This is a genomic window from Streptomyces sp. NPDC006516, assembly GCF_040611875.1.
In the GTDB taxonomy this organism is placed as follows: domain Bacteria; phylum Actinomycetota; class Actinomycetes; order Streptomycetales; family Streptomycetaceae; genus Streptomyces.
Genome location: NZ_JBEXPD010000005.1, coordinates 56,879 through 172,221, shown reverse-complemented (window position 1 = coordinate 172,221; position 115,343 = coordinate 56,879). Strand labels below are relative to the sequence as shown.

The window sequence follows — 115,343 nt, the reverse complement described above, 5'->3', positions numbered from 1 at the left end:
GGACGGCCGGGGTCACGTCGGTCCAGGCGCCCGTCACCGTGTCGAGGCGGTGCACCGAGCCGTCGCCCTGGTTGTTCGGCCCCGGCCCGTCCGCGTACGTCACGTACAGCGCACGGCCGCGCGCGTCGTACGCCGCACGGACCGGCACCTTCGTCGAGGCGCCGGCGGACGGCCTGCCGGGAACCTCCTCCCAGCCGCCGGCGACGTGGCGGTAGAGGTTCGTGCCGCCGTCGCCCCAGCCCGCGTACACCGTGCGGCCCACGGCCACCAGCAGGGTGACGCCCTGCCCGCTCGCCGACGCGGCCGCCGGGAAGGAGGTGTCCGGCGACCACGTGGCGCCCCGGTCGGTGGAGCGCAGCAGCCCGTCGTGGCGGGTCCCGAGCCAGAGCGTCTCGCTGTCCCGGGGATCGACCAGGAGCCGCTCTCCGCAGCCCCGCCCGTCCTCGTTGGCCCCGAGACGCACGGTGAGATCCGTACGCTTCCAGGTCGCGCCCCGGTCCTCGGACCTGAGGACCGCGCCCGGGGAGGCGTACGCCTGTGTGTAGGTGCCCAGGGCCAGGTACAGCCGGTCGGGGTGCGCCGGGTCGACGGCCATCGCCTCGACCCCCATCAGGTTCCAGTCGTCCCAGCCGAGGTGGTCGATGAGCGCCGTCCACCGGGACCCGCGGTCGTCCCAGCGGTAGGCGCCGCCGATGTCCGTACGGGCGTAGGCGAGACCGCGCACGGCGGGGTGGAACATCAGGCCCGTCACGAAGCCCGTCCCGCCGATCGCCGCGGTGCGCCAGCGGTGTGGCCGGCTCTTGTGGTCCTTCGGGGAGGCGGAGGCCCCTCCCGCCGCGGGCAGCACCGCGGCCGAGGCAGCGACCACCGCCGCACCGGCCAGGACGGTCCGGCGCCGGGGGCGCGGGCCGGGTTCGGGCTGCGGGACGGACGAAGCGCGCATGACGAAGACCCTCCGGTGGGGAGTGACGGGTGTGGATGCGGTCAGGTGCGGGGCTCAGCCCTTGACGGCGCCGGTGAGCATGCCCTTCTGGAAGTGCTTCTGGACGAACGGCGACAGGATGGCCACCGGGATCAGGGCGAGGACCATCACCGCCATCTGCACGGCCAGGCTGTTGATCGCCCCGCTGCTCACCGCGGCGCCCATGGCGCCGGGCGGGACCTGGTGCTGGAGGACCAGCTGACGCAGGATCATCTGCAGCGGGTACTTGTCGCTGTCCTGGATGTAGAGCATGGCGTTGAACCACTGGCTCCAGTAGCCCACCGCGTAGAACAGGGAGATCACCGCGATCACCGCACGGGACAGCGGCATGATGATCTGGAGCAGGATCCGCCACTCCCCGGCGCCGTCGATCCGGGCGGCGTCGATGAGTTCCGGAGCGGTGTCCATGAAGAACCCGCGCAGGACGAGGATGTTGAAGACGCTGATCGCGCTCGGCAGGATCATCGACCAGTAGCTGTCGCTCAGACCGATGCCCGTGACCAGCAGATAGGTCGGGATCAGGCCGGCCCCGAAGAACATGGTGGCCATCATCGTCATCAGCAGGGGCCGGTGCGCGAAGGAGTCCCGGCGGCTCAGCCCGTAGGCGCACAGCACCGAGATCACCATGCTGAACACCGTGCCGACGACGGTGAGACCGATGCTGACCAGCGCGGCCCGCGTGACGGCCCCGCCGCTGAGCAGTTCCGTGTACGCGACGAAGGTGATGCTCTTGGGCCAGACCACCAGCCCGCCGGCCTCGTTGATCGCCTTGGTGTCGGAGAGGCTGGTCACCACCACGACCCAGATGGGGACGAGGATGACCGCGCAGATGGCGGTGAGCCCGAAGCCCTTGAAGGCGAGTCCCGCCTTCGAGGGCTCCTCCTCCCATACGGGCCGTGGTTCGATGCGCAGGGCGCGCTGGAGGGGGGTCTCGACCCGCTCGGTGACGGGCGCCGACGTGCGGGCCCCGTCCTTTTCCGTGTCCAGGAGAGTCGTCATTTCTTGGAGTACACCCCCTGCTCGCCCATCATGTGGGCGACCTTGTTGGCTCCCAGCACCATCGCGACGCTGAACAGTCCCTTGAAGATTCCGGCGGCGGCGGCATAGCCGAAGTCACCGGTCTTGATTCCTGTCCACCAGATGTAGGTGTCGAGGATTTCGGACGCGCCCGCGCCCACCTGGTCCCGCTGGAGCAGGATCTGCTCGAAGTCCAGGTTCAGCGCGCTCCCGACGCGCAGGACGAGCAGCAGGGCGATGACGGGCCGCAGGGCGGGCAGTGTGACGTGCCACATGCGGCGCCAGCGCCCCGCCCCGTCGACGGCCGCGGCCTCGTAGAGGTCCGTGTTGACGGCGGCGAGCGCGGCCAGGAAGACGATGACGCCCCAGCCCGCGTCCTTCCAGATCGCCTGGGAGGTCACCAGGAACTTGAAGAAGCCCGGGTTGGTCATCAGGTCGAAACCCTCGTGCCCGTGCTCGCGCAGCCACTGCGCGACCAGGCCGGCCCCGCCGAACATCTGCTGGAAGACGGTGACGACGAGGACCCACGAGAAGAAGTGGGGCAGGTAGACGATCGCCTGCACCCAGGCACGCACCCGGGCGCTCATGATCGTGTTGAGCAGGAGGGCGATGGCGATCGGGATCGGGAAGAAGAGGATCAGCTGGGTCAGGAAGATGACCAGCGTGTTCAGCAGGACTTCCCAGAAGCGGTAGTCCTGGAAGATCCGGGTGAAGTTGTCGAACCCGACGAACGGACTGCCGGTGATGCCCAGGTCGTACACGTCGTAGTCCTGGAAGGCCACGACGTTGCCCAGCAGGGGGACGTAGTTGAAGAGCAGCAGCAGCGCCATGGCCGGCAGCGTCATCAGGATCAGCGTGCGGTCCCGGCGCAGGCGCAGCTTCCGTGTGATGCCGTTGGCCGGGGCGGCCGCCTTCTTTCCCTTCCTGCCCCGCCGCTCGGACCCGTCGGTCCGGAGCGGGCCGTGCGCGCGGGCTCTGCTCCCGTCGTCGCCGTCACCCTCGCCCGCGGGGGCGCTGCCCCGCCCTTCCGCGCTGCCCGCGTCGGTCGCCACCGTGGCCCGAGGCTTCACCCTGTACTCCCCATGTCGTGCTCTCCGCCCCGGCCGCCGGGCTCCCTGTGCCCGGCGGCCTGTCGTGCATGTCGTCCGGATGTGCCGCAGGCGTCAGACGCCGGAGCCGTTCTTGTCGAGCAGGTCCTGGTACCAGTCGCGGAGCTTGTCGCCGCCGCTGTTCTTCCAGGTGGTCACGGCGGCGTCGACGTCGCTGACCTTCTTGCGTCCGCGCCGGATGTCCTTCTGCAGGTCGTCGAACGGCGTGTAGAGGGAGGCGTAACGCTGGGGCTCGACGACCTGCATGCCGAAGAAGAGGGGCTTCTTGACGTGCGGGGCCTGGCGGGCCATCCAGCCGGCGTAGTCCTTCACCAGCTGCGGCTCGTCGGGGAAGGCGATGGTGTGGGGCGGGGAGGCGACGTAGAGGAGCGTCGCGGGCTGTGCCTCCTCGATGCCCTGCGGGGTGAAGGTCGGGACTCCGCCCTCGACCTTGTAGTGGGTGTCCTTCACGCCGTAGTTCGTCAGCATGAACTCCTCGGTGCCGTACGGCGCGGCGGCGAAATCGGCGATGCCGAGGAACTCCTCGATCTTCTCCTTGGGGAGGTTCTTGCTGATGAAGGTGAAGATGCCCGCCGGGTCGTCCTGCCACAGGACCGGCTTGCCGCCGTCCGCCGCGAAGAAGTCCAGCGGCTGCATGTCGAGCTTCGGGTTGGCGACGGCCTGCTCGGTGACCATGCCCTTCCAGCCGCCGGTGCCGTCGTTGTACATCAGGACGTGGCCGCTGGTGAAGCGGATCTTGGAGTCGGCGTCCTTGTTGGCCTCGGCGTCCGGGTGGACGTAACCGCCGTCGTGCAGCTTGCGGGCGAAGGCGAGCGCCTCGCGGTACTCCTGGGTCTCGATCTTGTGGACGAGCTTGCCGCCCTCCAGCTTCCAGTAGTGCGGCGCGTCGGGCAGCAGGCCGAATATCTTCTGGATGCAGGTCCACAGGTCGTCGAAGGCCCACACCTTGCTCTTCGGGGCGGTGTGCTCCTTGCCGAAGGCCAGCAGGTCGTCGGCGCTCGCGGGCAGGGCGCCCGAGCCGATCAGGTCCTTGCGGTAGAAGATCGCGTTGCCGATGACCGGGTTGGGCATGGGCAGTCCGCGCAGCTTGCCGCCGAAGACGGAGTACTGCCAGGCGCCGGTCGGGATGTTGGCCAGGTTGGGGTACTTCTTGACGGCGTCGCCCGCGAGGTAGGGGCCCAGATCGGCGAACTTCGAGACGATCGCGTTGCGGATCTGCCCCTGCATGTTCCACCCGGGGATGGTCATGACGTCCGGGATCTCGGAACCGGCGAGGACCGCGCCGATCTTGTCCTGGTAGGTGTTGCCGTCCTGCGGGTCGAAGGTGAGAGTCGCTCCGACCGCCTTGTTCACCGCGGTGTAGTACGGGTTGTTCTTCTTCGGGACCGTGCCCCACAGCGGCGTCATGACCCGGAAGGTGGAACCCTTGCCGGGCGCCGACTTCACCGAGGTGACCAGCGGGTCGGGAAGCTTGGTGAAACCGGGGCTGGAACCGTTGACGCCGACCACGTCGGGCTGGACGAGATTCGACGGCGCGTGGGCCGGCAGCACCTTCTTGAGCGCCTTGCCCGTCGTCGTGCCCTCCTTGGTCCCCGACCCGGAGCCGCTGCCGCCGCACGCGGCGAGCAGCGGTGCGCCGCCCGCCACGGCTACCGCGGCGAACGCGCCCGAGGCCAGGAACTTTCTCCGGCTCGGAGCGGTGGAGGAGGGGGAGGAATTCGGCGTCATTGCGTCAACCCTTCGAGGCGCACCAGGACGACACGCGGCGGGCGACCGCCGTTGGTTCCTGTGTCTGAGGTGGGGCGTTACTGGCCGGGGCCGGCTCTACGTCACCGGCCGAGGTGAAGCGGTCCAACACGCTGTCGAAGCGCTTCGATGTTGCAGCGAGGTTAAGTGAAGGGTGTCGGCCACACAAGAGTTCGTTTCGAGATTCCTCCGACCTGTTTCCGAACCGTTTCCCGCCGTGGCGTGGCGCCGATGCCCCCTGATAGGCCTTTTCGGACCGCTCGCACCCTTGACACCTGCGGGGTTGGCCGCAGAGCATCGAAGCGCTTCGAAAGATCTTCTCCTCGCGTCGAAGGAACTTTCGTTGTCCGACGCCCTGAAAACCTCCCACCTCTCCAAGGGGACCCGCACGTGACGGACCATCCGTTTCCCTTCCGCGACCCGCAGCTGTCCTTCGCCCGGCGCACCGACGATCTGCTCGGACGGCTCACGCTCGACGAGCGGATCGCGATGCTGCATCAGTTCGCCCCGGCTGTGGAGCGGCTGGGGCTCGGCCCGTTCCGTACCGGACAGGAGGCCCTGCACGGGGTCGCCTGGATGGGGCCCGCCACCGTCTTCCCGCAGGCCGTCGGTCTCGGTGCCACCTGGAACGACGACCTGGTACGCCGGATCGGCGAGGCCGTCGGCAACGAGGTGAGGGCCAAGCGCGCCCAGGACGACCGCGTCGGGCTCAACGTCTGGGCGCCGACCGTCAATCTGCTGCGCCACCCGCTGTGGGGCCGGGGCGAGGAGGGGTACTCCGAGGACCCCGCCCTGACCTCCGCCATCGCCGTGGCCTATACCCGTGGCCTGCGCGGTGACGACCCCCACTACTGGCGCACCGCACCCGTCCTCAAGCACTGGCTGGCCCACAACAACGAGACCGACCGTGACACCGCGTCCTCCTCGGTACGTCCGCGCGTCCTGCACGAGTACGACCTGCGGGCCTTCCGCGACGCCGTCGAGGGCGGGGCAGTCGCCGGGGTCATGCCGGCGTACAACCTGGTCAACGGCCGCCCCAACCACGTGTCCCCGCTCCTGGAACAACATCTGCGGACCTGGACCGAACAGCCGCTCGTCGTCTGCTCGGACGCGGGCGCGCCCTCCAACCTGGTCGACTCCGAGCACTACTTCGACACGCACGAGGAGGCCACCGCCGCGGCCCTCAAGGCCGGTGTCGACAGCTTCACCGACCACGGCACCGACTCCTCGGTCATGACCGGCCGCATCCGCGACGCGCTCGCCAAGGGGCTCATCGACGAGAGGGACATCGACACGGCCGTCCGCCGGCTCCTGGCGATGCGCTTCGCGCTGGGGGAGTTCGACCCGGAGCTCGACCCGTACGCCCAGGCCGGCGACCTGGACACCGAGGAGCACCGCGCGCTGGCGCTGGAGGCCGCCGAGCAGGCCGTGGTCCTGCTCAAGAACGACGGGCTGCTGCCCCTCGCCCCGGAGGAGGGCCGCACCGTGGCGGTCGTCGGGCTCCTCGCGGACGCCTGCAAGCTCGACTGGTACAGCGGCACCCTCATGCACCGCTCGACACCGCTCGACGGGATCCGCGAGCGTTACGGCGCCGAGAACGTCCTGCACACCGAAGGCGTGGACCGGATCCGGCTGAAGTGCTCCGACGGCTGGTTGCGGGTGCCTCAGGCGGAGGGCGTACGGGACGGGGAGGCCCGGGGCGCGGAAGGCGCCCTCGACCCGGCCCTTCTCGCGGGCCGCACCGACCTGCCGCCGCTGACCTGCGGCGACGAGGCCACCGAACTGGCTCTCGTCGACTGGGGGGACGGCGTCCTGACCCTGCGCACCGACGAAGGCCTGTACCTCTCGGTGGCCGACGACGGATACGTCAGGGCGTCCGCGGACGAGCCGGGCGGCTGGATCGTCCAGGAGACGTTCCGCTTTGAGGCGGTCGAAGGACACGACGGCGGACACCGCCTTCTGCACATCGGGACGGGTGGATACGTGTCTGTCGCCGCCGACGGCGCGAAGGTTGCCGTGTCCGGCGAGAAGATCTCGCGGGAGGGTGCGACCGTCTTCGGACGGGAGACCGTCGAGTACGGTGCGGAGTCCGTGGCCCGGGTCGCCGCGGCGGCCGACACCGTGATCGTCGTCGCGGGCAACGACCCCCACATCAACGGCCGCGAGACCGAGGACCGCACGACCCTCGCCCTCCCCGCCCAGCAGGACCGGCTGTGGCGCGCCGCCCGCGCCGCCAACCCGCGGACGGCCCTCGTGCTGACCTCCGCCTACCCGTACGCGGTCACCGACGCGACGGAGGCGCTCCCGGCCCTGCTCTGGACCGCGCACGGCGGCCAGGCCGCGGGCACCGCTCTCGCGCGTGTGCTCGCCGGCGACGTGTCCCCCGCGGGCAGGCTCCCGCAGACCTGGTACGCGAGCGACGGCGATCTGCCGGACCTGCTCGACTACGACATCATCGGTTCGCGGCAGACGTACCTCTACTTCGAGGGCACCCCGCTCTTCCCGTTCGGGCACGGACTGGGATACGCCGAGTTCGCCTACTCCGGCCTGGAGGCCCGGATCGAGGGCGAACTGCTGCGGGTGTCGCTGGCCGTGTCCAACGCCGGGACGACCGCCGCGGACGAGGTGGCCCAGCTCTACGTCCGTGCGGCGGCCGCCGCGCACGGCCGGCCGGAATCACCGGCCGATGCCGTGGACCTACCGCGGCGCAAGCTGGTCGGTCACCGTCGCCTGCATCTCGCCCCAGGCGCCTGCGAACGCGTCGAATTCGACGTGCCGGTAGCCGAGCTGGGGCACTGGAACGTGGCGCACGGCCGCTGGACCGTCGAGCCGGGTACGTACGAGATCCTCGCCGGGGCGTCCAGCGCGGACATCAGGCTCACCGCCACCGCGAGCGTCGAAGGTGAGGCGTCCGGCCCCCGCCCGGTGGCCACGCGAGGGCTCGAGGCCGCCGACTACGACTGGCAGCGGGGCACGGAGATCGTGGACCGCGCGAAGACGGAGGGTGACACCGTCACCCCCGCCGCCGGCCAGGCAGGAGAACTCGTGTATACAGCGTGCGACTTCGGGGATGGTGTGGCCGGATTGGCGTTCCTCCTTGCCGGCGCGGGCTCCCTCTCCGTCACGGCGGGCGGGCAGAGCCTGGAGATCCAGGTCCAGGACGAGGGCGGACCGTACGCCTACCGCACGCTCGCCGCCGCTCTCGCACTCGAAGGCGTACGGGAGCTGCGCATCCGCATCGAGGGCTCCGTGCGCCTCGCCCGCATCGACGTCGTCCCCGCGAAGGAGACCGCATGAAGTTCACCGACGGCTTCTGGCTCATGCGTGAGGGCGTGCGCGCCTCCTACGCGACCGAGATCCGGGACGTGCGCGTCGAGCCGGACCGCTTCACCGCGTACGCGGCGGTCAAGCGTGTCGCCGCACGCGGCGACACGCTGAACACCCCGCTGATCACGGTCGAATGCTTCTCGCCCGCCGAGGGCGTGATCGGCGTGCGCACCACCCACCACGCCGGTAAGGCCCTCCGGGGTCCGGACTTCACCATCCTGCCGGGCGACGCCTCCGGGCCCGCGGCCCGCACCCGCAGGGACGGCACCGTCACGGAGCTGACCAGCGGCCCGCTGACGCTGCGCATGGACGGGGACGGACCCTGGGGCATCACCTTCACCGACGCGTCAGGCCGGCGCCTGACCGGAGTGGATCCCAAGGGGACGGCATTCGCCACCGCGCCCGACGGCACCCACCACATGATCGCCCAACTCGCTCTGGACATCGGGGAGAACGTCTACGGCCTCGGCGAGCGCTTCACACCGTTCGTCAAGAACGGCCAGACGGTGGACATCTGGCAGGCGGACGGCGGCACCAGCAGCGAACTGGCGTACAAGAACATCCCGTTCTACCTGTCCTCGCGGGGGTACGGCGTCTTCGTCAACCACCCGGGCAAGGTCTCCTTCGAGGTGGGCTCGGAGTCCGTCGGCCAGGTGCAGTTCAGCGTGGAGGACCAGTCGCTGGAGTACTACATCGTGGCCGGTCCGACGCCGAAGGACGTGCTGGCCCGCTACACGGCTCTCACCGGGCGTCCCGCCCTGCCGCCGGCCTGGTCGTTCGGCCTCTGGCTGACCACCTCCTTCTGCACGTCCTACGACGAGGAGACCGTCACCTCCTTCGTCGACGGCATGGCCGAACGGGGCATCCCGCTCAGCGTCTTCCACTTCGACTGCTTCTGGATGCGCGAGTACCAGTGGTCGGACTTCCTCTGGGACCCGGACGTCTTCCCCGACCCGGAGGGCATGCTGGCGCGCCTGAAGGAACGCGGGCTGCGCATCAGCATGTGGATCAATCCGTACATCGCCCAGAAGTCGGCCCTGTTCGCGGAGGGCGCCGAACACGGCTACCTGGTGCGGCGGCCCAACGGTGACATCTGGCAGTGGGACCTGTGGCAGCCGGGCATGGCGCTGGTCGACTTCACCAATCCGGCGGCCCGCGCCTGGTACAACGACAAGCTGCGCCTCCTGCTGGACCAGGGCGTCGACTGCTTCAAGACGGACTTCGGCGAGCGCATCCCGACGGACGTCGTCTGGCACGACGGTTCCGACCCGGAGCGGATGCACAACTACTACGCGCAGATCTACAACCGCACCGTCTTCGAGCTGCTGGAGAAGGAGCGCGGCGCGGGCGAGGCCGTCCTCTTCGCCCGCTCGGCCACGGCCGGCGGACAGCAGTACCCGGTGCACTGGGGCGGCGACTGCTTCGCCTCGTTCACCGCGATGGCGGAGTCCCTGCGCGGCGGGCTGTCGCTGAGCCTGTCCGGCTTCGGCTTCTGGAGCCATGACATCGGCGGCTTCGAGGGCACCCCCGACCCGGCGGTCTTCAAGCGCTGGCTCGCCTTCGGCCTGCTCTCCTCGCACAGCCGGCTGCACGGCAACGTCTCGTACCGGGTGCCGTGGGAGTTCGGCGACGAAGCCGTCGACGTGGCCCGGCAGTTCACCCTGCTCAAGCACCGGCTCATGCCGTACCTCTACGGAGTGGCGGCGCAGGCGCACCGCACGGGCGTTCCGATGATGCGGCCCATGCTGGCGGAGTTCCCCGGCGACCCCGCCACCCGGACCCTGGACCGGCAGTACATGCTCGGACCGGACCTGCTGGTCGCACCGGTCTTCACGGAGGACGGCGAGGTCGAGTACTACGTCCCCGAGGGCACCTGGACCTCACTGCTCACTGGCGAGCGCGTCACCGGACCCGCGTGGCGGCGCGAGACGCACGGATTCGACAGCCTGCCCCTGCTGGTCAGGCACGGAGCCGTGCTCCCGTGGGGTGCCGACGACCAGCGCCCGGACGGGAACTGGCTGGAGGACCTCACGCTGCGGGTCTTCGGTGCCTCCGACGAGGAGCGGCTCGTCACCGTGCCGGACCTGACCGGCGCGGACGCGGCCTGCTTCCGCGTCGTCGCGGAGGGCTCCGGCGTGCGGGTCACGGCCGAGGGTACCGGCCGGCCGTTCCGGGTGAGCCTCGAGGGCACCGGAGCGACGGGGGAGGGGACGGGGACGGTCGCCGTCGCCTGAGCCCCCGGTCCCTGGGCGTCGAGGAGGTCCGGCAGGCGTTGAAGAGGCCCGGTGCGCAACGCACCGGGCCTCGGCCCGTCAGGCCGGTGGGCGGCGGCGTGACGACCTCGCGACCGCCCTGGGTCCGCGACGCACGGGCCTTCAGGCGGACAGGCCCGGTGCGTCGCCTTGGACGTCCGGGCCGACGAGACGGCACAACGTCTCGCTGGTTCCGAGCTTGCCCGTCAGCCGGACGAGCCTGCCGATGCCCCGTGGCATGACCCTGACGCGCATGGTCACCCTCGCATCGACGGGGACGCCCACCGGGGCGTCGACGAGTAGCCTCAGCTCCTCATTGACATGCAGGAATTCCTGGTCCGATGCCCTGAAGTCCCAGTAGGCGGTGGTGAAGCCGATGCCGGACGAAGTGATCCGGGGGCAGTAGAGCGTCCTGCGCCTGGTGATCTGGGGCATGAGCTCGGCTCCGACAGCCGCAGTCGCCACCTGGAAGGTGAGTCCACCGCCCAGCGTCGTCTCGACCTCGACCGGATGCTCCCCCTCGATCAGGGAGGGTGACATGTCCGCCACGACGGCTCCGCCGGTCGCCGACAGATCGATCACGAGCCGGGACCAGCGCACGAAGGACTCGGGGTGCGTCTGCACCACGCAGATGAGGGAGATGTCGTGGCCGACATGACCGGACACCTCGGTCTCCACCTGCCGGACCGGACCGCGTGCCAGGCCGATCCGGGTCTCGCGCCGCAGCAGCCTGACCGTTGCCTCGTCGAGAGGCTGGAGGTGCCTGTCGGGTTCGGTCTCCACCACGGTCGGCTCGACCAGGTCGAGCAACTCGTAGCCTTCGGGGAGTTCTGGGCGGGTCAGCATGTCACTCTCCATGTCGGGGTTCCGTGCCTGCCGGGGCGCGCCAGTCACCGAGCAGGCAGAAGGCCGCCCAGCGGTCCAGCCGGCCGCCGCCGGGGCGGTCCCGGGCGGCGAGAAGCGCGGTGCGCAACGCCGGTGCGGGAGCTTCACCGGCAAGGGCCAGGTCATGGAAGTCACCCATGATGGCCGCGGTCGTGGAGTCAGGAACCCGCCACAGGCTCATCACCAGCGAACGGACCCCGGCGAACAGGAGCGACCGGCTGAGTCCGAGGGTCTCGTCGGTGCGGCTGGTACGGCCCAGACCGGTTTCGCAGGCCGAAAGAACGGCGAGCCGGACCCCGTGCCAGTCCTGCCGCAGGATGTCGCGCGCCGTCAGGACCCCTCCGGCCAGGACGAGACCGGATGAGAGCGGGTCCTCGGCGTCGAAGTGGGCGTGGCAGGCCGCGTGGAAGACCGAGGCGTGCGGGACGCGGCGCAGCACTTCCTCGCGGGTGGCGGCCTCGCCCAGAAGCGGGACGGTCTCCAGCCGGCTGCCCAGGGTGACCGCCTCCGCGCGGGCGTACGGAAGATCGTTGCCGGGGTCGCCCAGGACGAGTGCACCGGTCCCCGCACCGGGTGCGCGGTGGTTCAGGGTGCGCAGGAGGGACACGGTCGGCAGGTAGCCGACCGGATTGCGGTCGAGGAGCGTCGCCGCCCCTTCCACGGCCAGGGCGTGGAAGGGGACGTGGTGGAGAGCACCCGTGGGACAGATCAGAACGGTCTGCCCGGGCCTGGTGGCCGCCGCGAGCGGAGCCACGAGTGGCCCCAGGACGTGCTGGAAGAGGCCGGGCAGGTCCTCGGCCATCTCGCGGACCTGTCCGGCGCTGCCGAAGTGGTCCTCGATGAAACGCAGGAGCTGGGGCCCGTCGGCGTCCACGGGCGCCACCTGGAGTCCGGCGTCCCCACTGAGGACGAAGACGACGATCCTCCCGTCGTCCAGCATGGCGTAGGACGCCACGACCGCCGGTTCGTCCGCGAGTTCGGCCAGTACGTCCTCGGGAGCCAGGACGTCGGACTGCCTGATCGCGGCGTACTCGGCGGCCTCGGGACCGCTCGCGGCCATCCGCGCCCACAGGGCGGCGAGCTCGTCGGTCAGGGCGCGGTGCCGTGCCCAGTCCACCTCGCCGCCGGACTCGACCTCGGCACGCGCACGCAGCAGCCCGGCCTCCCGCTCGACCAGCTGCTGCGGAACTCCGGCGGGTGTTCTGAGCCGCACTGTGCTCATCGCGTCGAGCAGGGCGCGTGAGCGCTTCCTCTCGGACGCGGTGTAGGCGGCTGCGACATGCGCGTCCCGGTCTCCGTCCGAGCGCTCCGCCCGCCCCAGACGGTATCGGGTGAGCAGCTCGAAGACCACGGCCCGTTCGTCCTGGACGCGCATGCGGAGGCCCGGGTCGGGCTGCGCCGCCCGTACCAGGTCCGCCAGGCCGGCGCCGAGTTCCAGCACGTCCGTCGCGGTGTAGAGCTCGCCGTAGGCCCACGCGGCGTGAGCCATCGGCAGGACGACGGTCCAGGCCCGCTCGACGGCGACGATGCGGCGCCCCGTGCGTGAGGTGGGCTCACTGCGCGGGGCCCAGAAGAGACGGTCCTCGATGGTGCCGGGGACCGAGGACAGCACCAGTACCTGCTCGTAGGCGAGCATCGCGGGCCCGAAACGGGGCCATCGGTCGAGCACCTCCGCAGTGGCGATCCAGTCCTGTGCCAGCCGGTCGGCGTTGCCGGAATTCAACTCCCGCGCCCTGCCGAGATGGTGCAGTGCCCGGCGTGGCAGGCCGAGCCAGGTGAGGAGCTGGCCGTAGCCGTACTGCACCGTGGCCAGCGTGACCTTGACCTGCGTGCGGGCGGACTCACGCTCGGCGATCCTCTCAGCGGTACGCAGATATCGCAGGGCCAGATCCGGATCCTCTTCCTCCAGAAAGGCCGACAGGCCCGCGGTGACGAATTCCACGACACGCGCGTGGTCGTCGGCAGGCAGCCCCTCCTCGAGATCCCGCTGCAACCGGGCGTAGTGTGCGGCCCCTGTCTCGTCCCCGGTGCGCAAGGCCGCATCGGCCAGGGCCTCGTACAGCCCCGCTCGCGGCGGGCGGTCGTGGAAGTGGTCGTAGCCGACGCGCAGGGACTTGCCCGCGCGGGCGCGTTCCTCCTCGTCGATGCCGGCCCAGCGTTCGGCGGCCCTGAGGAGGTCGTACGACTCCGAGTAGCGCCCCAGGTCCTTGTTCACAGAGGCCAGTTGCTCGAGGGCGTCGGCGAGCAGCCGGGCCCTGCCCATGTCTTCGTCGTCACCGTCGGGCCAGGGCCCTTCCAGCGCCTCCGCGATCTGCACCCGTCTGACGGCGAGCAACAGAGAGCGTTCGAGGTCGGTGCCTCGGGCGGACCACTGGTGGATGAGGACTCGGAGTGCGTCCTGCGCGCGGGACCAGTGCGCGGGGGAGTGTTCCGCGAGCCAGGCGGCGAAGTCCCCGTCTTCCGCGAGGGAGTCGAGCAGGGCCCCCAGTGCCGGGTGGTCACGGCGTAGAGCGGCTTCCAGGCGGACGGGGAGGTCGGCCTCGACGCCGGGGCCGGCGGCGAAGCGTGACATGGGGATGCCTGGTGGCGGTGCGGCCGTGCCCGCCTCGCGTCCTTCGGCGGGCTGGGGCGCGTCGGCCGTGGCCGCCACCGGTGACCACCCGGGGCGCACCGCGGGCGGCGGCAGGTGCTCAAGTGCCTCCCTGGCCCCGCCGTAGCCGGGATCGAGGGCGACAGCCCGTTCGTAGCAGCTGCGCGCCTCCTCGGTCCCGTTCTCCTCGGCACGGTAGGTGTCGCCGAGGAACCGCCAGGCCATGGGAGTCTCCTCCACGGCCAGGGACTCCTGGAAATACGCCCGTGCCAGCCCCAGGTGCTGGTTCACGTAGTACACATCGCCGAGTACGAGCAGGGCCGACGCACTGTCGGGGTCGGATTCCAGCGCCCTGTGGTAACAGGCAGCCGCCTCCGCGTACTCCCGTCGATGAAAGTGCTGCTCTCCTCGCGCGATGTGCTCCGCGGCCTCCCGGTGCGCTCGGGTCACCAGGGGCACCCCCAGCAGTCTCGCCACGCCTGCCGCCATCGCCGGATCACGCTCCGCGAGATCACGAAGCATGTCGGCGCCGTCAGGGCTTCCCTCGATCATCGCCGCGAAGATCTGGGGGCCTATGTCGCTCAGGTGGTCGATGTCCGGCGAGACGGTCAATGTCCCGTCCGCGAATCTGGCCATCGCGACCTGGGGGCTGGGGGGTGCGCCGAACACCTTGGGCAGCATGTCGGAGGCGCCCGCACCGGTCAGGCGGATCAACTCGCCCTCCCAGTGCTCCAGCTCCGGGGAGCCTTCCTGGACCAGCACCCGGACGAGCTGACCGAGCAGGTCCTCCTCGCCGGGAGCGGGAGGGTCCGAGAGCCGTGACCGCAGACAGGCGATCGCGTCGTCCCCACGGCCCGCGCGCTGGTAGGCGCCGGCGAGGGCGACCAGAACGTCCTCGTCGTCGGGCTCATCGGTGAGTAACCACTCGAGTACCTGGACGGAGTGCTCCGCGTCTCCCGCCGCACGGAAGTGACCGGCGAGTCGGATGCGGAGCGGGGAGCCCGGCTGTCCCGGGGCGATCAGCTGATCTCCCCATGCCGCCCAGCCGACCGCCCAGTCGAGGTCTCCGTCATGGACGCCACGGCCCATCTCGCCGCTCCAGGCGTGGGCCAGTTCCACCATGGCGCCCGGCGGGTTCACCTCGAGCCACGAGCGGGCCAGGGACAGCAGGGTGTCCACGTCCTCGGCCCCCACCGCGGCCCGCACCACCCCGAACGCCTCGTAGCGCAGGTGGAAGGCCTGCCGGAGCGGGCCGAGGTCGTCCTCGACGTACTGCGCCAGCTCATCGATGACGAGGTCGGCCAGCTCCATGATCCCGGAGGGCTCGGCCAGGTGCGCCTCGCTTCCGCAGGCCGTTCTGCCGAGGAGGCCCAGAGCACAGACGAGCCAGTCACCGGCCGTCTCGCCCTGCCCGCGGGCCAGGTCGAACAACCGGTTGGCCTCGGAGCGATCGCCGGCCGCATCGGCTTCGACGGCCCGGAGCAGCTGTGCCTGCGCTGTGAGCCTGCCCTTCACATGCCGGGCGGATTCCCATTCCTTCCCGGAGGCGACCGAGATGCCGGCGGCGTACGCCTCCAGCGTGGCGGCCAGCAGTTGTGCGTCCGCGTGGGTGTTCCACGGGTCTTCGCGGGTCGCGCCGTAACCGAACCCTCCGATGAGCAGCCGATCACTCTCGTCGGCGGGAAGCGCGGCCACCGCGTCGCGTCGGGCGTCGGGAGCCAGGGCCGCCAACTGGCGTAGCCTCTGCTCGACAACGGCAAGGTCCTCGCCGTCCTGGCCGCCGAGCCGGGTGTGCATGTCACGAGCCAAGAGCTTGAGCATGGAATGACCGAGCACGACTCCCCCAGAGTTCTCGCAAGAACCAGCCGTTCGACCATTCAGACGGTCGAGTCCCTCGCTCAGTTCCCCGGGCTCCCGGGAGCAGCCGTGCCGAGGGCGGATCCTTCGAGGCCTCCTCGCCGGCGACGATCACGCCTCGCCGAACCGAACCCCAGTCCGGGCCCGGCACCCGGCCCCGCGGAACCTCGGGTGAGCCTGCCCGGAACGTCGAGGACGCCGCCTACGCCCAGGCGGCGCCCTCTCGAAGATCTGCACCGGGCCGCGACCCGATATGCGGCTACCCTCCGTCACCCCACCCCCTCCGGTCGTCCGGGGAACCGCAAGCCGTGGGCATGCCACTGCCTGAGGGCCTCTCTCCCGCACCGACGATCAGACACTGGTCCCTCGGCCTCATCGGCCTGCCCTGAGCGGGGGGACTCGCCGAGCACCGCGCGTCCGGCTCTGGTGCCTGCTCGTGCCCGCAGGGCGATGCAAGTGAGTCACGTCACTCAGAGTGAATGTTCGGGCATACATCTGACCCGAACGGAAAGGGTCCACCACTGTGCTGGTGCCGAACCCGGTCCTCCGGCATGAAAGTGCTCGGCCGAACCGGTGCGGAGCAAATCAGGCACGGAAGGCAGACCACTACATGTCGGCTCCCCACTCGTCGGCCCATCCCGCGGCCCTGGAGACCCTCCACGTCGACGGCACCTGGCGCGCGGCGGCATCCGGCGCGACCCGCGAGATCCTCGACCCCGCCGACGCCGCGATCCTGGCCGTCGTCTCCGAGGCCGGGATGGAGGACACCGACGCGGCCGTGGCCGCCGCTCGCCGTGCCTTCGACGACGGCCCGTGGCCGCACCGGCCCGTCGCCGAGCGCGCCGGCCTGCTCCGCAGGGTCGCCGGCCTCCTCCAGCGCGACCGCGAGGAGATCGCGATCACCGAGAGCCGCGACACCGGCAAGACCCTGGAGGAAGGACGTGTCGACGTCGACGACGTCACGAACGCCTTCCGCTACTTCGCGGATCTCGTCATGAACGAGAGCGGCGGCCGGGTCGTGGACGCCGGTGACCCCGACGTGCACAGCGTCGTCGTGCACGAGCCGGTCGGCGTCTGCGCCCTGATCGCCCCCTGGAACTACCCGCTGCTCCAAGCCAGCTGGAAGATCGCCCCGGCACTCGCCGCGGGCAACACGTTCGTGCTCAAGCCCAGCGAGGTCACCCCGCTCTCCACCGTCCACCTGATACGCCTGCTGGCCGAGGCCGGGCTGCCCGACGGTGTCGCCAATCTCGTGACCGGCGCGGGAGACCCTGTCGGTGCCCGGCTCTCCGCACACCCGGACGTCGACCTCGTCTCGTTCACCGGCGGACTCGCCAGCGGCACGAAGGTCGCCCAGGCCGCGGCCCCCACCGTCAAGAAGGTCGCCCTGGAGCTCGGCGGCAAGAACCCCAACGTCGTGTTCGCCGACGCGTGCGCCACCGAGGAGGGCTTCGACACCGCTGTCGACCAGGCGCTGAACGCCGCCTTCTTCCACAGCGGCCAGGTCTGCTCCGCCGGAGCCCGGCTCATCGTCGAGGAGTCCGTCCGCGACCGCTTCGTCACCGAACTCGCCCGCCGCGCCGACGCGATCCGGCTCGGCCGGGGCACCGTCGACGGAGTCGAGTGCGGCCCGCTCGTGTCCGCGCAACAGCTCGCCAAGGTCGAGGCGTACGTGGCATCCGCCCGCGAGGAGGGCGCGATCGTCCGCTCGGGCGGAGCCCGCCCCGAACCCTCGGACATCCGTCCCGCGAGCGGCTACTTCTACCGGCCGACCGTCCTGGACGGCTGCCACCGCGCCATGAAGGTCGTCCGCGAGGAGACCTTCGGCCCGATCCTCACCGTCGAGACCTTCCGGACGGAGGAGGAGGCCGTCACCCTGGCCAACGACACGGACTACGGCCTCGCGGGCGCCGTCTGGACCACCGACGCGGGGCGCGCCCGGCGCGTCGCCGCCCGGCTGCGGCACGGCACCGTCTGGATCAACGACTACCACCCCTACCTCCCGCAGGCGGAGTGGGGCGGCTTCGGCAAGTCCGGTACCGGCCGTGAGCTCGGCCCCACCGGGCTGGCCGAGTACCGCGAGTCCAAGCACATCTACCAGAACCTGAACCCGCGCCCGCAGCGCTGGTTCGCGGGCTGACCGGCAACGGCCCCTCCCCCCACCTGTTCGCGGCACCTCGTAGACGCACGAACCTTGCAGAAGGAGCAGTGACCGATGCCCCCGTCCCCCCACACCGCACGCCCTGAACCCTCCGGCACCGAGCGCCCCGAGACCGTCGACTACGTGATCGTCGGAGGAGGTACGGCCGGCTCGGTCATCGCCTCCCGGCTCACCGAGGACCCCGACGTCACCGTCACCGTCATCGAGGGCGGCCCCACCGACATCGACCGCGAGGACGTCCTCACCCTCCGCCGGTGGCTCGGCCTCCTCGGCGGCGAGCTCGACTACGACTACCCCACCACCGAACAGCCCCGCGGCAATTCCCACATCCGGCACAGCCGTGCCCGGGTACTCGGCGGCTGCTCCTCGCACAACACACTGATCAGCTTCAAGCCGCTGCCCGGTGACTGGGACGAGTGGGCCGAGGCCGGAGCCGACGGCTGGGACGCCGCCGCCATGGACCCCTACTTCGCGCGGCTGCGCAACAACATCGTGCCCGTCGACGAGAAGGACCGGAACGCCATCGCCCGCGACTTCGTCGACGCCGCCCAGGCGGCGGCCGGAGTCCCGCGCGTGGACAGCTTCAACAAGAAGCCCTTCCACGAGGGCGCCGGCTTCTTCGACCTGGCCTACCACCCGGAGAACAACAAGCGCTCCTCCGCGTCCGTCGCGTATCTCCATCCCCACATCGAGGCCGGTGACCGCCCCAACCTCACGATCCTGCTGGAGACATGGGCGTACCGCCTGGAGTTCGAAGGCAACCGGGCCGTCGGAGTGCACGTACGGGACAAGGACGGCTCGGAGACACTCCTGCGGGCCGCACGTGAGGTGATCGTCTGCGCGGGCGCCGTGGACACCCCCCGGCTGCTGCTGCACTCCGGCGTCGGACCGGCGAAGGACCTGACCGCGCTCGGCATCCCCGTCGTCCACGACGCACCGGGCGTCGGCGAGAACCTGCTCGACCACCCCGAGTCGGTCATCGTCTGGGAGACCGACGGTCCCATCCCGGAGAACTCGGCGATGGACTCCGACGCGGGACTCTTCGTGCGCAGGGACCCCGGATCGCGAGGCCCGGACCTGATGTTCCACTTCTACCAGATCCCCTTCACCGACAACCCGGAGCGCCTCGGCTACGAGAAGCCCGAGCACGGCGTGTCGATGACCCCGAACATCCCCAAGCCCCGCAGCCGCGGCCGGCTCCACCTCACCAGCGCCGACCCCGAGGTCAAACCCGCCCTGGACTTCCGCTACTTCACCGACGAGGACGACTACGACGGCCGCACCCTGGTCGACGGCATCAAGCTCGCCCGCGAGATAGCGAGGACCGAACCGCTGGCCCACTGGCTCAAGCGCGAGGTGTGTCCCGGGCCCGAGGTCACGTCCGACGAGGACATCAGCGAGTACGCCCGCAAGGTCGCGCACACCGTCTACCATCCGGCCGGCACCTGCCGCATGGGGGCCGTGGGCGACCCGGCCGCCGTCGTCGACCCGCAGTTGCGCGTCCAGGGACTGGAGGGCATCCGGATCGCCGACGCCTCCGTCTTCCCCACCATGCCCGCCGTGAATCCCATGATCGGAGTCCTGATGGTGGGCGAGAAGTGCGCCGAACTTCTCCGGACGGCCCCCGCCGCCGGAGGTGACGTCCGATGAACGAGGGAACCCCCGTGTTCGGCGTCCGCAACCTCTGGAAGGTCTTCGGACCCAAGGCCGGCCGCGTCCCGGGCGGCGAGCTCGCCGGCCTGCCGCCCGCCGAACTGCGCGAGCGCACCGGCTGCACCGCCGCCGTCCGTGACGTCTCCTTCGACGTGCACAAGGGTGAGGTCTTCGTCGTCATGGGCTTGTCGGGCTCCGGCAAGTCCACCCTGGTGCGGTGTCTGACCCGGCTCGTCGAGCCCACCAGCGGCACCCTCGCCATCGACGGCGAGGACGTCCTGGCCATGGACAGGAACCGGCTCCGCGAACTGCGCCGCCACCGTGCCGCGATGGTCTTCCAGCACTTCGGGCTGCTGCCGCACCGCACGGTGCTCGACAACGTCGCCTACGGCCTGGAGATCCAGGGCCTCGGCAAGGCCGACCGCCGGGCCAAGGCCGCCGAACTGGTGGAGAAGGTCGGCCTCGCCGGTCTCGAGGACCGCCGCCCCGCCCAGCTCTCCGGCGGGCAGCAGCAGCGTGTCGGCCTGGCCCGCGCACTCGCCGTCGACCCGTCCGTCCTCCTCTTCGATGAACCGTTCAGCGCACTCGACCCGCTGATCCGGCGCGAGATGCAGGACGAGGTCCTCCGGCTGCACCGCGAGGAGGGCCGCACCATGGTCTTCATCACCCACGACCTCGGCGAGGCACTCCGCCTGGGCACCCGCATCGCGCTGATGCGGGACGGCGGCATCGTGCAGCTCGGCACGCCCGAGGAGATCGTCGGCTCGCCCGCCGACGACTACGTACGCGAGTTCGTCCGGGACGTCCCTCGCGAGCAGGTGCTCACCGTCGCCACCGCCATGCGCCCCCCGGCGCCCGGCGAGGGCGAGAGCGGCCCGGCGCTGCGCCCCGGGGCCACCGTCTCCGAGGCCATCGAGGCCGTCTCACGCTCCGGCGACCCGGTCGCCCGCGTCACGGAGAGCGGCAGGCTGCTCGGCGTCGTCGACCACGCGTGCCTGCTCGACGTGGTCGCGGGAGCAAGCGCGCCCGGGGACCCCGGGGCCCGTGAGGTGACCGTCTGATGGCCACCGCGCAAGCCACCGCCCGCACCGCCGCAGGCCCCCCGGGCGGCCGTCCGCTCGCCGCGCTGCGGGGCCGGCCCGCCCTCGGCAAGCTCCTCCTGCTGCTGATCGTCGCCGCCGTCGCCGTACCCTTCGCGCACGCCCGCTGGGGCGGCGGAGCGTGGCCCGGCGCCCTGACCGTCGACCTGAGCGGGCCGCTCGGCGAGGTCAGCGAGTGGATCATCGGGAACCGCGACAGCCACCCGCTGTTCCTCTACTTCTTCGGCCACATCAGCAACGCCGTCGTCCTGTCGGTGCGTGGGGTCTATCTGGCCCTGCTCGCCCTCGGCTGGGCCGGTGTCACAGCCGTGGCCGCGCTCGTCGCCTGGCGGACGGCCGGGTGGCGCCCGGCCCTGACCGCCGGGGTGTCCTTCCTCGTCTGCGGGCTGCTCGGCATGTGGGTGCCGACCATGCAGACCCTCGCCCTGATGGTCGTCGCGGTGCTGGCCTCCGTGGTGCTCGGCCTGCTCCTCGGGCTCGCCGCGGGGCTCTCGGACCGCACGTTCCGTGTCCTGCGCCCCGTGCTGGACACCATGCAGGTACTCCCCGCCTTCGCCTATCTGCTGCCTGTCGTGCTGGTCTTCGGTATCGGTGTGCCCGGCGCCGTCCTCGCGACCGTCGTCTACGCGGCTCCGCCGATGGCCCGGCTCACCGCACTCGGACTGCGCGGCGCCGACGCGGGTGTCATGGAGGCCGTCACCTCGCTCGGCGCGACCGGCCGGCAGCGGCTTCTCAGCGCGCGGCTGCCGCTGGCCCGCAAGGAACTCCTGCTCGGCGTCAACCAGACCATCATGATGGCGCTGTCCATGGCCGTCATCGCGTCCGTCATCGGCGCGGGCGGTCTCGGCGACCGCGTGTACCAGGCCCTCTCCTCCGTCGACGTCGGAGCCGCGCTCGCCGCGGGCGTCCCCATCGTGCTGCTGGCCGTCGTCCTCGACCGTACGACCGAGGCGGCAGGCCGAAAGGCCGGCACGGAACCCACCGGCCCTGCCGCCCTGCGCGGCCCGCGCGGCTGGGCACTCGCCGCACTGACCGCCGCGTCCGTCGCCGTGGTGGGCCGCTTCACCGGCGGACGCGTGTGGCCCGAAGGCGCCGTCGTGGCCGTCGCCGGTCCGGTCAACACCGCCAAGGACTGGATGGTCGACCACCTCTACACCGGCGTCCCCGTCATCGGCGGAACAGCCGACTGGGCCGCCCACTTCACCAACTGGATCCTCAACCCGCTGCGCAGCGGTCTTCAGGGCCTTCCGTGGTGGTCGGTGCTGCTCGTCGTCGCCGCCCTGGCCTGGACGATCGGCACCTGGCGTACCGCGCTCACCGCCGTACTCGCCATGGCGGCCATCGGCGTCCTCGGCGTCTGGGACCTGTCGATGGACACGCTGAGCCAGGTGCTCGCCGCCGTCGCGGTCACCCTCGTCCTGGGTTTCGCCGTCGCCGTCGGCGCGGCGCGCAGCCGGCGCCTCGAACGCCTCCTGCGCCCCGTCCTGGACGTCTGCCAGACGATGCCGCAGTTCGTCTACCTCATCCCGGTCGTCGCCCTCTTCGGCGTCGGCCGCGCCCCCGCCGCCGCTGCCGCCGTGGTCTACGCGCTGCCGGCCGTGGTCCGCATCACCACCCAGGGGCTGCGGGGCGTCGACCCCGCCGCGATGGAGTGCGCCCGCTCGCTCGGCGCCACCAGCGGCCAGCAACTGCGCCAGATCCAGATCCCGCTGGCCAGGCCCGCCCTGCTGCTGGCGGTCAACCAGGGCGTCGTCCTGGTCCTCGCGGTCGTGATCATCGGCGGTCTCGTCGGCTCCGGCGCGCTCGGTTACGACGTCGTCTTCGGCCTCGCCCAGGGCGACCTGGCCACCGGCCTCGTCGCGGGGGCCGCCATCGTCTGCCTGGGGCTGATGCTGGACCGTGTCACCCAGCCCACCGCCCGCCGCCAGCGGAAGGAGAGCTGAGATGGCTCGCACCCGCACCCGCACCCGCGCCCGCCTCCGCACATCCGCCGTCGTCGCCTCGGCCGGCGCGCTGCTCGCCGTCACCGGATGCGGAGCGGCGGACATGACCAAGCAGGCCTCCCCGTTCGCGGCACCCGCGGACATCAGGACCGTGACCCTCTCGGTCCAGTCCTGGGTCGGCGCCCAGGCCAACGTCGCCGTCGCGCAGAAGATCCTGGAGGACGAGCTCGGCTACCGCGTCGACCTCGTCCAGACCGACGAGGTGCCCGCATGGGACGCTCTCAGCCAGGGACGGGTGGACGCCATCCTGGAGGACTGGGGCCACCCCGACCAGGAGAAGCTGTACGTCCAGGACAAGGGAACCATCGTCCCCGGGGGCGACCTCGGAGTCACGGGCCACATCGGCTGGTACGTCCCCAAGTACTGGGCGGACGAGCACCCGGACGTCACGAACTGGAAGAACCTCGACAAGTACGCCGACGAGCTGCGCACACCCGAGAGCGGCGACAAGGGACAGCTGATGGACGGTTCACCGTCCTACGTCACCAACGACAAGGCCCTGGTGAAGAACCTCGGCCTGGACTACAAGGTCGTCTTCGCCGGTTCCGAGGCGGCGCAGATCACGCAGATGCAGCAGTTCGCCAAGGAGAAGAAGCCCTTCCTCAGCTACTGGTACCAGCCGCAGTGGCTGTTCAACGAGGTGCCGATGGTCGAGGTGAAGCTGCCCGAGTACTCCGAGGCCTGTGCGGCGAAGGCCCCGGAGGACATCGACTGCGCCTATCCGACGACCCCGCTCCAGAAGTACCTCAACGCGGACTTCGCGAAGCGCGGCGGACAAGCGGCGGCTTTCCTGAAGAAGTTCAGCTGGTCGGAGAAGGATCAGAACCAGGTGTCCGAACTGATCGCCTCCGAACGGCTGTCGCCCGACGAGGCAGCAGGACGCTGGATCGAGGAGCACCCGGCCACCTGGAAGAAGTGGCTGGGCCGGTGACCTGAACCGGGCACTCCTTCCGCCCCCGCCGGCCGCCGCGGCACCTGCCGCGGCGGCCGACGGGCGTCCGGGACCTCGGTTTTACTATTCACTCAGTACATGTACTGAGGATATAGTGCGCACATGAGTACCCGTCATGTCCTCCTGGGCCTGCTCGCGGCCGGGCCCTGCCACGGCTACGACCTGAAGCGGCAGTACGACGCACGCTTCCCGCAGGCCCGCCCGCTCGCGTACGGGCAGGTCTACACGACGCTGCAACGCCTGGTACGTGACGGTCTGGCCGCGGTCGACGGCACCGACTCCGACGGCGGCCCGGAGCGCACCCTCTACCGGTCCACCGCTGAGGGAGCACGTGAACTGGACCGCTGGGCCGAGGAGATCACCGCGCCCGCGCCCTTCGTGACGAACGAGATCTTCGCGAAGGTCGTGGTCTCGATCCTTGTCGCGGCGGTCCCTGCGCAGCCGGGCCAGGACGGACCGAACCCCGACGCCGCAGCGCATCTGAGAGCCCAGCGCGCCGCTCACATGGAGCGCATGCGCGAGCTCACCGCACTCAAGACCGCGCCGGGCGCCGATCTCAGCACCGTGCTCTCGGCCGACTACGCCCTTGTCCATCTCGACGCCGACGTGCGGTGGATGACCACCACCGCAGCCCGGATCGACACTTTGACCGCGGAGGTCAACGGAACATGAACGCACGGGACGAAGAGTCTTCTTCGGGGGTGGGCGCGCTGATCTCGGCCCGCGGTCTGCGGAAGTCGTACGGGAAGACGGAGGCGCTGCGAGGCGCCTCCGTCGACCTCCACGCGGGCGAGATCCTGGCTGTCACCGGCACGAGCGGCAGCGGGAAGTCCACCCTGCTGCACTGTCTCTCGGGGATCACCCGCGCCGACGACGGCGTCGTCACGTACGGGAAGGAGGATCTAGGCCTGCTCCCCGACCAGCGACTCAGCGAGCTGCGGCGCGGCGCATTCGGGGTGGTGTTCCAGTTCGGGCAGCTGATCCCCGAACTCACCGCGCTCGACAACGTCGCGCTGCCGTTGCTGCTCGCGGGGATGCGCCGCGGCCCGGCTCAGCAGAAGGCGGGGGAGTGGCTGGAACGCTTCGGCGCCCGCGGGCAGGCCGGCCTGCGTCCCGGTGAGATGAGTGGCGGTCAGAGCCAACGCGTCGCCCTGGCACGTGCCTTGGTCACCGAGCCCAAGGCCGTCTTCGCGGACGAACCGACCGGGGCTCTCGACTCTCTCGCCGGGGAGCAGGTGATGACCGCTCTGCTGCACACCGCGAGGGACATGGGTACGGCGGTCCTGCTGATCACCCACGACGCCCAGATCGCCGCCTACGCGGACCGCGAGGTGTGGCTGCGGGACGGGGTCGTCCACTCCGCCTCGGCCGATGTACTCGCCCGGGAGGCGGTTCGCCGTGAAGGCTGACATCCGTATCGCCTGGGCACTCGCCCGCGGCTCCGAACGCCGTGAGTGGTGGAGGATCCTGCTCACCGCGCTCGGGGCCCTTGCAGCCACGGGTTTCGCGCTCGCGGCGGTAGCGATCGCCGCAGTCCCGGGGCAGGTGTCGATCCCCTACGGCCACGGCCTGCTCGACCAGCCCGGCCAGCGCGCCGGTGTGGTGCTCACACTCGTCCTCCTGCTGCTGCCCGTAGGGGGATTCCTCGGCCAGTGCGCCCGCATCGGGGCCGTGCACCGCCACCGGAGGATGGCCGCGATGCGGCTCACCGGGGCGACCCCCGCGCAGCTCCGGAGGATCGCCGCGGTGGAGTCCGCGTTCCCTTCACTGCCCGGCTCGGTGGCCGGCGTCGCCGCCTTCGCCGTGGTCCTCGCCTCTGCGGGGCACGCGCCGTATCCCGCGGCCTGGGCGGGCTTCGCGGCGGTCGTCCTCGCGGTTCCGGTGGCCGCGGCGCTGGTCAGCGTCTTCGCTCTGCGACACGTGGTGGTGTCGCCGCTCGACCAGGTGCGCCGCACGGTCCCGGACCCGGGGCGCAGGGCCCTGTTCGGCTTCCTGCTCGGGTCTGTGCTGGTCTCCGCGGCCGCCATGCTCGTCACTCTCCCCAACAGCGTCCGCTCCGCGGCGTTCCCGCTGCTGGTGCTGGCCCTTGTGTTCGTCACCGGAGCGTGCGCCATCTGGGCTGCCGGGGCATCGGCGGCGCTTCTGGGGCGGCGGCTCACCCTCCGTGCGCGACGTCCGGCGGTGCTCATCGCCGCCGGCCGACTTGCGCACGACCCCTGGGCGGCGGCGCGTACCCACGCCGCTCTCCTGCTGGTCACCGTCGTCGGGGTGGGCTTCGTAGGCGTGCGTGCCGTCCTGCTCGCCGACCTGCGTGCGAAGGACGCCCTGGCGATGGACATGGGGTTCTACACCACCGGAATCAACGTCGCCGGATTCGCCGTCCTGCTCGCCGTCACGATCAGCCTCTGCGGTCTCGCCGTGGGCACGGCCGAGTCGCTGGCCACCCGTCGCAGAGGCCTGGCGGCCCAGGCCGCCGCGGGTGTGCCCCACGGGGTCCTGGCCCGAGCCGCGCTCCTGGAGACCGCGCTCCCGCTGGCGCCCGCGCTTCTGCTCGCCGGCTTCGGGGGAACGGTGGTGTATCTCGTGTACGCCACGCTCGTGGGCGGGCCCGTCTCCCTGATCCCGCTCCTCGTTCCCGTGGTGGTCTACGCGGCCTGCCTGCTGGCCGCGGCGACATCTCTGCCGCTTCTGCGGCGGGTGTCGCATCCGGCCGAACTCCGTTTCACGTAGCGGCATCAGAGCGGTCGGCCCCGCCACGCGCCCGCGCCGCCACCACCAGCGTGGCGGCGACCAGCGCGGCGGCCAGCAGGCCGGTGACGAGCACCGCGACGGAGGTGAAGGACGAGGCCAGGACGGCGAGGACGGCCAGGGGATGGATGAGGTCGTTGCGGTTGCGGAGCTGGGCCGCCCGGTGGTGCAGCAGCCACACCAGGGTGATGAACACGGCCACGGGGACGGTGAAGGCCGCGGCAGCCGCCCGGTCCGAGAGGTGGCCGTGCCCCGTGGCATGGGCGACGTTGACCGCGAGACCGGCGCCGACCGCGGCGGCCGATGCGAAGACCGCGTAGTGGCCGTACCCCCACAGCAGAGCCGCTTTGAGACCGGTGAGGCGACGCGGCGCGTCCTGAGCGAAATAGAGCCACCACAGCGCGAAGACGGTCAGCACGCCTCCGACGACCAGACCCGCGATGTCACCGATGGCGGTCTCGCCGTCGAGGGCGGTGCGGACGGCCCCGGTCGCCGCGGTGATCGTCTCGCCGAGGACGATGAGGGTGAACAGCCCGTAGCGCTCGGCGATGTGGTGCGGGTGCCAGCTGGTGGTGCCCGCCGTCTCGGCCCAGACGGGAACGGCGAGTTCCGCCACGACCAGGACCGCGAACAGGGGCAGGCCCCAGTCCTCCGGCAGTGCCAGACGGGCGACCCAGCCGACCTGCACGATCAGGATGCCGACCGCGTAGCGTACGCAGGAGCGACGCCGTTCGGGGTCGGACCGGGCGGCGCGCAGCCACTGGGTGACCATGGCGAGCCGCATGATGACATAGCCCCAGGTGATGACCGTGAAGTCCTCCTGCTGGAGCGCTTCCGCCGCACCGGCGGCCACGACGAGCGCCCCGGTGATCTGCACCAGTGTCAGGAGCCGGTACGGGACGTCGTCGGTGTCGTAGGCGGACGCGAACCAGGTGAAGTTCATCCACGCCCACCAGATGGCGAAGAACACCATCGCGTAGCCGAGGACCCCGTGGCCGATGTGCCCCTCGGCGAGTTCGTGCTCGAACGCGACCGACGTCTGGGCGACGGCGGCCACGAAGCACAGGTCGAAGAACAGCTCCAGGGCGGTGGCCGTGCGGTGTTCCTCGCCGGCGAGGCGGGCGACCATCGGCCGGTGCCATGCGCCGACGGCGGAGTGTGACTTGCTCATGCGTACCCGGTTTCAGCGGTGGGAAGGGCTGTACACGGCCGGACCCGAGGGCGGCCGGGCCCGCAGAAGCCGCCCGCGCAGGCCCTCGGCGGGTCGGTCGGCTCGACGGACACCCGTCACGTTACGAGCGCGCCGCGAAGCCGCGCAACGTGGACATGCTGGTGCGGCGTGCCCCGTGACCTGCGCGGCGAGGGCGGCCCCTGCCGTGTGCGCCCGGGGGACGCCCTCCGGGGCCGGCGCACCGGAGAGCTCAGAACGAGGTGATGACGACCCGCGCCACCTCGGGATCGCGGGCTGCGGCGTAACCGGCGTCGATCTCGTCCAGGCCGATCTCCCGGGAGACCAGGCCGTCGAGGTTCATGCGGCCCTGCAGATACAGGTCCGCATAACGCGGGATGTCCCGCCGGGGGTTCCCCGAGCCCATGACGAGACCGTGGATCGCCTTCTGCTGCAACAGAAGCCGGGGCAGGGAGAGCGTGAGCTCGCCTCCCGTCCCCGCCAGGCCGACCACGTACACGCTTCCGCCGAGGGCCGTCATGCGCAGCGCCTGTTCCGTCGTCGCGGCCACTCCCACCACGTCGAAGGTGTGCCGGACGCCGCCACCGGTCAGCTCCCGCACGGCGGCGACGGCGTCGGCGGAAGCGGAGTTGACCACGTCCGTCGCGCCGAACGTACGGGCGTGCCGCAGCTTGCCGTCCCGCACGTCGACCGCGACGACGCGCGAGGCGCCGGCGATCCGCGCCGCCGCGATCGCGTTGAGCCCGACGCCTCCGGCGCCGATCACGGCCACGCTCTCGCCCGGCCGGACACGCGCTCCGTTGAGCACGGAACCAGCCCCGGTCAGGACCCCGCACCCCAGCAGGGCGGCAGGGGCGAACGGCAGCCGGCGCGGGACGGCGGTCAGCTGGTTCTCGTGGACGAGCGCCCGTGCGGCGAAACCGCCCAGCCCCATCCCCTGGGCGAGCGGCAGGCCGGCACGGCTGAGCCGTGGACCGTCCCGCTGGGGATCGCGCAGCGTGGCTCCGGGGCGGGCGCACTGGTGGACCCGGCCGTCCAGGCACGCCGGGCAGCCGCCGCACCACTGGACGAGGCAGCCCACCACATGGTCCCCGGTGGTGAACTCCGTGACGTGCGGTCCGATGCCGGCGACGACCCCGGCCACTTCGTGCCCCAGGACGACCGGCGGGGGGAAGTCCCCGAAGGCGTGGGTGGCGACCGTGAGGTCCGTGTGACAGAGACCGGACGCCCGTACCTCCACCAGGACCTCACGGCCCTCCGGCCTCGCGAGGTCGATGTCCTGGACTCCGAAGCCGCCGCCCAGTACGTCCACCACTGCCGCTCGCACCATCAGCTCCGCCCCTCTCGGCCCGCCGCCCCGGTCCGGTTCAGACCCGCTCGAGGAAGAAGTAGTAGAAGAGGCCGCCCATGTCCTTGCCGTTCATGATCCCCATGAGCGTGCGGTCGTCGACCGCCTTGAAGTGGTCGAAGACCGGCTGGCCGTCGTAGACCATGGTGGCCGTCGACTCGCCCCGGAACTCGACCGTCCACAAGCTTGCCTCGCCCTTGCCGAGTTCGGTGTCGCTGTACAGCGTGCCGTCCTCCCGGCGCATCATCAGCGGCTTGGCGTCCTCCGGGGAGTTGAACGTCTTGCCGTACCAGCCGAGCTTCGGCAGACGCCCGTTGAGCGGATGTCCGGTGTCGAACTCGCCGCCCCGCCACTCGCCGAGGATCTCCTCGACACGCACGGTCGGCAACACGGCCCAGATGGCGTCCAGTTCCTCGGTGGGGACGGCGGAGTCCTTGGTCCGCAGGACCGCGAACCGGGTCCGTGCCTCGTCGATGTCCATCGGCTTCCCTCCTCAGCGATGTGAAACAAGCATCCGTAGTATGTATCACTGTGTCGGACAGGGCCAGAGTGTGAACCGTCGGGTGTCCATGGGCGGCCGGCGGGTTGCACGGGACGGGCGGTACGGGATCAGCGCATCGCGTGGTCCTCGCCGGCGTCCGCGGCTTCTGCCGCCTCCGGTCGCTCGAACTGGGTGCGGTGCAGTTCCTCGTACCGTCCGCCCAGGCGCAGCAGTTGATCGTGCGTACCGCGTTCCACGACCCGGCCGTCCTCGACGACCAGGATCAGGTCGGCGGCCCGTACGGTCGAGAGCCGGTGGGCGATGACCACGGCCGTACGGCCCTCCAGCGCCTCCGCCAGTGCCTCCTGCACGGCGGCCTCCGAGGTCGAGTCCAGGTGCGCGGTCGCCTCGTCCAGGATCACCACCCGCTGACGGGCCAGCAGCAGGCGTGCGATGGTGAGCCGCTGGCGTTCGCCGCCGGAGAGCCGGTAGCCGCGCTCGCCGACCACCGTGTCCAGGCCCTCGGGAAGCGACGCGACCAGGCCGTCCAGGCGCGAGCGGCGCAGGGCGTCCCAGATGTCCTCCTCGGTGGCCTCCGGCCGGGCGAGCAGGAGATTGGCGCGTACCGACTCGTGGAAGAGATGCCCGTCCTGGGTGACCATGCCCAGCGTCCTCCTGATCGAGTCCGCCGTCAGGTCGCGTACGTCGACGCCGTTGAGGCGCACGGCACCGGCGTCGGCGTCGTACAGCCGGGGAAGCAATTGTGCGATCGTCGACTTGCCCGCTCCGGACGAACCCACGAGCGCGACCATCCGGCCCGGCTCCGCCGTGAACGAGATGTTGTGCAGCACCTGGGCGCCACCCCCCGTGTCGAGCGCGGCGACCTCTTCGAGTGAGGCGAGGGAGACCTTGTCGGCGGAGGGGTAGCCGAAGGACACGTCGTCGAACTCCACGGACACCGGGCCCTCCGGCACCTCGCGGGCGTCGGGCTTCTCGGTGATCAGCGGTTCGAGATCCAGGATCTCGAAGACCCGCTCGAAGCTGACCAGCGCGCTCATCACCTCCACGCGGGCACCAGCCAGCGCGGTCAGCGGGGCGTAGAGCCGGGTGAGGAGAAGGGCCAGGGCGACGACGGCCCCCGGTTCCAGGCTGCCGCGCAGCGCGTAGAAGCCGCCCAGCCCGTAGACCAGGGCGAGGGCGAGCGCCGACACCAGGGTGAGGGCGGTGATGAAGGTGGACTGGAGCATCGCCGTCCGGATGCCGATGTCGCGCACCCGGCCCGCCCGGGCGGCGAACTCCGCGGATTCGTCGGCAGGGCGCCCGAAAAGCTTGACGAGCGTGGCGCCCGGCGCCGAGAAGCGCTCGGTCATCTGGGTGCCCATGGTGGCGTTGTGACCGGCGGCCTCCCGTTGCAGGCCCGCCATCCGGGTACCCATCCGGCGGGCGGGGACGACGAACACCGGCAGCAGGACCAGGGCGAGCAGGGTGATCTGCCAGGAGATGGTGAGCATCACGGCCAGGGTCAGCAGCAGGGTGACGAGGTTGGAGACGACACCGGAGAGGGTGTTGCTGAACGCCCGCTGGGCGCCGATGACGTCGTTGTTGAGCCGGCTGACCAGTGCGCCGGTGCGGGTGCGGGTGAAGAACGCCACCGGCATCCGCTGGACGTGGTCGAAGACGGCGGTCCGCAGATCGAGGATCAGCCCCTCGCCGAGGGTGGCCGAGAGCCACCGCGTGAGGAGCCCGAGGCCCGCCTCCGCCACCGCGATCACCGCGATGAGCGCGGCGAGCCGGATCACGACGGAGGAATCCTCACCTCCCACGATCGCGTCGACGACCCCGCCCGCCAGTACCGGAGTCGCCACGGCCAGCAGGGCGGTGACGACGCTCAGCAGCAGGAAGCGGACGATCCTGCTCCGGTGCGGCCGGGCGAACACCGCGATGCGGCGCAGTGTGGCCCTGGAGAAGGGCCTGCGGTCCTGCTGCGCGTTCATCGTGCTGTGCAGTGAATGCCACGCGGTGACTTCCATGTCCATGCGGATGCCTCCAGAAGCGGTGGGTACGCACGGAACGCTAAGACCTCAAGCAAACTTGAGGTCAAGGGATCGCCGCACGCTTCACCCGAGTGTGCGGTCAGCGCGCCCGTACGGTCGCCATGACCTCCCGGTCCGGCTGAAGGGTGAGCGTCGGTACGGGGTTCACGGTGCCGGGGTCGACCTCCAGATCGAAGCGCCGGGCCAGCACGGCGAGGACCAGGACCGCCTCCACCATCGCGAAGCGCGTACCCAGGCAGACCCGGGGGCCGCCGCCGAAGGGGTACCAGGCGTACTCGGGGATCTCGTCGCCCTTCTGCGCGTCCCAGCGCTCCGGGCGGAACACCTCGGGCTCGGGGAACCACCGCTCGTCCCGGTGCGTGGCCCACTGGCTGCTCCACACCCGGGTGCCCTCCGGCATCGGTACGCCGCCGATCGTGGCGCCCTCCTTGGCGATTCCGGTGACCAGCCAGATGGTCGGATACAGCCGCAAGGTCTCCTTCACCACCGCCTGGGCGTAGGTCAGCCGGGCGTAGTCGTCGATCCCCGGTTCCCGGCCGCCGAGCACCCGGTCCAGCTCCTCGGCGAGCGCGGCCCGTGCGTGCGGGGTGCGCGACAGCAGATACCAGGCCCACACCAGGGTCGAACTCGTCGTCTCGTGGCCCCCGATGTAGAGCGTCACCGTCTCGTCGCGGATCTCCTTGTCGGAGAGTTGCGCCCCGGTCTCGTCCACCGCGGTGAGCAGCCGGCTCAGCAGATCGGGGCGCTCCCCGTCCCCGTCGCGGTGACGGGCCACCACACGCCCCACCTCGGCGTCGATCACCCGGGCGGCCTTCTTGATCCTGGCCCGCCCCGGGGTCGGCACCCAGTCGGGCAGCACGGCGCCGAGGCCGCTGAACTCCTTGCCGATCTCCTGCTGGGCGATGTCCATCGCGCGGCCCATCGACTCCGCGTCGGCCGGCGTGTCCACCCCGAAGATCGTGCGGACGGCGATCTTCTGGGTCAGGGCCGCCATCACCCGCTTGACGTCCACCCGTTCGCCGTCCGACCAGCTGTCCGCCAGCTCCACGGTGCAGGCGGTCATCGTGGAGGCGTACGACTTCACCTGCTTGGGCCGCACGGACGGCTGCACCAGTGAGCGCTTGCGCCGCCAGTCCGGGCCGCGCGCGACGACGACGCCGTTGCCCATGACGGTACGGAAGGCGATGCCCAGCAAGGGCTGGTCGAAGGTGCGCTCCGTCTCGGTGAGCAGATCGCCGATGCACTCCGGATCGGCGATGAAGACACAGTCGTTGCGGCCGAAGCGCCAGCTCACCATGTCGCCGTATCCGCGCAGGCGCTCGAAGAAGGCCAGCGGATCCTTGCCGAACTGCGGCAGGCTCCCCAGGAGGGGGAGCCCTCTCGGTCCCTGGACGACCCGGTGGCCGCGTGGCTCGGCACCGAGGGTCGCACCGGTTTCCGTGGACATGAGGGCTCCCGTCATCTGCCGTACCCAGTACGTGAGTTGGCCAGCCTAGTGCCATTCGGCCGTGGGTTCGAAGCGAGAATCAGCCGTGCCGCGCCCGGCATGCCCGAGGGCCGCCGGGCGGATGCCGACGGCCCTCGGGGGTCCGGGGCGGGGGAGCGGTCAGACTCCCGGCGGGACCCGGGAGGGACGGCCCGCGCCGCGGGTGAGGCCGTAGCCGAACACCGCGGCCAGCGCCGCGAGTACGCCTCCGCCCACGGTCCACAGCCACCGGTCGGTCCACCATCCGGAGGACCAGCCGTCCTCCGGCTCGCCGGCGGCCGGGGCGCCGCCGCCCTGCGCGGAGGCGACTGAGACGCCCGGCACCAGGGGTTCGGCGAGTGCGCCGCCGACGTCGTGCGCGCCGCCCTGGGCGGTGGAGGTGACCTCGGTCTCGACGTGGACCGGGAGCCCCAGGTCCTCCTCGGCGAGGCCGGTCACCGTCAGGCGCACGTAGTAGGTGCCCGGCAGGGGGTCGAAGGCCCACGGCTCGGCCCAGGCCCGCACCGTACGCAGTACGCAGGACAGCTCGACGGTGCCGGCGTCCGGCGCGGCCTTCCTGGTCTGGTGGCCGTACATACAGGCCTGCCTGCGGCGCAGTCCGTCGTACACGTCGACCTGCCAGGTCGACGCTCCGTGCCTGGTGGCACTCTCGGGCAGGCTCACCTTCGCGCGGACGGTGGGCCGTTGGCCCGAGTCGGCGGGGAAGGCCCAGTACAGGTAGTCGCCCGTGGACGCGTCGGCCGTGGCCGTCTGCTCCTGCCGGATCGCCGTGGCGGTACGGAAGGTGGTGCCCGCCTCCGTGGGCCCGGCGGTCTCCCCGTCCTCCGGGCTCGCACTCGCGGACGGGTCGTCGGCCACGGCGGCGCCCGCCGAGGTGAGCAGGGTGACGCCTGCGAGCAGCACGCCCGCACAGGCGCGGCCCAGACGGTTCCTACGGGGGGTACGCATCAGTTGGTCCTCCAGACCGCAACGCGCCAGCGCGAGATCCAGCCGAACAGCAGACCGGCGATCAGCCCGGTCAGCACCATGACGCCCAGCAGCCACCAGCCGCGGCCCAGGCCGAACGCGGCGACGTCGGACGCGTCGTCAGGGCCTTCGACCAGGTCGATGGTGAGCTCCACGGGCATGCCCGGAGTGGTCTTCACGGACGGCGGTGCCGAGAACGAGTTGCTCAGCTGGAGGCAGACGACCTCGGCGGCCGGCTTCAGGTCCTCGCCGGAGACGTCGGCGTCCTCCTGCTCGGGCTTCGGATAGCGCAGCCCGGTGGAGACGGCGTCCGTACGGCCCGTGCCGGACTCCGCACCCCGGACGATCTCACGGCCGTGCGTGGTCACGGCCCGCAGCAGGACCCCGTAGTCGTCGTTCACCGCACGGTCCGCCGCCACGCTCACCGACGCGCGCAGTTCCTGGCCGGGCAGGACGTCCACCCGGTACCAGCGGTGCTTGCCGATCTCCTGGCGGTCGGTGTAGAGACCGGCCTTCAGCTGCGGGGCGGCGGAGCAGCTGCCCGCACCCTCGGTCGCCACCGGGGTGACGACGGGCTCGGCGGCCCTGTCCACCAACTGCTTGACACGGCCGGAGAGTTCGTCCGTGTGCTGGACGGCCGTGTACGTTCCGCCGGTGGCCTCGGCGATACAGGTCAGCTGCTGCCGGATCTTGGCGTTCGGGACCAGGCCCAGCGTGTCGATGACGAGGTGGATGCCCCGGGCGGCGATGTCGCGCGCGACCTCGCACGGGTCGAGCGGCCCGCAGGTGTCCTCGCCGTCGGTGATCAGGACGATGCGCCGGGTGGCGTCCCCGCCCTGGAGGTCGTCGGCGGCACCGAGCAGGGCGGGACCGATCGGGGTCCAGCCGGTCGGCGTCAGCGTGGCGACGGCGGTCTTGGCCTCGGTGCGGTCGAGCGGGCCGACCGGGTACAGCAGCTCGGTGTCCTTGCAGCCGACCTTGCGGTCGTCGCCCGGATAGTCGGCCCCGAGCGTACGGATCCCGAGTTCGACCTCCTCGGGCACCGCGTCCAGGACATCGTTGAACGCCTGCTTGGCGGCGGATATCCGGGACTGGCCGTCGATGTCGCGGGCGCGCATGGAACCGCTGACGTCGAGGACCAGTTCGACCTTGGGGGACGGGGTGGTGGAGGGTTCGTCGGCCGCGGCCGGGACGGCGGTGCCGAACCCGGCGGCCAGGGTGGCGAGCAGGACGCACACCCCGGCCGTCAGCCGTTTTCTTATGATCATCGCCGGATCCTATTGAAGATCCACGATCATCCCCAAAACCGCTCGGCGGGACGTGATTTCGGGGCCTTCGCTCATCCGCCGAGCAGCGGCTCCGCAGCCCTGTCCAGCACCGAACCCACGCGATCCCAGGTCTCGGTGTCCCGCTCCAGCGGCGGGAGGGTGGCGTCGGCGTCGGCGTTGTCGGCCCTCGCGTTCCAGCGGGTCGCGATGGCGACCGGGTCGCCCCCGCCCGCCGCCGACGCCGCCAGCGCCGCCGCGCCGAGGGCGACCAGCTCGCCGCTGCCGGGCACGATCAGGGGGCGGCCGGAGAGGCGTCGCACGGTCTCGACCCACGTGCGGCCCTGGGCCCCGCCGCCGATCAGCCGCAGGGGCCGGGAGGCGACCTCGGGGTCGGCCGGGTCGAGGCCGCAGGCCCGCAGCAGTTCGTCGAGCGCGCGCAGCACGGTGAAGGCCGCGCCCTCGTAGGCCGCGCCCAGCAGCTGCTGCGGCGTGGTGTCGTGCCGCAGGCCGGTGAGGAGCCCGGCCGATGTGGGCAGGTCCGGCGTGCGCTCGCCGTCCAGGTACGGCAGGAGGACGGCCTCGCCGCCGGGTGTCGCGTCGTCGCGGTGGAGGCCGAGCAGAGAGGCCACCTTGTCGACGGCCAGGGTGCAGTTGAGGGTGCAGGCCAGCGGGAGGTACGTCCCGTCGGCGGCGGCGAAACCCGAGAGGGCCGTGGAGGCGGGCCTGGTCCGGGAGGCGGCGAAGACCGTGCCCGAGGTGCCCAGGCTCAGGACCGGGTGGTCCAGCAGCCCGGCGCCGCCCAGGCCGAGGCCGACGGCGGCGCTCATGTTGTCGCCGGTGCCGGCCGCGACGGCGATCCCGGCCGGCAGGCCGAGCGCCTCGGCCGCGGACTCGGTCAGGGAGCCGATGCGGGTGCCGCCGGTGGCTGCGACCTCGGGCAGCATCGACGTGTCCAGGCCGAGGCGGTCCAGGAGCTCGGGGTCGTAGGAGCCCGTCTCCGTCGAGTACCAGCAGGTCCCCGACGCGTCGCCCGGGTCGGTCGCCGCGACGCCGGCGAGCCGCTCGGTGAGGAAGTCGTGGGGGAGCCGCACGGAGGCCGTCGCCTCGGCGTTCGCCGGGTCGTTCTCCCGCAGCCACCGCCACTTCGTGGCCGTCATGGAGGCCACGGGCACCGTGCCCGTGCGCGCGGTCCAGGCCTCGGGCCCGCCCAGCTCCGCGACGAGCGCGGAGGCCTGCGGCGCGGAGCGCGTGTCGTTCCACAGGAGCGCGGGACGCAGCGGCCGGCCGGCCGCGTCGAGGACCACCAGGCCGTGCTGCTGCCCGGCCACGGCGATGCCCGTGACGGAGGAGGGGGAGAGCCCGGACTCCTTGAGCCCCGCCGCGACGGCGTCGCGGAGCGCCCGCCACCAGACCTCGGGGTCGGTCTCGCGCGCCCCGCCCTCGCCCGTGACGACGTGGGGGGCGCGGCCGACGGCGAGGAGCTCGCCCGTCTCGGCGTCGGTGACTGCAGCCTTGGTGGACTGGGTGGAGCTGTCCACGCCGATGACGACGGTACGCGGCGGCATGGGCTACCTCTTCTCGTGCGGTTTCCGGTGGTGCGGCTTTTGGGAGTGCGACAAACAAATTACGTGATCGATGGCGTCCCGAACAGAGGCGGCCCCCGTTTCGTGCTCCGGGGGGTTACGCCACGACGGTGCCGTGTGCATAATTAATCATGTCAGTGAACAAATAGGCCCGGGGTACTGACGACGGCTCCGGACCCCAGGCAGGCGAAGGCGGAGACACCATGACGGAACGCTTCACTCCCACCCCGGCGGACAGGTTCACCTTCGGTCTGTGGACCGTGGGCTGGCGTGGCAACGACCCGTTCGGTGACGCGACGCGTCCCGCGCTGGACCCGGTCGAGTCGGTGGAGCGGCTCGCCGAGCTCGGCGCCCACGGTGTCACCTTCCACGACGACGACCTGATCCCCTTCGGGTCCGACGACGCCGAGCGGGCCCGGCTGATCGGCCGGTTCAAGGACGCCCTGGAACGCACCGGGATGAAGGTCCCGATGGCCACCACCAACCTGTTCACCCACCCGGTGTTCAAGGACGGCGGCTTCACCTCCAACGACCGCGACGTACGCCGCTTCGCGCTGCGCAAGGTCATCCGCAACATCGACCTGGCCGCCGAACTCGGCGCGAAGACCTACGTCGCCTGGGGCGGCCGCGAAGGAGCCGAGTCCGGCGGCGCGAAGGACGTCCGGGTCGCCCTGGACCGGATGAAGGAAGCCTTCGACCTGCTGGGCGACTACGTCACCGAACAGGGCTACGACCTGCGCTTCGCGATCGAGCCCAAGCCCAACGAGCCCCGCGGCGACATCCTCCTGCCCACCATCGGCCACGCCCTCGCCTTCATCGAGCGCCTGGAGCGCCCCGAGATGGTCGGTGTGAACCCGGAGACCGGCCACGAGCAGATGGCCGGGCTGAACTTCCCCCACGGCATCGCCCAGGCCCTGTGGGCCGGCAAGCTCTTCCACATCGACCTCAACGGCCAGTCCGGCATCAAGTACGACCAGGACTTCCGCTTCGGCGCCGGCGACCTGCGCCAGGCCTTCTGGCTCGTCGACCTCCTGGAGACCTCCGACTACGAAGGCTCCCTGCACTTCGACTTCAAGCCCGTACGCACCGACGGCATCGACGGCGTCTGGGAATCCGCGAAGAACTGCATGCGCAACTACCTCATCCTCAAGGAACGCGCCCTCGCCTTCCGCGCCGACCCCGCCGTCCAGGAAGCCCTGACCGCCTCCCGCCTCGACGAACTCGCCCAGCCCACCGCCGACGACGGCCTCAAGGCCCTCCTCGCCGACAAGTCCGCCTACGAGGACTTCGACGCCACCGCGGCAGCCGAACGCTCCATGGCCTTCGAAGCCCTCGACCAGCTCGCCATGGAACACCTCCTCGGCGTCCGCTGACCCACCCCCCGGGGTGTCCGACGGCCCACCGCCGGACACCCCGGTCCGTAGCTCTGCCCTCAGGCGTCTCAGGCGTCCGTGGCCGGAGCCGGCCGGGCGTACGCGACCGGGTCGGCCAGCACGTCCTGCACCACCAGGGCCGCCGCGCCCCGGGCCGCGTCACCCGCGACGGACGACGCGCGCAGCCTGCCGCCGCCCCGGGACCAGAGGCCGGACACCACGCGTCCCGTCAGCTCCTCGTCGGCGGGCGGCGAGAGCCAGGGCATCAGGCTCCGGTATATCCCGCCGAGCACCACGGCGTCAGGGTCGAACAGATTCACCGCGCCGGACAGCACCTGCCCCAGCATCCGGCCGGCGTCGGCCACGGCGGCCAGGGCCACAGGGTCACCCGCCTGTGCCCGGCGCTCCAGCTCCATCACCCCGGCGGCCCCGCCGCCCGCCTCGTCGATGCCTGCCGCCCGCAGCAGGGCGGACTGGCCGGCGTACTGCTCCAGGCAGCCGCGCGATCCGCAGCGGCACTCGGGGCCCGCCGGGTCCACCACCACGTGCCCGATCTCCCCGGCGAAGCCGTGCGCTCCGCGCAGCAGCTCGCCGTCGAGGACGAGGGCGCCACCGACACCGATCTCGCCGGTCAGGTAGAGGAAGCTGCGGACCGTGTCCAGGCCGCCGAACCACAGCTCGGCCAGCGCCGCGAGATTCGCCTCGTTCTCCGAGCGCACCGGCAGCCGAGCCGTCGCGGGGCGCTGCGCGGCGAGCGCGTCGGCGAACAGCTCCTCCGCCGCGACCTGGTTCCAGCCCAGGTTCGGCGCCTGGCGAACCGAGCCGCCCGACACGAGACCCGGCAGAGCGAGCGCCGTCCCCACCGGGTAGAGGTCCTGTTCCCGCGCCGAGTCCAGGGTGCGGGCCGCGATGCCCGCGGCCCTGGCCAGTACCTCTTCGGGCGGGGCTCCCCGGTTGTCCAGATGCTCGGTCTGCCGGACCCGGCCGGTTCCCGCGAGGTCCACGACGCACACCGACACGTAATCGATGTTGACCTCCACACCGAGTCCGGCGGGCCCGGTGCGGGCCACCTTCAGGGCCGTACCGGGGCGCCCGGCCTGTCCGCTGAACGTCTTGCCCGACTCGGTGACGAAGCCGCTGTCCAGCAGCTGTTCGACCAGGGAGGACACGGCGGCCCGGGTGAGCCCCACCCGGGCGGAGACTCCGGCCCGGGTCGCCTCACCGGCCTCGCCCTCGTCCCGTACGGCGCGCAGCACCAGGCTCAGGTTGTGGCGCCGCACGGTGTCCTTGTCGGCCTTGGACCCCAGGGGCGTGAGGTAGCTCTTCATATCGCCGACGAGCCTATGCGATGGCGCACATCTGTACGGACCCGAGAAGGGGCTCCTCACGCGGGGCCCCGGTCACGCCCGTCGCACCGTGCCCCGCTGTCACCGGGTGCGAGTGGCCTCCTGCGGCACGACCCTGAGGTCCGCCTCGATCCGGGCCGCCGTGGCCAGCAGCGGCGGCAGGAGGTCGCGCCTGATCGAATCGACCGAGTTCCGGCTCGCGTGCACGGGGATGTTCACCGCCGCGACCACCGTCCCCTCCCGGTCGCGGACGGGGGCCGCCACCGAACGCAGCCCCTCCTCAAGCTCCTGGTCGACGATGGCGTGGCCCTGCCTGCGGACCCGGGCCAGCTCCTGGAGGAGCGGCTCGGGCGCGACCACCGTGCGGTCCGTGGGCGGGTCGATCCGCGCGCGCCGTACCCGCGGCTCGATCTCCTCCTCCGGCAGATGCGCGACGAGCACCCGGCCGACCGACGTCACCAGGGCGGGGAAGCGGGTGCCCACCGTGATGGACGCCGTCATGATCCGGGCGGTCGGTACCCGCACCAGGTACACGATGTCGTCACCGTCCAGCACGCACAGCGACGACGACTCGCGCACCTCCGCGACGAGCCTCTCCAGATGTGGCTCCGCCACCCGGGGCAGGGAGTAGCTGGACACGTAGGCGTAGCCCAGTTCGAGCACGCGAGGGGTGAGCCGGAAGAGCCGCCCGTCGGTGTGGACGTATCCCAGGTCGACGAGCGTCAGCAGGAACCGGCGGGCGGCGGCGCGTGTGAGGTCGCAGACCCGTGCCACCTCGCTCAGGCTGAGCTCCGGCCGGTCCACGTCGAAGGCGCGGATGACGGACAGGCCGCGCTCGAAGGAACGCACGAAGTACGGCTCCCGCGCCTGTCCACCCATCGACCGCCCCCATGTGCGAGAACGCGCACAGCTGTGCGCCATGTGCACGGTAGGCGGCTGCCATGGAGGCGTCAACGGAGCTGACATGCAGTCAGAAACCCTTGAGAGCAAGGGTGATATCTCTGTGTACGACCGTTGACCCCTCTCGGTGGGCGACCCTATGTTCTCGCAGGGAACCGCCGTTCGGGCTCCGCACACCGTGCCGGGCGCCATCGTCACCCTGGGGGCACCATGCGTCGTCTGCTTGTCGGATTCACCGCCGCGCTCGTGGCTTCCACGACGGCCGCCTGCGGATCGTCGGACCCGTCCACCTCGTCGAAGGACGGGAAGACCGCCGTCAAGGTGGGCGTCATTCCCATCGTGGACGTCGCACCCGTCTACCTGGGCAAGGAGAAGGGCTTCTACAGCGAGCGAGGCATCGATCTGACCCTGGTGGGCGCCCAGGGCGGCGCGGCGATCGTGCCCGGGGTGGTCAGCGGCCAGTTCCAGTTCGGCTTCTCCAACGTTACCTCGCTGATGATCGCCGCGGACAAGGACGTACCCGTGAAGGCCGTCGCCAACGGCGTCGCCTCGACCGGCGAGGACGGCGCGGACTTCGCCGGCATCGTGGTGAAACGCGACAGCCCGCTGAAGACCGCCAAGGACCTCGCGGGCAAGAAGGTCGCCGTCAACACCCTCAAGAACATCGGCGACACGTCCGTGCGGGAGTCGGTCCGAAAGGCGGGCGGAGACCCCTCGAAGGTCGAATTCGTGGAGCTCCCCTTCGACCAGATGTCCGCCGCGCTCGACGGCGGACAGGTCGACGCCGCCTGGGTCGTCGAACCCGCGCTCGCCACCGTCAAGTCCAAGGGCGGCCGCGTCATCGCGTCGAACTTCGTCGACCTCGCTCCGGATCTGACCGTCGCCCTCTACTTCACCGCGCAGCGGTACGCCGAGCAGAATCCCGACCTGGTGAAGAAGTTCCAGGAGGCGACCCGGGAGTCCCTCGCCTACGCCGACAGCCACCCCGACGAGGTCCGCGAGATCCTCACCACCTACACCAAGATCCCCGAGGCGACCCTCCAGAAGATGACCCTGCCGAAGTGGCCGGTCGAGCCCAACCGCGCATCCCTGGAGACCCTCGGCAAGCTCGGCAGGGAGGACGGCCTCTTCTCCGCCGCCCCGGACCTGGACGAGCTGCTGCCGTGACGACCGAAACGTCACCGAAGGCCTCTGTGGCACGCGTCCGGGGCATCCGGCCCGGGGTGACCGACGCCCTGCTCGGTCTCGCCGGGCTGGCCGGTTTCCTCGCCCTCGTCGAAGCCGTCCCGCGTACCGGCCTGGTCTCGTCCGACTACCTGCCGCCCACCAGCCGCATCGCCGGGGCGCTCGCGGACGAGTTCGCGGACGCCGCGTTCTGGGCGGCACTCGGCGAGACGCTCACCGGCTGGTCCGTGGGCCTGCTGATCGCCACGGTGCTGGGCGTCGCCGCCGGCACCGTCATCAACGGCGTCCCCAATCTGCGACGGGCCACCGCCTCCACGATCGAATTCCTGCGCCCCATCCCCTCGGTGGCCCTCATCCCGCTCGCCGTCCTTCTCTACGGCACCGATCTGCGCTCCACCCTGCTCCTGGTCGTCTACGCGGCCTTCTGGCAGATCCTCGTCCAGGTGCTGTACGGGGCCCAGGACGTCGACCCGGTCGCCGACGAGACGGCCCGCAGCTACGGCCTCTCCGCCCGGGCCCGCATCCGTCATGTCGTCTGGCCCACAGCGCTGCCGTACGTCATGACGGGCATCCGGCTCGCCGCCTCCGTCGCGCTGATCCTCGCCGTCACCGCCGAACTCGTCATCGGATCCCCGGGGCTGGGGTCGCGGATCGCGGTCGCGCAGACCTCCCAGGCCGTCCCCGACATGTACGCCCTGGTGGTCGTCACCGGTCTGCTCGGGCTGATCGTCAACGTCGGGGCGCGTGCCGTGGAGCGCCGTGCGCTCGCCTGGCACCAGTCGGTCCGGGGCGAGGCCGCCGTATGAGGCGCGTCCTCGCCCAGGTGCTGTTCACCCTCGGGCTGCCGGCCGTCCTGTTCACCGTCTGGTGGGTGGTCTCCGACTCCGGGACCGAGATCTACTCCCCGCCGCTGCGCACCATCCTCTCCGCCTTCGGTGACGTCTGGACCTGGGAGAGGATCACCGCCGACGTCCTGCCCAGCATCCTGCGCCTGCTCGCCGGATTCGCCGTCGCGGCCGTCGCCGGAGTGACCGCCGGGATCGTCATCGGCTCGTACAGACGGGTGCGGGCCGTGACCGAGCCCGTGCTCGAATTCCTGCGGGCCGTGCCCCCGCCGGTCCTCGTCCCCGTCATCATGCTGTTCGCCGGCATCGGGGACACGATGAAGATCGTGGTCATCGCGAGCGGCTGCGTCTGGCCGATCCTGCTCAACACCGTCGAGGGTGTGCGGGCCGTCGACCCAGTCCTGAGCGACACCGCCCGTGCATACGGTCTGCGAGGCGGCATCCGGCTCCGCCACCTGCTGCTGCGCTCGTCAAGTCCGCAGATCTTCACGGGACTTCGCCAGGCGCTCTCGCTCGGGATCATCCTGATGGTGATCAGCGAGATGTTCGCCGCGAGCAACGGTCTCGGCTTCGCCGTCGTGCAGTTCCAGCGCAGCTTCGCCATCCCCGAGATGTGGAGCGGCATCATCCTGCTCGGTCTTCTCGGCTTCCTGCTCTCCGTGCTCTTCCAGCTCGTCGAGCGTCGCGCCCTCGCCTGGTACCACGGCCTGCGCGCCTCCCGGAGGCAGCCATGAACGACCCCGGTGCGAACCCCGACGTGAAGGACCCCGGTGTGAAGAATCCCGTCGTGCAGGCCCCCGCCGTGCGGGAACCGCGGCACATGCTCGACGTGAGGGCACTGCACAAGGTCTACGAGGGGCAGGACCGCCGTGTCGAAGCGGTGCGCGATCTGACCTTCACCCTCGCACCGGGCGAACTGGCCTGCCTGGTCGGCCCCTCCGGCTGCGGCAAGACGACCCTGCTGAAGTGCGTCGCCGGGCTGCTCCCGCCCACGACCGGCGAGATCCGGCTGAACGGCAGGCCCGTCACCGGCCCGCCGCCCGGGATGGCCGTCGTCTTCCAGGAGTACGGACGCAGCCTGTTCCCGTGGATGCGGGTGCGGGACAACGTGGGCCTGCCGCTGCGCGGGAAGAAAGGGCTCAGCAAGGCGCGGAAGCACGAACTCGTCGAGCGTTCCCTCGCGTCCGTCGGCCTCGCGGACGCCGGCGGAGCCTATCCCTGGCAGCTCTCCGGCGGCATGCAGCAGCGAGTCGCGATCGCGCGGGCGATCGCCTACGAGCCGGAAGTCCTGCTGATGGACGAGCCGTTCGCCGCAGTGGACGCCCAGACCCGCGCCGATCTCGAGGACCTGGTGCGCGGGCTGTGGCAGGAGCTGGGGGTGACCGTGCTCTTCGTCACGCACGACATCGACGAGGCGGTCTATCTGGGGCAGCGGGTGCTGGTCCTGTCCGGGGCGCCGACCGTGGTCCGGGAGCAGGTGACGATCGATCTGCCCGACGAGCGTGACCAGTTGCGCACCCGGGTCCTTCCCCGCTTCGCCGAGCTGCGCACCCACGTGTACGAGCAGATCCAGGCCGCGAAGCGGGGGCAGGAGTGAGACACCCGCCCCCGCCCGCCGGCAGCGCTACAGGTCAGCGGCGTCCTTCACCGCGCCCAGGTCGACGAACTTGAAGCCGGTCGCCTCACGGTCCTCCTCGATGCCGGTCGCGGAGGTCTCGTGCCCGTCCTGGACCACCAGCAGACCGCGCGGGTAGCGGGAGCCCAGAGGCTTGTCGAGCACGGCGGCCCCGTCGCACTCCTCGCTGCCGTCGAGGTCGGCCGACACGGCGGTGACGCGGAAGCCGCCCTCGTACTCGTTGGCGTCGGACACCTCACGGTCGTACAGGGCGAAGCTGTTGTCGCCCTGGCCCGACGCGAAGAGGTAGCCGTCCCCGCCGGACTCCTGGAGCAGGGTCAGCCCCTCCACGTCCGCCGCCAGCCGCTCGCCGCCGAAGCCCGGGTCCGCGCCGGGTGCGCACTCCTCGGTCTCCGGGTCGTACGTCCCGGGGACGCCGTACTCCCTGACCTTGTCCACCAGGACCGGGCGCCCGTTCAGGCCGGCGGGCAGACGCCAGATGCCGACGTCCTCCTGGCCGGCGTACAGCATGCCGTTCGCCGGGTCGACGACCATTCCCTCGACCTGCGGAAGCTCGCCGGGCTCACCGCACGGCGTCCACGAGGTGCCGTCCGGGAGCCGGAACGACGAGGGCAGCGAGAGCGTGCGCACCAGGCTGTAACCCACGGTGCCCGACGCGGTCGGACGCAGCTCCAGCAGGGCGAGGTCGGTGGTGTTGCGGCGGCTGACGAGCGCGTACGAGCGACCGGTGGCGCGGTCCTGCCAGGTGGCGAGGCCGTACGCGGTCCGCTGCTCGTTGATCTCGGCCTGGTCCGACGAGAAGACGGGGGCCGCGGCGGGGTCGGTGACGTCCTTCAGCGGGCCGCCGGGCTGCGAGGGGTCGATGCGGTAGATCCGGAGGCGGTCGTTGCCCCGGTCGCTCACCACGGCCACATCGGTGCGGCCCGCCGGGGTGCGGAGGCCACTGAGGAGATCGACGTTGTTGAACCGGCCCGGAGCGTCGTCCTCCGCGCCGGACGAGGGTGCCGGGAGGGACTGGACCAGGGAGGCGTCCAGGCCGTAGACCCGGAGCCCGCCCTCCTTCGCGGTGGCGACGACCAGGCTGCGGCCGGGGTCCGCGTCGTCGCGCCAGATCGCCGGGTCGTCGGCGTTGGCGTTGCCACCCGCCTCGTCGTCGTACAGCGCGGCCGTCTCCGCCGTCGCGCCCACGGCCGGCAACGACCGGGCGTGGGCGGGCGACAGCGGTACGAGGGTGATCAGCGCGGTGCCGAGGAGAGCGGTGGCCGCCAGGCGAGGGGAGCGGTGCATGCGCACGGATGCTTCCTGTCGTGAGAGGGACATGTCCATGACTCGTCAGGAAGTGTCGGGCTGCGGGGCGGTGTTCCGGTGTCACACCCGTGGGCGGGACATGGGCGGCAGGTGAATTCCCGGTGTCGCGGCTGGTGTCGGGCCGGTGCCGCCGGGCGGTGCCGGGTCCTGCGACGCGGGGGTGGCGCCCGGGTCCGGTGGCGACGATCGCCACCGGACCCGAACACCCCGCGCCCCCGACGGCTCAGGGCTTCGCGCCCCTGGCCTCCAGCATGTCCGCCATGAGCGAGATCTCCGACTCCTGCGCGCGGGCCATGCCCGCCGCCAGCCCTCTGATCTCGTCCGTGTCCGCCGAAGCGGCCGCAGCCTGCGCCATGTCGGCGCCCGCGCGGTGGTGGACGGTCATCAGCCGCAGGAACAGCACCTCGGCGTCCCTGCCCTCGGCCGAGCGAAGCCGGTCCAGCTGGGTGTCGGTCGCCATGCCCGGCATCAGGGAACCGTCGTCCGGTGCGGCCGGGTGGCCCATCCACTCCATGGGCGGCCGGTCCGAGCTCTTGGGCCTGCCCCACGACTCCAGCCAGCCCAGCATCATGCCCCGCTGGTTGGCCTGGGTGTTGATGATGTCGTACGCGAGCCGCCGTACGTCCTCGTCCTCGGTGCGGTCCCGGACGATGAACGCCATCTCCACCGCCTGCTGGTGGTGGACCGACATGTCCCGGGCGAACCCGACGTCGGCCGAGGCCTCCGCAGGAGCGGCGGAGGACGTGCCGGAGCCGGCGTCGGAGGGCGATGCCGCCGAGGGCCGGACCACCATCAGCAGGACGAGCCCCACCGCCACCACGAACACCACGGCTCCCGCCCATACCAAGGGCCGGGAAGCGCGCGCGGAGGAGGTCACTTGGCGACCCCGCCGGAGCAGGCGGCGCCCGGCTCGGGGGTCTGCGCGCCCTGGACGTACTTCGTGAAGAACTGCGCCACGCGCTTGTCGGTGGCGCTCTTCACCGTGAGCTGCTTGCCCCAGGCGCTGAGCATCAGCGGGTCCTTCTGGTCGGCCACGGGGCTCATCAGCGAGTAGGGCGTCTTGCCGACGCGCTCCGCCAGCGCCTTGACGTCGGCGTCCTTCGCCTTCTCGTTGTACGTGACCCAGACCGCGCCGTGCTCCAGCGAGTGGACGGCGTTCTCGTTCGGTATCGCCTCGGTGTAGACGTCGGCGTCGCAGTTCATCCACACCGGGTTGTGGTCACCGCCGACGGGCGGGTTCATCGGGTAGTCGACGGCCTTCTCGACGTGGTTCTGGGTCAGCTTGTCCCAGGACTTCTCGCCCGTGACGGGGGAGGTCTTGGCCTGTTCCTCGGCCTTGTCCTTCTCGTCGGCGGCCGACACCAGGTAGCCACCGCCGGCCACGAGAGCGGCCAGCACGGCGACAGCCGCGGTGATGGTGATGATGCGGCTGCGGCGCTCGCGGGTCCGCTCCTTGCGGCGGGCCTCCTCAAGCTTTGCGCGGCGCGCGGCGGAGGGGTTGTTCTTGCTCTTGGCGGAAGCCATGTCTCGGTCCTCGGGTTCGGCGGACGGCGTGCGCGGAAGGCGCGGCACGCGGGGAGGGCGTACGGAAGATCCGCCTCCGGCGCGGTCACTGCGCGGGACGGCGGAGGTCCGGCCTCTAGATCCGCTGGACCTGAAGACGCAGATGATCGACGGCGTGCACGCCGTCGTTCGAGGGACCCCGGATGACCGCGGCGCCGGAGAGCGGGGCGGTCCGGGGAGCGGCCGAGCCGCACGGCAGCGCGGCGGGAGCGGCCGGGCCCGGCAGGACGACGGCCGAGGAGTGGTCCGTCGCGCCGTGGCAGGAACTGCCGACACCGCGCTCGGCGGGGGCGTCGGCCGTCACCACCGACACGGCCGCGGAGGGCACCGGGGTGAAGGCGCGGGCCGCGGCCGCGGAGGGGGCGTCGGCGCGGGGTGAGGCGGGGGCGGTGTGCGCACAGCAGAGGAACACGGCCATGAGCATCAGCGCCCAGGCAAGAGCGGCGGGCAGGCTGTTCATGCCCCGCCGCCGGTCCGTCCCCGCGCCGTCTCTGGTCATCGCCGCCATCGTAATGGTGCGTGAAACTTCAATGAGTCCGGGCCCACAGCTTGGCAGGATAGTGTGCCTCGGTGACGACGCAATCGAACATACCTGCGGGTTGGCATCCGGACCCGCACGGCGCGCCCCAACTGCTGCGCTACTGGGACGGCACCGGCTGGACCGAACACACCCACCCGGCCCAGGCGCCCGCCCAGGCGCAGCCCCAGGCCGCGTCCCCGCAGCAGCAGTTCGTTCCGCAGCAGGCCGCCATGCAGCAGGCCGCCCCTCAGCAGTTCGCTCCACAGCAGGGCACGCCGGGCGGCGGCGGTTCGCTGTTCGACCAGCAGGTTCTGGTGGTGAACCAGAAGGCCAAGCTGATCGAGGTCACCAACGAGTACCGCGTCTTCGACCAGCAGGGCAACACCGTCGGTTCGGTCGCGCAGGTCGGCCAGAGCGCTCTGCGCAAGGTGCTCAGGTTCGTCTCCAGCATCGACCAGTACCTCACCCACCGACTGGAGATCCGCGACGCCCACGGGCAGCCGCAACTGCTCCTGACCCGGCCCGCCAAGTTCATCAAGTCCAGGGTCGTCGTGCAGCGACCGGACGGGCAGCCCGTCGGCAAGATCGTCCAGCAGAACGCCATCGGCAAGATCAATTTCGCCATGACGGTCGACGGACGCCAGGTCGGAGCGATCAAGGCGGAGAACTGGCGTGCCTGGAACTTCGCCATCGTGGACCACGACGGCGCCGAGATCGCCCGGATCACCAAGACCTGGGAAGGCCTGGCGAAGACCATGTTCACCACGGCGGACAACTACGTGCTCCAGATCCACTACCGGCTGCCGGAGCCGCTGCTCAGCCTGGTCGTGGCGACGGCCCTGACCGTGGACACCGCCCTCAAGCAGGACGCCCGCGGCTTCGGCTGAGCCTCTCGGCCGGGCGGGGGCGGCGGCGCCCGGCCCGCCCCCGCCGGTGACCCGGGCGCCCCGCCCGCGACTACTCGGTGCCCTTCGGCTCCGTCGCGTCCATCTCCGCCAGCACCCGCTCGGCCACCGCGAACGCCGAGTTCGCCGCGGGCACCCCGCAGTAGACCCCCGTCTGCAGGAGCGCCGCGCCGATCTCCCGCGGGCTGAGTCCGTTGCGGACCGCGGCGCGGACATGCATCGCCAGCTCGCCGTAGTGGCCGTGGGCGACCAGGGCGGTCAGCGTGATGAGGCTGCGCTCCCGCCGGGACAGCGTCGGGTCGGTCCAGATCTCGCCCCAGGCGTAGCGGGAGATGAAGTCCTGGAAAGGCGCCGTGAACGCCGTGGTCGCCGCCTGTGCCCGGTCCACGTGAGCGTCACCGAGAACCTCGCGGCGCACCGCCGTACCGCTCTCGCGTTCCCGTGGGGCGAAGTGGGCGCGCAGTGCCTCCCGCACCGCCTCGGGGCGTTCCGCCGGGGCCAGGTGCGAGGCGCGCGGCAGCTCCGTGAGCGCCGCGTCCGGGATCCCGTCGGCGATCTCCCGGGCGTGCGCGGGAGGCGTCGCGGGGTCCTCACGGCCCGCGATGACCAGTGTCGGCGCCCGTACACCGGAAAGCGCCTGGGTCAGATCGCAGTCGGCCAGCGCGTCGCAGCACGCGGCGTACGCCGAGGGGTCGGTGCCCAGCAGGTCGTCGAGCAGCCGGGGCTCGGTGAACCCGGGCGTGAACCAGCGGCCCGCGGCGCTCTCCGCGACCTTTCCCAGACCCTCGGCGCGCACGAGCGCCGCCCGCTCCCGCCAGGGGCCCGGGTCCCCGAAGTGGGCGGAGGAACAGACGACGGCCAGCCGGTCGACGCGTTCCGGATGACGGGCCGCGAGCCAGAGGCCCACCGCGCCGCCCAGGGAGACCCCCGCGTACGAGAACCGTTCGAGGGCGAGATGGTCGGCGAGCTCCAGGACCAGCGCCCCGAGATCGGCGACCGAGGCCCCCGGGCCGATCAGGTCGGCCGGCGAGCCCCCGTGGCCCGGCAGGTCCCACCGCACGATCCGGTGGGCGGCGGACAGTTCGGGGGCGACCCCGTCCCAGAGCGCGGTCGAGGTGCCGAGCGACGGGCCGAGCAGCAGCGGCGGCGCGCTCGCCGGCCCTTCGGCGCGGTGGTGGAGGAGTCGGGCGGGTGTCGTGGTCATCGGCGCTCCAGAGCGCGGTCGGTGAGGGGTCCGGCGCAGCCGGTGTACCGGGCGGGGTCGGTCAGTTCGGTGAGGTCCAGGCCGTCGAAGGCGGGCTCCCCGGCGAGGACCTCCGCCAGCGGACTGCCCGTGTCCCGGGAGCGCAAGGCTGCCTCGGTGAGGATCTCCTTGGCGCGGGCGCGGCCCACCCGGCCCTCGGCGACGGCGGCCAGCCGCTCGGAGACGATCAGACCCCCGGTGAGCCCCAGGTGGTTCCGCATGGCCGCGGGGAACACCCTGAGCCCTTCCGTCAGCTCTGCGGCGTCCCGCGCCGCCCCGCCGACGAGGCGCAGCAGGTCGCGCAGCGGCTCCCACTCGGCGTGCCAGGCACCGGCGGGCCGTTCGTCATCAGCGGCGACCGAGCCGTACAGCGTCGCCGCCGCCCCGGGCGCCCGGCGCGCGGCCGCGGCGACCAGAGTGGCGCGGACCGGATTCGCCTTGTGCGGCATGGCGGAGGAGCCGCCGCCGGATCCCTCCGCCAGCTCGCCGATCTCCGTACGGGAGAGGGTGAGCACATCGGCCGCCACCTTGCCGAGCGCGCCCGCGGTGAAGGCGAGGGCTCCGGCCAGGTCGGCGACCGGGGTGCGCAGGGTGTGCCAGGGCAGCGACGGTTCGGCCAGAGCCAGTTCCCGCGCGTACGCCGTGACGAGCTCCAGCCCCGCACCGCCGTCGCCGGCGGTGAAGGCGGCCAGCGTGCCCGCCGCGCCGCCGAGCTGAGCGGGCAGCCCGTCCCGTACGGCGGTCAGCCGGTCCCGTGCGTCCAGCACCAGAGACCTCCAGCCGGCGGCCTTGAGGCCGAAGGTGGTGGGGACCGCGTGCTGGGTCAGGGTACGGCCGGGCATCGGCGTGTCGCGGTGCTCGGCCGCCAGACGCGCCAGTGCGCCGGCGGTGCGCCCGAGGTCCTCCAGCACGAGCCCGAGGGTGCGTGAGGCCACCAGCATCGCCGCCGTGTCCAGGATGTCCTGGCTGGTCGCGCCCCGGTGGACGAAGGGCCTGGTGTCCTCGTCGACCGCGGCCGACAGGGCGGCGACCAGGGGGATCACGGGATTGCCCCCGGACCGCGCCCGCAGCGCCAGCTCGCGTGCGTCGAACGCGTCGGCGTCCGCCGCCCCGGTGACCGCCGCCCCGGCCGCGGCCGGGGCGAGCCCGCAGGAGGACTGGGCCCGGGCGAGAGCCGCCTCGGCGTCCAGCATCGCCTGGAGGAAGGCGTGATCGCCGGTGGCGGCCTCGGCCGGGGAGCCGGCCCGCCCGGGGGCGAGGAGGCCGGCATCGCTCTCGTGCATCAGCTGAACTCCAGGAAGACCGTCTCGCCGTCGCCCTGGAGACGGATGTCGAAGCGGTAGGTGCGCGGGTCCGTGCGTGTCGCGATCAGTGTGGCGCGCCGGTCGGCGTCCAGCGACTCCAGCAACGCGTCTCCCGCGCCGGCCTCCGCGTCCAGCAGATCCGGGAGGTACACGCGGGTGAAGAGGTGCTGGACCAGCCCTCGCGCGAAGACGGCGGCACAGATGTACGGCACGCCGCCGGGCGGCAGCGTACGCACGGTCCATCGCCCGTCCGCGTCCGTCGGTGCCCGGCCGAAACCGGTGAAGTCCACGCCGTTGCGCCCGATCACCTTCCCCGTGGCGGGGTCGTGGCGCAGCGAGCCGGGGAGACCGGCACGGGATCCGTCGGGCGCGGGCTGCCAGGTCTCGACGATCGCGTCGGGCACCGGGTTCCCCTGACCGTCGAGCACGAAGCCGTGCACGGTGATCGTGCCGGGGTGACCGGCCGGGGCGACCTCGCCACCGCCGGGGAAGGGCAGGGCGTAGCCGTAGAACGGTCCCACGGTCTGGGAGGGGGTCGGGGCGTGGGACATCAGGCGTCGCCTTCCTCGGTCCAGGTGGCGCACGGACCGTCGAGGACGATGTCCCAGCGGTAGCCGAGCGACCACTCGGGCACGGACAGATCGTGGTCGTACGTGGAGACCAGACGCTCCCGCGCGGCCTGATCCGTGACGGAGCGGATCACCGGGTCGTACGGGAGGAGCGGATCCCCGGGGAAGTACATCTGGGTGACGAGCCGCTGGCTGAACGACGTGCCGAACAGCGAGAAGTGGATGTGCGCGGGGCGCCAGGCGTTGGTGTGGTTGCGCCAGGGATAGGCACCCGGCTTGACGGTGGTGAACGAGTACCCGCCGTCGTCGTCGGTGAGGCAGCGCCCGAAACCGGTGAAGTTCGGGTCGAGCGGCGCGGGGTGCTGGTCGAGCTGGTGGGCGTACCGCCCCGAGGCGTTGGCCTGCCAGACCTCGACGAGCTGCCCCCGCACGGGTCGGCCGGCCCGGTCGAGGATGCGGCCGGTCACGGTGATCCGCTCGCCGAGCGGCTCGCCGGTGTGCTGGGCGGTGAGGTCCCGGTCGAGCGAGGTCACGTCCGTGACACCGAAGGCGGGCCCGGACAGCTCGACCGCCTCCGGGTCGCGCAGGGGGATCAGCGAACGGTGCGGGTGGCGGAAGTGGCTGCTGCGGTACGGCGGGTAGTCGCGCGGCGGATGCTCGGCACCCGGCCGGGCGGCCGCCTGCGCCTTGGCCACCTCCGCGTCGATCTCCTGCTGGGTCAATCCGTCGGGCAACGGCTGGGCGGGAAGGTCACGTGCGGTCATGTCACGGCTCCGTGAAAGCTGATAATGCTCAGTGCACTGAGTAAATTTCGATGGCCCTGAAGCTACCCAGACGGCGCAGTCGCGGTCAAGACCCTCAGTGCACTGTGTATCTTCGGGAACCTGGCCGGAAGAGGGCTCCGGTCGCGGGGACCTCGGTCCCCGGTGTCGAGGGCCGGTGACCGGCAGAGAGGCGGAGCCGTGCAGGCGGTCGACCTGAGCACCCACCCCGGGCACCTGGCCCGGCGCCTTCAGCAGGCGCACCACCTGCTGTGGAACGCGATGGTCTCGCAGGAGACCACCTCGCCCCAGTTCGCCGTACTCAACGCGCTGACCGCCGAACCGGGTCTCGACCAGCGGACGGTGGGGGAGCGGGTCGGCCTGGACCGCTCCACCATCGCCGAGGTCGTCAGCAGGCTGCTGCGCCGCGAACTGCTGGACAAGGTGCGCGATCCCGGCGACGGACGGCGCTTCCAGCTGCGCCTCACGGACGAGGGCGTCCGTACCCATCGGCGGCTCGCCCTGCGTACGGTCCGGATGAACCAGGTCTTCCTCGGCCCGCTCTCCGCCGGTGAGCAGCAGACGCTCTTCGATCTGATGCACCGCGTGTCGGAGGCCGCCGAGACACTCAGGGTGCCCGAGGAGACGAGGTGACAGGAGCGCTCGGCCCTCTCCCGTGCGGCTGACTCCTGCGGACCGTACGAGGGGTCGGAGGACTCGTCGGCCCTTGCCTTCGGAGCCGGCGGGGTGGGAGACCGAGGCGGGCCGCTGCCTGTGCGGACGGCCTCTAGGGCCGGGTGAAGGTCATGTGCGTCACGCCCCCGAGGGTCGTCACGGACTCGGCCTGGAAGCGCTTCTCCAGTCCTTCGAGTCCGTCCCACAGGCGCTCGCCGCGGCCCAGAACGATCGGGACGACAGCGATGTGCAGATGATCGATGAGGTCTTCGACGAGGAACTCGCGGATCGTGGTCGGCCCGCCACCGATCCTCACGTCCAAGCCGCCTGCGGCCTCGCGCGCCTGACGGAGCGCCTCCTGCGGCGTGGCGTCGATGAAGTGGAATGTGGTGCCGCCCTCCATCTCCACCGAGGGGCGGGGGTGGTGGGTCAGGACGAACACCGGGGTGTGGAAGGGCGGATGGGCCCCCCACCAGCCGTTCCAGTCGTTGTTCTCCCACGGTCCGCGGTGCGGGCTGAACTTGTTGCGGCCCATGATCTCCGCTCCGATGCCGGCGTTCCAGGTGCCGGCGACGGCGTCATCCACCCCGGTGCTCCCGCCCGGCTTGCCCAGCATCTGCTGGAAGGTCCGGGTCGGGAAGAACCACTCGTGGAGCCGCGTGCCGGCGTGGCCGAACGGCGTCTCGAGGCTCTGCCCTTCACCCGTGGCGAATCCGTCGATGGAGATGGAGAAGTTGTGGACCCTCACGCGGGACATTGCACGCACTCCTGCTGTCGAAGCGATGTGACTGCGCATCGCAATCACAAGCCGTGGGCGAGCCTGGACCTGGTGAAGGCAGGATGCCACCACCGGAGGCGGGCACGCGGTACGAACCGCGGTCCGGATGCGCCGTCGACGCGGCCGTGGAGCATTCGGGGACCGTCTCAAGGGGCGTGGACACCGAACGCCGCCCCTTGCTGGTCGCGGAGGACGGCGACGCAGGGCCCACCGGGGACGCGCCGCGGTGGCGCGAGCTGCTCACCGCCCGTGGTCAGGGCTCTCGCGGCGGTGCTCTCCGCATCGGTGACCGTGAAGTAGGGCAGCCACTGCGGTGGCGTCCCGCCCTGCCCGCGCTCGTCGTCACGCGGGAGTTCCTTCAGGCCGCCGAACTCGGCACCGTCCACGCCCCAGTGCGTGAAGTGCTCCGACGTGTCGACCGTCCAGCCGAACACCGCCGGGTAGAAGGTGAGGGCGCCCCGCGGATCGGAGGTGCGCAGCTCCGTCCAGCCCAGGGTGCCGGGGTCGCCGAAGCGCTGGGCGCCCGGGAAGGCGCGGGCCTGCCAGAGGGCGAACACCGCTCCGGACGGATCGGCGGCCACAGCGAATCTGCCCTGGTCGAAGATGTCCATCGGCTCCATCAGCACGGTGCCGCCCGCCGACCGCACGGCGTCCGCCGAGGCGTCCGCGTCCTCGGTGGCGAAGGAGACGGTCCAGGCCGGCCGCTGATCGGGGCGGTGGACGGGGCTGAGGGCGGCCACGGCGTCCTCGCCGAGGCGAGCCATCGTGCAGCCGCCCGGCTCGGGCCGGGGATCGGTCTCGGACCGCCACCCCAGGACGGCCGCGTAGAAGCCCTGGGCACCCGGCACGTCCGGCGTGCCCAGCTCGACCCAGCAAGGGCCCCCGGTCACCGGTTTCGTGAGCTTCATCCCGCTTCCTCCCGAGGCGCGTGACAGGAGACGTTCCTACGCTGTTGTGCAGCACGCTGCTGTGCGGACCGGGCGGCCACCGGGAGCGATCAGGCGTGCCCGCCGAGATGCTTTACGGGTGTAACACCTGTTAACGTAAGTGGGTGAGTGATACAGCCATGCGACCCCGGAAGCCATCCGTCCACAGACTGCCGGTCACCGGCATCCTGCGGCTGAACAGTCCTGCGGAGATCTGGTACAAGCCGGCGCTGAGCGTGGTGGTCGCCTCGGCGGTCCCGAATCTGCTGCTGTACTCCCTCGGCCGGCTCGACCTCGTCATGTACACGATGGCGGGTTCGCTCTGTGCGCTCTACGGGCACAACCTGCCGTACGCCCGCCGGGCGCACACGGTGCTGCGGGTGGTCCTCGGCATGGCCGCGGGCTTCGCCGTGGCGCTGGTCACGGCGTCGCTCACCGACTCCACCGCGGTCCTGATCGCCGTCGGCGCGCTGCTGGCGGCCGTGCAGAAGACCTTCTGCGACGCCACCCGCATCGGCCCGCCGGGCAACGTGATCTTCGCCTTCGTCACCTCGGCCGCGCTCTTCGCCCCGCAGGAGCTCGGGCAGGTGCCGGGGCACATGGCCCTGATGCTCGCCGCGGGCGCCTTCGCCTGGCTGGTCACCGCCGGGCCTGCGCTGTGGCACAGGGAAGGCCCCGAACGCCTCGCCACCGCCCGCGCCCTCGACGCCGCCGCGGCCTACGCGGCGGAGCCGGACCGCCGCACCCGGCACGCCGCGGCGGCAGCCGTCCAGGCCGCCTGGCAAGCGCTGCTCGCATCCGGGCGGCCCACTCCCGTACGCCAGGGGCTGGAGCGGCTGGTCGTCCACGCCGAGCGCGCCCTCGCCACCACCGCGGTCGACGACGGCCAGGTGGGTGGCGCCGACCCCGGCGAGCTGCGCCGATGGGCGGAGGTGACCCGGGGTCGTGGCCCCGTACCCAGCCCCCCGCCCGCGCCCGGCACCGTCGAGCAGCTCTTCGGGATCGATGCCGAACGGGCCGGGCAGCGGATGCGGCGTGGGCGTCGCGAGGCCAGGCGCAGACTGCTGCGCGCACTCGGCCCCGGTTCACCGGTGCTGCCGGTCGCCTTCCGCACGCTCGTCGGCTGCGCGCTGGCGGGCTATGTGTCCTCGGCGCTCGGGGTGGGCCATCCGTACTGGGCGATCGTCACCGCGGCCTCCGTCTACCAGCCCAATCTCACGCTCTCCTGGAGCAGGGCGCTGCAGAGGACCGTCGGCAACCTCCTCGGAGTACTGGTCTTCGCGGCGGTCATCCCGCTCGCCAGGGTCAGCCCGCTGGCCCTCGTGCTGTGCGTGCTGTTCTTCAACTTCGCCGCCGAGGCCCTGATCACCCGCAATTACTGGCTCGGTTCCATCGCGGTCACCCCGATGGCCCTGCTGATCCTGGAGTTCGGGGGGTTCCAGCCCGCGGGCGAGCTCATCGCCGACCGTGCCCTGGACACCCTGGTGGGCGTCGTGGTCGGATTCCTCGCCGCGATCGCCGTCACCAACCGCCGGGCGTCCGGCCGCGTCGAACGGGCCATCGCCGCCGCGGAGGACGCGCGCAGGCGTGCCGAGCGGGCCGTCGCCGACCCCGCGGGCGATGCCCTGGTGCTCGAGACGGCACGCAGGCGGCTGACCGCCGCACTCGTCGAACTGCGCGACGCCAGTGACGTCGCTTCGGGCGAATGGTGGCAGCGCGCCCTGCCCGAGGAGGAACTGCTCGCCGCTGAGCAGGCAGGGCACCGTACGCTCGCGGCGACAGCACAACGGCAGGGGCTCATCACCCTGCCCCCGGCGAACGGAGCGGTGTGACCGACGACATCGTGGCCTCGGTCGTACGGCAGTGGCATGCCGTCAACCCGGGGCTGGACACCGGCCCGATGGAGCTCATCGGCCGTATCAACCGCTGCGCGGCACTGCTCCAGCAGGCGGAGGACGCCCCGCTGCGGGCCGCCGGGCTGACCCGGGGCGAATTCGATCTGCTGGGCGCGATGCGGCGCACCGACCGCGAGCTCACCCCCGGCGAGCTGGCCCGCGAGACCTTCTCGTCCGGCGCTGCCGTCACGAAACGGCTGCGGGCCCTCCAGGAGGCGGGGCTGATCGGCCGCCGCAGTGATGCCAGGGACCGCAGGGTCGCCCACGTCGGGCTGACCGACGCGGGGCGCGAGCTGGTCGACCGTCTGCTTCCCGAACAGCTCGCGTACGAGCGGTCGGTCCTGTCCGGACTGGACGAGGAGACCCGCGGCGGGCTCAGCCAGCAGCTCGGCGAGCTGCTGGTGCAGCTGGAGGGCCGCCTCGGCGGCCGGCGCTGAAGGCCTGCCGCTCACCTGGCGGAGCCGCGTGGCCTGGGGAGGAACCTCACGCACAGTGAGGTTTCCGCAGGCGCGGAACGGTCGCGTCCGCCCACGGCCCAAGGGGGGACGGGGCGGCGCGGCCTCGCGCAGATCTCGCGCGGGCGCATCCGTACATGCGTCCGTCGCTCAGGGATCTGCTCCTTTCGATCCGATTCGAGCACATGTACGCCTGTCTCACCGTGAGGGACGGTTCCGCTCGCACATGAGACGGTCACTCGATCGCCTGGTCGCCCCTTCCCGTGAATTGGCAGGTGGTTCGCCGATCCATGCAAGGGTTCCCGTAGCGTGACGTCCCTCCCTGCGGGACAAAGTGGTCCGGTTTGCGACGATTCCCGCATGTCATCACTCCCCGCACACGACCGGCGGCGCTGAGTGCAAAAACTGGCGAGTGTATTACCGCCGGCGGCTTCGCGCAGGGGGTTGGGCGAATATGCCGAAGCACTGATCTGATCTGGCTAGGCTCACGCGCAGTGAAGTCGAGTTGATACGACTTCAGGCACTTGTTCGCAACTGTCGGCACAAGTGCGTCTACCTCCCGATACCTCCCGAATCAACCGCCAGAGGGTTTAGATGGTCCGTGTTGAATCACCGCCGACCAACAGAGACATCCCGGTAATCCGCGCCGCACTGCTGCCCGTCGTACTCATGGCGGGCGCCACCGCCGCCGGCGCCCTGCCGGTCAGCGGAGACGCGCGGGTGGCAGTCGTCCTGTGCGGTGCGATCGCCACCGCCGTGGTCGCGACGCTCACCGTCGTACTCAACCGCAGACGCCGTGCGATGCGGGTCCAGCGCGCCGAGTACGAACAGCGCATCGCCTACCTGGAACACCGCATCGCGACACACGACCAGGAGACCGTACGGCTCACCAAGGAGCTCCTGCCCGCCGCGATCCGCCGGCTGCGGGCCAGCAACTCCCCGCAGGAGGTGATGCGCGACGTCGTCGACGCCGACGAGTCCTACCGCAACCTCCCCAAGGCGCAGCGCGCTCTGGTCCTCCAGGTCCTCGACATCATCGACAACGAGGAGGCGATGCGTGACTCCGCGCAGCGCGCCTTCGTCAGCGTCGCCCGCCGTGTCCAGGCCATCGTCCACCGCCAGGCCAGCGAGCTCCGGGAGATGGAGGACCACCACGGGCGCAACCCCGAGGTCTTCGACGACCTGCTCCGCATCGACCACGGCACGGCGCTGATCGGCCGGCTCGCCGACTCCATCGCCGTACTCGGCGGCGCGCGGCCCAGCCGTCAGTGGCCCAAGGCCGTACCGCTGTTCAGCGTGCTGCGCGGCGCGATGTCCCGCATCCTCGAGTACCAGCGCGTCGACCTGCACTCGATCGCCAAGGTCGCCATCGTCGGAACGGCCGTCGAACCGCTCATCCACGCCTGCGCGGAACTCCTCGACAACGCGACCCGCTACTCGCCGCCCCAGACGCGGGTGCACGTGACCGCGGTCGAGGTGCAGACCGGCATCGCCATCGAGATCGAGGACGGCGGCGTCAGCCTCAGCGAGGAGGCCCGCGCGCGGGCCGAGAACATGCTCGCCCAGGCCCAGGCCGGCATCAACATGAACGACCTCGGCGAGTCCCCGCGCCTTGGCATGGCTGTGGTCGGCCGCCTCGCCCGCATGTACCAACTCCAGGTCTCCCTGCGGCAGTCCGCGTACGGCGGGGTACGCGCCGTGCTCGTCGTGCCGCGCGACATGATCACCACGGGGCCCGCCCCCGGCATCGCACACGGCATCGGCGCCACCTCGCGCCCCCAGAGCTCGCTCGACATGTCGCAGATGCAGCACGTCGTACCCCCGCGCGGCAAACACAAGGCGCGCCCCGCCGCGACCGGGCCCGTCGCGTCGGTCGCGGCCCCGGCCGCCGCACCGGCACCGGCAGCGTCCCGGCCCGCCGCTCCCGCGGCCGCCATGGCCGACGACGAGATCGTGGTGACCGAGTGGACCGCCGGCGGACTCCCGCAGCGCCGCAGCAGGGGCCGCGCGCCGCTCGGCTCGCACAACCTTCCGCAGCAGTCCTCGACGGCCGCCGAGCCTCCCCCCGCACGCAACGGCCACGGCGGCGGCGACACGGCCCCCCCCGGCCTCTGGCTGGAAGCCTTCACCCAGGCGGTCAACGGGGTGCCCAAGGATCCGGACAACGGCCAAGACTCTGACGACGCGTGGGACAAGGGAGACGAGAAGTGATCCAGCAGCGGGGAAACATGGACTGGATGCTCAAGGAACTGGCCGACGACGTACCGAGCATCCACCAGATCGTCGTGCTCTCCGCCGACGGACTGCGCATCGCCCGCCACGGCGGTGACCCCGACGTCGCCGACCGCCTCGCCGCCGCCTGCGCCGGACTGCAGAGCCTCGCCGCGGCCGTCGCCACCGAAATCCCTTACAGCGACGGGCTGATGAAGCTCGTCGTCATCGAGGTCACCGGCGGGTTCTTCTATCTGATGGCGGCCGGCACCGGCGCCTACCTGGCGGTCCTGGCCGGGGAGACGGTCGACGCCGGACTCGTCGGAGCCCGCATGCGCGACATGGTCGTCCGTATCGGCGCGCACCTGACGAGTCCTCCCCGCCACGACGGGCAGGCCGGATGAGTGCTCCCCGACGAGAGCGCCGAAAAGCCGACCCGGAGCTGAGCGACCCGGAACGGCTCTACGTGATCACCGGTGACCCCGACGGTGAGAGAGCGGCGCTCGACCTGGTCACGATGGTGGTGGCGCAGGCCGAGCCCTCGCCCACGGTGCAGCCCGAGCAGGCCGCGATTCTGCGGCTCTGCAGGGCGCCGTTGTCGGTCGCCGAGATCTCGGCCTACCTGAGCCTGCCCTTCAGCGTCGTCACCTCGCTCCTGACAGAACTCCTGGCGACCGAACTGATCGAATCGCGCGCGCCCATCGTCCGCGCCGCGCTCCCGGACAGGTCCCTCCTCGAAGCGGTGATGCATGGACTTCAGAAGCTCTGACACGATCACGGGCCCCCGCAGCGAGGACGTCCTTCCCACCACGGCCACGGCCGCGGTGAAGGTCGTCATCGTCGGCGGATTCGGGGTCGGAAAGACGACCATGGTCGGCTCGGTGAGCGAGATCCGGCCCCTGACGACCGAAGAGACCATGACCCAGGCCGGCGTCGGCGTGGACGACAACGCGGGGGTGGAGAGCAAGACCGCCACCACCGTCGCCATGGACTTCGGCCGCATCAGTCTCAGCGACGAGCTGATCCTCTATCTGTTCGGCACCCCCGGCCAGGAGCGCTTCTGGTTCCTGTGGAACGGGCTGTTCGAAGGAGCGCTCGGCGCTGTCGTCCTGATCGACACCCGGCGCCTCCAGGTCAGCTTCGACGTGATCGGCAGACTTGAGGAGCGCGGGGTGCCGTTCGTCGTCGCCGTCAACACCTTCCCCGAGGCCCCGCACCACCCCGTCGAAGCCCTGCGCAGCGCGCTGGATCTGCCGGACGAGGTCCCGATGATCGACTGCGACGCCCGGCTGCGGACGTCCAGCCGCGATGTGCTGATGACCCTGATGCGCTACCTGCACCGCCTCGCCGTACCGCTCGCCTGACGACGCGCCGCAGCTGCCCTCTGAACCGGCCCCGTCTCCGCCCGCATTTCGGAACGCCATATTCCTGGAGCCATTGTGACCACCCCTTTCCAGCACGAACCCGGATCGGCCACCGGTCCGGTCCCGCCCCCGCAATGCCCCGCGCACGCCACGGGCACGGGCCCCGGCGGCCTGCGCCGCCTCTACGGCCCCGAGGCCGAGGCCGACCCCGCGGGCCTGTACGAGAAGCTGCGCGCCGAACACGGAACGGTCGCGCCCGTCCTGATGCACGGTGACGTCCCCGCCTGGCTGGTGCTCGGGCACAGCGAGAACCTCCACATGACCCGTACGCCCTCGCAGTTCTCCCGCGACTCGCGCCGCTGGCGTGCGCTGCAGGAGGGCACCGTGGCCCCTGACCACCCGCTCGCCCCGGTCTTCACCTGGCAGCCGGTGTGCTCCTTCGCCGAGGGCGCCACCCACGAACGGCTGCGCGGCGCGGTCACCGACAGCATGGCGCGGATCGACACCCGGGGCGTACGCCGCCACATCAACCGGTACAGCAACCGGCTCGTCAACGACTTCTGCCAGGAGGGCCGGGCCGACCTGGTCAGCCAGTTCGCCGAGCGGCTCCCGATGATGGTGATGTGCGCGATCATCGGCATGCCCGAGGAGTACAACGACCGGCTGGTGCAGGCCGCCCGCGACATGACACGGGGCTCGGAGACCGCCGTCGCGAGCAACGCCTACGTGATCGGTGCGCTGGACCGGCTGGTCCAGCGGCGCCGGGCCGTGCCGGGTGAGGACTTCGCGACCTGGCTGGTCGAGCACCCCGCCGGTCTCACCGACAAGGAGGTCAGCGAGCACCTGCGGGTGGTGCTGATCGTCGCCTACGAGACCACCACCAACCTGATCGCCAACGTGCTGCGCATGGTGCTCACGGACCCCCGGTTCCGTGCGCGGCTCAGCGGCGGGCACATGACCGTGCCCGAGGCGGTGGAGCAGACCCTGTGGGACGAGCCGCCGTTCACCTCGATCCTCGGCCGCTGGGCGGTGGGCGACACCGAGCTCGGCGGACAGCAGATCAAGGCGGGTGACGCCCTCATCGTCGGCATCGCACCGGCCAACACCGACCCGGTCGTGCGGCCCGACCTCAGCGCCAGCATGGAGGGCAACCGCGCGCACATGGCGTTCAGCAGCGGTCCTCACGAGTGCCCCGGCCAGGACATCGGCCGCGCCATCGCGGACGTCGGCGTCGACGCCCTGCTGATGCGCCTGCCCGACCTGGAACTCAGCGTGGACGAGAGCCGTTTGCGCTGGGTCGGGAACTTCGTGTCACGGCACCTGGTGGAACTGCCGGCGAGCTTCGCCCCGAGCCCGGAGCAGGAGATCGACGCCGAACCGCTCCCCGCGGTCTCCCGGGCCCGGTCACAGGCCGACTGGGAGGTCGCCTCGCCCTCTCCCACCCTGCCCCCGCCCTCCACGGCGGCACCGGCCGAACCCGCCCCCGCAGCCGGCCCCTCCGCTGCACCCGGCAGCCCCGCCGTGCTCCCGGCGCAGCGGAGCGGGCCGCCGAAACTGTGGCAGGCCGTGGTGCGCTGGTGGAACGGCCACTGACACCGGCCGTCGCGATCGCCGTGCCCGGTGCCCCGGCCGTTCGGGTCCCGGGCACCGGGCCGCGTGCCCCGTACCATCGAGCAGCGTGAAGCTGACAATTCTTGGTGGTGGCGGATTCCGGGTCCCTCTCGTGTACGGGGCGCTCCTCGGTGATCACGCCGAGGGCCGCGTCTCGCGGGTGACCCTGAACGACACGGACGCGGCCCGGCTCACCGCCGTCGCCCGGGTCCTCGCCGAACAGGCCGAGGGCATCGCCGACGCGCCGGCCGTCGTCGTCGCCGACGATCTCGACGAGGCGCTGAGGGGGGCTGACTTCGTCTTCTCCGCCATCCGTGTCGGAGGACTCGAAGGCCGGGCCGCCGACGAACGCGTCGCCCTCGACGAAGGAGTCCTGGGCCAGGAGACGGTCGGTGCCGGCGGCATCGCCTACGGGCTGCGCACGGTGCCCGTCGCCACCGACCTCGCCCGTCGCATCGCCGCGCTCGCGCCCGACGCCTGGGTCATCAACTTCACCAACCCGGCGGGGCTGGTCACCGAGGCGATGTCCCGGTACCTCGGCGACCGTGTCATCGGCATCTGCGACTCGCCGGTGGGGCTCGGCCGCCGGATCGCCCGGGTCCTCGGCGCGGACCCTGACCGGGTGTGGATCGACTACGTCGGGCTCAACCACCTCGGCTGGGTGCGCGGGCTGCACGTCGAGGGCCGCGACCAACTCCCGCGCCTCCTCGCCGACCCCGAGCTGCTCGGCTCCTTCGAGGAGGGCAGGCTCTTCGGCCCGGAGTGGCTGCGCTCGCTCGGCGCGATCCCCAACGAGTACCTGCACTACTACTACTTCAACCGGGAAGCCGTCCGCGCCTATCAGGACGCCGAGCAGACCCGTGGCGCCTTCCTGCGCGAGCAGCAGGAGGGTTTCTACGCCCGGATGAAGGACCCCGAGGCGCCGCCGCTCGCCACCTGGGACCGTACGCGCGCCGAACGCGAGGCCACGTACATGGCGGAGAACAGGGACGTGGCCGGAGCGGGCGAGCGCGAGGAGAGCGATCTGGACTCCGGCGGCTACGAGCAGGTGGCCCTCGCCCTCATGCGTGCCGTCGCCCGTGACGAGCGCACCTCGCTGATCCTCAACGTCCGTAACAGGGGCACCCTTTCGGTGCTGGACGCCGACGCCGTCATCGAGGTGCCGTGCATGGTGGACGCGAGCGGTGCCCACCCCCTCACCGTTGACCCCCTGCCGTACCACGCGGTCGGCCTCGTCACTGCGGTGAAGGCCGTGGAACGGGCGGTGCTCGAAGCGGCGGAGGGCGGCTCGCGAGCGGCGGCCGTACGCGCCTTCGCCCTGCACCCGCTCGTCGACTCCGTGTCCGTGGCCCGCCGGCTGGTCGACGGCTACACCGAGGTCCACCCCGGGCTCGCCTATCTCGCACAGTGACGGGGCCAGTCGCTCCCAGGTCGCGACGAGCGCCGCCGGATCACGGACCAGGAGGGAGTCTGCCCCGCCGCGGGCAGTGCGCCGTCCAGGACGGCATCCCCGCTCATGCGGCGGCGCTCTCGGTGAGTTCGGCCAGATCACCGAGCAGCTCGGACACGACGACCGGATCCAGCCCGGAGAAGCGCAGGGGATAGCTGTGCCTTCCCGGCCAGTGATCGCCAGGACTGCCGGCGAGCCAGACGGTTTCCAGGGTCTGCTCGGGGAACATGTCCACCACGCCGACGGCGATGCCGCTGTTCAACGCGATCACCAGGTATCCCGCCTCGCCGAGCCGCTTGGAGATCCAGCGCTCCACCCCGGCGTCCTGGGGTGCCCCGCGCTCCCATCCCCGCCGCTGCAGCCCGAGCACCTTGCCCGTCGGGACCTTGAGCCCCTCGAACCGGTGGAGCCGGTAGCCGTCGGCCTCCTCCGGCGGCAGCGTCTCCACCGCACGGCCCAGCTGCGGGAACGGCTGGAGGATCTCGTAGTCCGCGAACACCTCCGACCAGCCGCCGAGCGAGTCTCCCAGGTGCAGCGGATGCGCCAGGTACACGGTGGCGTCGCCGGAGGGGACGAAGAGGTCGTCCCGCACATCCGCGAACCTACGGTCCTCCGCGACCCGGAACGCCGTACGCACCCCGTCCGTCTCGCTCAGCCAGACCAGGCGGCGCACCAGGTGCCGGAGCAGCGGATGCGTCACGAACAGGTCATGGAACTCCTGGGCCGTCCACGAGCGCCCCGCGACCATCGCGGCCTCCAGCCTCCGCACCTGGTCGGACGCGATCGTGCGTACGTCCTTCTTCAGCGCCATGAAGCGCTTGCGCTCGGCCGGAGCCAGCTCCGCGTCGTCCTTGGCGCCCGGCACCGGCAGGTCCTTGCGGCGCTTGCCGTCACCGTCCAGGACGAACGGCCGCAGCTTCTCGTCGAATCCGACCGTGAACGAGCGCGTGCCGTAGTCGACGACCGTCGAACCGTCCGCGTCCAGACCGAAGTCCGGGACCAGCCGGTCGGACAGCTGCTCCCCGGAGAGACCCAGACCGGCGGCGACCTCGGAGATCTTCTCCTGGGCGCGCGCCTTCAAGGCCTTGAACTTCACCCGCTGGGCGATGCCGTGCAGATGCAGGAGCGCGGCATCGGTGCCGATCGCCGCCAGCACGTCAAGGCCCTCGACGGCCCTGTGGTGCGCGGCCTCTCCCGGCCAGGCCCGGATCACCGGAGTGAGCCGGCGGACCGTCACGTCGTTCCCGAGCAGTCCCAGCGCGTGCAGCGCCCAGGCCTCCCTGGCCGGCTGGTCCGCCAGCCGCCACTGTTCGAACAGAGCCCACCCGAACTCGGCGAGCGAGTCCGCCTCCGCCGCTTCGACGAGCGCCGTGACCCCGGGATACGGCTCGCCCGGCTTCGACAGCGCGAGCATCGTCACGGCATGGCGCACCGAATCCTCAGGCAGGGCGCCGCCCGCCCGTGCCGCGATCTGCGGCAGCAGTGTGGGCTGGGCCCATCCGGGCAGCTGCGGCATCGTCGAGGGCAGGGCCCGCTCCAGCGGATCGACGGCCAGCAGCTCACCGATCGCCTCCACCACCCGCGCGCCGTAGGGCTCGGCCGCCTTCCGCACCACCTGGTCCCCGTGCAGCGCCGCGATCAGGAGGAGAGCCTGCTCGGCAGCCCGGCGTGCGGTTCCGGCCTTGCCCACGGCGTCGGGAACCAGGAGCGGCGCGGCAGCTTCCCCGTGGCGGCGGAACCAGGAGCGCGCGGTCGTCGCTGCGGACTTCAGCCGCACCGCCCAGTTCGCCATGTGCCGTGCGACGGCCACGTCGACGAACGGCAGGAACAGTGGCGCGAGCGAGGCCGGCTGACGGGGCACGGCCCGCAGCAGCAACGGCAGGGCGTCGAGGCCGAAACGCGCGGCGATCGGCTTGAGGGTGTCCAGGCCGTCGTACAGGTCGGTCGGGTCCCAGGCGGCGAGCGCCTCGGCCACCCACTCGTCCGGCGCGTGGACGTACACCCAGGCCCACTGGATGGACGATCCGGTCAGACCGCTGCGCAGCCCGGCGATGTCCTGCTCCCAGTCGCCGCTGCCCTTACTGCCCGTGTACCAGCTGGAGCACGCCGCCCATGCGTCCCGCTCCCCGGGAAGCCAGTCCAGCGAAGGCGTGTACCGCGCCGTCAGTCCCGCCACGACAGCAGGTGGGACCGTCGTACGCGGCCGGCTCCACGGCGGGGCCGTCAGGACGGCCGGCAGGGCACTCGCGTCGGTGTCCGGCATCTGGTCCACCGGGTTGAGCAGCGGATCGACGACCGCCACGACGTCGTCGTCGAGGGTCGGCAGCAAGGACGTCACAAGGGCGCGGTGACCACCGATGTGGCCCAGCAGCAGCCGGCGCGTGTCCTGTGCCGCCTTCCCGTCCTTGTCCCGCAACTCGGCGGCGAGCAGACGCAACGCGCGCACCGGATAGCGCCTCATCGCGTCGAGAAGGGCGGCGCGGGTGTGTTTGGAGTCCGCGTGGCCGATCAGCAGTCGCATCGCCTCGTCCGTCGGGATCTCGGCCAGGGCTGCTGCGGCCGTCTTGGCCCTGTCCGCGTACTGGTGGGGCCCGAGGCCTCTGGCCAGCAGCGGGGCGACGGCCGTGCCGATCCCGTCCGCCACCGTCCCGATCAGCGCGAGACTGTGATGGATGGCCGGACCGGCGGTGACCGTCTCCAGCTGGCCGGGGGAGTGGAGCGAGCAGAGGAGCATCACGCTCAGGGTGTGATCCCTGATGCCCACCACAGCGGGATCCGCGCAGAGTTCGTCGACCCATGCGGTCTCGCTCGGCACCAGATACGAGACGACGACCTTCCGCTGCGCGTTGCTGCGGCACTCGGCGAGTGCCGCGACCGCCGCGCGGTAGGTGTCCTCGTCCGCCGCGGCGATCAGAGCCCTGATCCGGTCGGCCGCCGGACCGCGCGGATCCGAGCCGTGGTAGCGGTACGTGGGGCGGGGCGAGACGAGTGCTTCCAGATAGGGGTCGTGGCGTGTGTGCCCCGACTGGATCCAGTGCGCCTCGATAAGGAACAACTCCACCACGGCGCGCGCGGCGAACGGCAGCCCGTGGCGCGCGGTCCACAGGTCCGCCCACCCGGATCCCGGCTGGGTGGTGGCCACGACCGACGCCGTCACAGCCGCGCCGAGCGGCGAGGGGACACCGTCCAGATGGGCGCGCGCCGCCGCGACGAGCGCGTCGTCGCTCGCAGGCGCGTCCAGGAACTCCTGGATCCAGTCCGCCTCCTCGGCGACCCGGCTGTCCAGCGCGTCCAGCACCTGCCTGCGTGCCTTGCCCGGCGCGCGCGGCGTGCCACCGCGCCGGGGATGGAGCGCCCGCTGCCAGGCGACGGGCATCACGAACGTGTCCTCGTCCGCCGGCGCCGCGGCGCCGCCGGACGTGACGGCGGGGGCAGGGCCGGGAGCAGCCGGCGAGGAGGCCGCGGGAGCCGGAAGGGCGGCAGGCGCCGGTCCGGAGGCCCCCACCTCGCGGTACCCCTTGCGCTCCTTCTCGGTGATGGTCTTCTGGACCTGGGCCGCGGCGGCCTCCGCCGACACGTACTCCTTCGTCTGTGTCCGTCCGTCGCTCCCGCACCGCCCGTACCGCACGGTGACCACGGCGCCGTCCGCGCCGGTCTCCCAGAACTTCGACGCACTGCCCTCTACGAACTCCCAGCGGCGCACAGGCCTGCCCCCTTCACACGGCCCCGCTCCGCCGCGGGTTTGTGGATCAGTGGTCCCAGGCTAGGTCCGGCCACTGACAACGCCCCCCGGAGGGCCCGCCGCGAGGGGTCAGGGGGCGGGGACGGCCCTGGGGCGTCCGGACGGGTCCCAGGACGGCGTGTGGCCGGTCACCTGACACACCATGAGGAAGAGCGGGATGGGCGGCGTGTAGGGAGTACGGCTGTCCGGCGTGTGGATCAGCCGGGGACGCCCGGCGGGGACGTACGCACCGGCGGCGTACGAAGCCTGCTCGGGCCAGTCCAGGTCGAGGTCCGAACCGGAGGGGACGATCCACCACCACCGGTCCGCGTCGGCGAACACGCATCCGGCGCGCGGCAGATGCGACATCAGGCGGAAGCCGTAGCGCGCGGGTACCCCCACCGCGTCGCAGCCCAGGCTCGCGGACAGCGCGGGCGGCAGTGACAGCCGGACGCGGCTTCCGGCGCCGTCCTCCTCCCCGGCGCGGGTACGACGCGCGCCGAGCAGCTGGGACAGGGCGTTCCTCAGCACGGGCGCTCCGTGCCGTACGGCAGTTCCGCCCAGACGATGCGTCCCGAGGAGTTCCCCGAGTCGACGGACCCCCAGGCGGTGCTCATGGAGTCGACGAGCAGCAGCCCGCGGCCGTGCTCGCCGTCGGCCGTGAGGGACAGCCGTGGGCCGCCGGGCTGATGGCCCTGGTCCTGTACGGATATGCGCAGTCGCTCCTCGTCGCACCGGAGCTCGCAGACGACCCTGGTGCTCATCGTGTGCACGACCGCGTTGGTGACCAGCTCCGAGACGATCAGAACCGCCGCGTCGTGTGCGTCGCCGGACAGCCGCCACTCCGCCAGCCGCGATCGCGTGAGACGCCGGGCACCGGCAACCGACTCGGGATGCGCCGGCAGTGCGAAGCAGTGTCGGAGCGCTTCCGTCCCGGGGCTGAGGTCCATGAGCCGGGGGATGAGCGCACTGCCAGGTGCCACGACCGATTCCTCACAGTGGGGGCTGTGTCACGCTTCGCACCGCCCCGGAACGGGTGGGCGCGATCACGCGAACTTGGTTCGGACACCAACTCTCCCCCTGACATGAACACTTGGCAAGAGGCACTCTGAAAAATTCAGAGTGACTGTGTCCACCGGGCCACGCGCATGGCACACTGCTCGCACACAGCGCATCGGGAGGTCTGAAGTGAGCGAACCGCGGTCCGCCCCGACCGTGGGCCAGGTCGTTCTCGGCAAGCGCCTGCAGGATCTGCGGGAGCGCGTCGGCCTGAGCCGCGACCAGGCGGCGAAGGTGCTCCGTGTAGCCCCCGGGACCATACGCCGCATGGAGACCGCCGAGGTCGGGCTGAAGATCCCCTACGTCCAGCTCCTCCTGAAGGCCTACGGCATCAGTGACGACGAGACCGACGCCTTCGTCGAACTCGCCGAGGAGGCCAACAAGCCCGGCTGGTGGCAGCGCTTCCACGACGTGCTGCCGGACTGGTTCAGCATGTACGTCAGTCTGGAGGGCGCGGCGAGCCTCCTGCGTATGTACGAACCGCACTTCGTCCCGGGCCTGTTGCAGACCGAGGACTACGCGCGCTCCGTCATGCGTACCGGTGCCGTCGGGCAGACCAGACCCGAGGACATCGAGCGCCACGTCGCGCTGCGGATGGAGCGTCAGTCGCTGCTCACCAAGGCGGAGGCGCCGAAGCTCTGGGTGGTGATGGACGAGACCGTCCTGCGTCGTCCGGTCGGCAGCACCGAGGTCATGCGGGAGCAGATCGGGCGTCTGCTCGAAGCCACCGAGATGCCCCACGTGACCCTCCAGATCGCGGAGTTCTCGACCGGCCACCATCCAGGCACGTACGGCCCGTTCGTCCTCTTCCGCTTCGCGGTCCCCGAACTCCCGGACATGGTCTACAGCGAGTACCTGACGGGCGCCGTCTATTTCGACGCGCGCCCCGAGGTGGCTTCCTACCTCGAGGTCATGGACCGGATGGCGGCTCAGGCCGCCACTGCACAACGCACGAAGGAAATCCTCAGGGACTTCCGCAAGGAGCTGTGATGAACCACATATACAACGGCATGCCGGCCGCCGATCTCGGCACCGAAGGCTGGTACAAGCCGTGGAGCGGTGGTAACGGGGGCAACTGCATCGAGGCCATGAAGCTCGCGGACGGCAGGGTGGCGGTACGCCAGTCCGCGGACCCCGACGGCCCCGCGCTCATCTACTCCAACGGCGAGATCGCCGCCTTCATCCAGGGCGCCAAGGCCGGCCAGGCCGACTTCCTGCTGACCTGACACACTGTCACCCTTTCTGCTCCACACGCTGTTCGCCGAAACCACGACCAACGGAGTGCGCTATGACCGGGCAGGACCCCCAAGCCGTCGAGATCGACACCAGCAAGCCGCATCCGGCCCGGATGTACGACTGGTTCCTCGGCGGCAAGGACAACTACCCGGTCGACGAGCAGATGGCCGAGCAGCTGCTCGCGCTGGACTCCAGGGGCAGGGACATGGCCCGGGTCAACAGGGCCTTCATGCACCGGGCCACCCGATGGCTCGCCGAGAACGGCGTACGCCAGTTCCTCGACATCGGATCGGGCATACCCACCGAGCCGAACCTCCACCAGATCGCCCAGCGCACCGCTCCTGACGCGCGCGTCGTCTACTGCGACAACGACCCGATCGTGCTCGCGCACGCGGCAGCCCTCCTGCGCTCCACCCCGGAGGGCGCGACCGAGTACATCCAGGCGGACGCCCGGCAGCCCGACGCCATCCTCGAGGCCGCGGGCAAGATCCTCGACTTCGACAGGCCCATCGCCCTGTCCCTCCTCGCGCTGCTCCACTTCGTGGACGACGAGGACGGCGCGGCGGAGCTCGTGGACCGGCTCGTGGAGCGCCTGCCCTCCGGCAGCTATCTGGTCCTCTCCCACACCACGGGAGACTTCGACCCCGAGGGTGCCGCCGAGGCCCGTGCCCTGTACAAGGCGCGGGGGATGACGCTGCGGCCTCGCTCGCGCGCCGAGCTCACCGCGTTCTTCCACGGCCTCGAGATCGTCGAGCCGGGAGTCTCCCTCTCCGCGGACTGGCGTCCGGAGCTCGGCGAGGTCATCGACGTATCCGGCGACGACCCCATCCCCGGCTACGCGGGAGTGGCCCGCAAGCGCTGACCTCCGCCCCGGCGCCACCCGCAGCGATGCGGAGCCGCGTCCGCCCGGCCCCGGCCCGCCGAGCGGTCCGGGGCGAGGGTCACAATGGACGCATGTCACGACGTACCTCACGCTCGAGCAGGCCGGCCACCGTCCCGGAGAATTCCCCGCGGATCACCCCGGCCTCCCCGTGTCCGTGCGGGCTCCCCGCCGCCTACGGGGACTGCTGCGGCCGATTCCACGCCGGCACCGCAGCCCCGACGTGCGAGGCGCTGATGCGTTCGCGGTACTCGGCCTTCGTCGTCCGGGACGCCGGCTATCTGCTGCGTACCTGGCACCCGGAGACCCGGCCGCCGTCCGTCGACTTCGACCCCGCGATGCGCTGGACGGGCCTGGAGATCCTGGAGGCCACGGAGGGCAGTGCCTTCCACACCACCGGCACGGTCACCTTCCGCGCGCACTACAGCGACGACGGCCGGCCCGACGCGCTCCACGAGAAGAGCCGGTTCGTCCGCCACGACGGAGCCTGGGTCTACGCGACGGCGATCTTCGTCGACTGAAATCCCTTGCGCGGGCCTGCCGCCGGTTCCTACGATCCGCCGCATGAGTGAGGACACGGCGGAGCCGGCAACCGAACGGAACCGCTGCTGGCGGGGGCGCGGCATCGGCCTCACGCCGCTGGAGATCGAGGACGCCGGACTCCTGCACCGCTGGCGCTCCGACGCCGTGGCGGCACACGAGACCGGCGTCTGGCCCGGTTCGCTGTACGAGCTGCGTGAGCGTGTCGAGCGCGACCTCGACGACAACTCACGCGACGACTTCCTGGTCCTGCTGCCCGACGGCACGCCGATCGGCCTCATCGCCCTGCACGACCAGCAGCTGGCCGAGGGCACCGCGGAGGCGTATCTGCTGCTGGCACCGGAGCACCGAGGGCAGGGGCACGGCCTCGCCGCCCTCGAAGCCCTCACCGACCTGGCCTTCGGTGAGCTGCCGATGCAGCGGGTCGAGGCGTTCACCCACACCGACAACGTCGCGGCCCTCTCCGTCCTGGCCGCAGCGGGCTTCGTGCAGGAGGGCGTCCGCCGTTCGTCCTGCCTCCACCGGGGCCGCCGCTACGACAACGCCGTGCTGTCCCTGCTCCGGCCCGAGTGGGAGGCGCTGACCCGCGCCCGGTCGTGGGAGCTCTGATCCGCGCCCTGGCGTGGGGCAGGCGCTGAACCGGGGCCGGTGGTGCCGCTCCTGCGGCCTGCGCCCGGGGTACCGCCACCGACCCCCGCCGGGGTGCCGCCTCCGGCCTGCGCCCGGCCGTGGGAGCTCCGGCCCTGGACCCGTCGTGGGAGCTCCGGGCCGGAGCCTCAGACCGCGGCGACCGCACGCTCCGGCGGGGCCAGCTGCTGTGCCAGGTCCTCCGCGAGCAGCCGCTTGGCGATCACGTCGACCGCTGCCCGCAGCTGCCGGTCGTCGGGCCGGGCTCCGTCCTCGGCCAGTCGTTCGTTGAGCCAGCGCCCCCACGCGGCCGAGATGGTCGCCGCCTCCCGCGCGCCGGCGGGGGTATGGGTGAAGAGGCGGCCGTCCCCGGTGAGGTAGCCCTCCTCGATCATCCGGTCGAACACCGGCACCAGCACCTCCGGCGGGATCCGGTGCCTGGCGGCGATCAGCCTGAGTCCCGCGTGGCCGACCATCCGTGTGAAGAGGTCGACCTGCATCACGGCCCAGGCGCCCGCCACGTCGAGGCGGGTGTCGGACCTGGCCACGATCTGCCGCGCGGTATCGGGGCCGGCCTCGTGGAGGATCCTCGCCACGGACGATTCGAGCACCTTCGTCGCGTCCCCGGTACTGGGCTGGGCGAAGCCATCGCCCATGTCGGTGGAGCCCGCCCGTGCGCTGTCGCGCAGTCTCACCTGCTTCAGGAAGAGCGAGACGACGAAGCCCAGCAAGGCCACCGGGACCGTCCAGAGGAACACGGTGTGCAAGGTGTCCGCATAGGCCTGCGCCAGCGGAGCGGTCTGCTCCGGAGGCAGGGCGTGCACCGCCTGCGGACTCTGCGCGGCCCGCGCGAGCGACGCCGGATCGCCGCCCGCCCGTGCTGCCTGCTCCACCCCCTGCGTCAGATTGGGCCGCAGCGCGTTGGCGTAGATCGTGCCGAACACGGCGGTGCCGAACGAGCTGCCGAGCGTACGGAAGAACGTGACGCCCGATGTCGCGGTGCCCAGGTCCGCGTAGTCCACCGTGTTCTGCACGGCGATCGTCAGCACCTGCATGGACAGGCCGATGCCGATGCCGAGCACCAGCATGTACAGAGACTCCAGCCACACCCCGCTGCCCGGACCCATCCGGGACAGGAGAAAAAGCCCGGCCGCCATCACGAGCGAACCGACGACCGGGAAGAACCGGTAGTGGCCGGTCTTGCTGACGACGTTGCCGCTGAAGATGGAGGCGGCCAGCAGTCCCACGACCAGAGGCAGGGTCCGTACACCGGACAGGGTGGCCGAGTCGCCGTCGACGTACTGCAGATAGGTCGGCAGGTAGATCATCGCGCCGAGCATGGCGAAACCCACGATGAAACTCAGGACGGAGCAGACAGCGAACACCGGATTGCGGAACAGCCGCATCGGCAGCATCGGCTCCTTCGCCCGTGTCTCCACGAGGCAGAAGAGCGCCAGGGCGATCACGCCGCCCACGAAGAGGCCGAGGATGACCGGCGAGCCCCAGGCGTACTCGTTGCCGCCCCAGCTCGTGCCGAGGATCAGCGCGCTCGCGCCGGCCGCGACCAGGGCGATGCCCAGGTAGTCGATGACCGGCCGGCCGGCCGCCCGCACGGACGGGATGGTGCGGGCGGCGGCGATGACCACGACGATCGCGATCGGCACGTTGACGTAGAAGGCCCAGCGCCAGGTCAGATGGTCGGTGAACAGGCCGCCCAGCAGGGGACCGACGACCGTGGCGACACCGAAGACCGCGCCGATCGCCCCCTGGTACTTGCCCCGGTCGCGCAGGGGGATGACGTCGGCGATCAGCGCCATGGAGGTGACCATGAGTCCGCCCGCGCCGATGCCCTGGACACCCCGCCAGATGATCAACAGCAGCATGTTCGACGCGAGACCGCACAGGAACGAGCCGGTGATGAAGATGACCGCCGAGATCTGGAAGATCAACTTCCTGCCGAAGAGGTCACCGAACTTGCCGACCAGCACCGTCGCGACGGTCTCCGCCAGCAGATAGGCCGTCACGACCCAGGACATGTGCTCCGCGCCGCCCAGGTCCGAGACGATCGTGGGCAGCGCCGTCCCCACGATCGTCTGGTCCAGTGCTGCCAGCAGGATCCCCAGCACGATCGTGACGAACACGATGTTCCGGCGTCGGGGGTCGAGGACGGGCGGCGCTGCGGCACTCTGCGCGGCGGGGGCGGTCTCGCTGGCAGTCGTCACCCTCGCACCGTCACATCCGGCCCCGTCCCACGCATCCGGGGGGCGGCCGGAAGGGTCAGGCGGGCGGCTCCCCGCACAAGGTCCCCGTCCGCTCAGGCCAGGAGTCCCCGCACGGAGTCCTTCATCCGGGCCACGAACGCGTCACGGGTCTCTTCGGGGACGCGGTCCAGCGACAGATACGGATTGAGGTCCTCCAGTTCGACGAGGAGCAGCTCGCCCTCCTGCGTCCGGCAGGCGTCCACCCGCTGGATGCCGTGCGAGAGGGTGTTCCACCCCACGAAGCGGCGGGCGAACTCCAGATCCCCGGTGCTCGGCGCGTACGGTTCGAGGACCCATCGCTGATCCGGGTGGGGCGCGTTCAGGGCGTACTGGAAGTCCTGGTCGACGAAGTAGAAGGACACCTCGTAGCGGAAGTCGATGCGCGGCTGGACGAGCAGCGTGCCGTCCGGCGCCCCCTGGAGGTCCGGCTGCTTCGTGAATCGCAGGCCCACGGAGTCCGCGCCGAGTTTCGGCTTGACCACGTAGGCGTCCGCCCGGGGAAGCAGCCCGAGGTCCTGCGCGCGGTCCACCGTGGGTATCACAGGGAACCCGGCCCGGCTCAGATCGACCAGGTACTGCTTGCCCGCCATGTCCGCGCGGCCGTCGAGCGTGTTGTAGACCCGGGCCCCCGCCTCCCGCGCCCGCACCCGGAACGCGTCGTACGCCTCCTGGTGGTGCAGCACCGGACCGCTGTTGCGTACGACCACCGCGTCGAACCCTTCCAGAAGAGCCGCGGCGTCCCGGGGGTGACAGAGCGCGACGTCGAAGGCCTCGCGCAGCCGGGACGTCAGGAAGATGTCCTCGTCGCAGTAGCGCCGGCCGCGCGCCTCGTAGGCGAGATCCGTGACGAAGAGGACGGAGGGGCGGGGGCCACCGGATGCGGCGTTCAAGAATGCTCCCAGGGGGTTCGGTATCGGTCCGACGGTCAATAGCCTTGCTGGTGTTGCCCGTTCACTGCCAAGAAGCACACCGTCTCTGCCTCACAGGAGTCACACGTGTCCCAGGCGTCGTCACCTCCCGACATTCTCTCGCCCGCCTTCGCCGCCGACCCCTACGGGGCGTACCGGACGATGCGCGAGCACGCCCCGCTGATCCACCACGAGGCCACGGGGAGTTACCTGGTCTCGCGGTACGAGGACGTAGAGCGCGTCTTCAAGGACAAGGCGCAGGAGTTCACGACCGAGAACTACGACTGGCAGCTGGAGCCCGTCCACGGCAGGACGATCCTCCAGCTCAGCGGCAGGGAGCACGCCGTCCGCCGGGCCCTGGTCGCCCCTGCCTTCCGCGGCGCGGACCTCCAGGAGAAGTTCCTGCCTGTCATCGAGCGCAACGCCCGCGAGCTGATCGACGCCTTCCGGCACACCGGCGAGGCCGACCTCGTCGAGGCGTTCGCGACCCGCTTCCCCGTGCTGGTCATCGCGGACATGCTGGGCCTGGACCGGGAGGACCACCAGCGCTTCCACGGCTGGTACACCAACGTCATCGCCTTCCTCGGGAACCTGGCCGGTGACCCCGAGATCACCGCGGCCGGGGAGCGCACCCGCCGGGAGTTCGCCGAGTACATGATCCCGGTCATCCAGCAGCGCAGGGAGAACCCGGGGGACGAACTGCTCTCCGCGCTCTGTGCCGCCGAGGTCGACGGCGTACGGATGAGCGACGAGGACATCAAGGCGTTCTGCAGCCTGCTGCTCGCGGCCGGCGGGGAGACGACCGACAAGGCGATCGCCTCGCTCTTCGCCAACCTGCTGGCCCACCCGGAACAGCTCGCCGCCGTGCGGCGGGACCGGTCCCTGATCGACCGGGCCTTCGCCGAGACGCTGCGCTACACCCCGCCGGTCCACATGATCATGCGCCAGACCGCCCGGGACGTGGAGCTCTCCGGCGGCACCGTCCCGGCCGGTGCCACCGTCACGTGCCTGATCGGCTCGGCCAACAGGGACGACGCCCGGTACGCCGAGCCCGACCGTTTCGACCTGTTCCGTGACGACCTGACGAGCACCACGGCGTTCTCGGCCGCCGCCGACCACCTGGCCTTCGCGCTCGGCCGGCACTTCTGCGTGGGCGCGCTCCTGGCCCGGGCCGAGGTCGAGACGGGTGTGAACCAGCTGCTCGACGCGATGCCGGACCTGCGGCTCGCCGACGGCTTCAGCCCGGTCGAGGAGGGCGTCTTCACCCGCGGCCCGGCCTCGCTGCCGGTCCGTTTCACCCCGGCACAGGGCTGAGCGGAGCCGGTGCGGTGGTCTGCCGCACCGGCTCCTGACGGCATCAGCGGATGTGGCGTCCCGAGATCGCGCGGGCGATGACCAGCCGCTGGATCTCGCTCGTACCCTCGAAGATCGTGTAGATCTTGGCGTCGCGGTACATCCGCTCCACCGGGTGCTCCCTGCTGTAGCCGGCTCCGCCCAGGATCTGGACCGCCTTCTCCGTGGCGGCCACCGCGAGCTCACCCGCGCGGAGCTTGGACATCGAGCCCTGGCCGGCGTCGAAGGTGCGGTCGTTGCGCGCCATCCACGCCGCCTGCCAGATCAGCAGGCGTACGGCCTCGATCTCGGTACGGATGTCGGCGAGCGCGAAGGCGATCGACTGGTTCTCGACGATGGGCCGGCCGAACGCCTCGCGCCCGCCCGCGTACTCCAGCGCGTATTCGTACGCGGCCCTCGCGATGCCCAGAGCCTGGGCGCCCACGGTCGGACGGCTCACCTCGAAGGTGGCCATCGCCGCCTGGCTCTTGCCCGTGCCCCCCTCATGGGCACGGGCGAGCCGGGCGTCCAGCTTCTCCCTGCCGCCCAGCAGACAGTGGCCCGGCACGCGTACGTCGTCGAGGAAGACGTCCGCGGTGTGCGACGCCCGCAGGCCGAGCTTCTTGATCGGCCGGCCGGCCTCCAGCCCCTTCGTGCCCGGCGGCACGATGAACGCGGCCTGCCCCCGGGCCCCGAGCGCCGGATCGACGGATGCGACCACCACATGGATCTCGGCGATGCCCCCGTTGGTGATCCACGCCTTCTGGCCGGAGAGCACCCACTCGTCCCTGGCCTCGTCGTAACGGGCCCTGGTGGCCATCGCGGAGACGTCGGAGCCGGCCTGGGGCTCGGAGACGCAGAAGGCGGCCACCTTCGGGTCGTCCTCGTCGCCGTAGCACTGCGGGACCCACTCGGCGAGCTGGTCGGGCGTGCCGGACGCGAAGATCCCGGCGACCGCGAGAGAGGTGCCGAAGAGGGCCATGCCGATCCCGGCGTCGCCCCAGAACAGCTCCTCGTTGGCGATCTGGAGGGAGAGGCCGCTCGGGTCTCCGTACATGTCGGCGAGCGACTCGAAACCGTAGAGGCCGATCTTCGCCGCCTCCTGGATGACCGGCCAGGGGGTCTCTTCCCGGGCGTCCCATTCGGCGGCGGCGGGCCGCACCACCTGGGCGGCGAAGCCGTGCACCCAGGTGCGCAGATCCTGCTGCTCCTCGGTTAGGGCGAGGGAGAAGTAGCTCATGGGGATCAGGCCTTCGGGATGTCGAAGTAGCGGGTGAGCCCGGAGGCCAGGCCCACGTCACCGGCCACCTTGAGCTTGCGCATCATGAACATCGTCACGGGATTGCCGTTGCCGGAGACCAGCTTGAGGAATTCGGCGTCGCCCATCACCAGCGTCGTACGCGGCTCGGCACCGGAGCGGCCCGCGCTCACCGTGCAGGCGCCGTCGGCAATGGAGGTCTCGTAGACCTCGTCGGTCTCGCCGGTGATCTTCCAGCGGATCAGGGCCTTCAGCTGCCCGGCCGCTTCGGGGCGGAACCGCTGCCGCATCCGGCCGAAGACCTCGCTCAGCACCCGGGTGCGCAGGTCACCCCGCATGACCTCGCCCAGCTGCTTGGCGGACAGGCCCTTGACGATCCGTGCGAACTCCTCCGGGGAGACGGCGGCGAAGTCGAGCCCGGACAGTTCGTCGGTGAGGCTCCCGCTGCTGTTGTCGGCCACGCCAAATCCTTACTCCGAAGTAAACTTACTTCTGAGTAAGGTAGAGCGGCCGTGGCCGCACCGCAAGCGTCAGGAGACGCCGTCCGGGCGCACCGCGAGACGGGGGTGATGGGCGGACAGCACCTTGTTGGCCCATGCCAGCTCGGAGAGCGCCTGCTCACGGTCGGCCTGGTCCTCGATGCCGAGCCTCGGTCCCCGGAACCTGCGCACCTCGCGGGCGGCGCAGACGGCGTCGAACTCCGCCTGAAGGACGTGCGGAGGAGTGCAGGCGCCGATCAGCGCCGCGACCCTGTCGGGGATCGGCACGGGGACGAGGAGGTGCGAGGCGGTCATGGGGGTTCCCTCTCGGATGGTTGGCCAGGAGGTGGTGCTCCGCGGCGGCCGGTGGGCCACCGCTCCTCCTTATGTAACGGGACGCAGTTCCTGGTTTCTCGTCCGGAACGTCTCCGTGTCGCAACCGTTTGGGACTGACCGTCTATTTCGCGTTACCTGGGGGTAAGTTGACTCCCCGCCGCGCGTGTGATGCGTACTCAGTTGAGGGATTGGCCTCCCCTGGCACGTAACTGCAGCGCTCGCAGGACGGCTTCGGTGGCGAAGCGGCTCTCCGGATCGGTCAGTTGTTCCCCGAAGATGCCCTCCAGGCTGCGCATCCGGTAGCGGACCGTCTGGGGATGCACGTCCAGCAACTCGCCCATCTGGGCGGCCGTGCCGCGTGTGTCGAGCCAGATCCGCAGCGTCTCGATCAGCCGTTCACGCCGGGTGGTGCTGATGCCGGCCACGGCGGCCAGCTCGCGCTCGGCGAGCTGGTCGAGGAGGGCGAGGTCGGAGAGGAGCCACAGCGTGATGAGGTGGTCCTCGCAGTGGATGACCGGCGCGTCGTCGATGACCCCGGCGTCGACCAGTTCGAGCACGCGGCGGGCCCAGCGGATCGAGTCGGCGGCGAGCGCCGTGGGCACGGTCAGTCCGATCGCCGCACCGCCGCCGGGGACCGTCCGGTCCAGCATCTCCCTGCGCGCGTCGTTCATCGGCCCCGGGATCAGCAGGTGCGGCTGCGGGTCGCCGGGGTCGATCAGGACGTCGGGGTCCGCACTGATCCGGTCGAGACCCGCCGGGGCGCGTACCGCGACGAGCGTGACCTGCTCGGGGAGTGTCCACCCGGTCTGCTCGCACAGCTCGGCGATGGCGCTGCGGGGGACGGGTCTGCCCGTGAGGATCAGGTGCAGCAGCCGCCGGCGTACCGCCTCGCTCTGCTGGTCGGACTGGGCCTGCACCTCCAGATAGCCCTCGCGGGACAGCGACTCGAGTTCGTCCACGTACGCGAACAGCGCGTCGGCGAAGCTGAGCATCAGCGCGGGCGAGAAGTTGTAGCTCCGCCCCACCTTCTTGGCCCGCCGCAGCGCGACCCGCGCGCCCAGCCGGTACGCCCCTTGCAGCGCGTCCATGGTGCGGCCCTCGTACGCCTCGAACCTTCCGAATCTCCGGCACATGTCATCGCGGAGGACGGTGGGCGCCGAGGGTTCGGCGACCAGGTCGACGAACGAGGAAAGGCTCTGCTCGACGCCCATGCGAATGGATTTGCCGTTGGGGCCGTTCAGCAGACGCGCGTATTCCGGATAGGCGCGGGTCACTTCCATGCCTATCTCTTTGATCAGGCTCGGCAGTTCGGGCCGCATGATCGCGGCGAACTCCTGGGGGAGTGGCCCCAGCGGGTCTCCGGTGTCCAGCGGCTGGATGAGTCTCGGCATGACCGTCCCCTTGCTTTACCGGGCCCGGCGTGGAGGGAGCAGGTGGGGGGAGAGCGCTCCCGCGGACCGGCAGGTGTATACCAACATCGGCGCCGAAGATAGACCAAGCCGGACGGGGTGCACACAGTCTGGACAAGATCGAAGTGCAAGGGGCACACAACATGGCCCTGTTGTGGGGCTTCGGTGCAGGTGGGGCGGTAAATGCTCACTTCCGGACAATGTTTTCGGCCGCTGGCCCCGTCGAGGCCGCCGATGTGCGGTCGCGGCATCCGCGTCGGCCCCGACGCGCGTTCCGGGGCCCGTTGACGCGTTCGGTCGTCGCGGCGGGGTGACGCGGAGGCGGGTACCCCGGTTGATGCTCGGCATTTCCCGGCGATGTTGCGCACCAAGTGACAAGTACGCCGCATGAATTAGTGAGCTACTGACGAGGAAAAAAAATCGCCGAACCAATCTTGACCGGCGGGATTGTGCTCGAAGTTTCCCGCAAGTAACGTCACGCCCTGTCACAGAACGTGTGTGGCTGGAAGAGCAGTACGGCCCCCCACGCAACACGATTCATCGCGGCACTCCCTGCACCTTTGCAGGAATTCGGGTGCTGTCCCCGCAACAGTGCGCCCGCACTGCCGAATCGGAGGAACTCACTGTGCGCAACACCCTCAGAAAGATCGCAGTCACGGCCGGTGCCGCCGCGGCTGCCGTCACCCTCGGAGCCACCACCGCCACCGCCGGCGTCGCCGCTCCCACCTGGACCGTCACCCCCGCTCCCTCGCCGGTGGCAGTCTCGGCCACCAACTCCGGTACCGTCTCGCTCGCCCTCAACGGCATCCCGATGACGTGTACGTCATCGGCGGCCAGCGCCGTGCTGGCGACCGCCTCCGGCACCTCGAACGTCACGGTCGGCACGATCGCACCGCTGACCTGGAGCGGGTGCACCAGCCCGTTCGGACCCGTGTCGCCGTCCGCCAACACCTCCCCTGCGTGGCAGCTGAAGGCGAACACCTACAGCGCGGGAACCACCACCGGGTACATCACCGGTGTGAAGGCCTCGGTGACTGTCCTCACCTGCACCTTCACGGTGACGGGTGATGTCACCGCGTCGTACAACAACACCAGCGGCCAGCTCACCATCGGCAACAACGCCACCTACCAGCTGACGGTCGCCACGGTCACCCCGGGCTGCACCGGCATCGCGGCCGTGGGTCAGCACCCGACCTACACCGCCAAGTACAACGCGGTCAAGACGGGTACGACCATCAAGCCGGGCATCGTCTACACCCCCTGATCCGGTAACCGGACCCGGTATCGGTCATGAGGGATCGCACAGCGGGCCCGCTGTGCGATCCCCGCGCCGGACAGCATGCGCCCGCCCCGCTCCGACGGATCGGAGGAGTCAACTGTGCGCAGGCCGATGGCGTGAAGCTCAGGCACAGCGCCAGGCACACGCTTGTCACCCTGGCCGGGGGCACGGCCGTACCGACCGTCGTGTACTCCCCGTGACCCGTCGGCACGCATGTGCCGGGGTCCGTCCGGCGCACGAGGCACGTCCGGTTGTCCGAGAAGGGGACATCGCCAGTGAAGGGAAGTCGTATGGCGGGAACGCGCAGGCGCACCGCGCGCGGTGCGGCGGTGGCCACCGCTGTGCTGCTCGGTGGGATGATCCCCGGCGCACAGGCCGCCCCCGGTGTGCAGGAGATCGACGCGGAGCTGGCCTACACGTGCGACTTCCCGGAGGGCGACCAGCCGGTGAAGGTCCGGCTGGCCGTGACGGTCCCCGAATCCGCTCAGGCCGGACAGATGATCCAGCCCGAGGAGATGGCACTGGACCTGACCCTGCCCGAGGCGGCGTCGGCAGCCCTCGCCGAGTCAGGAGCGGCGGCCGTGAGCGCGGAGGCACAGCTCTCCGTCGACGTCGTCCAGGACGGCCGGCAGGCCCGGACGGAGTGGATCGGGACGGCCGCCGAGGCGGCACCGCTGCCCGAGGCGGGCGAGCTGACGCTGAGAACGGCGGGGAGTGTTCCCTACGTCCGCCCCGGGGCGCCTGGCGACCTGGAGTTCAAGGCCTCCGGCCTCTCGCTGGAACTGGCCGTGAAGAAAGCTGACGGAACCCCGGCGGAGCCCCCGGCCCTCTCCGTGCAGTGCGTGGTGGACGCGGATCAGGAGACGGCCCTGGCGACGGTCGGCGTGGACGGGGACACCCGGACGCCCACACCGGGACCGTCCGCGTCCGAACAGTGGCCCGGTGACGAGGAGCAGGCGCCACCCGGCGCGCCCGAGGTCGGGAAGCGGGCGAAGGATTCCGCGTCCGAGGCGGTACCACCGTGCGTCGGGGACCCGCTCAACGCGGAGGGCCGCGACATGGTCGCCTACGTAGCCGGCTACGCGAACGTGACCAAACTCGACGGCGCCACCAAGTTCCCTCCGGCCTGCGCCCGGATCCACACGTACGACGGCGAGAACTGGTTCGAGTTCCCCTACGTGCACGCGGTGTTGAATGCGGCCATCGTGCTGGACTACAAGGGGAAGCCTCAGCTGCCGCCCACCACGGGGACGTTCCTGACGTTCGGCTTCATGCCGACGACTGCCACCCTCGAGATGACACAGATCCCTCCCGAGCCCAACTCCCCGGAGGACCGCAACGTGGTGTCCCACGGCATCACGGATCTCCTCAACGGGGGCTTCACCAAGACCACCACCAGCGTCGACATGGACTTCGTCCTCCGGCTGCACGACGTGAAGGTCAACGGCGTCGCGCTGGACGTGGGGGACAACTGCCGGACGGAGCGCCCGTTCCGGCTCTCACTCACCGGCCTGGGGACCTGGGACCCGGAGAAGGGGAACGAGGGCTACACGGTGATCACCGGAGGGGAGCTGAGCGGGTCGGTCACCATCCCGCCCTTCGAGGGATGCGGTGTGGGCGAGGATCTGGACAGCCTCTTCACCGCCTCTCTCTCCGGGGCCCCCGGATTCGTCAAGCAGGTACAGGGGGCGCCGTGTGTTCCTTCGACCGGTGACGCCTGTACGCCCGAGTACGAACCCCGAGAAATTCCCAAGGCGACGCGCTGACCCGCAGTCGCCCCCGAGCACCCTGCCGAACGGCGACGCGCAGACCCGCAGTCGCCCCCGAGCACCCTGCCGAGCACAGCACCTCCTCGCGCCTGCTACCGAATTGAGGGAACAATGAGACCTGCCCCGAAGACCTGGATCAAGGCCGCCGGTGCCGTTGCCGCGTCCGCCGCGCTGGTCATGCCGCTCACCGCGTCGCCGGCCGGTGCGGCCACGGCCGCCACCCAGCTGGGCGGCGCATGGGCCCCGTTCGACCGGTGTCCCGTGGACGCCCCCGCCATGCTCGCGGCGGACGGCGACACCGAGGTCCCGTTGTGCGTGACGTCCACCTCGCCCAACGGGACGATCAAACTGGGCGACGTCACGGCGACGACCGGATCGACGAACCTGCAGTTCGGTGTCATCCAGCATCCGGCCGAAGGGACCTACACGGTCGTTCCGCCGCCCGCCGGCTCCATCGTCAGCGGGAAGACGACGATCCCCGGTGGGCTCCTCGGCATCATGTGCCCGAGCAACATTCCGGTGATCTCGGCCGTCTGCGGTCAGATCACCAACGCCACCCTGAACAAGGTGACCGCCACGGTGGAGTCGGCCGGAACTCCGACCGAGTTCAGCCTGGTCGCCGGGATCTCCACCGGGCAGATCGTCAAGCTGCCCGTCAAGATCCGTCTGGAGAACCCCCTGCTCGGATCCAGCTGCTACATAGGGAGCAACAGCAACCCGGTGCTCCTGCGTCCCGGAAACCTGAGTGCCCCGTCCCTGGTCGCCTCCAGATTCAACGGTGACGGTACGGCCAACCCTGATGAGGGCTCGCTCATCAACCTCGCCCTGTCGGGGGCAGGGCAGGGCGACAGCCAGTTCTCCGCGCCGAAGGCCAGCGGCTGCGGTCTCGGTGGCATCCTCAGCTGGGCCATCGACCTCAAGGTGGGCCTGCCCGCGGCAGCCGGGTCGAACAACCTCGTCCTGAACGATGCCAAGACCTCGACGATCGGCCTCACCGCGCCGGGGCTCTCCGTGCCCAACGCCGGCAAGGAGCTCTCCCAGAACTGGCACTCCGCAGTGCAGTAGCCCCGGGTTCCGGCGCGTCGCGCACCTTGTCACTCGGTGCGTGCCGCCCTACCGCCCGCCCGAGCCCGCCCCGACCGCATGAACCCTGGTCGGGGCGGGCTTCGGTGTGTCCGCAGCGGATTCCGGAGCCCGCCGAGCGGCTCGCGATCCCCTCACTTTTCGACAGGTTTCGCGCCCGGACCACTCACTCCTTCATAAGAAAAAGGTGCTGTGCAATTACCTCGGAGAAAGTTCGGGAAACGCTATTGCGGACTTAGGTTACCGGCCCGTAGCGTCCGGCTTGAGCAGATCGGAAACGCGTCCGCGCCTGCTCGTCCGAAGTGCGTGGAGTCCTGGTCGAGCCCTTTGACCCGGGATTCCACCGGGAGTTCCCGCACCCTCGAACCTCCCACCGGGGTGAGGGCGCTTCCGGCCGCTGGGGTCTCGTGGCTCCGGCCCCCCTGGGCCGGGGGACCCCGGTGCGACCGGAGAGCTTGCGCAGATTCCGACAAAGCCGCCCGGCGGGTTTGTCAATCAGTGACAAGTGATCCCCGCCGAGATCAACATCCGGCGATTTCCGCTGCTCAACGGCTTGTCCTGGCGGATTCGACGGACATAACGTGCGCCTCCTGGTGCATGTGTGACGAGCCGTCCTTGCATTTACCGGAGCCGGAGCGCTGACAGATGACGTCGTTCACCACCACTTCGAGGGAGGGCCGATGGGAATCGAAGTAGTCGTCGAAGGCCTGACGAAGTCCTTCGGCAAGCAGAACATCTGGCAGGACGTCAGCCTCACGTTGCCGGCCGGTGAGGTGAGTGTGATGCTCGGTCCTTCCGGCACCGGGAAGACCGTCTTCCTGAAATCCATCATCGGACTGCTGAAACCCGAAAAGGGCCGCGTCCTCATCAACGGCGTCGACATGGTGAACAGCCCCGAGCGGGAGATCATGGAGACCCGGAAACTCTTCGGGCTCATGTTCCAGGACGGCGCGCTCTTCGGCTCGATGTCGCTCTTCGACAACATCGCCTTCCCCTTGCGTGAGCACACCCGCAAGAAGGAGTCCGAGATCCGGCGCATCGTCATGGAACGGATCGACATCGTCGGCCTGCTGGGCGCCGAGGGCAAACTGCCCGGCGAGATATCCGGCGGTATGCGCAAGAGGGCCGGCCTCGCCCGCGCCCTCGTCCTCGACCCGCAGATCATCCTCTGCGACGAGCCGGACTCCGGGCTCGACCCGGTCCGCACCGCCTACCTCTCGCAGCTGCTCATCGATCTCAACGCCCAGATCGACGCCACGATGCTCATCGTCACCCACAACCTCGACATCGCGGCCACCGTCCCGGACAACATGGGCATGCTCTTCTGCCGCAACCTCGTCACCTTCGGGCCGCGCGAGGTGCTGCTCACCAGCGACACGCCCGTGGTCTCCCAGTTCCTCTCCGGACGCCGGGAGGGCCCCATCGGCATGTCGGAGGAGAAGGACGCGGCCACCCTCGCCGCGGAGCGGACGAACGGCGACGGCTACCACGCCCCGCGCGCCGTCGTACCGCAGCTGGAGCCCTCACCCGGAATGCCCGTACGCCAGGCCGCCCTGCGCCGCCGCGAACGGGTCATCTCCATGATGGGCCAGCTGCCCGAGGCCGCCCGTACGGCCATCTTGAACAGCTACACGCCGACCTTGGACGGTGGGCGCAGATGACGGCACCCCCGCCCGTACGCCCGTCCGCGCCGGTCACCGGGAAGGCGCCGGAGGCGACGCCGGACAACCCGCCCTCCCGGCTGCTGGCCCCGCTGCGCCAGACCGGCCAGTTGTTCGCCCTCGCCCTGGCCGTCGGTAGGGCCGTGTTCCGCCGGCCCTTCCAGGTGCGGGAGTTCGTCGAGCAGTTCTGGTTCGTCGCCAGCGTCACCATCCTGCCCGCCGCCCTCGTCTCCATCCCGTTCGGTGCGGTCATCGCCCTCCAGGTCGGCTCCCTCACCGAGCAGCTGGGCGCCCAGTCCTTCACCGGCGGCGCCAGCGTCCTCGCGGTGATCCAGCAGGCCAGCCCGCTCATCGTCGCGCTGTTGATCGCCGGGGCCGCCGGCTCCGCCATCTGCGCCGACCTCGGCTCGCGCAAGATCCGCGAGGAGCTCGACGCCATGGAGGTCATGGGCGTCTCGCCCATCCAGCGCCTCGTCGTCCCGCGCGTCCTGGCCACGATGTTCGTCGCCGTCCTGCTCAACGGGCTGGTCTCCGTCGTCGGAACGCTCGGCGGCTACTTCTTCAACGTGATCATGCAGGACGGCACGCCCGGCGCCTACCTCGCCAGCTTCTCCGCCCTGGCCCAGCTGCCCGACCTGTACATCGGCGAGCTGAAGGCCCTCATCTTCGGCTTCATCGCGGGCATCGTCGCCGCCTACCGGGGACTCAACCCGAGGGGCGGCCCCAAGGGGGTGGGCGACGCGGTCAACCAGTCCGTCGTCATCACCTTCCTGCTCCTGTTCCTCGTCAACATGATCCTCACGGCGATCTATCTGCAGATCGTCCCGCCGAAGGGGGGCTGACCGATGTCGATGCTCGGCTGGCTCGACCGGTCCGGCGACCAACTCACCTTCTACGTGCGGGCCCTCGTCTGGATCCCGCGGACCCTGCGCCGCTACCTCAAGGAAGTGCAGCGGCTGCTCGCCGAGGTCGCCTTCGGCAGCGGCGGCCTCGGTGTCATCGGCGGGACCATCGGCGTGATGATCGCGATGACCCTCGCCACCGGCACGGTCGTCGGCCTCCAGGGATACGCGGCCCTCGACCAGATCGGCACCTCGGCCCTGACCGGCTTCATCTCCGCGTACTTCAACACGCGGGAGATCGCCCCGCTCGTCGCCGGCCTCGCCCTCTCCGCGACCGTCGGCGCGGGCTTCACCGCCCAGCTCGGTGCGATGCGCATCAATGAGGAGGTCGACGCCCTGGAGGCGATGGGCGTGCGCTCCATGCCCTATCTCGTCACCACCCGGATCATCGCGGGCGTCGTCGCCATCATCCCGCTGTACGCGATCGGGCTGCTCTCCTCCTACTTCGCCTCCCGCACCATCACGGTCCTGTTCAACGGCCAGTCCGCCGGTACCTACGACCACTACTTCGATCTCTTCCTCTCCCCGGCCGACGTGCTGCTGTCGGTGCTCAAGGTGCTGATCTTCAGCGTCCTGGTGATCCTCGCGCACTGCTACCACGGCTTCCACGCCACCGGTGGACCGGCGGGCGTGGGGGTGGCGGTGGGCCGTTCGGTGCGCAACGCCATCGTGCTGATCAGCGTCACCGACTTCTTCCTCTCGCTCGCCATCTGGGGCGCGACGACAACGGTGAAGGTGGCCGGCTGATGCGTTCTCCGAAGGCGCAGACGGTGCGCCGCAGACTCGCGGGGGTGGCCTTCGTGCTCGTGCCCGCCGTACTCGTATGGGTGTCGGTCTCCGTGTACGAGAAGGACTTCACGGACAGCGCCACGGTGACCGTACGCACCGGAAGCGTCGGCAACGAGATGCACGACAACGCCGACGTCAAGCTGCGCGGTGTCGTGATCGGGCAGGTACGCGACATCGCGGCCGACGGGGACGGGGCGCGCCTGACCCTCGCCATCGAGCCCGGCCGGCTCGGGCAGATACCCGCCGACGTCACGGCCCAGATGCTGCCCACCACCCTCTTCGGCGAGCGGTTCGTCGCACTCGTACCGCCGGCCGTCCCGTCGGCGCGGACGTTGCGGGCGGGCGCGGTGATCCCTCAGGACCGCTCCAGCAACGCCATCGAGCTGGAGGAGGTGCTCGGCAACGTCCTGCCGATGCTGACCGCCGTCAAGCCGGAGAAGCTCGCCGCCACCCTCAACGCCGTGTCCCAGGCGCTCGAAGGGCGCGGCGACAAGCTCGGCGACACCCTGGTCACCCTCGACGCCCATCTGGAGGAGTTCAACCCGCAACTCCCCACGCTCAACGCGGACATCAAGGAACTCGTCAAGGTCAGCACGCTCTACGCGGACGCCGCCCCCGACGTCCTGGACGCGCTCACCGACTTCACCACCACCAGCGGGACGATCGCCGAGCAGCAGGCCGAACTCGCCGATCTGTACGGCTCCACCACCGCCTCCGCACAGGACGTGACCTCCTTCCTGCGCAAGAACAAGGACAACCTCATCCGCCTCTCCGCCTCGGGCCGCCCGACGCTGGAACTCCTCGCGAAGTACGCGGACGCCTTCCCCTGCACCCTGCGCACGATGGCGGGCTTCGTCCCCGCCATGGACAAGGCGCTCGGCAAGGGCACCGACCGGCCGGGGCTCCACGTCACGCTCAGACCCGTCGAGTCCAAGGGCAAGTACGTGGCCGGGAAGGACACCCCGGTGTACGACGCGACCGGCGGTCCGCACTGCTACTCGGTGCCGTACACCGGCAAGGCGTCCCCCACCGCCGACGTACGGACCGCCTCCGCCACGGCCGGCGCCCCCGGCGAGGAGGCAGGGGAGGACGGGACCGCCACGACCGCGCTCGGCATGCCCAACTCGCCCGAGGAGAGCCGGCTCGTCAACGAGCTGGTCGCCCCCTCCCTGAAAGTCCAGCCCCAGACCCTGCCCGACTGGAGCAGCGTGCTCATCGGTCCGGCCTTCCGCGGTGCGGAGGTGAAGCTCAAGTGAAGCGCCGCTCCCTCACGGGACCGCTCGTGAAGTCGGCCGTCTTCGTCGTGGTGACCTCCCTGGCCACCACGGTCCTCGGACTGGCCATCGCCGACACGGACGTCGGTGACACCACCTCGTACAAGGCGAGGTTCTCCGACGCCACCGGGCTCGTCGTCGGCGACAGCGTCCGGATCGCCGGCGTCAAGGTCGGGCAGGTCGAGTCCGTCGAGGTCGCCGACAGACGGGTGGCCGAGGTCCGTTTCGCCGTCCGCAAGGGCCGCGAGCTGCCCGCATCGGTGACCGCGTCGATCAAGTACCTCAACATGGTCGGCCAGCGTTACGTCGACCTCGACCAGGGCGCCGGGCCCGTGGGCGAGAGCTTCGGGCCGGGAGAGACCATCCCGCTCTCCCGCACCACACCCGCGCTCGATCTCACCCAGCTCTTCAACGGCTTCCAGCCGCTCTTCGAGGGGCTGTCGCCCCCCGACGTCAACCAGCTCGCCGGATCGATCGTCCAGGTCCTCCAGGGCGAGGGCGGCACGGTCGACAGCATCCTCTCCCACGTCGGATCGCTGACCGGGACCGTCGCGGCCAAGGACAAGGTGATCGGCGAGGTGATCAAGAACCTCAACACGGTCCTGAAGACCGTCAACGACCGTGAGGCCGGATTCGACGACCTCGTCGTCACCCTGCAGAAGCTCGTCACGGGCTTCGCCGGCGACCGCAAACCGCTCGGCGAGGCGGTCACCGCCATGGGCGCGCTCACCACCGTGACCGCGGACCTCCTCCAGGACGGCCGCAAGCCGCTGAAGGACGACATCGCCCAGCTCGGGCGGCTCAGCGAGCGGCTGGACGAGAACGCGCCGACGATCGAGAGCTTCCTGCGGAAGACCCCCGCCAAGATGGAGGCCATCACCCGCCTCACCTCGTACGGGTCATGGCTCAACCTCTACCTCTGCGAAGCCCGCGTCAGCGGTGTGACGACCGAGGACGGCAGCGCCCCGCCCACCGGCATCACGATCGGCGGACCGAGGTGCCAGGGATGAGGATCAAGCCCGTACGCGAACGCAACCCGGTCGCCGTCAGCATCGTCGGACTGCTCGTGCTGGCCCTCGTCGGCCTCGCCGCCTACCGCGCCGACTCCCTGCCCCTCATCGGCGGCGGGACCACCTACAGCGCCGACTTCACCGAATCGGCGGGCCTCGACGAGGGCGACGAGGTGCGGATCGCGGGAGTGAAGGTCGGCGAGGTCACCGGCGTCTCGCTCGACGGTGCCAAGGTCAGGGTGGACTTCGAGGTGGAGGACGCCTGGATCGGCAACTCCTCCACGGTCGGCATCGCCATCAAGACGCTCCTGGGCGACAAGTACCTCGCGGTGGACCCGCTGGGGAACGGCCCGCAGGACCCCGACTCGCGCATCACGGCGAGTCGCACGACCTCTCCGTACGACGTGACGCAGGCCTTCAACGGACTCGGCGAGACGATCGGCGAGATCGACACGGCCCGGCTCGCCCAGAGCTTCGAGACGATCTCCGAGACGTTCAAGGACTCCCCGCCCGACGTACGCAGCGCCGCGAACGGCCTGTCCGCGCTGTCGAAAACCGTGTCCGAGCGGGACGCCCAGCTCGCCACGCTCCTCAAGGGCAGCAAACAGCTGACCAAGACGCTCGCGGGCAAGAAGAGCAGCTTCGAGACCCTGCTGGAGGACGGCAACCTGCTGCTGGGCGAGATCCAGGCCCGGCGCGACTCCATCCACCTGCTGCTCACCGGCACCCGGGACCTCGGGACCCAGCTCACCGGGCTCGTGGCGGACAACAACAAGCAGCTCAAGCCGACCCTGGACTCGCTCGGCCGGGTCACAGCGGTCCTCGTGAAGAACCGCAAGAGCCTCGACAAGGTGCTCTCCCTGGCGGGCTCCTACAACCGCCTGGTCGGCAACACCCTGGGCAACGGCCGCTGGTTCGACAACTACGTCTGCGGTGTCGTGCCGAAGAGCTATCTGCCCGCCGGTACACCCCCGACGAACGGCGACTGCATGCCGCCGAAGCAGGGAGGGCGCTGACATGAGAGGCACACGCATCATCGGCATCGGCGCCGGGCTCGCCGTCGTGGCGGTCGCCGCCACCTCGGGGGTGATGGCCATGGACGAGCGGGGGAGGACCACCGTCACCGCCTACTTCGACCGGGCCACGGGCATCTACGCCGGTTCGGACCTGCGCATCCTCGGGGTGAAGGTCGGCACGGTGGAGTCCGTGCAGCCGGACGGCGAGGAGGTCAGGGTCACCCTGAAACTCGACGAGGGCGTCGAGGTCCCCGCGAAGGCGCACGCCGTCGTCGTCGCCCCCAGCCTGGTCGCCGACCGGTACGTACAGCTCGCACCGGCCTACAGTGGGGGAGCACGGCTCCAGGACGGTGCCGTCCTGCCGGCCGCGGCCAACGCCACCCCCGTCGAGGTCGACCAGCTGTACGAGTCGATCACCGAACTCTCCACCGCGCTCGGCCCTGAAGGAGCCAACGCAGACGGGGCGCTCTCCGAACTGCTCGACACCGGGGCGAAGAACCTCGACGGGAACGGGGAGGCCATCGGGGACTCCATCGAACAGTTCGGCAAGGCCACGAAGACCCTCGACAGGAGCAGCGGGAACCTCTTCGACACGCTGTCCTACCTCCAGACCTTCACCACGATGCTGAAGGACAACGACGGCAACGTGCGCGCCGCGGAGCAGCAGCTGAACTCCGTCACGGGCTTCCTCGCCGACGACAAGGAGAACCTCGGCGCCGCCCTCACCGAACTGGGCAAGGCTCTGGGCCAGGTCAAGGGGTTCATCCAGAAGAACCGCGGCGCCCTCAAGAAGAACGTGGACCTGCTGGTACCCCTCACGCAGACCCTCGTCGACCAGCGCGCCTCGCTCGCCGAGTCCCTCGACACCCTGCCGCTCGCCGCCGGCAACGTACTCAACGCCTACGACCCGGCCAACCGCACCCTCAACGGGCGGACCAACCTCAACGAGCTGTCGATGGGCGGTCCGCTCACGAGCGCCGACCCGGGTGCCACCGCGCTCGCGGGGCTGGCACCGGTGGACGGTGACCGGCAGAAGGCACTCCCCGCCCTGCCGCTGCCCGCCGTCGGCACCGTCTACGGCACCCCCGAGAAGACCGGGAAGCCCGAGAAGAAGAAGGAGGCGACCCGATGAGCCCCGCCCTGCGCAGACCCGGAACCCGCGCGGTCACGGGCCTCGGCGCCCTGGTCGCCGCGGGCGTCGGCTTCGTGCTCGTGGCCACGACGGTCGGACTGCCCTCGATCGACGGCCTCGACCAGGTGCCGCTCCCCGGCGGAGCCGACCTGGGAGACCACCCGTACGAGATCACCGCCGAGTTCGGCGACGTGCTCAGCCTCGCGCCGCAGTCCTCCGTCAAGGTCAACGACGTCGCCGTCGGGCGGGTCACCAAGATCTCCCTCACGCCGGGAAGCTGGACCGCGAGGGTGACGATGCGTGTCAACGGGAAGGTCGACCTGCCGGCCAACTCCTACGCCCACCTCGAACAGTCCAGCCTCCTCGGCGAGAAGTTCGTCCAGCTCTCACCGCCGGGCACCGGGACCGCCGAGGGCAGCCTCGCGGACGGCGACCGGATCCCGCTCTCCCGCACCAATCGCAACCCCGAGGTCGAAGAGGTCTTCGGAGCCCTGTCGATGCTCCTCAACGGTGGCGGGGTCAGCCAGCTCAAGACCATCACGACCGAGCTCAACAAGGCGCTCTCCGGGCAGGAACCCCAGATCCGCTCGATGCTGAACCGCGTCGACACGCTCGTCACCGACCTGGACGGTCACAAGGAGGACATCACCCAGGCCCTGGACGGCGTCAACCGGCTCGCCGCGACCCTCGCCACCCGCAAACAGGACGTCGGCACGGTCCTCACCGGCCTCAGCCCCGGACTGAAGGTCCTGGAGAAGCAGCGCGGTTCGCTGCTCACCATGCTGCGCTCGCTCGACTCGCTCTCCACCGTCGCCGTCGACACCATCAACAAGAGCAAGGCCGACATGATCGCCGACCTCAAGGCCATCGCCCCCACGCTGACCGCCCTCGCGGACTCCGGCAACGACCTGCCCGACTCCCTCCAGGTGCTGGTCACCTATCCGTTCACCGACGAGGTGCTCCGCGGGGTCAAGGGCGACTACCTCAACGTCTACCTGGATGTGACGGCCCTGCCCGGCACCCAGATCATCCCCGCGCTCACCCCGGCCCCGGCCTCCGGCGCCCAGCAGAACTCCCGCTCGGCGCTGCCCCTGCCGCTTCCCTCGGTCACGACGCCCGGAACGGAGGGAACCAGCTGATGATCACCCTCGCCACCCGGCTCAAGAACCTGGCGTTCCTCGTCATCGCCGTACTCGTCCTCGGCTTCCTCGGCGTCCGGTACGCCGACCTCGGCCACTACATCGGTCTGCGGGACTACTACACCGTCACGGTGCAACTTCCGCAGACGGGCGGCCTCTACACCCATTCCAACGTCAGCTACCGGGGCGTGTCCGTGGGCAGGGTCGGCCCGATCGAACTGACCGACGCCGGCGTGGAGGCCGAACTGCGCATCGACAACGACGCACCTCCCATCCCGGACAGCCTGCGGGCCGTCGTCGCCAGTCTCTCCGCGGTGGGCGAGCAGTACATCGATCTGCGGCCGACCCGCGCGGACGGCCCCTTCCTGGACAACGGCTCGGTCATCGACCAGGCCGACACCACCGTCCCCGCACCCGTCACCGACGTCCTCACCAGCGTCAACGACCTGACGAAGTCCGTCGACGCCGAGGCACTGCGCACCGTGGTCGACGAATTCGGTGCGGCGTTCGAGGGCCGCGGAGACGATCTCCAGGTGCTGCTGGACACCGGAAGCGAGTTCGTCGAGGCCGCCGACGAGGCCCTGCCGACCACCACGAAGCTGATGGCGGACGGGGAGACCGTGCTCCGGACCCAGGCTGAACAGGGCGAGGCCCTCAAGGGCTTCGCCTCGGGGGCCGAGCAGCTCGCCGCCGAGCTCAAGGCGTCCGACACCGATCTGCGCCGGCTGATCGCCGCCGCGCCCGGAGCCACCCAGCAGATCAGCGGGCTGCTGCGCGACCTCGACCCCGCCTTCGGCGTGGTCGTGGCCAACCTCCTGACCACCTCGGAGGTGGCGGTCACCCGTCAGCGCGGCCTGGAGGAACTCCTGGTGAAGGTACCCGCGGTCGCGGCAGCCGGCGCCAGCGCGATCGACGGCGACGGCGCCAGGTTCGGCATGTCGGTCACCTTCTTCGAGCCTCTGCCCTGCACCGCCGGATACGGCTCCACCACCTACCGGCCGGGCACCGACCTCTCGGCAGCCCCCGCGGTCAACACAAGGGCCCGCTGCACCTCCTCGCCCGGCAGCGGGATCAACGTGCGCGGCAGCGCCAACGCCCCGAAGGGCGGGCCCGTCCCCGAGCCGTTCGAACCGGCATCGGGCCTGTCGGGAACCCTCGGCGCCTCACGGGACGCGGGGGAGAACACGCCCCGGGCCGACGGGATGGCCGGCCTGCTCGGTCTGGGAGGCGGAGCATGAGCGACCGTACGAGGACGAGGATCGGCTGGGCCGGGCTGCTCGCCGCCGCGCTGGTCTGCGCGCTGGGCGCGTGGTCGTACGCCGGTGCGCGGGGCGACGACACCCTGGCGTACGCGAAGAGCCGGGACGCCGCGCTCGCCGACGGCAAGCGGCACCTCGCCCGGCTTACCAGCATGGACGGCGGGGACGCCGCGAGCGTCGACTCCGGGCTGAGGGCCTGGCTCGACTCCTCGACCGGCCCCCTGCACGACAGGCTGGAGCGCTCCCGGAAGAAGGACGCGGGCGAGCTCACCGAGACCGGCGCCACCGCGCGGGGCAAGGTCACCGACGCGGCGCTCACCGCCCTCGACGACCGGGCCGGCACGGCCGCGCTCATCGCCACCGTCGACGTCGCCGTCACTCCGCGCACCGGCAAGGGCGGCACGGAACGCAAACGCTTCGAGGCCACCCTCGCCCGGACCGGGGACGGCTGGAAGATCAAGGCACTTGACGCGCTACCCGTCGGGAGCGGCTCATGAAGCAGAGCACGGCGACGACGGCGGTCCTGCCCGGCCCCGAACCGGAGACCGCCCCCGGGCCCCGACCCTCCGAGACGCCCCCGCGCGGACGGTGGCGGCGCGCCGTCGCCGGCGTGCTGGCCGTCGCCCTGCTGGGCACGGGCGGGGCCCTGTTCGTGCAGGGGCGCCAGTTGCGCGACACCCCGGCCACCTCCAACCGGGCGCTGAGCGACTCGGCGGCGACCTCCCGGGTCGTGGGCGACGTGAGCAGCGCCCTCGGCAAGGTCTTCTCCTACAGCCCGCAGGCCACGGCCGCCACCAAGGAGTCGGCGAAGCAACTGCTCGGGGGCAGGGCGCTCCAGCAGTACGCGGCGCTGTTCGGGCAGGTCGAGAAGCAGGCCGCGGACCAGAAGCTCACGCTCACCAGCCAGGTCGTACGCGCCGGAGTCACCCGGCTGGGCGGCAGCAGCGCCCACCTCCTGGTCTTCCTCGACCAGATCTACGAGCGCGAGGGGAAGGCCGCCACCACCGCGGCGGCCCAGCTGTCCGTCACCGCGGAACTGCGCGGCGGGCACTGGCGGATCGTCGACATCACCTCCAGGTAGGGGAGAGGCACCAATGGCACGGGTACGGACGACGAATCCGCTGCGGGCGGCGGCGGTCGCGCTGACGGTCGTGGCCGCGGTCGCGGCGGGATGGGGCGGCTGGTCGCGTTACGACGCCGCGCACGACGACTCCGCGGCCTACGCCCAGGCCCGCGACGACGCGCTGGCGGCGGGGGAGCAGGCCGTGCAGAACCTCAACACGCTCGACCACGCGAAGCTCGCCGAAGGGCTCGACAGCTGGGAGGACTCGACCACCGGCGATCTGCACAGCCAACTCGTCGAAGGGCGCAAGGGCTTCGTCGAGCAGATCGAGGCGGCCAGGACCGTCAGTACGGCCAAGATCCTGTCCGGAGCCGTGACGGAGCTGGACGACCGGGCGGGCAAGGCCGGGGTGATGGTGGCACTCCGGGTCACGGTGACCGCGCCCGAGGGCGAGCCCGCGGTCAAGGAGAGCCGGATGCTCGGCCAGCTCACCCGCACCTCCGAGGGGTGGAAGCTCAGCGCCCTCGGCCAGGCGCCGGTCGGCAACACCGCAGGCTGACCCCGCCCCACCGCCCCGCCCCCGAAAGGACCGCTGCCATGTCGACGACCCGACACCTCGTCAACCGCCGCCGCAGACTCGCCACCGTCGCCGCGGTCACCGGCGCCCCGCCGCGCACGGCCGCCGCACCGGCGGAGGACCGGGCCCCCGGGGCCGCCGGGACCACGGACACCCCGGGCCCGGAGGCCACCACCGGCGTCGACGCCGGGACGCCCGAGACCGTCGAGGCGACCGACGGCACAGAGAAGGCCGAGGGAAAGAGCGCCGGGGGAGATCCCCCGCGCGGGAGGCTGACCCGCCTCCGTATCCGGCTGCCCGGCGTGCTCTGCGCCGCCACGCTGCTCCTCGGCGCCTTCGCCGTCTGGGCGTTCACCTCGGCCGGGACGCTGCGTGACGACCCGAGCCGGCAGAACGCCGCTCTCACCGACATCAGCCGGACCAGCGAGGTCAAGGGCCAGATCACCGAGGCCGTCGGGGCGGTCTTCTCGTACGACTACGCCTCGCCCGAGAAGGCGGAGCGTGCCGTGCGCACGTACCTGACGGGCAACGCGGTCGAGCAGCACAAGGAGATGCTCGCGGACGTACGGGCGCAGGCGCCGAAGCAGAAGCTCGTCCTCACCACGACCGTCACCCAGAGCGGGGTCGAGCACCTCGACGGCGACCGGGCCCGGCTGCTGGTCTTCGCCGACCAGAGCAACACCCGCACCGGCAAGGAGGAGGAGACGACGTACGCCGCTGCCATGTTCGCCGTGGACGCCGTTCGCCGCGGTGACACCTGGCGGATCGCGGCCATCGACACCTTCACGCGATGACCGAGGAGAGGGAGGACACATGAGGTTCGACGGAACGGTGCGACGCGGGCTCACGGGCACGGCCACCGCCGTGGCCGCCATGGCGGCGCTCACCGCGTCCCAGGCCCCGGGGCTCGCCGCCGGAGGCGCCCACGACATGAAGAACGTGGCGTCGGACGACGTCGTCTGGACCGAGGTGCCGAACGACGACAGCTATCACACCGAGCTCCCACCCCTGCGGTCCCCCGAACCGCCGGCCAAGAGCACCGGACAGAAGCCCGGGCCGGCCGTCGAGCGGTCCTGGGCGGAGGCCGGTATTCCGTCCACCGTGCTGGCCGCCTACCGCAAGGCGCAGAGCGCACTCGGCCGCAGCGACCCGGGATGTCACCTGCCCTGGCAGTTACTCGCGGCCATCGGCAAGGTGGAGTCCGGGCACGCCGGCGGAGGACGGGTGGACGCCGCGGGCACCACTCTGACGCCGATCCTCGGCCCCGTCCTGAACGGCGACGGCTTCGCCGAGATCAGGGATACGGACGGCGGGGCGTACGACGGGGACACGCGTTTCGACCGGGCGGTCGGCCCGATGCAGTTCATCCCCTCCACCTGGGCGCACTGGGGCAAGGACGGCAACGGCGACGGACGCAAGGACCCCGGCAACATTGCCGACGCGGCCCTCGCCGCGGGCCACTACCTCTGCGCGGGGACGCGCGACCTGTCCGCACGGGCGGACCTGGACCGGGCGATCCTCAGTTACAACCACTCGGACACCTATCTGCGCACGGTGCTCTCCTGGCTGGACTTCTACCGCGAGGGAACCCACCCCGTCGCCGACGGCAAGGGCGTGATCCCGCAGAGCCCGGGTGCCGGTAGCCCGCACCCGCCGAAGGCCCCGGTCGGAGGTTCCGGCAGCCCGGGCACCGGCGGTGGCGGCATCGTCGTCGGCCCGCAGCCCAGCGGCACACCCGGCCCGTCCACGTCACCGTCCCCCACTCCCACACCCTCGGATTCCGGCAGTCCGCAGCCGGGCGGCTCCGGGACGCCCACGAACCCGGGACCCGAACCCACCGACAGCGGCTCGCCCGAGCCGACGGTGACCCCGGACCCCTCGACGACACCCGACCCCGAGCCGAGCACGTCCGAGCCCACCACCACGCCCGACCCGGAGCCCACCACCACCCCGGGCTGCCCCACGCCCTCCGCGGAGGCCGATCCCGCCGCCCCGACGGACGCACCGACCGGCGAACCCTGCGCCACCCCCACCGCCTGAGGGGTCAGCCGGCGTCGAGCACCTCGGTGAGGTCGTACCGCACCACTTCCTCCAGCTGCGCGTAGGTGCAGGTGGAGGGGGTGCGGTCCGGCCGCCACCGGCGGAACTGGGTGGTGTGGCGGAAGCGGTCGCCCTCCATGTGGTCGTACGCCACCTCGCAGACCCGTTCCGGCGCGAGCGCCACCCAGGACAGGTCTTTCTTGCCCGACCACCGGCTCGGCGCCCCCGGCAGCCGGGACCCCTCGTGCGCAGCGGCGTCCGCCCAGGCCGCCCACGGGTGGCCTGCGGGCTCGATGCGCAACGGCTCCAGCTCCTCGACCAGTTCGGCCCGACGCTTCATCGGGAAGGCCGCGCACACCCCGACGTGCTGGAGGGCGCCCCCGGAGTCGTACAGGCCGAGCAGCAGCGAGCCGACGACAGGACCGCTCTTGTGGAAGCGGTAGCCCGCCACGACGACGTCGGCGGTCCGCTCGTGCTTGATCTTGTACATGGCGCGCGTGTCCGGCCGGTAGGGCAGGCCGAGCGGCTTGGCGACCACCCCGTCGAGCCCCGCGCCCTCGTACCGCTCGAACCACTCCCGTGCGAGCTCCTGGTCCGTGGTGGAGGGTGCGAGGTGGACCGGCGCCGAGGCGTCCGCGAGGGCCTCCTCCAGGATCGCCCGGCGCTCCGTCTGCACGGTGGTGAGCAGGGACGTGTCGTCCAGGGCGAGGATGTCGAAGGCCACGAGGCTCGCCGGTGTCCGCTCCGCCAGCATCCGGACCCGTGAGTCGGCCGGGTGGATGCGCTCGCTCAGCCGGTCGAAGTCCAGCCGTCCCTCGTACGGCAGCACGATCTCGCCGTCGATCACGCAGCGACGCGGCAGGTTGTCCAGGACGGCCGTGACCACCTCGGGGAAGTAACGGGTCAGGGGCTTCCCCGTCCGGCTCCCGATCACCACCTCGTCCCCGTCCCGGTGCACGATCGCCCGGAAGCCGTCCCACTTCGCCTCGTACTGCATACCCGGGGGGATCGCGGACACGGACTTGGCGAGCATCGGTTTCACAGGCGGCATCACCGGCAGGTCCATGGCCCGATTCTGGCCCACAGGGCGTTACACGTCCTCCGATGTGCGGCATATGTGGACCCGGCCTACGGTGTCCGACATGGGAGCTGGAGCGGCGATGGAGCTGGACGTGGACGGACGGGCGGTCCGCCTGTCCAACCCGGACAAGGTGTACTTCCCTGAGAAGGGCTACACCAAGAAGGACGTGGCCGACTACTTCCAGGCCGTCGGGCCCGGCATCCTCCGCGCCCTCAGAGAGCGGCCCACCACGCTCCAGCGCTTCGTCGACGGTGTCGAGGGCGAGTTCTTCTACCAGAAGCGCGCGCCGAAGAACCTCCCCGACTGGACGCCCACGGCCCGCATCGAGTTCCCCAGCGGCCGGCACGCCGACGAGATGTGCCCCACGGAACTCGGCGCGGTCCTGTGGGCGGTCAACCTCGGCACCCTGACCTTCCATCCCTGGCCGGTGCGCAGGTCCGACACCGATCACCCCGACGAACTGCGCATCGACCTCGATCCGCAGCCGGGCACCGACTACTCCGACGCGGTACGGGCGGCGCACGAGCTGCGCGCGGTCCTGGACGAGAACGGATTGCGCGGCTGGCCCAAGACCTCCGGCGGACGCGGTATCCACGTCTTCGTCCCCCTCGTCCCGGAGTGGACGTTCACCCAGGTCCGGCGCGCCGCGATCGCGGCCGGCCGGGAACTGGAGCGCAGGATGCCGGACCGGGTGACCACCGCGTGGTGGAAGGAGGAACGGGGCGAGCGCATCTTCGTCGACTACAACCAGACGGCCCGCGACCGCACGATCGCCTCCGCCTACTCCGTACGCCCGTTCCCGCACGCCCCGGTGTCCGCGCCGCTGCGCTGGGACGAGATCGACGACGCGGAGCCCCGCGACTTCGACCTGCGGACCATGCCCGGGCGGTACGCCGACGTGGGCGACCTGCACGCCGACATGGACGACCACGCCTTCCGGCTCGACCAGCTCCTGGAGCTGGCGCGGAGGGACGAGCACGAGCACGAACTCGGTGACCTGCCCTACCCGCCGGAGTACCCCAAGATGCCGGGCGAGCCCAAGCGCGTGCAGCCCAGCCGCGCCCGCCGCGACGACGGCGACAAAGCATGACGTCCGGAGCCGCCGACGGGCACGGGGATCGCGGTGACGGTCACGTGGACCACGGTCACGAGCACCGCGATCACGAGAACCACGGTCACGAGGAGAAGGGCCGTGGCGAGCAGAGGACGCACGGGGCGCACGGCCGGCCGCCGACCCGGCGGGAGCGGTGGGAGGCGTTCAAGCAGTCGCCGTACTTCCCCGCGGTCGTCCTGGTGTTCATCCTTGCCGCAGCCGCCGGACTCTTCGCCGGTTCGTACACGTATGCGATGGCCAACCCCACCCCGCACCGCATCCCGGCCGCCGTCGTCGAGGGGCCCAGGAGCCCTTACGCCACCGAGTTCGTCAAGGGGATGGAAAAGGCGCTCGACGCCTCGCTCGAACTGCACAGGTACCCGGACGGCGCGGCGGCCAGGGCGGCGCTGGAGGAGCAGAAGGTCTTCGTGATCCTGCGGAGCAGGGGCGACGGCGTGCTGATGCAGGTGGCCAGTGCCTCCGGGGCCTCCGTCGCCCAGTTGCTGGGAGAGACGGGGGTGAAGGTGGCCGGCACCATCGGTGTCCAGCTCACCGTCAAGGACGTCAAGCCACTCGGGGAGGGGGACCCGCGCGGACTCGCCCTCTTCTACATCTCCCTCGCCGCCGTCATCATCGGCTTCGTCGGGGCCATCCAGCTCAGCGTGCACGCACGGTCGCTCCTGCCGCTGGAGCGGATCCTCTTCACGCTCGGCTACGCACTGCTCGGCGGCTTCACCATCGCGGCCGTCGTGGACTGGGGGCTCGGTGCGCTCGATCTGCCGTTCGTCCAGTCGTGGATGATCCTGGCGTTCACGATGTTCACGTCGGGCATGGTCTTCACGATGTTCAACACCCTGATGGGACGGTGGGCGATGATCCCGACGTGGGGTGTCATGGTCCTGCTCGGCAACCCCTCGTCCGGCGGTGCGGTGTCCTGGCCGCTGCTGCCTTCGCTCCTCGGCCACATCGGGCGGTGGCTGCCGCCCGGCGCCTCGGTCAACGCCCAGCACACCGCCGTCTACTACCAGGGCCACCAGTACGTCTTCCCGTACCTCGTGCTGGGTGCCTGGGCGCTCGTCTCCTGCACGGTCTTCTGGGTGTGGCGCCACCGGCACCCCGGTGGCCGCGACCGCATGCCGGAGCACGCGGCCGCGGCCACCTGAGTGTGCCTCGCCCCTACAACTCCTTGATGCGGATGTCGCGGTACGAGATCACGTCCGTGGTGCTGTGGACCTGGAGCCCGATGTATCCGGAGGCGTAGCGCCGCCCGTCGGTGCCCGGGTCGTCGCCCCGCGGGGGCTCGAAGAGCTGCCCGCCGGTGTTGTCGAACTCGTTGATCAGCACACCGTTGCGGTATACCGAGTAGTGCTGGTCCACGACCTTGATCTCGTAGTCGTTCCAGGTGCCCTTCGGCGTGACCCCGGCGCCGCCGAGACCGACCCGGTCGAATCCGTAGAGGGACCCGGTCTTGTACATGTCGCCGTCGGGCCGGTCGTTGACCTGGATCTCATGGCCGTACTTGATGGCGACCCACTCCGGACGTGACTCCTCCGGGTGGTCGTGGACGTCCGGGAAGCGGACGAAGACCCCGCCGTTGGCGTTGCCCGTGCCGGGAGCGTCGTCCCGCCACTGGAGCTTCAGTGAGAAGTCCCCGTACTGCCGGGCCGGGAACCACAGCATCCCCATGCCGTCCACGGTGGTGGAGCTGGTGATCGAGCCGTCCTCCGTGTTCAGCGCGAACTTCCCGCCGCCGACCTGCTCCCACCTGGCGAGGGACTCGGCGGTGCCGTCGAAGAGCTTGCGGTAGCCCTCGTCCTGGCCCGGCTTGCCGATGCCGGACTGCTTGGCGGCCCGGTAGATCTTCTTGTGCTCACGGGCGTCGACGACCCCGTCGGCGAGCAGCTTGTCGAGGACCTTGTCGACGTGCTTGAGGAAGAGCGCGTGCGAGGACCAGTCCTTCTCGTCCTCGATGAGCTCGTTGATCGTGCAGCGGTTGCCCGTGATCCGGTTGGGTACGCCGGTGTCGACCGTGCCGACGAAGACGGTGAGCCGCACGTCGTACTCCGGGCAGTTCGGAGCCGGGACACCGCCGCTCTCGGCGATGGTGAACGAGGTCTGCTTCGCCTCGGAGGTGTTGCCGGCCTTGTCCGTCGCCCGGTGGGCGAACGTATGGCGGCCGACGCGGTCGACGATCACTGGCGTGGTGTACGCGAGGTAGGGACCGCCGTCGAGGGAGTACTCGGTCCGGTCCACACCGGAGTCGGTGTCCTTCGCGGTGACCGTGGCCGTGGCGCTGGTGATGAAGGCGCCGTCCGAGTTCTTGTCGCCCGAGACCACCACGGAGGTCTCCGGCGGCGTCTTGTCCTGCGACGGCGGCTCGGCGACGGTGAAGTCGACGGACTTCTCCGCCGCGACGTTGCCGGACTTGTCGGTGGCGCGGTAGCGGACCGTGTGCGTCCCCACCTCGTGCACCATCACGGGCGCGGTGTACGGCTGCCAGGCGCCGTCCGTCCCGACGGCGTACTCGATGGTGTTGACGCCTGACCCGGTGTCGGACGCGGTCACGGTGACCGTGGCCATCCCGAGGTAGGCCCCGGCGTCGTCCTTCTCGCCCGAGACGGTCGCCGAGGTCTCCGGCGGGGTCTCGTCGTCCGTCGGGGGTGCGGCGACGGTGAAGTCGACGGACTTCTCCGGCGCGACGTTGCCGGACTTGTCGGTGGCGCGGTAGCGGATCGTGTGCGACCCGACCTCGTTCACCACGACGGGGGCCGTGTACGGCTGCCAGGCGCCGTCCGCCCCGACGGCGTACTCGACGGTGCCGACGCCCGAACCCGCGTCGGTCGCGGCCACGGTGACGGTGGCCTGGCCGATGTACGCGCCGTCGGCGTTCTTGTCACCGTCGACCGTCGCGGAGGCCTCGGGAGCCGTGGTGTCCTCGCCGCCGCCGTCCTCGGTCACCGTGAGGATCCCCTGCATCGAGCCGTGGCCGGGAATCGTGCAGTGGTAGAAGTACCGGCCGGGCGTGAGGGTGACCTCGACGCTGTGCCTGCCGCCCTCGCTGTCGCTGGGGTTGGCCAGGATGTTCACGGCGACGTCGTTGTTGAACTCAGGGTCCGACACGCTGAACGTCAGCGTGTGCGGCATGCCCGTCGTGTTGCCCGTCGCCGTGCTGTTCTCGAAGACGATGGTCGCGGCGCCGGCCACCGCCGTCTTCGGCGCCGTCAGATAGTGGTCGATGGGGTCGCCCGCGGTCCAGGTGAGGACCTGGTCGGCCGCGGCGGCCTTGCTGTCGTCCCGTCCGTACGCGGCGGTCGACGCCAGTCCGAGCACCATCACGAACGAGCCGAGCAGGGCGAGCCACCAGCGTGCGGGCCCGTGCCGTCGTCGAGCGAGGAGAGAGGGGTGTCTCACTGCGCTGCCGCCTTCCTGGCCAGGTCGGCGGCGGCCGGGGTCGGACCGCCGCCCTTGTAGGTCACGCGCCACAGCGCGGACTTGGAGTCGGAGGTGAAGAAGCCGCGCCCGTAGTCGAGGACGTAGAGGGAGCCGTCCGGGGCGAACTTCCAGTCCATGAGGTTGCGGATGCCGTCGGCCCCGACCGGAATGATCTTCTTCAGGGACTCGGCGTGCGTGGGCAGGCCGCCCTTGCCGACGGTCTTCGGGTCGGTCAGCACGGCGTGGCGCGGCTGGGTGTCGTCGTAGAAGTCACCGACGAACCACTTCCCGTCCCAGTACGAGGGCCACTTGGCCTCGCTGGTGCTCGCGGAGTCGTAGCGGTAGACCGGGCCGTTCATCGTGGCCTGGCCGCCGCCCTTGAGCCAGGGCAGGAGCTGCTTCTGGTCCTCGACCTTGTAGCTCGGGACGCCGTTCGCGTCACGCGGGTAGTCCACGCCGCCGCCCTGGGGCGAGTACCAGATGGTGTTCGACGTGACGGGAGGCAGTTTGACCAGGCCGTCGTTGTTGGGCGACTCGTTCCTCGGGGCGTCGCAGTCGTACCAGCCCAGAGGCTTGGACGGATCGGGCAGATTACGGTCCCGGTAGGGCTGCTTGTTGCCCATGCAGTACGGCCAGCCGTGGTTGCCGGCCTTGGTGATCGCGGCGAACGTGTCGTACTTCGCGGGACCCCAGGTCGTGCTGGGAGAGCCCGCGTCGGGGCCGACCCAGCCCGCGTACAGGGTGTCGGTCGCCTTGTCGATCGAGATGCGTGCCGGGTTGCGCACACCCATCACGTAGATCTCGCCCCGGGTCTTGCCACCGCCCTCGTCGGGCTCCTTGCCGGTGAAGAGGTTGCCCTCGGGCAGGGTGTAGGTGCCGTCGTCCTCGGGGTGGATCCGCAGGATCTTGCCGTTGAGGTTGTTGGTGTTGCCCGCGGTGCGACGGGCGTCCGCGAACGACACGCCCTTGTAGTTCGGCTGCGGGTTGTTGCCGGAGTAACCGTCGCTGAAGCCGGAGGAGTTGTTGTCCCCCGTGGCGATGTAGAGGTTGTCCTTCGAGTCCCAGGCCATGCCGCCGCCTGCGTGGCAGCAGCTGTGGATCTGGACCGGCCAGTGCAGCAGCACCTTCTCGGACGCCAGGTCCAGCTTGTCCGTGGCGTGGTCGAAGGTGAACCGCGAGACCTGCCGCACCGCCATCCGCTTGTCGCGGTCGATCTTCGCGTGCGGGGTGTAGTGCAGGTAGATCCAGCCGTTGGTGGCGAAGTCCGGGTCCAGCTCGATCCCGAGCAGCCCCTCCTCGACCTTGACCAGCTCGTCGCCGCCGCCCTTGTTGCCGAAGACGCTCAGCTTGCCGGCGAGGGTGACCTTCCCGGTCGCGGGGTCGTACACATGGATCTCGCCCTCGCCCTTGCCGATGTTCGGGTCGTTCCAGTCGGTGACCACCGGCACACTGCTGTCCGCGCCGCCGCGGCCGATGTAGAAGACCCGGCCGTCCTTCGCGGTCACCAGGCCGTGGGGCTCGCCGATCTGGTCGTTCTGCCCCGGCTGGTTGGGCTGGGTGAGCCGCTCGGCCGTGTAGTTGGAGTCGATCGTGGCCTTGCAGTCGGCCTGCGACAGACGGCTCGTCCAGGCGAGCGCGCCGCGCAGATGGTCGCGGAAGTCGGTCTCGGCGAAGCTGCTGACCGTACCGCCCATGGCGGTGTAGAAGGACCGGCCGCCGTCGTAGTCACGGCACCAGGAGACCGGGTGGTCCCATCCGTTGGCGCTCTTGCCCGGGGTGTAGGTGAGCTCGCGGACCCGGGCCACGGTGTGCACGTCGCCGGACGGATTGTCCTTCCAGTTCAGCCACTTGTCCGGGCGCTTCCACTCCAGCGGGAGGTTCTTCGTCGCCGGGTGCTGCCGGTCGCCGATCTCCACGGTGGCGCGCTGGACGGCCGCCGGGCTGTCCGCGGCGGGGCGGGCACCGACCAGCCCGGTGAACCAGTCGGAGTACGGTTCCGTGCGTGCCGCGTCATGGATGCCGAGGAAGCCTCCGCCGGCCTCCATGTACGCCTCCAGACCCGCTTCCTGCTCAGGGTCGAGCACATCGCCGCCGCCGGTCAGGAACACGACGGCGTTGTACCTGCCGAGCTGCTTGCCGTTGGTGAAGACTCCGGCGTCGTCGGTGGCGACGGTCTTGAAGCGCCCGGCTTCGGGACCGCTGAGCCCGATCTTCTCGATGGCCGCGATGCCGGCGTCCACGGTCGGCGACTCGTCGCCCGCGGAGGCGTGGAACACCAGCACCCGCACGTTGGCACCGCCGGGCGGCGAAGGCAGGGACAACGTTGTCGCCATCCTCTCCTTCAGCCCTGGATCGGGATAAGGGCTTGCGGTGGCCGCGTTCCCGCCGAGCAGGGACGCGGTCAGGGCGCCCGCTGCCACGGCCGCCGCGATACCGCGGCGCGATCTGGACCTGTGATGTGGTGTGCGCTGCATGTGGTCACCCACCCCTCTTGGTCACTTCTCCGGTCACTTCTCTCTCATCGCACCTCTGAGCTGAAGGCGACAGCGCACGAAGCTAGACCTCTTTTCGCGGCGCGCCAATAGGTATGGCAGCAATCGAACGAACTTTGTCCTGAGTGTGGATAAACCATCGGGCCCCGACTACCGTGTGGGCCGTCCAGGGGAGCAGCGCGTCAGTTTCCTTCTCGCAGTGGGGAGTTCGACATGGACCGCAGGACCTTCAACCGCAGGATGCTGGTGGGCGGCGGGGTGGCGGCCGCCACCGGAGTGACATCGATGTCACTCGGTGCGGTGCAGGCCACCTCCGCGGAGAACCCCGCGAAGACGGCCGCCGCGGGAGGGGCGGTGCGCCATCTCAAGCTGTACGCGGAGAAACTGGCGGACGGTCAGCTCGGATACGGCTTGGAGAAGGGCAAGGCGTCGATCCCCGGCCCCCTCATCGAGATCACCGAGGGCGACACGCTGCACATCGAGTTCGAGAACACCACGGACGTCGACGCCAGCCTCCACGTGCACGGCGTCGACTACGACATCGCGAGCGACGGCACCCGGATGAACCGAAGCCATGTCGAACCGGGCGGCACCCGCACGTACACCTGGCGCACGCACGCCCCGGGCCGGCGCAAGGACGGCACCTGGCAGGCGGGCAGCGCGGGTTACTGGCACTACCACGACCACGTCGTCGGCACGGACCACGGCACGGGCGGCATCCGCAAGGGCCTGTACGGGCCGCTCGTCGTCCGCCGCAGGGGAGACGTCCTGCCGGACAGGACGATCACGATCGTCTTCAACGACATGACGATCAACAACAAGGCGGCGCACGAAAGCCCCAACTTCGAGGCCACCGTGGGCGACCGGGTCGAGGTCGTGATGATCACGCACGGCGAGTACTACCACACGTTCCACATCCACGGGCACCGCTGGGCCGACAACAGGACGGGGCTGCTCACCGGCCCCGACGATCCCAGCCGAGTGATCGACACGAAGATCTGCGGCCCCGCCGACTCCTTCGGCTTCCAGATCATCGCGGGCGAGCACGTGGGGGCCGGCGCGTGGATGTACCACTGCCACGTCCAGAGCCACTCCGACATGGGGATGGCCGGACTGCTGCTGGTCGCCAAGGCGGACGGCACGGTCCCGGGGTACGACCCGCCGCACCACGCGGCCGGTGCCGCCGGGGACGCGCACGAGCACTGAGTGCGCGGCCGGGGGACGCACCCGGGGTCCGCCCGCGACCGAGGGCGCGCCCCCGGTGCCGTCCCACGGCAAAGGGCGCGCCTGAGCGGCGGGCACGGGGCGGCAGCCCGGTCAGACCTCGGCGGCCAGCCGCGACTGCTCCTCCTCGACGATCCGCCGGGCGAGGTTCCCGTCCGAGACGTCCACCGCGTCGGGCGTCGCCTCGGCGACATCACTGCGCCGTGCGTACGCGTCGAAGAGCCGGTCCTTGCGTGCCAGGATGTCCAGCAACCGCTGGTCGACGCTGTCCGCCGCGAGGAGCCGGTGCACCCGCACGGTCCGTATCTGCCCCATGCGGTGTGCCCTGGCCACCGCCTGGTGCTCCATCGTCGGCTTGATCTGCGGTTCGCACAGGATGACGACCGACGCCGCCTGGATGTTCAGGCCGACACCGCCGGCCTGTATCTGGCTCAGCAGCACCGCGTGCCCGTCCGCCGCGTCGAAGGAGTCGACCAGCTCCTGCCGGCGCGCGGCCGGGACCGAGCCGGACACCGGGCCGAACACCCCGTCGCCCAGAGCCTCCCGGACCGTGCTGAGCACCTCGCGGAAGTACGAGAACACCACGACCTTCAGTCCGTTGGCCTCGGCCTCCGCGACGAGTTCGCGCAGCCGGTTCAGCTTGGCGGACGTCTCGGGGCGGGCGTACGCGGCGCGGCGCATCCGCATGAAGTGACCCGACCCGACCGCCTCGCGATACGCCTGTGAGTCGGCGGGCGAGAACTCCTCCCACTCGTCCGCCCGCACCAGCGCCGGGAGTTCGGCGAGGACGTCCTCCTGGTTGCGGCGCAGATAGGCGGGGGCGACGGCCCGGCGGAACGCGTGCGAACCGGCGACCCCGTGCGTGGAGGTGACCAGCGGGGCCAGCTCGGGCCGCAGCCGGCGCACCAGGCTCCGGAACTCCTCGACCCGGTTCTCCATCGGGGTCCCGGTCAGGAACAGCACCCTCTCGGTGTGCTCCGTCCAGCCGCTCACAGCGCGGGCGCGGCGGGTCTCGGGGTTCTTCACGAAGTGCGCCTCGTCCACGACCACCATGCCCGGCCTGATCCCGCTCCGCGGGCCGTCCGGCAGCGTGTGCAGCGCGTCGAAGGTCGTCACGGCGACCCCGCCCCGCTCGCACCACTCGGCGAACGCGTCCTGCCGCTCGGGTCCGTGCACCGGCACGGGCCGCAGGGTGGAGCGGGCGGCGACCTCGCGCCGCCAGTTGATCAGCACGCTCGCGGGGCACACCACCAGGAAGTGGCTCTCGCCCCCGGCCGCGAGATGCGCCAGCGCCGCGATGGCCTGCACGGTCTTGCCGAGCCCCATCTCGTCGCCGAGCACGACCCGCTTCTGGGTCAGTGCGAAGCGCGCGCCGAAGGACTGGTAACCGCGCAGCGAGACCCGCAGACACGTGTCGTCCAGCCGCAGCCCGCGCACCCGCTCCGCGATCCCGGCGGGGATGAAGCCCTCGGCGGCGTCCCGGTCGGGCTCGCTGCCCGACAGCTCGGCCAGCAGGCTGTAGTACTCGGGGGAGCGCAGCTCGAAGTCGACCCAGGCCTCCGCTTCCGACGCGGGGCCGCGCAGCAGGTCGACGGACACCTGCCCGAACAGCGTCCGCAGCCCCCGCGCGGCGGCGTCCTCCGTCATCGTCCGTACGGAGGCGACGGCGGCCAGCGCCCGCGCGGCGCCCGCCCGGCCGGCGAAGAGCATCCGGAGCCGGCTCCGCGCCGGCGCCGCCGCGGCGAGCAGCGGTTCCAGCTCCCCGGTCAGACGGCGGGCGGCGTCGACCGCCCTGCGCACGTCCGGGCCGCCCTCGACGAGGCGGTGCAGGGCGACGAGCAGCGCGGTCGTGGCCGCGTCCGCCGTGTCCACGTCCATCCGTACGGCGACGGTGTCCCGGACCGCGTGCGCGATCTGCCGGGCCGCGGCCAGCGCCTGGTCGGCGGTGTGCGCGCCGACTCCGGGGATCTGGCGGAGCTCGTAGCGCCCCGCTCCGTGGACCTGTCCGACGCTCGTGTATCCCGCCTGCTCCAGCGCGCCGAGGCGCAGCCTGCCCTCCGTGACGTCAGCGAGCCGTGCCACGGGGATGGAGGCCAGTTCCAGCCCGACGAGGGAGTCCAGCAGCGGGGTGATCGCGGCGCGCGCCGACTCGACGGCACGGTGGTGGTCGTCCAGCACCGTGCGGGCCGCCCCGGCGAGTTCCCCGGCGTTCCCGAGCAGCTCCCGAGCGGCTCTCCCCGTGGGTGTCCGGCCCGTGGGTCCGGCCTGCGTCATGTACGTCCCTCTGTCCCCGCCACCGTGCTCCGCCAGCGCGGGGCCCCTGCCACGACCGGTCCATCGTGCCACGTGTCCCGCTGCGCCCCGTGCACGCGAACTGCGGTTGTCGGTGGCGGGTGCAAGACTCGGACAGAAGCGGCACATCCCTGTTCGACCAGGACAAGCGGGATGTTCGACCAGATTCGACCCGGACCGGCCGGACACCCGGCCAGGACGCGCGAGACAACGGAACTCGCCGAAGGAGCACATCATGCTCGACCCAGCTTTCGTCACCGGCGCCCCCAACTGGATCGACCTCGGCACCCCCGACGTCGAGGCGGCCACGGCCTTCTACGGCGGCCTCTTCGGCTGGGAGCTGGTGCCCGGCGGACCGGAGACCGGTGGCTACGGCATGTACCAGCTAAGGGGAAAGACCGTCGCGGGCGTCATGACCGTGCCGCCGGAACAGGGGAAGCCCGCCTGGTCGGTGTACTTCCAGACCCCTGACGCCGACGCCACCGCGCGGTCGGTCGAGCAGGCCGGAGGCACCGCGGCGTTCGCCCCGATGGACGTGCTCGACTACGGACGCATGGGCGGGTTCACGGACAGCACCGGTGCGTACTTCGGTGTCTGGCAGCCCGGGACGAACACCGGACTCGGCATGATCATGGAGTCCGGCTCGCTGATCTGGTCCGAGCTCTACACCCCGGACGTACCCGCGGCAGCGGCCTTCTTCCACACGGTCTTCGGGTGGCAGACCCAGGACATGTCCTATCCCGACGGCTCCTACACGGTCGTCCGGCCCGCGGGCACCGAGAGCGAGGAAGCCTCCTTCGGCGGGCTCGTCCCGCTCGACGAGGTGCCCAGCCAGGCCGAGGCGGGACCGCACTGGCTGCCGTACTTCGCCGTGGACGACGTCGACGCCGCGGCGGCCGCGGCGGAGCGGCTGGGCGGCCGGGTGACCGCGGCGGCCTCGGACGTGCCGGAAGTCGGCCGGATCGCGACCTTCGCGGACGCGGCGGGCGCGGCCTTCGCGGTGATCAAGCCCGTCCCGATGTCGTAGTCGGCCTGCGGGAACGGCCGCGCCGAGGATGCGGCCCTCCGCCCGGCCGGCCGTTCGTTGAACGGTCGTTGATCACTTGTTTATCGCCACGGGGCACGGTGGGCACCATGCCGATCAACACCACGACCGACGAGCTCACCTGGCAGGAGACCGCGTTGTGCGCGCAGGCCGGGCCGGAGTTCTTCTTCCCGGCGCCGGGCAGCTCCACCCGGGAGGCCAAGCAGCTGTGCAATGCCTGCGAAGGCCGACTGGCGTGCCTGGAGTACGCACTCGCCCACGACGAGCGCTTCGGCGTATGGGGCGGGCTCTCCGAGAAGGAGCGCGAGCGGCTGCGCAGATCGCGCCCCGCCGTGCGCTGAGCAGCCGTCCGCGAGACCTTCCCCGTCAGGTGATGCGGAAGGTCTCGCCGTACACCTGCCACACCAGGGGCTTCTCGAGGGCCAGGTTGCCCTCGTCCAGGAAGACCCGTTGCGCCGTGTCGATCCTGGACGTGTCACGCTGCACCTTGCGGGCCCTGATCGCCGACCTGGTCTCGTCCAGGAAGGCGTCGAGATACACCTTCTCGTCGCCGCCCTCGGCCGCAGTGTCCGCCGACTCCATCGCGGCGTCGCGGATGCCGTAGAAGCCGTCCGCCTCGATGCCGGGCCCGTGCAGCACCATCGCGTCGTAGTAGATGAACTGCCCCAGGGTGCCGAGCCCGTCCAGCTTCGCCAGCCGGACCGCCGGCTCGAAGTACAGCCTGTCCCGCGTCTCGTCCTGGGCCGCGCGGAAGGCCGGGTCCTCGGCCGCCTCGCGCCACGCGTCCGTGAAGCCCGGATCCAGACCCTCGTGCGAGTCGGTCCCGTCCACCGCGCGCAGCGCGGGGAGGAACGGGGCGAGCGGATTGCCGGGGTGCTCGTCGGTGTAGCCCTCGACCAGTTGCAGCATGTCGTTCGTACCGGAACAGAAACCGATGATCCCGGCCGTGTAGCCGGTACCGTCCCCGATGTCCTCGATCGCTCCGTACTGGCTGCGCCAGTCCAGGGTGGACGCCTCGGCGCTGGCCACCAGCTGGGAGGCGGTCTCCTTCATCTCCGGAGCGGCGAGCCCCGGCGGCAGGGCGTCGATCTCCTCGGTCTGCTCCTCGGCCTGTTCCGCCGCTTCCGGCTTCGCCGCGCCGGTCTGCGTCGGTCCGGCCGTCCGGCCGGTCACCCTGGGCGGCTCGGAGTCGCCGCCGCTGAACAGGATCGAAACGCCGATGACAATCGGCGCACCGAAAAGAACGAGACGTGTCACTGGTTTCACCCGGCACAGAGTACGTTCCGTGAAGCTCGGGGGTGGCATCAGGCGGAGCGGCTTCGAGGCGGAGCGGCAGCAACGCGAAGTGGCGGCGCACGCGGGGAGCGTGCGCCGCCACCGGGCCGTCGGACCGGGGAGCGGATCCCGATGCGAGGCCGAAGGGCGAACAGCCCGGCCCTGGGTTCGAGCCGTGGGACGCGGTCCCGGGGGTCAGCCGGAGTTTCAGGCCTGGGCGGCGCGGGCCGCCAGACGGGCCTTGCGGGCCGCCAGCTTCTCGTCGAACTTCGACGCCTCGCTGTCAAGGCCGCTCATGTACAGGCCCAGCTCTTCCTGCGCCTTGAGTCCCTCCGGGCCGAGGCCGTCGATGTCGAGGACCTTCAGGTAGCGCAGCACGGGCTGGATCACGTCGTCGTGGTGGATGCGCATGTTGTAGATCTCGCCGATCGCCATCTGCGCGGCGGCGCGCTCGAAGCCGGGCATGCCGTGTCCGGGCATGCGGAAGTTGACGACGACGTCCCGCACGGCCTCCATCGTGAGGTCCGGGGCGAGCTCGAAGGCCGCCGCCAGCAGGTTGCGGTAGAAGACCATGTGCAGGTTCTCGTCGGTCGCGATCCGTGCGAGCATCCGGTCGCAGACCGGGTCGCCGGACTGGTGGCCGGTGTTGCGGTGCGAGACGCGGGTGGCGAGCTCCTGGAACGCGACGTACGCCACCGAGTGCAGCATGGAGTGGCGGTTGTCGGACTCGAAGCCCTCGGCCATGTGGGCCATGCGGAACTCTTCGAGCTTGTCAGGGTCCACGGCGCGCGAGGTCAGCAGGTAGTCGCGCATCACGATGCCGTGCCGGCCCTCCTCCGCGGTCCAGCGGTGCACCCAGGTGCCCCAGGCGCCGTCGCGCCCGAAGAGGGAGGCGATCTCGTGGTGGTAGCTGGGGAGGTTGTCCTCGGTGAGCAGGTTCACGACGAGGGCGATCCGACCGATGTCGGTGACCTTGGACTGGCTGGTCTCCCACGCTTCGCCGTCCTCGAACACGCCGGGGAAGTTCCGGCCGTCGGAGAACGGTACGTACTCGTGCGGCATCCATGCCTTGGCGACCTTGAGATGGCGGTTGAGTTCCTTCTCCACCACCTCCTCCAGTGCGTACAGCAGTTGGGCGTCGGTCCACGCCTTCGAGCTGCCGAGGTGGGGAGAGGTGATCGTCACGGGTCGCTCCTGGGGACGGGAGAATTACCTACGGCTTCGTAGGTTACGTGACCGTAGGTTAAGGCGGCGGTAAGGCCCCAGCCAACCCCCGCCCCGCGTGCCGTTCGTCACCCACCGTCATTCATGCAGGTCAGGGGCGTTCGTGGAGGGACAAGTCAGGCACCCACAATCCCCGTCTACCCGAGTTGACCGGGGTCGATGTCATGCAGACCTCCCTCGTCGAGGGCCAGCCAGCGGGTGATCTCCAGAGACCGGAGGAACGGCATGTCGTGGCTCGCCACGATCAGCGCCCCCTCGTACGCCGACAGCGCCGAGGTCAGGCGGTGCACTCCGGGCAGGTCGAGGCTGTTGGTCGGCTCGTCCAGCATCAGCAGGCGGGGAGCGGGCTCGGCGAGCAGCAGGGCGGCGAGTGTCGCCCGGAAGCGCTCCCCGCCCGAGAGGGTCCCGGCCGGCCGGTCCGCGCGGGCCCCCTTGAAGAGGAAGTGCGCGAGCCTGGCGCGGATGGCGTTGTCCGTGGCGCCCGGGGCGAAGCGGGCCACGTTGTCCACCAGCGAGAGGGAGTCGTCGAGGACGTCCAGGCGCTGCGGCAGGAAGCCCACCGGTACCTGTACGCTCGCCTCGCCGGACAGTGGAGCGAGCGACCCGGCGACGGTACGCAGGAGCGTCGTCTTTCCCGCGCCGTTGCGGCCGGTGAGCGCTATCCGTTCCGGCCCGCGCAGATCCCACTCGCCCTGTACCCGTGCCCCGTGGGCGAGTTCGAGATCGCGCAGCAGGAGCACACCGAGACCCGGATGTACCCGGGTGTGCGGCAGCTCGATGCGGATCGTCTCGTCGTCGCGCACCGCCTCGACCGCCTCGTCGAGGCGCTCCTCCGCCTCCGCGAGCCGCTCCGTGTGCATGATGCGGTGCTTGCCCGCCGACTCCTGAGCCGTCTGCTTGCGCTGGCCCATCACAGCCTTCGGCTCGCGCTTGGTGTCCCACATCTTCTGCCCGTACCGCTTGCGCCGGGCCAGCTTGACGTGCGCCTCGGCCAGCTCGCGCCGCTGCCGCCGTACGTCGGCCTCCGCGACGCGCACCATGCGTCCGGCGGCCTCCTGCTCCACGGCCAGGGCCTGCTCGTACGCCGACAAGGGCCCTCCGAACCAGGTGACGTCGCCGTCACGCAGATCGGCGATCCGGTCGACCCGCTCCAGCAGCTCCCGGTCGTGGCTGACGACGACCATCACGCCGGTCCAGGCGTCGACGGCGCTGTAGAGGCGTCCGCGGGCGTACAGATCGAGGTTGTTCGTCGGCTCGTCCAGCAGCAGGACCGAGGGGCGGGCCAGGAGGAGGGCGGCCAGGCGCAGCAGCACGCACTCCCCGCCCGACAGTTCGCCGATCGTCCGGTCCAGCCCCGCGCCGGCCAGGCCCAGCTCGTCGAGCAGCGCCAGGGCGCGTTCCTCGACGTCCCAGTCGTCACCGACCGCGGTGAAGTGCTCCTCCCGGACGTCGCCCGCCTCGATGGCGGCGAGCGCGGCCCGCTTCCCGGCGACACCCAGCACCTCGTCCACCCGCAGCGCGGTGTCCAGGACGAGATTCTGGGGGAGGTATCCGATGTCGCCGACCGTCGTGATCCGGCCCGCGGACGGGGCGAGTTCGCCGGCGATCAGCCGCAACAGGGTCGATTTTCCACAGCCGTTACGGCCGATGAGCCCGGTCCGGCCGGGACCGACGGAGAGCTGGAAGGAGCTGAAGACCTCACTCCCGTCGGGCCACGAGAACGACAGGGAGGAATAGGTGATGTGGGTGGTGGCTGGAGGCACAAGAGTCTCCCGGCTGCGTCGAGGAAAACGGGGAACGGCTCGGACACACTGAGGTCACGCAGAGGCACGCGTGCGACGGCACGCGGCACGGTGTGCGGACAACTCTCAGATGTGGAGCAATGTCCTTCTCCGATACGACGACAGCAGGGACACCGAAGACGTTACGGACGGCCTTCGCCGTCGCGCAACCGAATTCGGGCCGGCCCGAAGCTCAGCAGGAACCGTCCAGCAGATCCGTCAGGCCGCCGTCCAGATCCATGAAGCGGTACTCGTCACCCACCGGGACCAGCTCCTGGGCGCGCGCGAGGAAATGGCGCAGCTCCGACGTCCGCACGTGCACCATGGCGATGCCCTCGACGGCGTGGAACTCCAGAACCGTGCGGTCGTATCCGAACGGCCTCACCCGGACGTCCCCGACCCCGGCAGGCGCGTCCATACCCGTGGCGAGCAACTCGCGGGAGAACTCCCACGCCACCTCGGTGCCTTCGAGGGTCGCGCGGGCCGGGAACGCCATGCGTACGGCGAAGGGATCCTTGCGGTCGTACTGGAGGGTTGCGGGCAGAGTCTCCATACGCGGCGCGGACGCGACCATACGGGCCTGCACGGACTGCTCGATAACGCTGGACAAGACCTGCTCCCTCTCGCCTCAAACGACGGTTCCCGGCATTGGAGTAGACGCCGGAACGCCTCCGTCCGTGCACTGGCGGGTTGCGTGAGCTGCGTCACCGCCCCGCCGCCCCGGCTCTCCCCGATCACCTGCCCCGTTTCGGCCGGCGCACCCTGGACGCCCGGCTACCTGTGCG

The 115,343-nt window shown here is 71.0% G+C and carries 96 protein-coding genes (1 of these 96 cut by a window edge); 53 read left to right on the top strand and 43 right to left on the bottom strand.

The window, feature by feature from the left end; all coding sequences use genetic code 11:
- The 4 genes from ABZY45_RS17170 to ABZY45_RS17155 all read right to left on the bottom strand — a co-directional run.
- Positions 1-943, bottom strand: partial view of a 1,4-beta-glucanase gene (locus ABZY45_RS17170; RefSeq protein ID WP_356740734.1) — the 5' end (the start) only. Its footprint begins 1,292 nt before the window's first position; the window shows 943 of its 2,235 coding nt (coding positions 1-943); the start codon lies at positions 941-943; the stop codon falls past the left edge of the window.
- A gap of 54 nt (positions 944-997) precedes the next feature.
- Complete coding sequence (locus tag ABZY45_RS17165; protein ID WP_356740732.1) at positions 998-1,981, bottom strand: carbohydrate ABC transporter permease; 984 nt, start codon at positions 1,979-1,981, stop codon at positions 998-1,000.
- Positions 1,978-3,069 carry an ABC transporter permease subunit gene (locus tag ABZY45_RS17160; protein WP_356740731.1) on the bottom strand — a complete coding sequence of 364 codons (1,092 nt, stop codon included), beginning with the start codon at positions 3,067-3,069 and terminating at the stop codon, positions 1,978-1,980. The genes ABZY45_RS17165 and ABZY45_RS17160 overlap by 4 nt, the downstream gene beginning before the upstream one ends.
- Positions 3,070-3,162: 93 nt before the next feature.
- Positions 3,163-4,836 carry an extracellular solute-binding protein gene (locus ABZY45_RS17155; RefSeq protein ID WP_356740729.1) on the bottom strand — a complete coding sequence of 558 codons (1,674 nt, stop codon included), beginning with the start codon at positions 4,834-4,836 and terminating at the stop codon, positions 3,163-3,165.
- 408 nt (positions 4,837-5,244) lie between these two features.
- On the opposite strand from ABZY45_RS17155, the gene ABZY45_RS17150 reads away from it, so the two are divergent.
- Together ABZY45_RS17150 and yicI are read left to right on the top strand one after the other, a co-directional pair.
- Positions 5,245-8,151 (top strand): glycoside hydrolase family 3 C-terminal domain-containing protein, encoded by a 2,907-nt coding sequence (locus ABZY45_RS17150; protein ID WP_356740727.1) that lies wholly within the window; start codon positions 5,245-5,247, stop codon positions 8,149-8,151.
- Complete coding sequence (yicI, locus tag ABZY45_RS17145) at positions 8,148-10,415, top strand: alpha-xylosidase (RefSeq protein ID WP_356740725.1); 2,268 nt, start codon at positions 8,148-8,150, stop codon at positions 10,413-10,415. The genes ABZY45_RS17150 and yicI overlap by 4 nt, the downstream gene beginning before the upstream one ends.
- A gap of 141 nt (positions 10,416-10,556) precedes the next feature.
- Here the strand turns inward: yicI and ABZY45_RS17140 are convergent, their stop codons facing one another.
- Positions 10,557-11,279, bottom strand: a complete 723-nt coding sequence (locus tag ABZY45_RS17140; protein ID WP_356740723.1) for a hypothetical protein — start codon at positions 11,277-11,279, stop codon at positions 10,557-10,559.
- A 1-nt stretch (position 11,280) separates the two neighbouring features.
- A complete protein-coding gene (locus tag ABZY45_RS17135) occupies positions 11,281-15,717 on the bottom strand; it encodes a CHAT domain-containing protein (protein WP_356740721.1) in 4,437 nt (1,478 codons plus the stop codon).
- Between the two features lie 658 nt (positions 15,718-16,375).
- On the opposite strand from ABZY45_RS17135, the gene ABZY45_RS17130 reads away from it, so the two are divergent.
- From ABZY45_RS17130 to ABZY45_RS17095, 8 genes are all read left to right on the top strand, one after another.
- The gene (locus ABZY45_RS17130; RefSeq protein WP_356740719.1) at positions 16,376-17,905 is read left to right on the top strand and encodes an aldehyde dehydrogenase family protein; all 1,530 of its coding nucleotides are present in this window, start codon (positions 16,376-16,378) and stop codon (positions 17,903-17,905) included.
- A 75-nt stretch (positions 17,906-17,980) separates the two neighbouring features.
- Positions 17,981-19,576, top strand: a complete 1,596-nt coding sequence (locus ABZY45_RS17125; RefSeq protein WP_356740717.1) for a GMC oxidoreductase — start codon at positions 17,981-17,983, stop codon at positions 19,574-19,576.
- Positions 19,573-20,640, top strand: coding sequence for a glycine betaine/L-proline ABC transporter ATP-binding protein (locus ABZY45_RS17120; protein ID WP_356740715.1), 1,068 nt, complete (start codon positions 19,573-19,575; stop codon positions 20,638-20,640). The genes ABZY45_RS17125 and ABZY45_RS17120 overlap by 4 nt, the downstream gene beginning before the upstream one ends.
- Entirely contained in the window at positions 20,640-22,622 is a 1,983-nt protein-coding gene (locus ABZY45_RS17115; RefSeq protein WP_356740714.1) for an ABC transporter permease subunit, read from the top strand. Before ABZY45_RS17120 ends, ABZY45_RS17115 begins: the two co-directional genes overlap by 1 nt.
- 1 nt (position 22,623) lies before the next feature.
- The gene (locus tag ABZY45_RS17110) at positions 22,624-23,613 is read left to right on the top strand and encodes an ABC transporter substrate-binding protein (RefSeq protein ID WP_356740713.1); all 990 of its coding nucleotides are present in this window, start codon (positions 22,624-22,626) and stop codon (positions 23,611-23,613) included.
- A 123-nt stretch (positions 23,614-23,736) separates the two neighbouring features.
- Positions 23,737-24,306 (top strand): PadR family transcriptional regulator, encoded by a 570-nt coding sequence (locus ABZY45_RS17105; RefSeq protein ID WP_356740711.1) that lies wholly within the window; start codon positions 23,737-23,739, stop codon positions 24,304-24,306.
- On the top strand, positions 24,303-25,043 hold the full coding sequence (locus tag ABZY45_RS17100; RefSeq protein WP_356740709.1) for an ABC transporter ATP-binding protein: 741 nt from the start codon (positions 24,303-24,305) through the stop codon (positions 25,041-25,043). Before ABZY45_RS17105 ends, ABZY45_RS17100 begins: the two co-directional genes overlap by 4 nt.
- Positions 25,033-26,364 (top strand): FtsX-like permease family protein, encoded by a 1,332-nt coding sequence (locus ABZY45_RS17095; protein ID WP_356740707.1) that lies wholly within the window; start codon positions 25,033-25,035, stop codon positions 26,362-26,364. The genes ABZY45_RS17100 and ABZY45_RS17095 overlap by 11 nt, the downstream gene beginning before the upstream one ends.
- Here ABZY45_RS17095 and ABZY45_RS17090 read toward each other — a convergent pair.
- From ABZY45_RS17090 to xylB, 8 genes are all read right to left on the bottom strand, one after another.
- Positions 26,357-27,553, bottom strand: a complete 1,197-nt coding sequence (locus ABZY45_RS17090) for a low temperature requirement protein A (protein ID WP_356740705.1) — start codon at positions 27,551-27,553, stop codon at positions 26,357-26,359. The genes ABZY45_RS17095 and ABZY45_RS17090 overlap by 8 nt on opposite strands.
- 250 nt (positions 27,554-27,803) lie before the next feature.
- Positions 27,804-28,901: a zinc-binding dehydrogenase gene (locus ABZY45_RS17085; protein WP_356740703.1), complete on the bottom strand. Its 1,098-nt coding sequence runs from the start codon at positions 28,899-28,901 to the stop codon at positions 27,804-27,806.
- Between the two features lie 37 nt (positions 28,902-28,938).
- On the bottom strand, positions 28,939-29,400 hold the full coding sequence (locus tag ABZY45_RS17080) for a DUF4334 domain-containing protein (protein WP_356740701.1): 462 nt from the start codon (positions 29,398-29,400) through the stop codon (positions 28,939-28,941).
- A gap of 128 nt (positions 29,401-29,528) precedes the next feature.
- Positions 29,529-31,436 carry an ABC transporter ATP-binding protein gene (locus ABZY45_RS17075; protein ID WP_356740699.1) on the bottom strand — a complete coding sequence of 636 codons (1,908 nt, stop codon included), beginning with the start codon at positions 31,434-31,436 and terminating at the stop codon, positions 29,529-29,531.
- Between the two features lie 97 nt (positions 31,437-31,533).
- Entirely contained in the window at positions 31,534-32,901 is a 1,368-nt protein-coding gene (locus tag ABZY45_RS17070) for a cytochrome P450 (RefSeq protein ID WP_356740697.1), read from the bottom strand.
- A 159-nt stretch (positions 32,902-33,060) separates the two neighbouring features.
- Positions 33,061-33,888, bottom strand: coding sequence for a hypothetical protein (locus ABZY45_RS17065; RefSeq protein WP_356740695.1), 828 nt, complete (start codon positions 33,886-33,888; stop codon positions 33,061-33,063).
- Positions 33,888-35,174 (bottom strand): VWA domain-containing protein, encoded by a 1,287-nt coding sequence (locus ABZY45_RS17060; protein WP_356740693.1) that lies wholly within the window; start codon positions 35,172-35,174, stop codon positions 33,888-33,890. Before ABZY45_RS17060 ends, ABZY45_RS17065 begins: the two co-directional genes overlap by 1 nt.
- Before the next feature lie 71 nt (positions 35,175-35,245).
- A complete protein-coding gene (gene xylB / locus ABZY45_RS17055) occupies positions 35,246-36,739 on the bottom strand; it encodes a xylulokinase (protein ID WP_356740691.1) in 1,494 nt (497 codons plus the stop codon).
- 221 nt (positions 36,740-36,960) lie between these two features.
- Here xylB and xylA point away from each other — a divergent pair, with 221 nt between their 5' ends.
- Positions 36,961-38,130 carry a xylose isomerase gene (gene xylA / locus ABZY45_RS17050; protein ID WP_356740689.1) on the top strand — a complete coding sequence of 390 codons (1,170 nt, stop codon included), beginning with the start codon at positions 36,961-36,963 and terminating at the stop codon, positions 38,128-38,130.
- 68 nt (positions 38,131-38,198) lie between these two features.
- Here the strand turns inward: xylA and ABZY45_RS17045 are convergent, their stop codons facing one another.
- Together ABZY45_RS17045 and ABZY45_RS17040 are read right to left on the bottom strand one after the other, a co-directional pair.
- A complete protein-coding gene (locus ABZY45_RS17045) occupies positions 38,199-39,458 on the bottom strand; it encodes an ROK family protein (protein WP_356740687.1) in 1,260 nt (419 codons plus the stop codon).
- A 99-nt stretch (positions 39,459-39,557) separates the two neighbouring features.
- Entirely contained in the window at positions 39,558-40,355 is a 798-nt protein-coding gene (locus ABZY45_RS17040; RefSeq protein ID WP_356740685.1) for an IclR family transcriptional regulator C-terminal domain-containing protein, read from the bottom strand.
- A 231-nt stretch (positions 40,356-40,586) separates the two neighbouring features.
- On the opposite strand from ABZY45_RS17040, the gene ABZY45_RS17035 reads away from it, so the two are divergent.
- The 4 genes from ABZY45_RS17035 to ABZY45_RS17020 all read left to right on the top strand — a co-directional run bounded on the left by ABZY45_RS17035 (position 40,587) and on the right by ABZY45_RS17020 (position 44,003).
- Positions 40,587-41,543 (top strand): ABC transporter substrate-binding protein, encoded by a 957-nt coding sequence (locus tag ABZY45_RS17035; RefSeq protein WP_356740683.1) that lies wholly within the window; start codon positions 40,587-40,589, stop codon positions 41,541-41,543.
- Between the two features lie 56 nt (positions 41,544-41,599).
- Entirely contained in the window at positions 41,600-42,367 is a 768-nt protein-coding gene (locus ABZY45_RS17030; RefSeq protein WP_356741081.1) for an ABC transporter permease, read from the top strand.
- Complete coding sequence (locus tag ABZY45_RS17025; protein WP_356740681.1) at positions 42,364-43,140, top strand: ABC transporter permease subunit; 777 nt, start codon at positions 42,364-42,366, stop codon at positions 43,138-43,140. Before ABZY45_RS17030 ends, ABZY45_RS17025 begins: the two co-directional genes overlap by 4 nt.
- Before the next feature lie 86 nt (positions 43,141-43,226).
- On the top strand, positions 43,227-44,003 hold the full coding sequence (locus tag ABZY45_RS17020; RefSeq protein WP_356741079.1) for an ABC transporter ATP-binding protein: 777 nt from the start codon (positions 43,227-43,229) through the stop codon (positions 44,001-44,003).
- 27 nt (positions 44,004-44,030) lie between these two features.
- On the opposite strand, the gene ABZY45_RS17015 is transcribed toward ABZY45_RS17020, so the two are convergent.
- From ABZY45_RS17015 to ABZY45_RS17000, 4 genes are all read right to left on the bottom strand, one after another.
- Positions 44,031-45,329 carry a phytase gene (locus ABZY45_RS17015; protein WP_356740679.1) on the bottom strand — a complete coding sequence of 433 codons (1,299 nt, stop codon included), beginning with the start codon at positions 45,327-45,329 and terminating at the stop codon, positions 44,031-44,033.
- 244 nt (positions 45,330-45,573) lie between these two features.
- Positions 45,574-46,227 (bottom strand): DUF305 domain-containing protein, encoded by a 654-nt coding sequence (locus tag ABZY45_RS17010; protein ID WP_356740677.1) that lies wholly within the window; start codon positions 46,225-46,227, stop codon positions 45,574-45,576.
- Positions 46,224-46,874 carry a DUF3105 domain-containing protein gene (locus ABZY45_RS17005; RefSeq protein ID WP_356740675.1) on the bottom strand — a complete coding sequence of 217 codons (651 nt, stop codon included), beginning with the start codon at positions 46,872-46,874 and terminating at the stop codon, positions 46,224-46,226. Before ABZY45_RS17005 ends, ABZY45_RS17010 begins: the two co-directional genes overlap by 4 nt.
- A gap of 115 nt (positions 46,875-46,989) precedes the next feature.
- Positions 46,990-47,412: a hypothetical protein gene (locus ABZY45_RS17000; RefSeq protein WP_356740673.1), complete on the bottom strand. Its 423-nt coding sequence runs from the start codon at positions 47,410-47,412 to the stop codon at positions 46,990-46,992.
- A 71-nt stretch (positions 47,413-47,483) separates the two neighbouring features.
- On the opposite strand from ABZY45_RS17000, the gene ABZY45_RS16995 reads away from it, so the two are divergent.
- Positions 47,484-48,320, top strand: coding sequence for a phospholipid scramblase-related protein (locus ABZY45_RS16995; RefSeq protein WP_356740672.1), 837 nt, complete (start codon positions 47,484-47,486; stop codon positions 48,318-48,320).
- A 70-nt stretch (positions 48,321-48,390) separates the two neighbouring features.
- Here ABZY45_RS16995 and pcaD read toward each other — a convergent pair whose 3' ends face one another.
- The 4 genes from pcaD to pcaH are packed head-to-tail and all read right to left on the bottom strand — an operon-like array spanning position 48,391 to position 52,218.
- Complete coding sequence (gene pcaD / locus ABZY45_RS16990) at positions 48,391-49,542, bottom strand: 3-oxoadipate enol-lactonase (protein WP_356740670.1); 1,152 nt, start codon at positions 49,540-49,542, stop codon at positions 48,391-48,393.
- Positions 49,539-50,864 carry a 3-carboxy-cis,cis-muconate cycloisomerase gene (pcaB, locus tag ABZY45_RS16985; protein WP_356740668.1) on the bottom strand — a complete coding sequence of 442 codons (1,326 nt, stop codon included), beginning with the start codon at positions 50,862-50,864 and terminating at the stop codon, positions 49,539-49,541. Before pcaB ends, pcaD begins: the two co-directional genes overlap by 4 nt.
- Positions 50,864-51,436 carry a protocatechuate 3,4-dioxygenase subunit alpha gene (gene pcaG, locus ABZY45_RS16980; RefSeq protein WP_356740666.1) on the bottom strand — a complete coding sequence of 191 codons (573 nt, stop codon included), beginning with the start codon at positions 51,434-51,436 and terminating at the stop codon, positions 50,864-50,866. Before pcaG ends, pcaB begins: the two co-directional genes overlap by 1 nt.
- Positions 51,436-52,218 carry a protocatechuate 3,4-dioxygenase subunit beta gene (pcaH, locus tag ABZY45_RS16975; RefSeq protein WP_356740664.1) on the bottom strand — a complete coding sequence of 261 codons (783 nt, stop codon included), beginning with the start codon at positions 52,216-52,218 and terminating at the stop codon, positions 51,436-51,438. Before pcaH ends, pcaG begins: the two co-directional genes overlap by 1 nt.
- Before the next feature lie 198 nt (positions 52,219-52,416).
- On the opposite strand from pcaH, the gene ABZY45_RS16970 reads away from it, so the two are divergent.
- Positions 52,417-52,869, top strand: a complete 453-nt coding sequence (locus tag ABZY45_RS16970) for a MarR family transcriptional regulator (protein ID WP_356740662.1) — start codon at positions 52,417-52,419, stop codon at positions 52,867-52,869.
- Positions 52,870-53,002: 133 nt separating this feature from the next.
- Here the strand turns inward: ABZY45_RS16970 and ABZY45_RS16965 are convergent, their stop codons facing one another.
- Both ABZY45_RS16965 and ABZY45_RS16960 read right to left on the bottom strand, forming a co-directional pair.
- Positions 53,003-53,647, bottom strand: a complete 645-nt coding sequence (locus ABZY45_RS16965) for a dihydrofolate reductase family protein (protein ID WP_356740660.1) — start codon at positions 53,645-53,647, stop codon at positions 53,003-53,005.
- A gap of 167 nt (positions 53,648-53,814) precedes the next feature.
- Positions 53,815-54,576 (bottom strand): VOC family protein, encoded by a 762-nt coding sequence (locus ABZY45_RS16960; protein ID WP_356740658.1) that lies wholly within the window; start codon positions 54,574-54,576, stop codon positions 53,815-53,817.
- Between the two features lie 158 nt (positions 54,577-54,734).
- Between ABZY45_RS16960 and ABZY45_RS16955 the strand changes: the two genes are divergently transcribed.
- The 8 genes from ABZY45_RS16955 to ABZY45_RS16920 all read left to right on the top strand — a co-directional run bounded on the left by ABZY45_RS16955 (position 54,735) and on the right by ABZY45_RS16920 (position 63,541).
- Positions 54,735-56,426 carry an FUSC family protein gene (locus ABZY45_RS16955; protein ID WP_356741077.1) on the top strand — a complete coding sequence of 564 codons (1,692 nt, stop codon included), beginning with the start codon at positions 54,735-54,737 and terminating at the stop codon, positions 56,424-56,426.
- Positions 56,423-56,926: a MarR family transcriptional regulator gene (locus ABZY45_RS16950; protein ID WP_356740656.1), complete on the top strand. Its 504-nt coding sequence runs from the start codon at positions 56,423-56,425 to the stop codon at positions 56,924-56,926. The genes ABZY45_RS16955 and ABZY45_RS16950 overlap by 4 nt, the downstream gene beginning before the upstream one ends.
- A gap of 612 nt (positions 56,927-57,538) precedes the next feature.
- Complete coding sequence (locus tag ABZY45_RS16945) at positions 57,539-59,155, top strand: ATP-binding protein (RefSeq protein WP_356740654.1); 1,617 nt, start codon at positions 57,539-57,541, stop codon at positions 59,153-59,155.
- Positions 59,152-59,559 carry a roadblock/LC7 domain-containing protein gene (locus ABZY45_RS16940; protein WP_014049573.1) on the top strand — a complete coding sequence of 136 codons (408 nt, stop codon included), beginning with the start codon at positions 59,152-59,154 and terminating at the stop codon, positions 59,557-59,559. The genes ABZY45_RS16945 and ABZY45_RS16940 overlap by 4 nt, the downstream gene beginning before the upstream one ends.
- On the top strand, positions 59,556-59,924 hold the full coding sequence (locus tag ABZY45_RS16935; protein WP_356740652.1) for a DUF742 domain-containing protein: 369 nt from the start codon (positions 59,556-59,558) through the stop codon (positions 59,922-59,924). The genes ABZY45_RS16940 and ABZY45_RS16935 overlap by 4 nt, the downstream gene beginning before the upstream one ends.
- On the top strand, positions 59,905-60,519 hold the full coding sequence (locus ABZY45_RS16930) for an ATP/GTP-binding protein (protein WP_356740650.1): 615 nt from the start codon (positions 59,905-59,907) through the stop codon (positions 60,517-60,519). The genes ABZY45_RS16935 and ABZY45_RS16930 overlap by 20 nt, the downstream gene beginning before the upstream one ends.
- Before the next feature lie 75 nt (positions 60,520-60,594).
- Positions 60,595-62,112 carry a cytochrome P450 gene (locus ABZY45_RS16925; RefSeq protein ID WP_356740648.1) on the top strand — a complete coding sequence of 506 codons (1,518 nt, stop codon included), beginning with the start codon at positions 60,595-60,597 and terminating at the stop codon, positions 62,110-62,112.
- Between the two features lie 85 nt (positions 62,113-62,197).
- Complete coding sequence (locus ABZY45_RS16920) at positions 62,198-63,541, top strand: 6-phospho-beta-glucosidase (protein ID WP_356740646.1); 1,344 nt, start codon at positions 62,198-62,200, stop codon at positions 63,539-63,541.
- 103 nt (positions 63,542-63,644) lie between these two features.
- On the opposite strand, the gene ABZY45_RS16915 is transcribed toward ABZY45_RS16920, so the two are convergent.
- From ABZY45_RS16915 to ABZY45_RS16905, 3 genes are all read right to left on the bottom strand, one after another.
- Positions 63,645-67,283 carry a DUF4132 domain-containing protein gene (locus tag ABZY45_RS16915; RefSeq protein WP_356740644.1) on the bottom strand — a complete coding sequence of 1,213 codons (3,639 nt, stop codon included), beginning with the start codon at positions 67,281-67,283 and terminating at the stop codon, positions 63,645-63,647.
- A 108-nt stretch (positions 67,284-67,391) separates the two neighbouring features.
- Positions 67,392-67,832 (bottom strand): hypothetical protein, encoded by a 441-nt coding sequence (locus ABZY45_RS16910; protein WP_356740642.1) that lies wholly within the window; start codon positions 67,830-67,832, stop codon positions 67,392-67,394.
- Positions 67,826-68,284, bottom strand: a complete 459-nt coding sequence (locus ABZY45_RS16905) for an ATP-binding protein (RefSeq protein WP_356740640.1) — start codon at positions 68,282-68,284, stop codon at positions 67,826-67,828. The genes ABZY45_RS16910 and ABZY45_RS16905 overlap by 7 nt, the downstream gene beginning before the upstream one ends.
- A 205-nt stretch (positions 68,285-68,489) precedes the next feature.
- On the opposite strand from ABZY45_RS16905, the gene ABZY45_RS16900 reads away from it, so the two are divergent.
- From ABZY45_RS16900 to ABZY45_RS16880, 5 genes are all read left to right on the top strand, one after another.
- Complete coding sequence (locus ABZY45_RS16900) at positions 68,490-69,350, top strand: helix-turn-helix transcriptional regulator (protein ID WP_356740638.1); 861 nt, start codon at positions 68,490-68,492, stop codon at positions 69,348-69,350.
- Positions 69,350-69,586, top strand: a complete 237-nt coding sequence (locus tag ABZY45_RS16895; RefSeq protein WP_014049581.1) for a DUF397 domain-containing protein — start codon at positions 69,350-69,352, stop codon at positions 69,584-69,586. The genes ABZY45_RS16900 and ABZY45_RS16895 overlap by 1 nt, the downstream gene beginning before the upstream one ends.
- Before the next feature lie 62 nt (positions 69,587-69,648).
- Complete coding sequence (locus ABZY45_RS16890) at positions 69,649-70,458, top strand: SAM-dependent methyltransferase (protein ID WP_356740636.1); 810 nt, start codon at positions 69,649-69,651, stop codon at positions 70,456-70,458.
- Positions 70,459-70,550: 92 nt separating this feature from the next.
- Positions 70,551-70,997 carry a YchJ family metal-binding protein gene (locus ABZY45_RS16885; RefSeq protein WP_356740634.1) on the top strand — a complete coding sequence of 149 codons (447 nt, stop codon included), beginning with the start codon at positions 70,551-70,553 and terminating at the stop codon, positions 70,995-70,997.
- 43 nt (positions 70,998-71,040) lie between these two features.
- Entirely contained in the window at positions 71,041-71,625 is a 585-nt protein-coding gene (locus ABZY45_RS16880; protein ID WP_356740632.1) for a GNAT family protein, read from the top strand.
- 167 nt (positions 71,626-71,792) lie between these two features.
- Here ABZY45_RS16880 and ABZY45_RS16875 read toward each other — a convergent pair whose 3' ends face one another.
- Entirely contained in the window at positions 71,793-73,865 is a 2,073-nt protein-coding gene (locus ABZY45_RS16875) for an MDR family MFS transporter (protein WP_356740630.1), read from the bottom strand.
- A 92-nt stretch (positions 73,866-73,957) separates the two neighbouring features.
- Positions 73,958-74,794: a hypothetical protein gene (locus ABZY45_RS16870; protein WP_356740628.1), complete on the bottom strand. Its 837-nt coding sequence runs from the start codon at positions 74,792-74,794 to the stop codon at positions 73,958-73,960.
- A gap of 105 nt (positions 74,795-74,899) precedes the next feature.
- Here ABZY45_RS16870 and ABZY45_RS16865 point away from each other — a divergent pair, with 105 nt between their 5' ends.
- Complete coding sequence (locus ABZY45_RS16865; protein WP_356740626.1) at positions 74,900-76,126, top strand: cytochrome P450; 1,227 nt, start codon at positions 74,900-74,902, stop codon at positions 76,124-76,126.
- A gap of 43 nt (positions 76,127-76,169) precedes the next feature.
- Here the strand turns inward: ABZY45_RS16865 and ABZY45_RS16860 are convergent, their stop codons facing one another.
- The 4 genes from ABZY45_RS16860 to ABZY45_RS16845 all read right to left on the bottom strand — a co-directional run bounded on the left by ABZY45_RS16860 (position 76,170) and on the right by ABZY45_RS16845 (position 79,608).
- On the bottom strand, positions 76,170-77,384 hold the full coding sequence (locus tag ABZY45_RS16860) for an acyl-CoA dehydrogenase family protein (RefSeq protein WP_356740624.1): 1,215 nt from the start codon (positions 77,382-77,384) through the stop codon (positions 76,170-76,172).
- Between the two features lie 5 nt (positions 77,385-77,389).
- Positions 77,390-77,863 carry an SCP2 sterol-binding domain-containing protein gene (locus tag ABZY45_RS16855; RefSeq protein WP_356740622.1) on the bottom strand — a complete coding sequence of 158 codons (474 nt, stop codon included), beginning with the start codon at positions 77,861-77,863 and terminating at the stop codon, positions 77,390-77,392.
- 69 nt (positions 77,864-77,932) lie between these two features.
- Positions 77,933-78,196, bottom strand: coding sequence for a hypothetical protein (locus tag ABZY45_RS16850; protein ID WP_356740620.1), 264 nt, complete (start codon positions 78,194-78,196; stop codon positions 77,933-77,935).
- Positions 78,197-78,393: 197 nt separating this feature from the next.
- Complete coding sequence (locus ABZY45_RS16845; RefSeq protein ID WP_356740618.1) at positions 78,394-79,608, bottom strand: helix-turn-helix domain-containing protein; 1,215 nt, start codon at positions 79,606-79,608, stop codon at positions 78,394-78,396.
- A 643-nt stretch (positions 79,609-80,251) separates the two neighbouring features.
- Between ABZY45_RS16845 and ABZY45_RS16840 the strand changes: the two genes are divergently transcribed.
- The 17 genes from ABZY45_RS16840 (at position 80,252) to ABZY45_RS16760 (ending at position 97,619) form a co-directional block, all read left to right on the top strand.
- Positions 80,252-80,890 carry a hypothetical protein gene (locus ABZY45_RS16840; protein ID WP_356740616.1) on the top strand — a complete coding sequence of 213 codons (639 nt, stop codon included), beginning with the start codon at positions 80,252-80,254 and terminating at the stop codon, positions 80,888-80,890.
- Between the two features lie 305 nt (positions 80,891-81,195).
- Positions 81,196-82,671 (top strand): DUF6801 domain-containing protein, encoded by a 1,476-nt coding sequence (locus tag ABZY45_RS16835; protein ID WP_356740614.1) that lies wholly within the window; start codon positions 81,196-81,198, stop codon positions 82,669-82,671.
- A 114-nt stretch (positions 82,672-82,785) separates the two neighbouring features.
- Complete coding sequence (locus ABZY45_RS16830; RefSeq protein ID WP_356740612.1) at positions 82,786-83,739, top strand: hypothetical protein; 954 nt, start codon at positions 82,786-82,788, stop codon at positions 83,737-83,739.
- Positions 83,740-84,437: 698 nt separating this feature from the next.
- On the top strand, positions 84,438-85,418 hold the full coding sequence (locus tag ABZY45_RS16825) for an ATP-binding cassette domain-containing protein (RefSeq protein WP_356740610.1): 981 nt from the start codon (positions 84,438-84,440) through the stop codon (positions 85,416-85,418).
- Positions 85,415-86,260 carry an ABC transporter permease gene (locus ABZY45_RS16820; RefSeq protein ID WP_356740608.1) on the top strand — a complete coding sequence of 282 codons (846 nt, stop codon included), beginning with the start codon at positions 85,415-85,417 and terminating at the stop codon, positions 86,258-86,260. Before ABZY45_RS16825 ends, ABZY45_RS16820 begins: the two co-directional genes overlap by 4 nt.
- Before the next feature lie 3 nt (positions 86,261-86,263).
- Positions 86,264-87,067, top strand: coding sequence for an ABC transporter permease (locus ABZY45_RS16815; protein WP_356740606.1), 804 nt, complete (start codon positions 86,264-86,266; stop codon positions 87,065-87,067).
- On the top strand, positions 87,067-88,365 hold the full coding sequence (locus ABZY45_RS16810) for an MCE family protein (RefSeq protein WP_356740604.1): 1,299 nt from the start codon (positions 87,067-87,069) through the stop codon (positions 88,363-88,365). Before ABZY45_RS16815 ends, ABZY45_RS16810 begins: the two co-directional genes overlap by 1 nt.
- Positions 88,362-89,393 carry an MCE family protein gene (locus ABZY45_RS16805; RefSeq protein WP_356740603.1) on the top strand — a complete coding sequence of 344 codons (1,032 nt, stop codon included), beginning with the start codon at positions 88,362-88,364 and terminating at the stop codon, positions 89,391-89,393. The genes ABZY45_RS16810 and ABZY45_RS16805 overlap by 4 nt, the downstream gene beginning before the upstream one ends.
- Entirely contained in the window at positions 89,390-90,409 is a 1,020-nt protein-coding gene (locus ABZY45_RS16800; protein WP_356740601.1) for an MCE family protein, read from the top strand. The genes ABZY45_RS16805 and ABZY45_RS16800 overlap by 4 nt, the downstream gene beginning before the upstream one ends.
- A 1-nt stretch (position 90,410) precedes the next feature.
- Positions 90,411-91,541, top strand: coding sequence for an MCE family protein (locus tag ABZY45_RS16795; protein WP_356740599.1), 1,131 nt, complete (start codon positions 90,411-90,413; stop codon positions 91,539-91,541).
- Positions 91,538-92,680 (top strand): MCE family protein, encoded by a 1,143-nt coding sequence (locus ABZY45_RS16790; RefSeq protein ID WP_356740597.1) that lies wholly within the window; start codon positions 91,538-91,540, stop codon positions 92,678-92,680. Before ABZY45_RS16795 ends, ABZY45_RS16790 begins: the two co-directional genes overlap by 4 nt.
- Entirely contained in the window at positions 92,680-93,918 is a 1,239-nt protein-coding gene (locus tag ABZY45_RS16785; protein ID WP_356740595.1) for an MlaD family protein, read from the top strand. The genes ABZY45_RS16790 and ABZY45_RS16785 overlap by 1 nt, the downstream gene beginning before the upstream one ends.
- Complete coding sequence (locus tag ABZY45_RS16780; RefSeq protein WP_356740593.1) at positions 93,915-94,436, top strand: hypothetical protein; 522 nt, start codon at positions 93,915-93,917, stop codon at positions 94,434-94,436. The genes ABZY45_RS16785 and ABZY45_RS16780 overlap by 4 nt, the downstream gene beginning before the upstream one ends.
- The gene (locus ABZY45_RS16775; protein WP_356740591.1) at positions 94,433-95,020 is read left to right on the top strand and encodes a hypothetical protein; all 588 of its coding nucleotides are present in this window, start codon (positions 94,433-94,435) and stop codon (positions 95,018-95,020) included. Before ABZY45_RS16780 ends, ABZY45_RS16775 begins: the two co-directional genes overlap by 4 nt.
- 13 nt (positions 95,021-95,033) lie before the next feature.
- Positions 95,034-95,561: a hypothetical protein gene (locus ABZY45_RS16770; protein WP_356740589.1), complete on the top strand. Its 528-nt coding sequence runs from the start codon at positions 95,034-95,036 to the stop codon at positions 95,559-95,561.
- A gap of 38 nt (positions 95,562-95,599) precedes the next feature.
- Positions 95,600-96,373 carry a hypothetical protein gene (locus ABZY45_RS16765; RefSeq protein WP_356740587.1) on the top strand — a complete coding sequence of 258 codons (774 nt, stop codon included), beginning with the start codon at positions 95,600-95,602 and terminating at the stop codon, positions 96,371-96,373.
- A gap of 19 nt (positions 96,374-96,392) precedes the next feature.
- Positions 96,393-97,619, top strand: a complete 1,227-nt coding sequence (locus ABZY45_RS16760) for a lytic murein transglycosylase (protein ID WP_356740585.1) — start codon at positions 96,393-96,395, stop codon at positions 97,617-97,619.
- Between the two features lie 4 nt (positions 97,620-97,623).
- Here ABZY45_RS16760 and ABZY45_RS16755 read toward each other — a convergent pair whose 3' ends face one another.
- Complete coding sequence (locus ABZY45_RS16755) at positions 97,624-98,685, bottom strand: ATP-dependent DNA ligase (protein WP_356740583.1); 1,062 nt, start codon at positions 98,683-98,685, stop codon at positions 97,624-97,626.
- A gap of 94 nt (positions 98,686-98,779) precedes the next feature.
- Between ABZY45_RS16755 and ligD the strand changes: the two genes are divergently transcribed.
- Entirely contained in the window at positions 98,780-99,790 is a 1,011-nt protein-coding gene (ligD, locus tag ABZY45_RS16750; RefSeq protein ID WP_356741075.1) for a non-homologous end-joining DNA ligase, read from the top strand.
- Positions 99,787-100,956, top strand: coding sequence for an ABC transporter permease (locus ABZY45_RS16745; RefSeq protein WP_356740581.1), 1,170 nt, complete (start codon positions 99,787-99,789; stop codon positions 100,954-100,956). The genes ligD and ABZY45_RS16745 overlap by 4 nt, the downstream gene beginning before the upstream one ends.
- Before the next feature lie 13 nt (positions 100,957-100,969).
- On the opposite strand, the gene ABZY45_RS16740 is transcribed toward ABZY45_RS16745, so the two are convergent.
- The gene (locus ABZY45_RS16740) at positions 100,970-103,204 is read right to left on the bottom strand and encodes a family 16 glycoside hydrolase (protein WP_356740579.1); all 2,235 of its coding nucleotides are present in this window, start codon (positions 103,202-103,204) and stop codon (positions 100,970-100,972) included.
- Complete coding sequence (locus ABZY45_RS16735) at positions 103,201-105,699, bottom strand: ThuA domain-containing protein (protein ID WP_356740577.1); 2,499 nt, start codon at positions 105,697-105,699, stop codon at positions 103,201-103,203. The genes ABZY45_RS16740 and ABZY45_RS16735 overlap by 4 nt, the downstream gene beginning before the upstream one ends.
- 231 nt (positions 105,700-105,930) lie before the next feature.
- On the opposite strand from ABZY45_RS16735, the gene ABZY45_RS16730 reads away from it, so the two are divergent.
- Entirely contained in the window at positions 105,931-106,923 is a 993-nt protein-coding gene (locus tag ABZY45_RS16730) for a multicopper oxidase domain-containing protein (RefSeq protein ID WP_356740575.1), read from the top strand.
- Positions 106,924-107,034: 111 nt separating this feature from the next.
- Here ABZY45_RS16730 and ABZY45_RS16725 read toward each other — a convergent pair whose 3' ends face one another.
- A complete protein-coding gene (locus ABZY45_RS16725) occupies positions 107,035-109,215 on the bottom strand; it encodes a DEAD/DEAH box helicase (RefSeq protein ID WP_356740573.1) in 2,181 nt (726 codons plus the stop codon).
- A gap of 253 nt (positions 109,216-109,468) precedes the next feature.
- On the opposite strand from ABZY45_RS16725, the gene ABZY45_RS16720 reads away from it, so the two are divergent.
- Together ABZY45_RS16720 and ABZY45_RS16715 are read left to right on the top strand one after the other, a co-directional pair.
- Complete coding sequence (locus ABZY45_RS16720) at positions 109,469-110,260, top strand: VOC family protein (protein WP_356740572.1); 792 nt, start codon at positions 109,469-109,471, stop codon at positions 110,258-110,260.
- 107 nt (positions 110,261-110,367) lie between these two features.
- Complete coding sequence (locus tag ABZY45_RS16715; protein WP_356740570.1) at positions 110,368-110,619, top strand: WhiB family transcriptional regulator; 252 nt, start codon at positions 110,368-110,370, stop codon at positions 110,617-110,619.
- 25 nt (positions 110,620-110,644) lie between these two features.
- Here the strand turns inward: ABZY45_RS16715 and ABZY45_RS16710 are convergent, their stop codons facing one another.
- The 4 genes from ABZY45_RS16710 to ABZY45_RS16695 form a co-directional block, all read right to left on the bottom strand.
- Positions 110,645-111,535 carry a chitosanase gene (locus ABZY45_RS16710; RefSeq protein WP_356741073.1) on the bottom strand — a complete coding sequence of 297 codons (891 nt, stop codon included), beginning with the start codon at positions 111,533-111,535 and terminating at the stop codon, positions 110,645-110,647.
- A gap of 225 nt (positions 111,536-111,760) precedes the next feature.
- Entirely contained in the window at positions 111,761-112,738 is a 978-nt protein-coding gene (locus ABZY45_RS16705) for an acyl-ACP desaturase (protein WP_356740568.1), read from the bottom strand.
- 176 nt (positions 112,739-112,914) lie between these two features.
- Positions 112,915-114,540, bottom strand: a complete 1,626-nt coding sequence (locus ABZY45_RS16700; protein ID WP_356740566.1) for an ATP-binding cassette domain-containing protein — start codon at positions 114,538-114,540, stop codon at positions 112,915-112,917.
- A gap of 211 nt (positions 114,541-114,751) precedes the next feature.
- Positions 114,752-115,168, bottom strand: a complete 417-nt coding sequence (locus ABZY45_RS16695) for an SsgA family sporulation/cell division regulator (RefSeq protein ID WP_356740564.1) — start codon at positions 115,166-115,168, stop codon at positions 114,752-114,754.
- Positions 115,169-115,343 lie beyond the last annotated feature (175 nt).

What these genes read in the sequence shown, in the direction of transcription:
- ABZY45_RS17165 (WP_356740732.1), bottom strand. Translation starts at nt 1,981, where the DNA reads ATGACGACTCTCCTGGACACGGAAAAGGACGGGGCCCGCACGTCGGCG.
- ABZY45_RS17155 (WP_356740729.1), bottom strand. Translation starts at nt 4,836, where the DNA reads ATGACGCCGAATTCCTCCCCCTCCTCCACCGCTCCGAGCCGGAGAAAG.
- yicI (WP_356740725.1), top strand. Translation starts at nt 8,148, where the DNA reads ATGAAGTTCACCGACGGCTTCTGGCTCATGCGTGAGGGCGTGCGCGCC.
- ABZY45_RS17140 (WP_356740723.1), bottom strand. Translation starts at nt 11,279, where the DNA reads ATGCTGACCCGCCCAGAACTCCCCGAAGGCTACGAGTTGCTCGACCTG.
- ABZY45_RS17130 (WP_356740719.1), top strand. Translation starts at nt 16,376, where the DNA reads ATGTCGGCTCCCCACTCGTCGGCCCATCCCGCGGCCCTGGAGACCCTC.
- ABZY45_RS17125 (WP_356740717.1), top strand. Translation starts at nt 17,981, where the DNA reads ATGCCCCCGTCCCCCCACACCGCACGCCCTGAACCCTCCGGCACCGAG.
- ABZY45_RS17120 (WP_356740715.1), top strand. Translation starts at nt 19,573, where the DNA reads ATGAACGAGGGAACCCCCGTGTTCGGCGTCCGCAACCTCTGGAAGGTC.
- ABZY45_RS17115 (WP_356740714.1), top strand. Translation starts at nt 20,640, where the DNA reads ATGGCCACCGCGCAAGCCACCGCCCGCACCGCCGCAGGCCCCCCGGGC.
- ABZY45_RS17110 (WP_356740713.1), top strand. Translation starts at nt 22,624, where the DNA reads ATGGCTCGCACCCGCACCCGCACCCGCGCCCGCCTCCGCACATCCGCC.
- ABZY45_RS17105 (WP_356740711.1), top strand. Translation starts at nt 23,737, where the DNA reads ATGAGTACCCGTCATGTCCTCCTGGGCCTGCTCGCGGCCGGGCCCTGC.
- ABZY45_RS17100 (WP_356740709.1), top strand. Translation starts at nt 24,303, where the DNA reads ATGAACGCACGGGACGAAGAGTCTTCTTCGGGGGTGGGCGCGCTGATC.
- ABZY45_RS17090 (WP_356740705.1), bottom strand. Translation starts at nt 27,553, where the DNA reads ATGAGCAAGTCACACTCCGCCGTCGGCGCATGGCACCGGCCGATGGTC.
- ABZY45_RS17085 (WP_356740703.1), bottom strand. Translation starts at nt 28,901, where the DNA reads ATGGTGCGAGCGGCAGTGGTGGACGTACTGGGCGGCGGCTTCGGAGTC.
- ABZY45_RS17080 (WP_356740701.1), bottom strand. Translation starts at nt 29,400, where the DNA reads ATGGACATCGACGAGGCACGGACCCGGTTCGCGGTCCTGCGGACCAAG.
- ABZY45_RS17075 (WP_356740699.1), bottom strand. Translation starts at nt 31,436, where the DNA reads ATGGACATGGAAGTCACCGCGTGGCATTCACTGCACAGCACGATGAAC.
- ABZY45_RS17070 (WP_356740697.1), bottom strand. Translation starts at nt 32,901, where the DNA reads ATGTCCACGGAAACCGGTGCGACCCTCGGTGCCGAGCCACGCGGCCAC.
- ABZY45_RS17065 (WP_356740695.1), bottom strand. Translation starts at nt 33,888, where the DNA reads ATGCGTACCCCCCGTAGGAACCGTCTGGGCCGCGCCTGTGCGGGCGTG.
- ABZY45_RS17060 (WP_356740693.1), bottom strand. Translation starts at nt 35,174, where the DNA reads ATGATCATAAGAAAACGGCTGACGGCCGGGGTGTGCGTCCTGCTCGCC.
- xylB (WP_356740691.1), bottom strand. Translation starts at nt 36,739, where the DNA reads ATGCCGCCGCGTACCGTCGTCATCGGCGTGGACAGCTCCACCCAGTCC.
- xylA (WP_356740689.1), top strand. Translation starts at nt 36,961, where the DNA reads ATGACGGAACGCTTCACTCCCACCCCGGCGGACAGGTTCACCTTCGGT.
- ABZY45_RS17045 (WP_356740687.1), bottom strand. Translation starts at nt 39,458, where the DNA reads ATGAAGAGCTACCTCACGCCCCTGGGGTCCAAGGCCGACAAGGACACC.
- ABZY45_RS17040 (WP_356740685.1), bottom strand. Translation starts at nt 40,355, where the DNA reads ATGGGTGGACAGGCGCGGGAGCCGTACTTCGTGCGTTCCTTCGAGCGC.
- ABZY45_RS17035 (WP_356740683.1), top strand. Translation starts at nt 40,587, where the DNA reads ATGCGTCGTCTGCTTGTCGGATTCACCGCCGCGCTCGTGGCTTCCACG.
- ABZY45_RS17025 (WP_356740681.1), top strand. Translation starts at nt 42,364, where the DNA reads ATGAGGCGCGTCCTCGCCCAGGTGCTGTTCACCCTCGGGCTGCCGGCC.
- ABZY45_RS17020 (WP_356741079.1), top strand. Translation starts at nt 43,227, where the DNA reads ATGCTCGACGTGAGGGCACTGCACAAGGTCTACGAGGGGCAGGACCGC.
- ABZY45_RS17015 (WP_356740679.1), bottom strand. Translation starts at nt 45,329, where the DNA reads ATGCACCGCTCCCCTCGCCTGGCGGCCACCGCTCTCCTCGGCACCGCG.
- ABZY45_RS17005 (WP_356740675.1), bottom strand. Translation starts at nt 46,874, where the DNA reads ATGGCTTCCGCCAAGAGCAAGAACAACCCCTCCGCCGCGCGCCGCGCA.
- ABZY45_RS17000 (WP_356740673.1), bottom strand. Translation starts at nt 47,412, where the DNA reads ATGACCAGAGACGGCGCGGGGACGGACCGGCGGCGGGGCATGAACAGC.
- pcaD (WP_356740670.1), bottom strand. Translation starts at nt 49,542, where the DNA reads ATGACCACGACACCCGCCCGACTCCTCCACCACCGCGCCGAAGGGCCG.
- pcaB (WP_356740668.1), bottom strand. Translation starts at nt 50,864, where the DNA reads ATGCACGAGAGCGATGCCGGCCTCCTCGCCCCCGGGCGGGCCGGCTCC.
- pcaG (WP_356740666.1), bottom strand. Translation starts at nt 51,436, where the DNA reads ATGTCCCACGCCCCGACCCCCTCCCAGACCGTGGGACCGTTCTACGGC.
- pcaH (WP_356740664.1), bottom strand. Translation starts at nt 52,218, where the DNA reads ATGACCGCACGTGACCTTCCCGCCCAGCCGTTGCCCGACGGATTGACC.
- ABZY45_RS16965 (WP_356740660.1), bottom strand. Translation starts at nt 53,647, where the DNA reads ATGTCCCGCGTGAGGGTCCACAACTTCTCCATCTCCATCGACGGATTC.
- ABZY45_RS16960 (WP_356740658.1), bottom strand. Translation starts at nt 54,576, where the DNA reads ATGAAGCTCACGAAACCGGTGACCGGGGGCCCTTGCTGGGTCGAGCTG.
- ABZY45_RS16955 (WP_356741077.1), top strand. Translation starts at nt 54,735, where the DNA reads ATGCGACCCCGGAAGCCATCCGTCCACAGACTGCCGGTCACCGGCATC.
- ABZY45_RS16945 (WP_356740654.1), top strand. Translation starts at nt 57,539, where the DNA reads ATGGTCCGTGTTGAATCACCGCCGACCAACAGAGACATCCCGGTAATC.
- ABZY45_RS16935 (WP_356740652.1), top strand. Translation starts at nt 59,556, where the DNA reads ATGAGTGCTCCCCGACGAGAGCGCCGAAAAGCCGACCCGGAGCTGAGC.
- ABZY45_RS16930 (WP_356740650.1), top strand. Translation starts at nt 59,905, where the DNA reads ATGGACTTCAGAAGCTCTGACACGATCACGGGCCCCCGCAGCGAGGAC.
- ABZY45_RS16895 (WP_014049581.1), top strand. Translation starts at nt 69,350, where the DNA reads ATGAACCACATATACAACGGCATGCCGGCCGCCGATCTCGGCACCGAA.
- ABZY45_RS16890 (WP_356740636.1), top strand. Translation starts at nt 69,649, where the DNA reads ATGACCGGGCAGGACCCCCAAGCCGTCGAGATCGACACCAGCAAGCCG.
- ABZY45_RS16885 (WP_356740634.1), top strand. Translation starts at nt 70,551, where the DNA reads ATGTCACGACGTACCTCACGCTCGAGCAGGCCGGCCACCGTCCCGGAG.
- ABZY45_RS16880 (WP_356740632.1), top strand. Translation starts at nt 71,041, where the DNA reads ATGAGTGAGGACACGGCGGAGCCGGCAACCGAACGGAACCGCTGCTGG.
- ABZY45_RS16860 (WP_356740624.1), bottom strand. Translation starts at nt 77,384, where the DNA reads ATGAGCTACTTCTCCCTCGCCCTAACCGAGGAGCAGCAGGATCTGCGC.
- ABZY45_RS16850 (WP_356740620.1), bottom strand. Translation starts at nt 78,196, where the DNA reads ATGACCGCCTCGCACCTCCTCGTCCCCGTGCCGATCCCCGACAGGGTC.
- ABZY45_RS16845 (WP_356740618.1), bottom strand. Translation starts at nt 79,608, where the DNA reads ATGCCGAGACTCATCCAGCCGCTGGACACCGGAGACCCGCTGGGGCCA.
- ABZY45_RS16835 (WP_356740614.1), top strand. Translation starts at nt 81,196, where the DNA reads ATGGCGGGAACGCGCAGGCGCACCGCGCGCGGTGCGGCGGTGGCCACC.
- ABZY45_RS16830 (WP_356740612.1), top strand. Translation starts at nt 82,786, where the DNA reads ATGAGACCTGCCCCGAAGACCTGGATCAAGGCCGCCGGTGCCGTTGCC.
- ABZY45_RS16825 (WP_356740610.1), top strand. Translation starts at nt 84,438, where the DNA reads ATGGGAATCGAAGTAGTCGTCGAAGGCCTGACGAAGTCCTTCGGCAAG.
- ABZY45_RS16820 (WP_356740608.1), top strand. Translation starts at nt 85,415, where the DNA reads ATGACGGCACCCCCGCCCGTACGCCCGTCCGCGCCGGTCACCGGGAAG.
- ABZY45_RS16815 (WP_356740606.1), top strand. Translation starts at nt 86,264, where the DNA reads ATGTCGATGCTCGGCTGGCTCGACCGGTCCGGCGACCAACTCACCTTC.
- ABZY45_RS16810 (WP_356740604.1), top strand. Translation starts at nt 87,067, where the DNA reads ATGCGTTCTCCGAAGGCGCAGACGGTGCGCCGCAGACTCGCGGGGGTG.
- ABZY45_RS16800 (WP_356740601.1), top strand. Translation starts at nt 89,390, where the DNA reads ATGAGGATCAAGCCCGTACGCGAACGCAACCCGGTCGCCGTCAGCATC.
- ABZY45_RS16795 (WP_356740599.1), top strand. Translation starts at nt 90,411, where the DNA reads ATGAGAGGCACACGCATCATCGGCATCGGCGCCGGGCTCGCCGTCGTG.
- ABZY45_RS16790 (WP_356740597.1), top strand. Translation starts at nt 91,538, where the DNA reads ATGAGCCCCGCCCTGCGCAGACCCGGAACCCGCGCGGTCACGGGCCTC.
- ABZY45_RS16785 (WP_356740595.1), top strand. Translation starts at nt 92,680, where the DNA reads ATGATCACCCTCGCCACCCGGCTCAAGAACCTGGCGTTCCTCGTCATC.
- ABZY45_RS16780 (WP_356740593.1), top strand. Translation starts at nt 93,915, where the DNA reads ATGAGCGACCGTACGAGGACGAGGATCGGCTGGGCCGGGCTGCTCGCC.
- ABZY45_RS16775 (WP_356740591.1), top strand. Translation starts at nt 94,433, where the DNA reads ATGAAGCAGAGCACGGCGACGACGGCGGTCCTGCCCGGCCCCGAACCG.
- ABZY45_RS16770 (WP_356740589.1), top strand. Translation starts at nt 95,034, where the DNA reads ATGGCACGGGTACGGACGACGAATCCGCTGCGGGCGGCGGCGGTCGCG.
- ABZY45_RS16765 (WP_356740587.1), top strand. Translation starts at nt 95,600, where the DNA reads ATGTCGACGACCCGACACCTCGTCAACCGCCGCCGCAGACTCGCCACC.
- ABZY45_RS16760 (WP_356740585.1), top strand. Translation starts at nt 96,393, where the DNA reads ATGAGGTTCGACGGAACGGTGCGACGCGGGCTCACGGGCACGGCCACC.
- ABZY45_RS16755 (WP_356740583.1), bottom strand. Translation starts at nt 98,685, where the DNA reads ATGGACCTGCCGGTGATGCCGCCTGTGAAACCGATGCTCGCCAAGTCC.
- ligD (WP_356741075.1), top strand. Translation starts at nt 98,780, where the DNA reads ATGGAGCTGGACGTGGACGGACGGGCGGTCCGCCTGTCCAACCCGGAC.
- ABZY45_RS16745 (WP_356740581.1), top strand. Translation starts at nt 99,787, where the DNA reads ATGACGTCCGGAGCCGCCGACGGGCACGGGGATCGCGGTGACGGTCAC.
- ABZY45_RS16735 (WP_356740577.1), bottom strand. Translation starts at nt 105,699, where the DNA reads ATGCAGCGCACACCACATCACAGGTCCAGATCGCGCCGCGGTATCGCG.
- ABZY45_RS16730 (WP_356740575.1), top strand. Translation starts at nt 105,931, where the DNA reads ATGGACCGCAGGACCTTCAACCGCAGGATGCTGGTGGGCGGCGGGGTG.
- ABZY45_RS16725 (WP_356740573.1), bottom strand. Translation starts at nt 109,215, where the DNA reads ATGACGCAGGCCGGACCCACGGGCCGGACACCCACGGGGAGAGCCGCT.
- ABZY45_RS16720 (WP_356740572.1), top strand. Translation starts at nt 109,469, where the DNA reads ATGCTCGACCCAGCTTTCGTCACCGGCGCCCCCAACTGGATCGACCTC.
- ABZY45_RS16715 (WP_356740570.1), top strand. Translation starts at nt 110,368, where the DNA reads ATGCCGATCAACACCACGACCGACGAGCTCACCTGGCAGGAGACCGCG.